At 42.0% G+C, this 115,343-nt stretch carries 98 protein-coding genes, 1 tRNA gene, 2 pseudogenes, 1 riboswitch and 3 other annotated features (2 of these 105 only partly in view); of the genes and pseudogenes, 11 read left to right on the top strand and 90 right to left on the bottom strand.

Annotated features, from left to right (window positions below; genetic code table 11):
- Positions 1 to 1,389, bottom strand: the 5' portion of a protein-coding gene (locus BM126_RS11405) for a valine--tRNA ligase (RefSeq protein ID WP_090989628.1). The gene continues 1,260 nt to the left of window position 1, outside the view; the window shows 1,389 of its 2,649 coding nt (coding positions 1-1,389); it begins with the start codon at positions 1,387 to 1,389; its stop codon lies off the left edge, out of view.
- A 248-nt stretch (positions 1,390 to 1,637) separates the two neighbouring features.
- Positions 1,638 to 1,884: a binding site (T-box leader), on the bottom strand.
- A 179-nt stretch (positions 1,885 to 2,063) separates the two neighbouring features.
- Between BM126_RS11405 and BM126_RS11410 the strand changes: the two genes are divergently transcribed.
- Entirely contained in the window at positions 2,064 to 2,255 is a 192-nt protein-coding gene (locus BM126_RS11410) for a hypothetical protein (protein ID WP_083392030.1), read from the top strand.
- A gap of 573 nt (positions 2,256 to 2,828) precedes the next feature.
- Here the strand turns inward: BM126_RS11410 and ysxE are convergent.
- Positions 2,829 to 3,875 (bottom strand): spore coat protein YsxE, encoded by a 1,047-nt coding sequence (ysxE, locus tag BM126_RS11415; protein ID WP_256213068.1) that lies wholly within the window; start codon positions 3,873 to 3,875, stop codon positions 2,829 to 2,831.
- Positions 3,876 to 4,028: 153 nt separating this feature from the next.
- A complete protein-coding gene (gene spoVID, locus BM126_RS11420) occupies positions 4,029 to 5,915 on the bottom strand; it encodes a stage VI sporulation protein D (protein ID WP_177201407.1) in 1,887 nt (628 codons plus the stop codon).
- A 42-nt stretch (positions 5,916 to 5,957) separates the two neighbouring features.
- Here spoVID and BM126_RS22850 point away from each other — a divergent pair, with 42 nt between their 5' ends.
- Positions 5,958 to 6,092: a hypothetical protein gene (locus BM126_RS22850; protein ID WP_256213069.1), complete on the top strand. Its 135-nt coding sequence runs from the start codon at positions 5,958 to 5,960 to the stop codon at positions 6,090 to 6,092.
- 193 nt (positions 6,093 to 6,285) lie between these two features.
- Here the strand turns inward: BM126_RS22850 and hemL are convergent, their stop codons facing one another.
- The 6 genes from hemL to hemA are packed head-to-tail and all read right to left on the bottom strand — an operon-like array spanning position 6,286 to position 12,533.
- Entirely contained in the window at positions 6,286 to 7,575 is a 1,290-nt protein-coding gene (gene hemL / locus BM126_RS11425) for a glutamate-1-semialdehyde 2,1-aminomutase (protein ID WP_090989631.1), read from the bottom strand.
- A gap of 42 nt (positions 7,576 to 7,617) precedes the next feature.
- Positions 7,618 to 8,607, bottom strand: a complete 990-nt coding sequence (gene hemB / locus BM126_RS11430) for a porphobilinogen synthase (RefSeq protein WP_090989632.1) — start codon at positions 8,605 to 8,607, stop codon at positions 7,618 to 7,620.
- 12 nt (positions 8,608 to 8,619) lie between these two features.
- Positions 8,620 to 9,408 (bottom strand): uroporphyrinogen-III synthase, encoded by a 789-nt coding sequence (locus BM126_RS11435; RefSeq protein ID WP_090989633.1) that lies wholly within the window; start codon positions 9,406 to 9,408, stop codon positions 8,620 to 8,622.
- The gene (hemC, locus tag BM126_RS11440; RefSeq protein ID WP_090989634.1) at positions 9,408 to 10,340 is read right to left on the bottom strand and encodes a hydroxymethylbilane synthase; all 933 of its coding nucleotides are present in this window, start codon (positions 10,338 to 10,340) and stop codon (positions 9,408 to 9,410) included. The genes BM126_RS11435 and hemC overlap by 1 nt, the downstream gene beginning before the upstream one ends.
- 9 nt (positions 10,341 to 10,349) lie before the next feature.
- Positions 10,350 to 11,183, bottom strand: coding sequence for a cytochrome C assembly family protein (locus BM126_RS11445; protein ID WP_090989635.1), 834 nt, complete (start codon positions 11,181 to 11,183; stop codon positions 10,350 to 10,352).
- A 9-nt stretch (positions 11,184 to 11,192) separates the two neighbouring features.
- Entirely contained in the window at positions 11,193 to 12,533 is a 1,341-nt protein-coding gene (gene hemA, locus BM126_RS11450) for a glutamyl-tRNA reductase (protein ID WP_090989636.1), read from the bottom strand.
- Positions 12,534 to 12,861: 328 nt separating this feature from the next.
- On the opposite strand from hemA, the gene BM126_RS11455 reads away from it, so the two are divergent.
- Positions 12,862 to 13,344, top strand: coding sequence for a LiaI-LiaF-like domain-containing protein (locus tag BM126_RS11455; protein WP_090989637.1), 483 nt, complete (start codon positions 12,862 to 12,864; stop codon positions 13,342 to 13,344).
- 330 nt (positions 13,345 to 13,674) lie between these two features.
- Here BM126_RS11455 and yihA read toward each other — a convergent pair whose 3' ends face one another.
- The 14 genes from yihA to BM126_RS11535 all read right to left on the bottom strand — a co-directional run bounded on the left by yihA (position 13,675) and on the right by BM126_RS11535 (position 33,972).
- Positions 13,675 to 14,256 (bottom strand): ribosome biogenesis GTP-binding protein YihA/YsxC, encoded by a 582-nt coding sequence (yihA, locus tag BM126_RS11460; protein ID WP_071350099.1) that lies wholly within the window; start codon positions 14,254 to 14,256, stop codon positions 13,675 to 13,677.
- Positions 14,253 to 16,574 (bottom strand): endopeptidase La, encoded by a 2,322-nt coding sequence (gene lon / locus BM126_RS11465; RefSeq protein WP_090989638.1) that lies wholly within the window; start codon positions 16,572 to 16,574, stop codon positions 14,253 to 14,255. The genes yihA and lon overlap by 4 nt, the downstream gene beginning before the upstream one ends.
- A 461-nt stretch (positions 16,575 to 17,035) precedes the next feature.
- Positions 17,036 to 18,700, bottom strand: coding sequence for an ATP-dependent protease LonB (gene lonB / locus BM126_RS11470; protein ID WP_090989639.1), 1,665 nt, complete (start codon positions 18,698 to 18,700; stop codon positions 17,036 to 17,038).
- Positions 18,701 to 19,280: 580 nt separating this feature from the next.
- On the bottom strand, positions 19,281 to 20,549 hold the full coding sequence (clpX, locus tag BM126_RS11475) for an ATP-dependent protease ATP-binding subunit ClpX (RefSeq protein WP_071352107.1): 1,269 nt from the start codon (positions 20,547 to 20,549) through the stop codon (positions 19,281 to 19,283).
- A 591-nt stretch (positions 20,550 to 21,140) separates the two neighbouring features.
- Positions 21,141 to 22,433: a trigger factor gene (tig, locus tag BM126_RS11485; protein WP_090989641.1), complete on the bottom strand. Its 1,293-nt coding sequence runs from the start codon at positions 22,431 to 22,433 to the stop codon at positions 21,141 to 21,143.
- 179 nt (positions 22,434 to 22,612) lie between these two features.
- Complete coding sequence (locus BM126_RS11490) at positions 22,613 to 23,641, bottom strand: tetratricopeptide repeat protein (protein ID WP_090989642.1); 1,029 nt, start codon at positions 23,639 to 23,641, stop codon at positions 22,613 to 22,615.
- A 572-nt stretch (positions 23,642 to 24,213) separates the two neighbouring features.
- Entirely contained in the window at positions 24,214 to 24,813 is a 600-nt protein-coding gene (gene leuD / locus BM126_RS11495) for a 3-isopropylmalate dehydratase small subunit (RefSeq protein ID WP_071352111.1), read from the bottom strand.
- Positions 24,814 to 24,836: 23 nt separating this feature from the next.
- The gene (gene leuC, locus BM126_RS11500; RefSeq protein ID WP_090989643.1) at positions 24,837 to 26,258 is read right to left on the bottom strand and encodes a 3-isopropylmalate dehydratase large subunit; all 1,422 of its coding nucleotides are present in this window, start codon (positions 26,256 to 26,258) and stop codon (positions 24,837 to 24,839) included.
- Positions 26,259 to 26,381: 123 nt separating this feature from the next.
- The gene (gene leuB / locus BM126_RS11505; protein ID WP_090989644.1) at positions 26,382 to 27,494 is read right to left on the bottom strand and encodes a 3-isopropylmalate dehydrogenase; all 1,113 of its coding nucleotides are present in this window, start codon (positions 27,492 to 27,494) and stop codon (positions 26,382 to 26,384) included.
- Between the two features lie 25 nt (positions 27,495 to 27,519).
- The gene (locus BM126_RS11510) at positions 27,520 to 29,052 is read right to left on the bottom strand and encodes a 2-isopropylmalate synthase (protein WP_090989645.1); all 1,533 of its coding nucleotides are present in this window, start codon (positions 29,050 to 29,052) and stop codon (positions 27,520 to 27,522) included.
- Positions 29,039 to 30,064: a ketol-acid reductoisomerase gene (gene ilvC, locus BM126_RS11515; RefSeq protein WP_090989646.1), complete on the bottom strand. Its 1,026-nt coding sequence runs from the start codon at positions 30,062 to 30,064 to the stop codon at positions 29,039 to 29,041. The genes BM126_RS11510 and ilvC overlap by 14 nt, the downstream gene beginning before the upstream one ends.
- 110 nt (positions 30,065 to 30,174) lie before the next feature.
- Positions 30,175 to 30,690, bottom strand: coding sequence for an acetolactate synthase small subunit (ilvN, locus tag BM126_RS11520; protein ID WP_090989647.1), 516 nt, complete (start codon positions 30,688 to 30,690; stop codon positions 30,175 to 30,177).
- The gene (gene ilvB / locus BM126_RS11525) at positions 30,687 to 32,405 is read right to left on the bottom strand and encodes an acetolactate synthase large subunit (RefSeq protein ID WP_090989648.1); all 1,719 of its coding nucleotides are present in this window, start codon (positions 32,403 to 32,405) and stop codon (positions 30,687 to 30,689) included. Before ilvB ends, ilvN begins: the two co-directional genes overlap by 4 nt.
- A gap of 113 nt (positions 32,406 to 32,518) precedes the next feature.
- Positions 32,519 to 32,772 (bottom strand) — a binding site (T-box leader).
- 408 nt (positions 32,773 to 33,180) lie between these two features.
- The gene (locus BM126_RS11535) at positions 33,181 to 33,972 is read right to left on the bottom strand and encodes a hypothetical protein (RefSeq protein WP_141770068.1); all 792 of its coding nucleotides are present in this window, start codon (positions 33,970 to 33,972) and stop codon (positions 33,181 to 33,183) included.
- A 592-nt stretch (positions 33,973 to 34,564) separates the two neighbouring features.
- Between BM126_RS11535 and BM126_RS11540 the strand changes: the two genes are divergently transcribed.
- On the top strand, positions 34,565 to 35,104 hold the full coding sequence (locus tag BM126_RS11540; protein WP_090989651.1) for a P-loop NTPase family protein: 540 nt from the start codon (positions 34,565 to 34,567) through the stop codon (positions 35,102 to 35,104).
- Positions 35,105 to 35,188: 84 nt separating this feature from the next.
- Here the strand turns inward: BM126_RS11540 and BM126_RS11545 are convergent, their stop codons facing one another.
- The gene (locus tag BM126_RS11545; RefSeq protein ID WP_090989652.1) at positions 35,189 to 35,638 is read right to left on the bottom strand and encodes a GNAT family N-acetyltransferase; all 450 of its coding nucleotides are present in this window, start codon (positions 35,636 to 35,638) and stop codon (positions 35,189 to 35,191) included.
- A gap of 427 nt (positions 35,639 to 36,065) precedes the next feature.
- Here BM126_RS11545 and BM126_RS11550 point away from each other — a divergent pair, with 427 nt between their 5' ends.
- Positions 36,066 to 36,770, top strand: coding sequence for a class I SAM-dependent methyltransferase (locus tag BM126_RS11550; RefSeq protein WP_090989653.1), 705 nt, complete (start codon positions 36,066 to 36,068; stop codon positions 36,768 to 36,770).
- Between the two features lie 884 nt (positions 36,771 to 37,654).
- On the opposite strand, the gene BM126_RS11555 is transcribed toward BM126_RS11550, so the two are convergent.
- The 27 genes from BM126_RS11555 to BM126_RS22860 form a co-directional block, all read right to left on the bottom strand.
- Positions 37,655 to 38,308 carry a hypothetical protein gene (locus BM126_RS11555; protein WP_177201408.1) on the bottom strand — a complete coding sequence of 218 codons (654 nt, stop codon included), beginning with the start codon at positions 38,306 to 38,308 and terminating at the stop codon, positions 37,655 to 37,657.
- Between the two features lie 288 nt (positions 38,309 to 38,596).
- Positions 38,597 to 39,205, bottom strand: coding sequence for a hypothetical protein (locus BM126_RS11560; protein ID WP_090989655.1), 609 nt, complete (start codon positions 39,203 to 39,205; stop codon positions 38,597 to 38,599).
- Positions 39,206 to 39,665: 460 nt separating this feature from the next.
- On the bottom strand, positions 39,666 to 39,914 hold the full coding sequence (locus BM126_RS11565) for an Imm59 family immunity protein (protein WP_090989656.1): 249 nt from the start codon (positions 39,912 to 39,914) through the stop codon (positions 39,666 to 39,668).
- A gap of 14 nt (positions 39,915 to 39,928) precedes the next feature.
- Positions 39,929 to 40,051, bottom strand: coding sequence for a hypothetical protein (locus BM126_RS22855; protein ID WP_256213070.1), 123 nt, complete (start codon positions 40,049 to 40,051; stop codon positions 39,929 to 39,931).
- 22 nt (positions 40,052 to 40,073) lie between these two features.
- On the bottom strand, positions 40,074 to 40,355 hold the full coding sequence (locus tag BM126_RS11570; protein ID WP_090989657.1) for a hypothetical protein: 282 nt from the start codon (positions 40,353 to 40,355) through the stop codon (positions 40,074 to 40,076).
- A 475-nt stretch (positions 40,356 to 40,830) separates the two neighbouring features.
- The gene (locus BM126_RS11575; RefSeq protein ID WP_090989658.1) at positions 40,831 to 41,082 is read right to left on the bottom strand and encodes a hypothetical protein; all 252 of its coding nucleotides are present in this window, start codon (positions 41,080 to 41,082) and stop codon (positions 40,831 to 40,833) included.
- Between the two features lie 11 nt (positions 41,083 to 41,093).
- Positions 41,094 to 41,843 carry a hypothetical protein gene (locus BM126_RS11580; protein ID WP_090989659.1) on the bottom strand — a complete coding sequence of 250 codons (750 nt, stop codon included), beginning with the start codon at positions 41,841 to 41,843 and terminating at the stop codon, positions 41,094 to 41,096.
- Positions 41,840 to 42,190, bottom strand: coding sequence for a hypothetical protein (locus BM126_RS11585; RefSeq protein ID WP_090989660.1), 351 nt, complete (start codon positions 42,188 to 42,190; stop codon positions 41,840 to 41,842). The genes BM126_RS11580 and BM126_RS11585 overlap by 4 nt, the downstream gene beginning before the upstream one ends.
- A 229-nt stretch (positions 42,191 to 42,419) precedes the next feature.
- Positions 42,420 to 43,127 (bottom strand): endonuclease V, encoded by a 708-nt coding sequence (locus BM126_RS11590; RefSeq protein ID WP_090989847.1) that lies wholly within the window; start codon positions 43,125 to 43,127, stop codon positions 42,420 to 42,422.
- A 257-nt stretch (positions 43,128 to 43,384) separates the two neighbouring features.
- A complete protein-coding gene (locus BM126_RS11595) occupies positions 43,385 to 43,840 on the bottom strand; it encodes a toxin-antitoxin system YwqK family antitoxin (RefSeq protein WP_090989661.1) in 456 nt (151 codons plus the stop codon).
- Positions 43,830 to 45,830, bottom strand: coding sequence for a T7SS effector LXG polymorphic toxin (locus BM126_RS11600; protein WP_090989662.1), 2,001 nt, complete (start codon positions 45,828 to 45,830; stop codon positions 43,830 to 43,832). Before BM126_RS11600 ends, BM126_RS11595 begins: the two co-directional genes overlap by 11 nt.
- 707 nt (positions 45,831 to 46,537) lie before the next feature.
- Complete coding sequence (locus BM126_RS11605; RefSeq protein WP_090989663.1) at positions 46,538 to 47,230, bottom strand: 4'-phosphopantetheinyl transferase family protein; 693 nt, start codon at positions 47,228 to 47,230, stop codon at positions 46,538 to 46,540.
- A 20-nt stretch (positions 47,231 to 47,250) separates the two neighbouring features.
- Positions 47,251 to 47,922 (bottom strand): hypothetical protein, encoded by a 672-nt coding sequence (locus BM126_RS11610; protein WP_090989664.1) that lies wholly within the window; start codon positions 47,920 to 47,922, stop codon positions 47,251 to 47,253.
- Entirely contained in the window at positions 47,903 to 49,507 is a 1,605-nt protein-coding gene (locus BM126_RS11615; protein WP_177201409.1) for a non-ribosomal peptide synthetase, read from the bottom strand. Before BM126_RS11615 ends, BM126_RS11610 begins: the two co-directional genes overlap by 20 nt.
- Positions 49,508 to 49,523: 16 nt before the next feature.
- Positions 49,524 to 50,255 (bottom strand): thioesterase II family protein, encoded by a 732-nt coding sequence (locus tag BM126_RS11620; RefSeq protein ID WP_090989666.1) that lies wholly within the window; start codon positions 50,253 to 50,255, stop codon positions 49,524 to 49,526.
- The gene (locus tag BM126_RS11625) at positions 50,252 to 51,499 is read right to left on the bottom strand and encodes a beta-ketoacyl synthase N-terminal-like domain-containing protein (RefSeq protein WP_090989667.1); all 1,248 of its coding nucleotides are present in this window, start codon (positions 51,497 to 51,499) and stop codon (positions 50,252 to 50,254) included. Before BM126_RS11625 ends, BM126_RS11620 begins: the two co-directional genes overlap by 4 nt.
- Positions 51,492 to 56,003, bottom strand: coding sequence for an SDR family oxidoreductase (locus tag BM126_RS11630; protein WP_090989668.1), 4,512 nt, complete (start codon positions 56,001 to 56,003; stop codon positions 51,492 to 51,494). Before BM126_RS11630 ends, BM126_RS11625 begins: the two co-directional genes overlap by 8 nt.
- Positions 56,004 to 56,021: 18 nt before the next feature.
- Entirely contained in the window at positions 56,022 to 59,738 is a 3,717-nt protein-coding gene (locus BM126_RS11635) for an SDR family NAD(P)-dependent oxidoreductase (protein ID WP_090989669.1), read from the bottom strand.
- 33 nt (positions 59,739 to 59,771) lie between these two features.
- Positions 59,772 to 60,935, bottom strand: a complete 1,164-nt coding sequence (locus tag BM126_RS11640; RefSeq protein WP_090989670.1) for an ACP S-malonyltransferase — start codon at positions 60,933 to 60,935, stop codon at positions 59,772 to 59,774.
- Positions 60,932 to 62,443, bottom strand: a complete 1,512-nt coding sequence (locus tag BM126_RS11645) for a condensation domain-containing protein (protein ID WP_090989671.1) — start codon at positions 62,441 to 62,443, stop codon at positions 60,932 to 60,934. The genes BM126_RS11640 and BM126_RS11645 overlap by 4 nt, the downstream gene beginning before the upstream one ends.
- Positions 62,427 to 64,004, bottom strand: a complete 1,578-nt coding sequence (locus tag BM126_RS11650; protein ID WP_090989672.1) for a non-ribosomal peptide synthetase — start codon at positions 64,002 to 64,004, stop codon at positions 62,427 to 62,429. The genes BM126_RS11645 and BM126_RS11650 overlap by 17 nt, the downstream gene beginning before the upstream one ends.
- Positions 63,970 to 65,172: a condensation domain-containing protein gene (locus BM126_RS11655; RefSeq protein ID WP_090989673.1), complete on the bottom strand. Its 1,203-nt coding sequence runs from the start codon at positions 65,170 to 65,172 to the stop codon at positions 63,970 to 63,972. The genes BM126_RS11650 and BM126_RS11655 overlap by 35 nt, the downstream gene beginning before the upstream one ends.
- Positions 65,166 to 67,763: a condensation domain-containing protein gene (locus BM126_RS11660; RefSeq protein WP_177201410.1), complete on the bottom strand. Its 2,598-nt coding sequence runs from the start codon at positions 67,761 to 67,763 to the stop codon at positions 65,166 to 65,168. Before BM126_RS11660 ends, BM126_RS11655 begins: the two co-directional genes overlap by 7 nt.
- Positions 67,764 to 67,815: 52 nt before the next feature.
- A complete protein-coding gene (locus tag BM126_RS11665) occupies positions 67,816 to 68,916 on the bottom strand; it encodes an ABC transporter permease (protein WP_090989675.1) in 1,101 nt (366 codons plus the stop codon).
- Positions 68,903 to 70,063, bottom strand: a complete 1,161-nt coding sequence (locus BM126_RS11670) for an ABC transporter permease (RefSeq protein WP_090989676.1) — start codon at positions 70,061 to 70,063, stop codon at positions 68,903 to 68,905. The genes BM126_RS11665 and BM126_RS11670 overlap by 14 nt, the downstream gene beginning before the upstream one ends.
- 4 nt (positions 70,064 to 70,067) lie before the next feature.
- On the bottom strand, positions 70,068 to 70,985 hold the full coding sequence (locus BM126_RS11675; RefSeq protein WP_090989677.1) for an ABC transporter ATP-binding protein: 918 nt from the start codon (positions 70,983 to 70,985) through the stop codon (positions 70,068 to 70,070).
- 818 nt (positions 70,986 to 71,803) lie between these two features.
- Positions 71,804 to 71,932, bottom strand: coding sequence for a hypothetical protein (locus tag BM126_RS22860; protein WP_256213071.1), 129 nt, complete (start codon positions 71,930 to 71,932; stop codon positions 71,804 to 71,806).
- Between the two features lie 165 nt (positions 71,933 to 72,097).
- Between BM126_RS22860 and BM126_RS11680 the strand changes: the two genes are divergently transcribed.
- Positions 72,098 to 72,982, top strand: a complete 885-nt coding sequence (locus tag BM126_RS11680; protein ID WP_090989678.1) for a helix-turn-helix domain-containing protein — start codon at positions 72,098 to 72,100, stop codon at positions 72,980 to 72,982.
- A 178-nt stretch (positions 72,983 to 73,160) separates the two neighbouring features.
- Here BM126_RS11680 and BM126_RS11685 read toward each other — a convergent pair whose 3' ends face one another.
- The 16 genes from BM126_RS11685 to BM126_RS11755 all read right to left on the bottom strand — a co-directional run bounded on the left by BM126_RS11685 (position 73,161) and on the right by BM126_RS11755 (position 85,216).
- A complete protein-coding gene (locus BM126_RS11685) occupies positions 73,161 to 73,499 on the bottom strand; it encodes a hypothetical protein (RefSeq protein ID WP_090989679.1) in 339 nt (112 codons plus the stop codon).
- 132 nt (positions 73,500 to 73,631) lie between these two features.
- Positions 73,632 to 74,009, bottom strand: coding sequence for a hypothetical protein (locus BM126_RS11690; protein ID WP_371261437.1), 378 nt, complete (start codon positions 74,007 to 74,009; stop codon positions 73,632 to 73,634).
- An 89-nt stretch (positions 74,010 to 74,098) separates the two neighbouring features.
- Positions 74,099 to 74,560 carry a hypothetical protein gene (locus BM126_RS11695; RefSeq protein WP_090989681.1) on the bottom strand — a complete coding sequence of 154 codons (462 nt, stop codon included), beginning with the start codon at positions 74,558 to 74,560 and terminating at the stop codon, positions 74,099 to 74,101.
- Positions 74,561 to 74,763: 203 nt separating this feature from the next.
- Positions 74,764 to 75,660 carry an RCC1 domain-containing protein gene (locus BM126_RS11700; protein WP_090989682.1) on the bottom strand — a complete coding sequence of 299 codons (897 nt, stop codon included), beginning with the start codon at positions 75,658 to 75,660 and terminating at the stop codon, positions 74,764 to 74,766.
- A 175-nt stretch (positions 75,661 to 75,835) separates the two neighbouring features.
- The gene (locus tag BM126_RS22385) at positions 75,836 to 75,985 is read right to left on the bottom strand and encodes a hypothetical protein (protein WP_177201412.1); all 150 of its coding nucleotides are present in this window, start codon (positions 75,983 to 75,985) and stop codon (positions 75,836 to 75,838) included.
- 68 nt (positions 75,986 to 76,053) lie between these two features.
- Positions 76,054 to 76,127: transfer RNA gene (locus BM126_RS11705), tRNA-Arg, on the bottom strand.
- A gap of 139 nt (positions 76,128 to 76,266) precedes the next feature.
- Positions 76,267 to 76,779, bottom strand: a complete 513-nt coding sequence (locus BM126_RS11710; RefSeq protein WP_090989683.1) for a metallophosphoesterase — start codon at positions 76,777 to 76,779, stop codon at positions 76,267 to 76,269.
- Positions 76,776 to 77,390: an XTP/dITP diphosphatase gene (locus BM126_RS11715; protein ID WP_090989684.1), complete on the bottom strand. Its 615-nt coding sequence runs from the start codon at positions 77,388 to 77,390 to the stop codon at positions 76,776 to 76,778. The genes BM126_RS11710 and BM126_RS11715 overlap by 4 nt, the downstream gene beginning before the upstream one ends.
- A 165-nt stretch (positions 77,391 to 77,555) precedes the next feature.
- Positions 77,556 to 78,626, bottom strand: coding sequence for a GerMN domain-containing protein (locus tag BM126_RS11720; protein ID WP_177201413.1), 1,071 nt, complete (start codon positions 78,624 to 78,626; stop codon positions 77,556 to 77,558).
- Positions 78,627 to 79,121: 495 nt separating this feature from the next.
- The gene (gene racE, locus BM126_RS11725) at positions 79,122 to 79,919 is read right to left on the bottom strand and encodes a glutamate racemase (protein WP_090989686.1); all 798 of its coding nucleotides are present in this window, start codon (positions 79,917 to 79,919) and stop codon (positions 79,122 to 79,124) included.
- A 10-nt stretch (positions 79,920 to 79,929) separates the two neighbouring features.
- On the bottom strand, positions 79,930 to 80,373 hold the full coding sequence (locus BM126_RS11730; RefSeq protein ID WP_090989687.1) for a MarR family winged helix-turn-helix transcriptional regulator: 444 nt from the start codon (positions 80,371 to 80,373) through the stop codon (positions 79,930 to 79,932).
- Positions 80,374 to 80,697: 324 nt separating this feature from the next.
- Positions 80,698 to 80,922, bottom strand: a complete 225-nt coding sequence (locus tag BM126_RS11735) for a helix-turn-helix domain-containing protein (RefSeq protein WP_028392149.1) — start codon at positions 80,920 to 80,922, stop codon at positions 80,698 to 80,700.
- A gap of 123 nt (positions 80,923 to 81,045) precedes the next feature.
- The gene (locus tag BM126_RS11740; protein WP_090989688.1) at positions 81,046 to 81,516 is read right to left on the bottom strand and encodes an acyl-CoA thioesterase; all 471 of its coding nucleotides are present in this window, start codon (positions 81,514 to 81,516) and stop codon (positions 81,046 to 81,048) included.
- Between the two features lie 510 nt (positions 81,517 to 82,026).
- On the bottom strand, positions 82,027 to 82,788 hold the full coding sequence (sdhB, locus tag BM126_RS11745) for a succinate dehydrogenase iron-sulfur subunit (protein WP_090989689.1): 762 nt from the start codon (positions 82,786 to 82,788) through the stop codon (positions 82,027 to 82,029).
- Between the two features lie 15 nt (positions 82,789 to 82,803).
- Positions 82,804 to 84,555, bottom strand: coding sequence for a succinate dehydrogenase flavoprotein subunit (sdhA, locus tag BM126_RS11750; protein ID WP_090989690.1), 1,752 nt, complete (start codon positions 84,553 to 84,555; stop codon positions 82,804 to 82,806).
- 52 nt (positions 84,556 to 84,607) lie between these two features.
- Positions 84,608 to 85,216 (bottom strand): succinate dehydrogenase cytochrome b558 subunit, encoded by a 609-nt coding sequence (locus BM126_RS11755; RefSeq protein WP_090989691.1) that lies wholly within the window; start codon positions 85,214 to 85,216, stop codon positions 84,608 to 84,610.
- Between the two features lie 361 nt (positions 85,217 to 85,577).
- Here BM126_RS11755 and BM126_RS11760 point away from each other — a divergent pair, with 361 nt between their 5' ends.
- Positions 85,578 to 86,030, top strand: coding sequence for a YslB family protein (locus BM126_RS11760; protein WP_071350763.1), 453 nt, complete (start codon positions 85,578 to 85,580; stop codon positions 86,028 to 86,030).
- Positions 86,031 to 86,498: 468 nt separating this feature from the next.
- Here BM126_RS11760 and BM126_RS11765 read toward each other — a convergent pair whose 3' ends face one another.
- Positions 86,499 to 87,731 (bottom strand): aspartate kinase, encoded by a 1,233-nt coding sequence (locus tag BM126_RS11765; RefSeq protein ID WP_090989692.1) that lies wholly within the window; start codon positions 87,729 to 87,731, stop codon positions 86,499 to 86,501.
- A gap of 126 nt (positions 87,732 to 87,857) precedes the next feature.
- A riboswitch (Lysine riboswitch) is annotated at positions 87,858 to 88,034 on the bottom strand.
- A 70-nt stretch (positions 88,035 to 88,104) separates the two neighbouring features.
- Positions 88,105 to 89,877 (bottom strand): excinuclease ABC subunit UvrC, encoded by a 1,773-nt coding sequence (uvrC, locus tag BM126_RS11770; protein ID WP_090989693.1) that lies wholly within the window; start codon positions 89,875 to 89,877, stop codon positions 88,105 to 88,107.
- Between the two features lie 381 nt (positions 89,878 to 90,258).
- Between uvrC and BM126_RS11780 the strand changes: the two genes are divergently transcribed.
- Positions 90,259 to 90,897, top strand: a complete 639-nt coding sequence (locus BM126_RS11780; protein ID WP_090989695.1) for an esterase/lipase family protein — start codon at positions 90,259 to 90,261, stop codon at positions 90,895 to 90,897.
- A gap of 255 nt (positions 90,898 to 91,152) precedes the next feature.
- On the opposite strand, the gene trxA is transcribed toward BM126_RS11780, so the two are convergent.
- The 10 genes from trxA to zapA form a co-directional block, all read right to left on the bottom strand.
- Positions 91,153 to 91,467: a thioredoxin gene (gene trxA / locus BM126_RS11785; protein ID WP_071350768.1), complete on the bottom strand. Its 315-nt coding sequence runs from the start codon at positions 91,465 to 91,467 to the stop codon at positions 91,153 to 91,155.
- Positions 91,468 to 91,810: 343 nt separating this feature from the next.
- Positions 91,811 to 92,788, bottom strand: a complete 978-nt coding sequence (locus tag BM126_RS11790) for an electron transfer flavoprotein subunit alpha/FixB family protein (RefSeq protein WP_090989696.1) — start codon at positions 92,786 to 92,788, stop codon at positions 91,811 to 91,813.
- A gap of 63 nt (positions 92,789 to 92,851) precedes the next feature.
- The gene (locus BM126_RS11795; protein ID WP_071350770.1) at positions 92,852 to 93,625 is read right to left on the bottom strand and encodes an electron transfer flavoprotein subunit beta/FixA family protein; all 774 of its coding nucleotides are present in this window, start codon (positions 93,623 to 93,625) and stop codon (positions 92,852 to 92,854) included.
- A 120-nt stretch (positions 93,626 to 93,745) separates the two neighbouring features.
- On the bottom strand, positions 93,746 to 94,519 hold the full coding sequence (locus BM126_RS11800; protein WP_090989697.1) for an enoyl-CoA hydratase: 774 nt from the start codon (positions 94,517 to 94,519) through the stop codon (positions 93,746 to 93,748).
- A gap of 118 nt (positions 94,520 to 94,637) precedes the next feature.
- Positions 94,638 to 95,231 carry a TetR/AcrR family transcriptional regulator gene (locus BM126_RS11805; RefSeq protein ID WP_071350772.1) on the bottom strand — a complete coding sequence of 198 codons (594 nt, stop codon included), beginning with the start codon at positions 95,229 to 95,231 and terminating at the stop codon, positions 94,638 to 94,640.
- Between the two features lie 177 nt (positions 95,232 to 95,408).
- Complete coding sequence (locus tag BM126_RS11810) at positions 95,409 to 97,106, bottom strand: AMP-binding protein (RefSeq protein ID WP_090989698.1); 1,698 nt, start codon at positions 97,104 to 97,106, stop codon at positions 95,409 to 95,411.
- 1,013 nt (positions 97,107 to 98,119) lie between these two features.
- Positions 98,120 to 100,480 carry an endonuclease MutS2 gene (locus BM126_RS11820; RefSeq protein WP_090989700.1) on the bottom strand — a complete coding sequence of 787 codons (2,361 nt, stop codon included), beginning with the start codon at positions 100,478 to 100,480 and terminating at the stop codon, positions 98,120 to 98,122.
- Positions 100,481 to 100,525: 45 nt separating this feature from the next.
- Entirely contained in the window at positions 100,526 to 102,244 is a 1,719-nt protein-coding gene (gene polX, locus BM126_RS11825; RefSeq protein ID WP_090989701.1) for a DNA polymerase/3'-5' exonuclease PolX, read from the bottom strand.
- A 294-nt stretch (positions 102,245 to 102,538) separates the two neighbouring features.
- Positions 102,539 to 103,081 carry a CvpA family protein gene (locus BM126_RS11830; RefSeq protein WP_071350777.1) on the bottom strand — a complete coding sequence of 181 codons (543 nt, stop codon included), beginning with the start codon at positions 103,079 to 103,081 and terminating at the stop codon, positions 102,539 to 102,541.
- 4 nt (positions 103,082 to 103,085) lie between these two features.
- Complete coding sequence (zapA, locus tag BM126_RS11835) at positions 103,086 to 103,346, bottom strand: cell division protein ZapA (RefSeq protein ID WP_090989702.1); 261 nt, start codon at positions 103,344 to 103,346, stop codon at positions 103,086 to 103,088.
- Positions 103,347 to 103,492: 146 nt separating this feature from the next.
- Here zapA and rnhC point away from each other — a divergent pair, with 146 nt between their 5' ends.
- Positions 103,493 to 104,443, top strand: coding sequence for a ribonuclease HIII (rnhC, locus tag BM126_RS11840; protein ID WP_090989703.1), 951 nt, complete (start codon positions 103,493 to 103,495; stop codon positions 104,441 to 104,443).
- A gap of 448 nt (positions 104,444 to 104,891) precedes the next feature.
- Here rnhC and pheT read toward each other — a convergent pair whose 3' ends face one another.
- The 5 genes and pseudogenes from pheT to BM126_RS23320 all read right to left on the bottom strand — a co-directional run.
- On the bottom strand, positions 104,892 to 107,306 hold the full coding sequence (gene pheT / locus BM126_RS11845) for a phenylalanine--tRNA ligase subunit beta (protein WP_090989704.1): 2,415 nt from the start codon (positions 107,304 to 107,306) through the stop codon (positions 104,892 to 104,894).
- 53 nt (positions 107,307 to 107,359) lie between these two features.
- Positions 107,360 to 108,400: a phenylalanine--tRNA ligase subunit alpha gene (pheS, locus tag BM126_RS11850; RefSeq protein WP_090989705.1), complete on the bottom strand. Its 1,041-nt coding sequence runs from the start codon at positions 108,398 to 108,400 to the stop codon at positions 107,360 to 107,362.
- Between the two features lie 101 nt (positions 108,401 to 108,501).
- Positions 108,502 to 108,735 (bottom strand) — a binding site (T-box leader).
- A 58-nt stretch (positions 108,736 to 108,793) separates the two neighbouring features.
- Positions 108,794 to 109,243: a TrmH family RNA methyltransferase gene (locus tag BM126_RS23310; protein ID WP_371261441.1), complete on the bottom strand. Its 450-nt coding sequence runs from the start codon at positions 109,241 to 109,243 to the stop codon at positions 108,794 to 108,796.
- Positions 109,233 to 109,277 (bottom strand): annotated as a pseudogene (locus BM126_RS23315) (hypothetical protein); the annotation flags it as partial. The pseudogene BM126_RS23315 and the gene BM126_RS23310, both read right to left, overlap by 11 nt.
- A 44-nt stretch (positions 109,278 to 109,321) precedes the next feature.
- Positions 109,322 to 109,552, bottom strand: a pseudogene (locus BM126_RS23320) (RNA methyltransferase substrate-binding domain-containing protein); the annotation flags it as partial.
- A 120-nt stretch (positions 109,553 to 109,672) separates the two neighbouring features.
- Between BM126_RS23320 and sspI the strand changes: the two are divergent.
- The gene (gene sspI, locus BM126_RS11860; RefSeq protein WP_090989707.1) at positions 109,673 to 109,885 is read left to right on the top strand and encodes a small acid-soluble spore protein SspI; all 213 of its coding nucleotides are present in this window, start codon (positions 109,673 to 109,675) and stop codon (positions 109,883 to 109,885) included.
- 92 nt (positions 109,886 to 109,977) lie between these two features.
- On the opposite strand, the gene BM126_RS11865 is transcribed toward sspI, so the two are convergent.
- The 3 genes from BM126_RS11865 to BM126_RS11875 form a co-directional block, all read right to left on the bottom strand.
- Positions 109,978 to 110,796 carry a general stress protein gene (locus BM126_RS11865; RefSeq protein ID WP_090989708.1) on the bottom strand — a complete coding sequence of 273 codons (819 nt, stop codon included), beginning with the start codon at positions 110,794 to 110,796 and terminating at the stop codon, positions 109,978 to 109,980.
- A gap of 600 nt (positions 110,797 to 111,396) precedes the next feature.
- Positions 111,397 to 112,482: a M42 family metallopeptidase gene (locus BM126_RS11870; RefSeq protein ID WP_071350785.1), complete on the bottom strand. Its 1,086-nt coding sequence runs from the start codon at positions 112,480 to 112,482 to the stop codon at positions 111,397 to 111,399.
- 150 nt (positions 112,483 to 112,632) lie between these two features.
- A complete protein-coding gene (locus tag BM126_RS11875) occupies positions 112,633 to 113,124 on the bottom strand; it encodes a dUTP diphosphatase (protein ID WP_090989709.1) in 492 nt (163 codons plus the stop codon).
- A gap of 246 nt (positions 113,125 to 113,370) precedes the next feature.
- Between BM126_RS11875 and BM126_RS11880 the strand changes: the two genes are divergently transcribed.
- On the top strand, positions 113,371 to 113,751 hold the full coding sequence (locus BM126_RS11880; protein WP_090989710.1) for a hypothetical protein: 381 nt from the start codon (positions 113,371 to 113,373) through the stop codon (positions 113,749 to 113,751).
- A gap of 78 nt (positions 113,752 to 113,829) precedes the next feature.
- On the opposite strand, the gene BM126_RS11885 is transcribed toward BM126_RS11880, so the two are convergent.
- The 3 genes from BM126_RS11885 to BM126_RS11895 form a co-directional block, all read right to left on the bottom strand.
- The gene (locus BM126_RS11885) at positions 113,830 to 114,273 is read right to left on the bottom strand and encodes a GNAT family N-acetyltransferase (RefSeq protein WP_090989711.1); all 444 of its coding nucleotides are present in this window, start codon (positions 114,271 to 114,273) and stop codon (positions 113,830 to 113,832) included.
- A gap of 132 nt (positions 114,274 to 114,405) precedes the next feature.
- Entirely contained in the window at positions 114,406 to 115,134 is a 729-nt protein-coding gene (locus BM126_RS11890; protein ID WP_090989712.1) for a DsbA family oxidoreductase, read from the bottom strand.
- A gap of 135 nt (positions 115,135 to 115,269) precedes the next feature.
- On the bottom strand, positions 115,270 to 115,343 hold the 3' portion of the coding sequence (locus BM126_RS11895; RefSeq protein WP_090989713.1) for an SDR family oxidoreductase. It continues 748 nt past the right edge of the window; the window shows 74 of its 822 coding nt (coding positions 749-822); its start codon lies beyond the right edge, outside the window; its stop codon occupies positions 115,270 to 115,272.

Here is a 115,343-nt window from a genome sequence, read left to right on the forward strand (position 1 = left end):
TGTTGAAAAAGGCCAAAGCGCTGAACTGAACCATGTATCAAGCACATCGTTGTCCTGGTTCCAGTTTTCAATGTCAGCAGGCTCTTCCTGTCCAACATAGATTTCGCCTGTTTCCTTATGGTACCAGGCAGGAATGCGGTGTCCCCACCAAAGCTGGCGCGAGATGCACCAGTCGCGGATATTTTCCATCCAGCGCAGGTAGGTATTCTCAAAGCGTCCCGGAACGAAATTTACTTTATCATCTTCGGACTGCTGCAGGGCTATTGCTGCTTCCGCCAATGGCTGCATCTTAACGAACCATTGAGTGGACAAATAAGGCTCAACTACTGCACCGCTTCGTTCTGAATGTCCAACTGAGTGAGGATGGTCTTCAATTTTGAAAAGAACGCCCAGCTCCTGAAGGTCTTTTGTAATTTGCTTGCGGCATTCAAAACGGTCCATGCCTTGATATTTTCCTGCTTTGTCATTCATCGTTCCGTCTTCGTTCATAACAAGAATCCGCTGAAGGTTATGGCGGTTGCCGATTTCAAAGTCGTTCGGATCATGTGCAGGCGTAATCTTAACTGCCCCAGAGCCGAATTCCATATCAACATAATCATCTGCAACAATCGGAATTTCCCTTCCGGTTATCGGAAGCGTCACATTTTTGCCGATTAAATGCTTGTATCGGTCATCTTCAGGATGAACCGCAACTGCTGTATCACCAAGCATAGTTTCCGGACGGGTTGTTGCAATTTCAATAAATCCTGATCCATCTGACAATGGATATTTCATATGATAAAATGCACCCTGAATATCCTTGTAGATAACTTCAATATCAGAAAGAGCGGTCTTTGTTGAAGGATCCCAGTTAATGATATATTCCCCGCGGTAAATCAGCCCCTTATTATAAAGGGAAACAAATACCTCGCGTACGGCTTTAGAAAGACCTTCATCAAGCGTAAAGCGTTCACGGGAGTAATCGAGTCCAAGACCAAGCTTTGACCACTGCTCGCGGATATGGCCTGCATACTCATCTTTCCATTTCCATGTTTCTTCAACAAATTTTTCGCGTCCAAGATCATAGCGGCTTACACCGTCAGCGCGGAGCTTTTGTTCAACCTTTGCCTGTGTAGCAATTCCTGCATGGTCCATGCCAGGCAGCCATAATACATCATAGCCCTGCATTCTCTTCATGCGTGTAAGGATATCCTGAAGCGCTGTATCCCAGGCATGCCCTAAATGAAGCTTTCCTGTTACATTTGGCGGCGGAATAACGATGGTGTAAGGCTGTTTTTTTGATTCTTTTTCCGCTTCAAAAAACTTCCCCTTCAGCCACCATTCATAGCGGCCTTTTTCAATCGACTGCGGATCATATTTCGTTGGCATGGATATCTGATTTTCTTCCATTGTCCGTTTCCTCCTTGCGTGCTGATCATATTTTTAAACACAAGGCTCTGGTAACCTTGTTTATTGACTTCCGCTCCAGACGCTTGCTTTCCGGGGGGCGTTCGGCGAGCCTCCTCGTCGCTTGGCTCCTGCGGGGTCTCCCCTGTAACGCTAATCCCCCAGGAGTCAAGCGTCTTCCACTCCAGTCAAAAGTGCAGAAATCAATAGTGTACTTTAACAAAGCCAAACACAAAAAAACTTCCTCATCACAAAAGGACGAAGGAAGTTGTTCGCGGTGCCACCTTTTTTCCGAAAAATGATACAGCAAATATGTACCCATTCTACGGCTCTCAAATAAGATAACGGCTCTTGCCGGTTTCCGCTACTATCTTGGCTTACGTTCACGGAAACAGCTCCTGGGCGACTTCCGATGCTGCTGGCTTGGGACCTTTCACCAAGTGGTTCCCTCTCTTTAAAGCAGCCTGTCATCGTACTATTCCCGATCAAAGCTTTCAATGTATTTTTTTATCAAAAGTAATATACCTAATATACTACAAAAAAAATAGCTATTCAGTCAATCATTCTTTCCGATTTTTTATATTTTATACATTCACAAGGAAAGGCGTGATTGCTTATTCACCTTTTTGCGCAGATACCCATAATATAATATGACTCTATGAAGGAAGTGCTGAAGAATGAAGCGAAGATTTTCCCCTTACTCCATGCCGCCATGGCTGAGAACCTGCCGAAACGCCTGCCAGCAATGCATCATTCCCATTTGCATATTCCAGGGAATCCGGACCTTTTTCTTTCCAACCACATTCGACGTCCTGCTGCTGGCCCTGCTAATACTAATTGCCGTCGCATTCCAGCTTGAATGGTTTTAACCAAAAGCGGAAGCGCCTCATAAAAGGATCAAAGACTAAGAACGCCGCGTCCTGCGGCAACGTCTTTGTGACCCCCATCCTGGGGGCCTCCGACTTGCATAAGACGCGCTAGAATAGAAGTCGCTCTTTGACTTCAATTCTTTCGTGGCTTATGACCTCGAGGGGCTAGGCGCTGCAGCTCGACGAAATCAAAAGCGGAAGTGCCTCATTAAAAGGATCAAAGACTAAGAACGCCGCGTCCTGTGGCAACGTCTTTGTGACCCCCATCCTGGGGGCCTCCGACCAGCATAAGACGCGCTAGAAAAGAAGTCGCTCTTTGCCTTCAATTCTTGCGCGGCTTATGACCTCGAGAGGCTAGGCGCTGCAGTTCGACGAACTCAATTGCGGAAGCGCCTAATTATAGAATCAAAGACTAAGAACGCCGCGTCCTGCGGCAACGTCTTTGTGACCCCCATCCTGGGGGCAAATGCGAAAGCGCCTGCTAAGAGGCGCTTTCGCAGGTAAGTATGTTTTTAATCTAAAAAGACCGGTTAATTCCCTGCTGGCGGAATTTGCCATAAGAGACGGCCGGTCTCAGCTTTGTTCCTGGGCCTGCTGTGCGGCGGCGGCCTTTTTCTGAGCCTCGATTTCTTCCATTTTCATGACAACATATTCGGTATTTTTCAGCTGCCAGTATTGCCGCTGCAGCTGCTTCAGGTAATCCATTTCTTTAAGGCTGCCTTTTTTTTCAAAATAGTTTTTGACAATGTCCATGCAGGTGCCAGGATAGGCAAGATAACTTTGAAACAGAAGCAATTCATCTTCTTTTAGAGGAAAATATTTAAAGTAATTATATATCCAATCCACGCAGTCATCATTTTTAACAGGATATGTTTTGGACGATTTGACCACAAACGGAAGCAGATCAAAGTGGGCAGGCGCTTTCCTTGAGTTCTCGAGGTTGATAAAGTAGCCATATCCCCTGTCATCATAGATAAAATGCTTCAGTGACACCTTTCCGTGAGTCATCACAGTCCGCACCTTTTCCTTATCCTTTGTCTTTTCATACCATTCCTCAAACTTCTTTGTGCTATAGCTAAGGGCCTGGGATATATCAGCATATGCTGATGCAAAGATCATTTCAAACGGGGACATATACCATTTTCTTTCACAGCTACCCACATACTCCTCCAGGAATTCCGCCTGCTTTTTCCACTCCTCGAGTGTTGTCTGATAATGCTCATCCCTGTGTTCTCCATCCACTGCCATTTCCCTCGCGGATAGAGTATGCATCCTGGCCAGTTCCCTGAACATCTGCTTATGCCGCTCGTTTCTTTCCCCATTTTCATCATTTGAGAGCCACGGCATCAGATAATACAGGCTGCCATTATGGAGAACTGCATATCTTCCGTCATTAGTCGGATAAATAGGGACAATCCGGTTATATCCCCGCTGATACAGAAATTGGACATTCCGGATAAAATCAATGCCATGTTTGGGTGGAATGAGCTTCAGGGCGAAAACGCCTTTGTCGGTGTATACCTTTCTGATTTTTCCATGCTGCTCAACAAAAAGAACAGAAAGCGCATAATCCTGGACAATCCTTTCTGTATCCTGTTTCAGATTCTCGTTTTCATTCACGAGATTTCCCCGCTTTCTTCTGAACGACCATTTTAAAAAAAGCGCAGGTGCCTGTTCTGCCGTGACAAGCATTTGAAATTAAAAAGGCCCCGGGCGCTGTACTAAAAAAACAGAGCAGGGATTCCGCTCTGCTTTACCTATAATTTCTCATATTCACCTTTTAAAGCTTGGCGTTTTGGGGATATATAAAACCTGCCCCTCAAAAATATCCTGGTTAGGTTCGAGTTCATTGCTGTTTAAAAGGGACTGCACCGAGACATCATAGCGGTCTGCCAGTGTATCCAATGTTTCTCCATATTGAACAATGCAGACCTTAACCTTAGTCAGTTCCTCTTCCTGCTTCCTTCCGAGAAAATCTGTTAAAGAAACGCGCTTTTCCGTTTCCGCCTGTTCCTGCTTTTCCGCTTTGCCGGCATTTTTCTTAGGAGGTGCTTCTCTTCTTCTGGCCAATTCCAATAATGGTGTCGGCAGTTTTTCGGCTCGTGCCGGTTTTTCATCCTGCTTGTTTTCATTTATGCGCAGAATTTCTTCAGGAATGCTGTCAGGTGCATCACTTTCATATGGAAGAACAGGTATCTCAAAAACCGGTGCCTGCTGCTCTTCCTTTATAAAGATAGGCTGTGACTCTTCTTCAGCTTCAGCAGGCTTGGTAACCTCCACACTGAATGGCCTGTAAAGCTCTTCTTCTTCCTCGTATTCACTGTGAGAAAGGTTTTGCCTCGGTTCTTCCTCGTACTCACTGTAAGATAGATTTTGCACAGCTTCTTCCTCGTATTCACTGTGAGAAAGGTTTTGCCTCGGTTCTTCCTCGTGCTCACTGTGAGAAAGGTTTTGCCTCGGTTCTTCCTCGTACTCACTGTAAGAAAGGTTTTGCCTCGGTTCTTCCTCGTACTCACTGTAAGAAAGGTTTTGCCTCGGTTCTTCCTCGTACTCACTGTGAGAAAGGTTTTGCCTCGGTTCTTCCTCGTACTCACTGTAAGAAAGGTTTTGCCCCGGTTCTTCCTCGTACTCACTGTAAGAAAGGTTTTGCCCTAGTTCTTCATCCGCCCCGCTTTCAGGATTGTGCCCGGGTTCTTCATCTGCACGGTATAGCGAGTTTTGGAACACATCATTTCCATAGGTCTCATTCGGAGGCTGTTCATAATCCGCTACCGGGTCATTGATTTCAGGATCGCTTGATGGCTCTTCTTCATATTGAAAATAAATCTCTTTCTCTTCTTCCGCTTCGGTATAAGGATCATAAGCTGGATCATTTCTGTAACCGGCAAAAGCATCAGCTTCTTCTCCATCAACTGGTGCCGGCATAGTTTCTTCCTGAGTGTACCAGCTGTACTGTCCGCTTTCTTCCGTATCAACAGGGAGGGCAAAGTGTGGATCATCTTCTATTTCCTCATCGTTGCTATGATGTTCCGTTTCAGTATAGTACGGATAGTAATCGGTGTTTACATTATGTGCTGCATTTTCCTCCGGACGGGGAGCGTCACTGTACATTTCTGTTTCTTCCATTTCTTCTGTTTCCTCTGCTCCAGCGTAGCTGTAGTAGTCTTCATCCTCATCAGCTGTGCTGTCTTCCTCAAACCTGTCTGCGGTACTTACTTGTGCTTCATTATAAATGCCTGAAATCAGCAAATCCGCCTGAAGCTTAAGACAGTTTTTATCCGGCAGAGAATAGTCGAACGACAGGATGCTCACATCGATTTCAGAAAGCGATGCAATCCGGTTTGCCGGTATGGTGATATCCACCGGAAACCTGTGGGAAAATTCACTGTTCCCATTTTCTCTTTTCTCCACATTGTGGATGGTTTTGGGATAATTTTTTTGTGTATAATCCCTGATTTCTGATTCTCCGCTGCGAACTTCATTTCTATATTCACCACTTAAGTCAAGGGTTCCTTTGATGACCACATATTGATCGTTTTCCTGGATGGATACATTCGGGTCAAGGGAAATGGAATATAGCTCAGCTACTTCCTGTCCTTTCTGAAACCAAATGGATTCCTCTAATGAAAATCGTAAAGACGATTGATTTTCTCTGGTCAACACAACTCCTCCTTCCATATTTCAAAAAAAAAAACAATAACGATGCCATTAACAATCTATGAAGAAGGAAAATGGAATATTACTGGAGGAACAAAACAAAATGGCATGCGCGGCATCAGAGTGCGTGGGAGACATCTTCAGTTTGCCGATTGGAGAGTGTATTTAGATTTGAGGTGAGACCGCATGAGCCAAGCTGGTATGCCCGGCAAATGCCCCGGGAGTGTTGTACTGTTAACAGAGACACAAATAAAAAGCCAGATCCCATTAATGATAAGGGGTCTGGCTCCTGATGTTAGGTTTCCTATTATTTGCACTAAGCTGAATGAAGCATCCTGCAGCGGAAATCAGACTGCGGATTTAGCAGATGTCTTTATTTCTTCAACTTCGCAAATGCTTTTTCAGCAGCGGCAATGGTTTTCATGATATCTTCGTCCGTATGCGCAGTTGAAAGGAATAATCCTTCAAACTGGGACGGCGGCAGATAGATACCCTGCTCAGCCATTTCGCGGTAATAAGTACCGAAGAAGTTCAAATCAGAAGATCTTGCTGCTTCATAGTTGATGACATTTTCATTTGTGAAAAATAAGCCAATCATGGAGCCTGCACGATTAAAGGTATGCGGAACGCCATACTTTTCTGCAGCCTCACTTATGCCTTTTTCCAGCATATCACCTTTGCGTTTAAATTCCTCATAAACGTCAGGAGTCAGCTGGCTCAATGTTTCATAGCCTGCCGTCATCGCCAGCGGATTTCCTGAAAGTGTGCCGGCCTGATAAATCGTTCCGCTTGGAGCCACTTTTTCAATAATTTCTCTTTTTCCGCCAAAGGCGCCGACTGGCAGGCCGCCGCCAATTACCTTGCCAAGACAGGTAATGTCAGGCATCACATCGTAATAGCCCTGTGCACAGTTATAGCCCACACGGAATCCTGTCATAACTTCATCAAAAATCAGCAGGGCGCCATATTGGGAGGTTACATCTCTTAAGCCCTGCAAAAAGCCAGGCTGCGGCGGTACAAGGCCCATATTGCCGGCAACAGGCTCTACAATGATGCAGGCAATATCTTCGCCAAACTGTTCAAATGCATATGAAACAGCAGCTAAGTCGTTATAAGGGACCGTGATTGTATTTTTCGCTGTTCCCTCAGGCACACCCGGGCTGTCAGGAAGTCCCAGTGTGGCAACGCCTGAACCTGCTTTAATCAATAATGAATCTCCATGTCCATGGTAGCAGCCTTCAAATTTAAGGATTTTATTGCGGCCTGTATATCCTCTTGCCAGACGAAGGGCACTCATCGTCGCTTCTGTACCGGAAGATACCATACGGACCATCTCAATGGATGGGACCCTCTCGATTACTAGCTCAGCGAGTTTATTTTCAATTAATGTGGATGCCCCGAAGCTTGTTCCTGTTTCGGCAACCTTCTTGATTGCCTCGACCACCCGGTCATTCGAGTGCCCAAGAATCAGAGGGCCCCATGATAGCACATAATCAATGTACTCATTTCCATCAATATCATAAATCTTGGAGCCTTTTCCGCGTTCCATGAAAATCGGGTCCATATCGACCGATTTAAAGGCGCGGACCGGGCTGTTTACCCCGCCTGGCATAACATTTTTCGCTTTTTCAAATGCTAATTTTGACTTTTCATATGACCGCATTCCCATATCCCCTTTTCATATAAAGGTAACTTGCCCTTTTGCTTATTTTTCTTCATCCAGCCAGCGTGCAGCATCTTTTGAAAAATATGTGATGATTAAGTCTGCGCCTGCACGCTTCATGCCAGTCAGCATTTCCATGACAATGGCTTTTTCATCAATCCAGCCGTTCAATGCCGCTCCTTTGATCATGGAATACTCACCGCTGACATTATAAGCTACAATTGGAAGGGTAAAGCTGTTTTTCATGTCCCGGACCATATCCAAATAAGAAAGAGCAGGTTTTACGATCAGGAAGTCAGCTCCCTCTTCCACATCTGATTCTGCCTCGCGGAAGGCTTCCAGGCGGTTAGCCGGATCCATTTGATAGGTTTTGCGGTCGCCAAATTGTGGTGCACCATTTGCAGCATCACGGAAAGGACCGTAAAACGCGGATGAATATTTGACTGCATAAGACATGATTGGAATATCTTCGTATCCTGCTTCATCTAAACCTGCGCGAATTGCTGTTACAAATCCGTCCATCATGTTGGAAGGAGCAATAATATCGGCACCTGCCTCGGCTTGGGAAATGGCTGTTCTAGCAAGGAGATCGAGTGATTCATCGTTCAGGATCTTGCCGCCTTCCACTACGCCGCAATGGCCATGGCTTGTGTATTCGCATAAACAAGTATCGGCAATTACGATAATTTCAGGGAATTCCTTTTTAATAAGCCTTGTGGCCACCTGCACTAAACCATTATGAGAGTAGGCGCCTGTACCTGTTTCATCTTTATCATGCTCATGAGGAACACCGAACAAGATGACGGATTGAATGCCAAGTGCAGACACTTCCTCCATTTCAGCATGAAGGTTGTCCATTGACAGCTGATAAACGCCAGGCATGGACGAAATTTCATTTTTAATATTTTCTCCATCAATGATAAAGATCGGATAGATCAAATCTTCTTTCCTCAAAAACGTTTCACGCACCAATGCTCTCATGCCTGCACTTGAACGCAAGCGGCGGTGGCGGCTGAATTGTAGGTTTTTCATTTTGAGTTCCTCCTATGAGTTCCGTACTGATTGCAGATAGACTGATAATTGGTCAATCATTGCATCTGCTGTATATATATCCGGGCAGACATGGACGGTCAGTCCATACTGCTCGGCTGTATGTTTTGCTATCGGGCCTATACATACTATCATAATGTTTCTTACATCATTTTGCAGGGAATTCACCTTAACTATTTTCATAAAATGGTGGACGGTCGAAGAGCTTGTAAATGTAACCGCATCGATTTGATGCTGTTTCAAAAGAACAGCCAGCAATTCCCCGCTTTTGTCAGGCAGCTTCGTTTGGTACACCGTCAATTCCTCGCAAGCCGTTCCAGCAGTCCTGATTGCCTCTGCAATTACAGGGCGCGCCAAATTTCCTTTTGCAATCAAAACCTGATCGGAAACTTTAAGATGCGGGACAAATTGCCGGGCGAATTCTTCTGCAACGAATTTATCCGGCACAAAGTCAGGCTTAAGCCCCCGGCTAAGGAGAGCCTTTTTTGTCTGATTCCCGATCACGGCAATCTTCGGCAGTTTGCTCTCTCTGGCTCCTGCTTCATACTGGCTGAAGAAAAAATCGACTCCGTTTTGGCTCGTGAATATAAGCCAATTAAATTCATCAAGCCTCATAAGCGTTTCTTGGATGACCTCAAGGGAGTCAGGCAGAACAAATTCAAGAAGAGGGACCGCAAGCGGAACCCCTCCATTTGCTTCGATTTTCCGTACTAAACCAGAAGCTTGCTTTTTTTCCCGTGTAACCAGGATCCTGTATCCTTTTGGGAGCTTAATTTCGGGCATTATTGCTCGAGCTCCGCTTTGACGCGGTCAATCAGTTCCTTGGCACCCTTTTCACTCAAAATACGGGCGGCCTCTTCTCCAACCACAGCTGGATCGCGCCCTTCAACTACTTCTTTGTAAATCACTTTTCCGTCCGGAGAAGCGACAAGTGCTGTCAGTGAGATATTTCCATTTTCCTTGGCAACGGCATAGCCGGCAATCGGCACCTGGCAGCCGCCTTCCATTTTATCTAAGTACGCGCGCTCCGCTTCCACTGTAAGCTTTGTTTCTTCAGAAGTAAGCTTTTGCAGCTCTGCCAGCAGATCCTGGTCATCACTGCGGCATTCAATGGAAAGTGCCCCCTGGCCTACTGCAGGCAGGCAAAGTTCAGGCTCCAGATATTCTGTCACCGTTTCAGCCTTCCAGCCCATTCTGGCAAGTCCTGCGGCAGCGAGAATGATGGCATCATAGTCTTCGTTTTTCAGCTTTTCCAGACGCGTATCAATATTTCCGCGGATCCATTTGATTTCAAGATCCGGGCGGCTTGCAAGAAGCTGTGAGCTTCGACGGAGGCTGCTTGTTCCGATGATTGCCCCGCTCTTCAGTTCATCGAGCGGTATATTGCCTTTTGAAATCAAAGCATCCCTATGGTCTTCCCTTGGAGGTATACAGCCGATTGTCAGACCATTTGGAAGCACAGCCGGCATATCCTTCATGCTATGAACAGCCATATCAATTTCTTTGTTAAGCATAGCTTGTTCAATTTCTTTCACAAACAAACCCTTGCCGCCTACTTTGGATAATGTTACATCCTGAATCTGGTCACCTTTTGTCACAATTTCTTTAACTTCAAATTCGTAAGGTACACCAAGTTCTTTTAGCTGGCGAATCACCCAGTTTGTTTGTGTGATGGCCAGTTTGCTTCTTCTGGAACCGACAATAATTTTTCTCATGATATCCTCCTATGTAACCCAAAAGTGGAATGTAGAAAGGCTTCCGAAAAGAAAAAAGTTAATGAGCAGGATAATGAACGAAAAAATATTCAGTAACGCTAACTTCTTTCCATATAGCTGTTTCCGGACCTTCATATATAAATACACGCTGTAAACAGCAAGAACAATGAATGAGCCGACAATTTTCAAATCAAACCAATGGACACCCGGAACCTTAATATACGCCCATTGCAGACCCAGTATCAGAGAAAAGATCAGGACGGGCACCCCAATCCCATTAAGAATGAATGACATTCTTTCAAGCTGTGAAAGATCTCCAAGGCGCTGCAGGCGCTTTCCCCATTTTTTTCTTTTCAATAAGTCATATTGAATCATATATAGCAGGGAAAAGACAAATGACAGCGAAAAAGCTCCGTAGGATAAAATCGCCATCGTAATATGAATCAGCAGCAATTCAGACACAAGGCGCTGGGCAAGCACGTCCGATTCGACCTGAACTGGGGCAAAGGTGTGTATAGCCATCACCATGAAACCGAGCACATTTGTAAAGAAAACAATAAAGTCAGCCCTGAGAAAACGATTGATTACCAGAGAAAGGGTAATCAGCACCCACGCATAAAAATATAAACCTTCAAATATCGTTAAAACCGGGAACCTGCCTGTCTTTGCCATATAAAGAAATAAAAAAATTGTTTGCAGCAGCCAAACAATAGCAAGCAACCAGAAGGCCACTTTGTTTGCCTTCTGGTTATTATTAAGAAAATCCATAAAATATAAGAGCACGCTTAAGGCATACAGCAAAACAGTAGCTTCGTGCAATCTTGTCATCGTGAGCTCCAGCATAGATGCTTATTACGCTTGAGCAGGAATCATCTGAACTCCTGCACCCTTTATAACAGTTTCTTTGTCTGCTGGAGATGGGCTACTAGATGCTTCTAAATGAAAGATTTTCACAAAACGGTCCAATGCTTCCCTGGCATTAGGCTCATTTGCCATTTCCTTCGCATAAAGGATCGGATCTTTCAGCATCTGGTTAATGATGCTTTTAGTATGTTTGTTCAAAAGCTTGATATCCCGTTCGCTAAGATGAGGCAGCTTTCTCTCGATGCTTTCCATTGTTTCTGACTGAATGCCCAGGGCTTTTTCGCGCAGTGCAGAAATAACAGGCACGACACCCAGCATATTAATCCACTGATTAAATTCGACAATTTCCTGTTCAATCATCAAGCGGATATTTTCTGCAGCTTTCTTCCGTTCAGCAAGATTGGACTGCACAATTCCTTCAAGATCATCAATGTCATAAAGAAAGACATTTTCAGATTCCGAAATCGCTGGATCCAAATCACGCGGAACAGCAATGTCGACCATGAAAATCGGGCGGCCCTTTCTCACTTTGTCCACATTATCCATCATGTCCTTTGTGATGACAAAATCTTTTGCACCTGTTGAACTGATCAGGATATCCGCTTCTGCCAAGGCAGACTGCAATTGGGAAAGTTCTTTTGCCTGTCCTGAAAAACGCTGGGCAAGAGCAGCGGCTTTTTCATGTGTACGGTTGATGACGGTCAAATTGCCGGCACCGTTTCCGTGCAGGTTCTGTACCGCAAGCTCGCCCATTTTGCCGGCGCCAAGAATCAATACATTCTTGCCGTCCAAGCTTCCGAAAATTTTCTTGGCCAGTTCAACAGCTGCATAGCTGACTGACACGGCATTGGTATTAATCTCTGTTTCAGAGTGAGCTTTTTTGGCTAATGTCAGCGCCTCTTTGAATAGATGATTGAACACAGAGCCAATCGTCTTTTCCTGCTGCGCCAGCATGTAGCTTTGGCGGACCTGTCCGAGTATCTGTGTTTCGCCAAGAACCATAGAATTCAACCCGCAGGCAACCTGAAACAGGTGCTCTGCAGCTCCGTCTCCTTCGTACACAAATATATAAGGAGAAAACTCTTCCTGCTCAATCCCGAACCATTCTGAAAGAAATTCTTTTATATAATATCGGCTAGTATGGACCTGGTCGCCTACCACATAAATTTCTGTGCGGTTACAGGTAGATACTATGACGTTTTCTAATATGCTTTTTTTATTTTTAAGAGCTTTCATTGCCTCAGCCAGTTCAGCTTCATCAAATGACAGCTTTTCACGTATTTCGACAGGGGCAGTCTTATAATTTAGTCCAACCGCTAGTATATGCATCCCTTGTTTGCACCCCCAAGATTTAATCAATTAAGAACCTTAATTATTATACCATGTACAATTTCGTGAAACGAAAAAAATTATGAACAGTTTATGAAACATATGCTAACATGAAAATGGACTAAACAATTCCACCCCTGCAGGACGAAAGTTTTTTTCTTTGAATATGAAAGGAAAAAAGTTTAGACTGTCCTTTTTGAAGCGTTTATTATTAAAAGGAAACATCCTTATCCTTGTTTACATATTTGCCGCCTTTGGCATACATACAAAAGTACCATAACAAAAATGAATAAGTACTTCAAGTAATTGGCATATCCAGGAGGTAATCATGAAATCACAGCGTATTTTCCCCGGTTTGATCTTAATAGGATTCGGTCTATACTTTTTTCTGAAACAGGCAAACATTGAATTGTTTCAGGGCTTTTTCAATTGGCCTACGATTCTGTGCATTGTCGGTATCGCCTTTTTGATACAGGCATACAGCGGAAAGGATAACGAAGCCATATTGCCGGGTGTCATCCTTTTCGGATTCGGGATGCACTTCCATGTCGTCCACCGTCTTGAGATATGGCCTGATAATATTGGAGTGTTCATCTTAATCATAGCCCTGGGCTTCATCCTGCGGGCAAGGGCTTCCAGCTCTGGATTGTTTCATGGTGTTGTATTATTAGTCATTTCCCTTCTTTCCTTATTTTATGACAAAATTACAGGCATGATGGGATTAATTAAAATAGGCACAGCCGACCCTGCTAAATTTTGGCCATTCATCGTGATGCTGATTGGTATCATTCTGCTTGTGAAAAAGAAATAGGATATGGGCAGCAGGCCTTTTATCCCTTTGTCCGCATTAAAAAGAGCCTGGCCATCCTTTCGGAATGTGCCAGGCTCTTCTTTTGGGCAGGATTATTGTTATCTTATAATCCGGCGTTAATGCCAAGATTTAAAGCGCTTCGCTTTTTACATAATCCAGCTCCAGCGCCTAGCTCGCTGTGCAAAAGATGTTTTGGTCTCAGAAGGCAAAGAACGCCTTCCAAGGCCAAAACCCTATTTGCTTAGGCCCCCAGGATGGGGGTCACAAAGACGTTGCCACAGGACGTGGCGTCCTTAGTCTTTGATCCTATGAACAAGGCGCTTTCGCTTTTTACATATACTTGCTTAGGATGCCCCATGCTTTTTCTTTTCCTTCTCCTGTTTCACCAGAAAACAGAATCAGTTCGTCTTCTTTATCAAGGCCCAATGTTTCACGGGTGATTTTTAAGTGCTTTTGCCATTTGCCTTTTGGAATTTTATCGGCCTTTGTAGCCACGACGATGCGCGGCAGGTCATAGTGCTTCAAAAATTCGTACATCGCGATGTCATCCTTTGTTGGAGGATGGCGAAGATCTACAATCAGCAGGGCTGCACGAAGCTGTTCACGGTTAGTGAAATACGTTTCAATCATTTTGCCCCAGGCTGCACGTTCGGACTTAGATACCTTAGCATATCCATATCCCGGTACATCCACAAAGTGAAGGCTGTCATTAATAATATAAAAATTCAGCGTTTGTGTTTTTCCTGGCTTAGACGAGGTTCTTGCAAGGTTTTTCCGGTTAATCATCTTGTTGATAAAGCTGGATTTGCCCACGTTCGATCTTCCTGCTAATGCAAATTCAGGAAGCTGCTCGCCGGGGTACTGTTCAGGCTTTACAGCACTTATCACAATATCAGCGCTTGTTACTTTCATTCAATTTCACCTGCCAATGCGTGTTCAAGTACTTCATCTACATGTGAAACGAGAACATATTCTAAATCTTTCCGGACGCTTTCAGGGATATCATCAATGTCCTTTTCGTTATCCTTTGGAACAATGAGCTTCGTTAATCCTGCACGATGGGCCCCAAGGGATTTCTCCTTCAAGCCGCCAATCGGCAGTACGCGCCCTCTAAGCGTAATTTCGCCAGTCATTCCGACTTCCTTACGGACAGGCACCCCCGTTAATGCTGAAATCAATGCGGTTGCCATCGTAATTCCAGCTGACGGGCCATCCTTTGGAACTGCTCCTTCAGGCACATGGATATGAATATCATACTTTTCATAAAAGTCCGGATCAATATGAAGCTTTTCAGCTTTGGAGCGGACGAAGCTGAATGCAGCCTGTGCCGATTCCTTCATTACATCACCAAGCTTACCGGTCAGAACCAGTTTTCCTTTGCCAGGAGAAAGGGACACTTCGATCTGAAGGGTATCTCCGCCAACTGAAGTATAAGCAAGCCCAGTAGCAACGCCTACCTGGTCTTCGGCTTCGGCCTGGCCGTAATGGAACATCGTTTTCCCCAGGAAATCAGCCACATTGGCCTCACTCACCACCACACGCTTTTTCTCGCCAGACACGATGATTTTCGCTGTTTTGCGGCAGATGCTAGAAAGCTGGCGCTCAAGACCCCGTACTCCAGCTTCGCGTGTATAATAGCGGATAATTTGAAGCAGCCCATCATCGCGGATTTGCAGCTGGGACTTTTGCAGCCCGTGACTTTTCAGCTGTCTTACCAAAAGATGCTCTTTCGCAATATGAAGCTTTTCAATTTCCGTATATCCGGCAATATTAATGATTTCCATTCTGTCGCGAAGCGGTCCCGGTATCGTTGACAGATCATTGGCTGTCGCGATGAACATGACCTGTGAAAGATCATAGGTTTCTTCTATATAATGGTCGCTAAAGTTATGATTTTGCTCCGGATCCAATACTTCAAGCATGGCTGAAGATGGGTCACCGCGGAAGTCGCTGGACATCTTATCGATTTCATCGAGAAGGAAAACAGGATTGATGGTTTCAGCCTTTTTCATTCCCTGAATAATCCGGCCGGGCATAGCCCCTACATATGTGCGCCTGTGTCCGCGGATTTCAGATTCATCTCTTACCCCGCCTAGAGAAACACGCACAAAGTTCCGGTTCATGCTTGCAGCAATTGATTTGGCAAGACTTGTTTTACCGACCCCAGGAGGTCCAGCAAGACAAAGAATCGGCCCTTTCAGGGAGTTTGTCAGCTGCTGTACAGCCAAAAATTCGAGCACACGTTCTTTGACTTTTTCAAGGCCATGATGATCGCGGTTCAATATTTTTTCTGCCTTGATGATATTCAAGTCATCCTTTGTGGTTTTCGACCAGGGAAGAGCAACGAGCCAGTCAATGTAGTTGCGGATTACCGCACTTTCAGCAGAACTGGATGGAACCTTTTCATAGCGGTCCAGTTCTTTGTAGGCTGTTTTCTCAACATGTTCAGGCATGCCGGCAGCTTGTATTTTCCCGGTAAGATCGGCAATTTCGCCGGTCTTTCCTTCTTTGTCTCCAAGCTCCTTCTGGATAGCCTTCATCTGTTCGCGAAGATAGTACTCTTTTTGTGTGCGTTCCATTGAGCGTTTGACGCGCTGCCCGATTTTTTTCTCGAGATTCAGCACTTCTTTTTCATTGTTGATGATCTCAATTACACGCACGAGCCGCTGCCTGACATCTAAGGTTTCCAGGATCTCCTGCTTTTCCTTTGGCTTCAGCGGCAGATGGGAAGAAACAATATCTGCAAGCCTCCCTGGTTCTTCGATATCAGCCGTTGATGAAAATGTCTCTGCGGTAATTTTCTTTGACATTTTTATGTATTGCTCGAAGTATTCAAGGAGAGTCCTCATTAATGCCTGATGTTCGGTTTCTTTGTCTTCACTGTCTTCGAATACTTCAAGCTTGGCGGAATAATGCGTCTCATTATCGTAAAAAGAAACGATTTCTGCCCGGTTTAAACCTTCTACTAAAACACGGATTGTCCCATTGGGAAGCTTTAGCATTTGTTTAACTTTTGTAAGTGTCCCCATGGTATATATATCTTCTTCTCCGGGATCATCCAGAGATACATCTTTTTGTGTGGTTAAAAAGATGAGATGGTCTTCTACCATTGCTTTTTCAAGGGCTTGTACAGACTTATCTCGTCCTACATCCAAATGCAGAACCATTGTAGGATACACAAGCAGTCCTCGTAGCGGCAGGAGGGGGACGATGATTTCTTTATCAGCCATAGCCTGACACCTCCATAAATGATCTATCTATTTGCAACATGTGCGTTCACTTATAAATTACCCTGTTTGACAACCTTTTAACAATTCTATCTTATTTGTATGAAAGTGTCTATTTGTTTGGCCAGCCAACGCGCTGTGGTGAAGTTGATGCGGCTAAACCTGTTTTAATAAAATACTGTTTCCGAAAACTTTGCTGCTTTGAAACAAGATGGCTGATTTCCGCTCCAGGATGCTCGCTTTCCGCGGGGCGGGCGGTGAGCATCCTCGGCTGCGCCTGCGGGGTCTCACCTTCCCGCTAATCTAAGCAGGAGTCTCGCACCTTACGCTCCAATCAACCCGATTTAACAACGAGATCTCCTTACAGAATTCATTAAAAACAACAGTCTTTATGAAAAGAGCCTAAAAAAAGAGCTTCAGCCAAATAGAGATGCCCCGGTAAGGGTAAACCGGGGCCGTTTTTGTTATACACTTTCTTTTTTCGAAATGCTGATGGACGGGATAATATTCTCCGGGATGACATCCTTTAATAATGCCTTGTCAAACACATCCTTCAGTTTCGATACTGGTATAATAGTTATTCCATCTATTTCCTGCAGGATGCTCTGCATATTTTCCTCTGGGATGATCACAGTATCAGCTCCTGCAAGCTTGGCTGCTTTGATTTTTGGTATGACTCCGCCAATCGGCTTCACCTGTCCATGGATGCTGATTTCACCTGTCATAGCCACCTTATGATTCACTGGAATTTTATAAATTGCCGAATATATCCCTGTCGCCATCGCGATACCAGCAGAGGGGCCATCAACAGGACTGCCGCCCGGGAAGTTAACATGAATGTCAAACTGATCAGCCGGCACACCCATGGAGCGGAGTACGGTGATGACATTTTCAATCGATCCTTTTGCCATACTTTTTCTGCGGATCGACTTCCCGTTTCCGCCTATGCTTTCTTCTTCAACGATTCCGGTAATATTAATGCTTCCTTTATCAATTGCAGGAATGACCGTTACTTCTATCTCAAGAAGGGCTCCTGAATTCGGCCCGTAAACAGCAAGTCCGTTCACAAGGCCAACTTTTGGCTTTTCCTTGATTTTCTGGTCCATCCGGGGAGTAAGCTGGCTGCTATGGGCAATCCATTCGATATCTTCGTCTTTAATAAAATTTCGGTCCTCAGTAATAGAAATCCCCGCTAGCGTCTGAACCATATTTACAGCTTCCCTGCCATTCCTGGCATACCCTGAGATGGTTTCGAGCCCTTTCTCGCTGATGGCAATCCTCACCTTTTCAGCTGCACGTTTGCTGACCTTTATAACCTCACCGCGTTCAAGATCTCTAAAAAACACCTCTAGGCACCGGGAACGGATAGCCGGCGGAATTTCACTCGGGGTCCTTGTTGTTGCTCCAATCAACCTGAAATCAGCCGGAAGGCCATTTTTGAAAATATCGTGGATATGTGTAGGAATATTCACGTTTTCTTCCTGATAATAAGCACTTTCCAGGAACACTTTCCGGTCTTCCAGTACCTTCAATAGCTTATTCATCTGAATCGGATGCAGCTCCCCTATCTCATCTATGAATAGGACGCCTCCATGTGCATTTGTTACAGCACCTTGCTTCGGCTGCGGAATGCCAGCCTGACCCATCGCTCCTGCACCCTGGTATATCGGGTCATGGACAGAACCAATTAATGGATCGGCAATTCCCCTTTCGTCAAAGCGGGCTGTGGTTGCATCAAGCTCTACAAATACGGCTCCCTGCCTGAATGGGGACTTGTTATTTTTTTTGGCTTCTTCAAGAACCAGCCTGGCTGCCGCCGTTTTCCCTACTCCGGGAGGCCCGTATATGATGACATGCTGAGGGTTGGGGCCGCATAACGCTGCCTTCAGAGACTTAATTCCATCTTCCTGTCCCACAATATCTTCAAATGACGTTGGCCTTACTTTCTCGGATAACGGTTCTGTCAGCGAAATGGAACGCATCTTTCTCAGCTGATCCATTTCCTTTTTCGAATCACGGTCTATGGAAACTTTTTGCGTTCTTTGCCCTTTCAGCAAATTCAAAAAATAAACGCCAATGATAATCCCAAAAAACAATTGGATAAACAAAGCAATACCTGTCCAGCTCATCGCATTCCCTCCTGCAACACCTTTAATCTTATTGATAGTATCTCCTTTGTTGAACTGAAATAATCCAAGTTTTTGAGAAGGTATATGCTGAAAGGGCAAGGGATTTCATATCGCTCGAATGAAGCTCGATTTCGCTCGATTAGTTGAAGAATTGGCTCTAATCATCACTGATTTGACTCGAATCCTTTCTAATGTGAAACGACTTGCTGTATTTAACAAGTGGTTGATTTCCGCTTCAGGATGCTCGCTTTCCGCGGGGCGGGCGGTGAGCATCCTCAGTTGCGCTTGCTGGGTCTCACCTTCCCGCTAATCCCGCAGGAGTCTCGCACCTTACGCTCCAATCAACCTGATTTACCAATATAATTGACTCGCAGAACTCATAAAAAAAAACAATCTTTAAGAGAAAACTCTTCATTAAAAGGTTGTCTTTTAGTTTTTTTTGAATTTTCAGTTAAATGGATAGTTTAGAAAACAGCTTTAATGAAAGAAACAGCCACTATATCTTCCTCACATGTTTGCAATGATAAAAAAAAGTCAAAAAAGAGCTGCCGGCATGCCGGCAGCTCTTTCGTACGATTTATTAAGCAGAAGTTTTCTTTTCTTGGCCTTTAATTGTGGTGCCATCTTTGAGAACAAGCTTCGGTGGCTCATTATCTGTGATGGTATCAGCCGTGATGATGCACTTATCGATATCATCTCTTGAAGGGAGGTCAAACATCATATCTAGCATGATTCCTTCAATGATTGAACGAAGTCCGCGCGCGCCGGTTTTCCGCTCAATGGCTTTTTTGGAGATTTCAACAAGAGCTTCCCTTTCGAACTCAAGCTCGACATTATCAAGCTCCAGCATTTTTTGATATTGCTTAACAAGCGCATTTTTAGGCTTAGTAAGGATTTCAATTAATGCTGATTCATCCAATTGCTCAAGTGTAGCGATGACTGGCAGACGGCCGATGAACTCAGGAATCAGTCCAAAGCGTAGCAAGTCTTCAGGAAGAACTTTTGACAGCAATTCCTTTTCAAGTACATCGTCTTTCTTGACATCAGAGCCGAAGCCGATAACCTTTTGGCCTAAACGGCGTTTAATGATTGGTTCGATACCATCGAATGCGCCGCCGCAGATGAACAGGATATTCGTTGTATCAATCTGGATGAATTCCTGATGAGGATGCTTGCGCCCGCCTTGTGGCGGTACACTTGCAACCGTGCCTTCAAGAATTTTCAGCAATGCCTGCTGTACACCTTCACCTGATACGTCACGTGTAATGGAAGGGTTCTCAGACTTACGGGCCACTTTATCGATTTCATCGATATAAATGATTCCCTTTTCTGCTTTTTCCACATCATAATCAGCAGCCTGGATCAGCTTAAGCAGGATGTTTTCTACATCTTCGCCCACATATCCGGCTTCAGTCAATGAAGTAGCATCTGCAATTGCAAAAGGAACGTTAAGAAGACGTGCCAATGTTTGCGCAAGCAATGTTTTACCGCTACCTGTCGGCCCAATAAGAGCAATGTTACTCTTCGCAAGCTCAACATCATCTACCTTGCTGTTGGAATTGATGCGCTTATAATGATTATAAACGGCAACAGCAAGTGACTTTTTCGCCTGCTCCTGTCCGATGACATACTCGTCCAGAATTTCGCGGATTTCCTGCGGTTTAGGAACATCCTTAAATTCCACTTCTTCTTCTGTGCCAAGCTCTTCTTCCACGATCTCCGTGCAAAGCTCGATGCACTCGTCACAAATATATACACCTGGACCTGCTACCAGTTTACGGACCTGTTCTTGGGTTTTACCGCAAAAAGAACACTTAAGCTGTCCTTTTTCATCATTAAATTTGAACATGAACTCTCACCCCTTTATATACTCTTCCAATCTATACTCAGTGAAGAATCCGATATTGAACCATTCTCCATCAGCAAAAAGCATTTCGATCTGGCATACAAGAAATAATAAAAAAAGCATATGTACTTCCTGCGGCTTCAGAAACTTCAAAAAAACTATGCGCACGCCTCGGGACTTTGCGGCTTGCCTGCAGAATGCTTTCCATTTCTTATATGAATTGCATTTTACCATGTTCCGTGAAGTTTTGTAATTAAAATGCTTAGCCATGCAAGTTGTCCAATAAACAACAATTAAAACTCATAATATGTATTTTGCCCGATACCAGCATTCCCAAACCTTTTGAATGTAAAAAGTCAGGGTCTGTATATATATGTATATGCGGTATTAGAATTAATCTACACTGAAATCCAAAAAAAATCAATCAGTTACAGCAGATATCACCCTAATTATTATTCCCCATTATTCGCGTTTAACAAGGGAAAATGTCCAATATGTATAAAACAAGGCACGATTGCTCGCGCCCTGTCGAATCATCAGCACTCAAAAAAGCAAAAATTGCTTCCGGAATGCCTCTGAAATTATGTTATTGAATTAAGCTTCAACTGTTTTGCTGTTTTCAACAAGGAAGTCGACAGCTTTTTTGATTTTTAGATCAGACTTAACACCGTCTAAGCTGCCAAGAGCTTTTTTGATGTCTTCAGCGTTCATGTTATACATTTCAGCCATTTTGCTGATTTCTGCATCCACATCTTCGTCTGTAGCTTCAAGGTTTTCAGCTTCAGCAATCGCTTCAAGAGTAAGGCTTACACGGACTTGATTTGATGCTTCGTCTTTCATTTGAGCTTTAAGAGCTTCTTCGTCCTGTCCAGAGAACTGGAAGTAAAGCTCCATGTTCATTCCTTGAGACTGAAGGCGCTGTTCGAAGTCTCCAAGCATACGCTGAACTTCGTTTTCTACCATTACTTCAGGAATGTCGATTTCTGCAGCAGCTGCAGCTTTTTCGACAACTGTGTCACGGACAAAGTTTTCTTTTTCATGCATTTTGTCATGCTCAAGGTTTTTCTTTGTTTTTTCTTGAAGTTCAGCTAAAGTTTCAACTTCTTCGTCAACATCTTTAGCAAACTCGTCATCTAATTCAGGAAGCTGTTTTGTTTTGATTTCGTGAATTTTCACTTTGAATACTGCAGGCTTTCCAGCAAGCTCAGCTGCATGGTATTCTTCAGGGAAAGAAACTTCGATATCTTTTTCAGCGCCTGTTTCAAGTCCGACAATCTGTTCTTCGAAGCCAGGGATGAAAGAGTTAGACCCAAGCTCTAGTGAATGGTTATCAGATGCTCCGCCTTCGAATGCTTCTCCATCAACGAAACCTTCGAAATCAAGAACGACAGTATCGCCGTTTTCAGCAGGCTGTCCTGCTTCTTTAACAACAAGCTCAGCTTGGCGCTCTTGAAGTGATTTGATTGCTTCCTCTACGTCAGCGTCTGTTACTTCAGAATTGAATGCATCTACTTCGATGCCTTTGTATTCTCCAAGCTTCACTTCTGGTCTAACAGTAACTGTAGCTTTGAAGATAAGGTCTTGTCCTTTTGCCATTTGTTCAACGTCAATTTGAGGACGGTCTACAGGGTAGATTCCAGCTTCTTCAACTGCACTTGCATATGCATCAGGAAGAATGAAATCAAGTGCATCATCAAATAATGATTCCACACCGAATCTTCTTTCGAACATCTGGCGAGGCATTTTACCTTTACGGAAACCAGGAACGTTAATTTGCTTTACAACTTTTTTGAAAGCAGCGTCCAAACCTTCAGTAACTTTTGCTGCTTCTACTTCAACCGTTAAAACTCCTTGGTTGCCTTCTTGCTTTTCCCATTTTACAGACATGTGTTTCCCTCCAAAAAATCTATATAATTCATGAATAAGCAATGGATGATTCTGCTTTGTATTCCCACAAGTCATCCTGCGGCCATTCCCCAAGATATCGGGAATTTGCCGTGTTTGGTGAATGCATATTACAACCACTACATTATAACACAGGTTCCTTTTGTTTCAACAGCAATAGCTTAAATAATAGGATAAGAAATTTCTTCATACTCCTTCAATTCCTGAACTGTTTTCATGACCGATTCAGCGTCTGCTCCGTATTTCCCGGCCGCTTCTTCTGCCGTACACTCACCGCTTTGGTATTCATCCCCGAGCACATGATAGGCCGCTGCCCATGCCGGATAGTCTTGTTTTTCAGGCTCAAAAGGGTAAATCAGGAAATGATGCCTTTCAAAAAGGCTCAGAATCATTTCAGCCTGTGTCGGATTTTCCTGCCCCAGCACATCTTCAATCATGCCGGACACCGCTGTGAAAAATTCTCCTGTTTTCAATGGTGGCAGCTCTGAAGGTACAAGTTTTGTTTTTTTGGAAAACTTCACAATCTCAATTTCCCTGTCGTACTCCTGGTCCTGAAGAATGTTTAGCAGCAGTGTTTTCAAAAAAGGGTGGCCTTCATCCGAGGCCAGGTAATCCTTGATTTGCATGATAAATGGCCTTGCATTTATATCAGCAAGCTTTGAGATGCCAAGTAGGATTTCGCTTTCCGTTTTATCCTTGAATAGCTCTGTCTCCTTCATTTCCTCTTCAAAACGCTCCTGCTTTAAATCAGCCTGTTCCTGCTTTTCTTCAAGCACTCTTTTTGAAAATCCAAGCATTTTCTCGAAATGATCGATTTTATCAAACGGCACCTGATCGTCATCGAGCAAGGCTTCAATGGTTGTGATCATTTCACGATGTTCGTTCAGCTGCAGCAGAACCATTAGATAAATGTTAACCACTTGAAAATAATCCCCGATGCCTTTGTGAAGCAATTCATTGCACAGGTCCCTTGCTTCACTGTAATATCCAAGCTCTACAAATGATACAACAAGACCTACTGCTGATTCAGGGTTTTCGGCGTTCATTTCCCTCGCCTGACTAAATAGATTTGCCGCTTCCTTAAAATCCCTGGATGAAAGCAAATCAAGCCCCTTTTGGACAAGACGTTCCTCCAGATTAGGAAATGGGATGACTTTTTTTTCTGATGCTGTTTTTTTATCTCCGCTCATTTGTAACTCCGCCCTGTCATTTAGCTTAATGAAAATCAGTGTAGCATGAAATGTCTGGAAATACAAAAACGGACGCAAAACAAAAGCACTTGCCCCAATAGCAGGCCACTGGAAAGTCTGTGTATTGCCTTTGTTAAAAAGGACGTTACATTTCCTCTACAGGATGCTCGCTCCAAATAGCCGTGTGCCAGCTGTTTTCGCAAACATTGTTGCTATGGTGGTTGATTTCCGCTCCAGGATGCTCGCTTTCCGCGGGGCAGCCGGTGAGCCTCCTCGGCTGCGCCTGCTTAGGTCTCACCTGTTCTGCTCATCCCGCAGGAGTCTCGCACCTTACGCTCCAATCAACTTGACTTGTCAATGAGAACTTCTCACATAACAAATTGAAAAAACAACAATCTTTAAGAAAAGAGTAAATGAAAAAGAATGTGAACACGAAAAAAGCCATGCTTATTCCAAAAACACGGAATATTCACGGCTTTTTTTAGTTGAGTGTACTAGAGTTTTAAAATGTCGATTGACAGCAGCCTCACTGAAACAGGGAGGATTTTGGTTCTGTATGTGCAGACACTATATTATATAGAAGAAACCGCACTTTTTTTGTTTTCAAAATCACTGATTTTACCTTCATATTGAAGAGTGATGGATATTTCGTCCCAGCCGTTTACCAGCATTTCCTTCCAGTATGGATGAATATCAAATGAAGCATGAAATCCCGAGCCGTCACTTACCTCTTGCTTAGGAAGATCGACAGTAATTTCAAACTCTCCCTGATTTCCTTTCCTCATTAATTCCTCCACATCCTGTTTATCGAGCTGAATGGGGAGCAAGCCATTTTTCAGGCAGTTTCCGTAAAAGATGTCAGCAAAGGACGGGGCAATTACAATATCAAATCCATAATCCTTAAGAGACCACGGAGCATGTTCCCTTGAGGAGCCGCAGCCAAAATTATCCCCTGCAAGCAGGATGCTGGCTCCTTTGAAGGCAGGATGATTTAACTCAAAGTCATCCTTCACTCTGCCTTTTTCATCAAAGCGCCAATTGTAAAAAAGGAACTCCCCGAAGCCTGTACGTTCAATTCTTTTTAAAAATTGCTTTGGAATGATTTGATCTGTATCCACGTTTTCCCTGTCCAGCACGGCAGCTTTTCCTTTATAAGTTGTAATCGGGTTCATCTTCTGCACCTCCAGCCTTGTTTTTAAAAAGTATTTTCACTTTCCGCTAACGAACGGTCCTGATTCCGTATATCCACAAACCTTCCATGAAGAGCAGCATTGGCCGCCATTACTGGGCTTACTAGATGGGTTCTTGCTCCTGCTCCCTGCCTGCCTTCAAAGTTCCGGTTGGAGGTTGAAGCACAATGCTCCCCAGGAGGGACCACATCAGGATTCATGCTCAAGCACATGCTGCACCCGGATTCTCTCCATTCAAAGCCCGCCTCCTTAAAGATGATATCCAGGCCCTCTTCTTCCGCCTGTTTTTTTACAGCTTGAGACCCTGGAACCACCATTGCCCGCACTCCTTCATGCACCTTTTTACCGGCTGCTGCTTCAGCTGCGCTTCTCAGGTCCTCGATCCTCGAGTTTGTGCATGATCCGATAAAAACATGCTGCACAGGAATGTCGGTGATTTTCATCCCTTCTTTAAGATCCATATATGCCAAGGCGCCCTGAAGAGCTTTGGCACTGATGCCCCGGGTTTCACCTGCAGGGATTCTTCCATCCACAGGGCTCGCCATTCCCGGGTTCGTTCCCCAGCTCACCATCGGCGCAATCTGAGAGCCATCAATGATCAGCTCGCTGTCATACTTTGCATCTCCATCACTGCCAAGCTTTCTCCATTCTTCTTCACATTTTTGAAATTCAGCGCCAGAAGGCACATATTTCCTTCCCCGCAAATAGGAAAAGGTGGTCTCATCCGGACTGACAAGCCCTGCCCTCGCTCCTCCTTCAATGGTCATATTGCATACCGTCATTCTTTCTTCCATAGACATACTCCGTATTACTTCTCCGCAATATTCGATAATATAGCCTGTTCCAAAATGGACTCCATTTGATGAGATAATATGCAAAATAACATCCTTTGCCGTTACACCTTTTCCTAATTTTCCGTTTATCTCGATTTTCATTGTTTTAGGCTTTGTCTGCCAAAGGGTCTGCGTGGCAAGGACATGCTCTACCTCACTTGTACCGATTCCAAAGGCAATGGCACCAAATGCTCCATGTGTAGAGGTGTGGCTGTCGCCGCAAACGATGGTCATTCCTGGCTGTGTCAAGCCAAGCTCAGGCCCAATGACATGGACAATGCCCTGATCGGGAGAATCCAAATCCTCAAGCCTAATGGAAAACTCCCTGCAATTGCTGTCGAGCGCTGCCAGCTGCTTTCCGGCTATCTCATCTGTTATGGAGTGCCTGGAAACTGTCGGCACATTATGGTCCATCGTCGCAAAGGTTTTATCCGGCCTCCTCACGCTCCTGCCCTTCATTCTTAACCCCTCAAAAGCCTGGGGAGAGGTAACTTCATGTATATAATGCAAATCTATATACAATAAATCCGGTTTGCCCTCTTCTTCATGAACCACATGGCGCTCCCAGACTTTTTCAATGACCGACTTTCCCATCTCTATTCCTCCATTCTTTTTAGCAGCCTGTAACATGCGGCTATATAGAAAAACACGGCCTGCACATATTTGGCCGTGTTCCGTTTTTGGTGCTTCCAGAAACTTGCAATTGCTTACCTGCAGTTAGGCGTACGCGCCCATAATATTTGCAATGGCCTCCTGGTCAAGCAGGGATGTTTTAATTTCAGCAATCATTTCCCGTGTTCCAAGAGTTTCCTTTCCCCGATGCGCGAGATCCGCTGTCCTGCTGCCATTTTCGAGCACATCGCTGACGGCCTTTTCAATCGCCAGTGCTTCTTCCTCAAGCCCAAATGACAAGCGGAGCATGGAGGCTGCAGACAGGATCATTCCAAGCGGATTTGCTGTGTTTTTCCCTGCTATGTCGGGTGCAGATCCATGGATAGGTTCATATAGATGCGGACCCGAGACTGAAATGGATGCCGATGGAAGCATGCCGAGCGAACCAGTCAGAACAGAGGCTTCATCACTTAAAATATCCCCAAACATATTTTCCGTGACCACCACATCGAATTGCCTCGGATTCTTGATGAGCTGCATGGCCGCATTATCGACAAGCATATGTGTAAGTTCAATATCAGGATATCTCTTTGCAACCTCCTCTGCCGTTTCCCTCCAGACTCTGCTCGACTCAAGCACATTGGCTTTATCTACGGAGGTGACCTTTTTATTTCTTTTTCCGGCAATCTTGAAGGAAAGCTCAATGATTCTCTCAATCTCTTCTTTTTGGTAAAATAATGTATCTACAACTGCTTCTTTACCTTCATATGTCGTCCGCTCACTCGGTTTGCCAAAATAAAGCCCGCCGGTTAGCTCCCTTACTATCAATAAATCTGTTCCTTCTATAACCTCTTTTTTTAATGGTGAAGATTCCGATAAACTGGAATGGAGACTGACAGGCCTTAAGTTTGCATAAAGCTGCAAATCATTGCGGATTTTCAAAAGGCCCCGTTCCGGGCGGAGATGGGGAGGCTGCTCATCCCACTTTGGCCCACCGACCGCTCCTAATAGAACAGCATCACAGTTTTTGCAAAGTTCCACTGTTTCCTCAGGGAGAGGATTTCCGGTATTGTCGATGGCAGCTCCGCCAATCTCGCCGTATTGAAACTGAAAATGATGTCCAAACCTTTGTGCTGCGGCCTGCAGAATTTCCACTGCACCTTGTGCTACTTCCGCTCCAATTCCATCTCCAGGCAAAACTGCAATCTTCCTTATCATCGAAATCTCCCCTTTCAGTCCTGCATCATTGTGCGATTTTTTCTTTCTCGCCGAGGTAAATCACCCGATTGACGGCATTCAGATATGCTTTTGCCGATGCTTCCAGAACATCCTGATGCAGGCCGCGCCCGCTCGTTTCATGGTCTTGATAGCGGATTTTCACATACACCTGTGCAAGGGCATCCCTTCCTGCGCCAACCGATTGAATCCGGTAGTCCAGTAAATTGATTTCAGTATCCATGCATCTTTCCAGCGTGTTGTATAGCGCCTCAACACTTCCTGCACCTGTAGCGGCTTCCTGGACCACTTCATGATTCCCATTTTTCAAAGCTACAGTGGCTGTCGGAACCTGATTGGTACCATACGTGATTTGAAGGGAATTCAGCTGATAAAATGAATTCTCCTTTGATAGTTTTTCATCAAGCACAAGAGCTGCCAAATCTTCATCTGCAATCTCTTTTTTCTTATCAGCCAGCTCTTTAAATTGGACGAATAAACGATTCAGCTCTTCACCTTCTACGGACAGTCCCAGCTCATCCAGTCTGCTTTTGAAGGCATGCCTTCCTGAGTGTTTTCCGAGAACGAGAGAATTGTCTGAAATGCCGACAAGCTCCGGAGATATAATTTCATAGGTTGTTTTTTCTTTTAGTACGCCGTCCTGATGGATGCCAGATTCATGGGCAAACGCATTGCGGCCAACCACTGCTTTATTGGGTGGTATTGGCATACCGGTTAATTTGCTTACCAAATCACTTGTTCTCTTAATCTCTCCGAGTGCAAGGCCTGTATATGCCTGATAATGATCAGCCCTTGTATGAAGCGCAACGCTAAGCTCTTCAAGCGCCGCATTTCCGGCTCTTTCCCCGATTCCATTAATCGTTCCCTCAATCTGCGATGCTCCTGCTTCAATAGCCGCAAGCGAATTGGCAATGGCCATCCCGAGATCATCATGGCAATGAGCTGACAAATGGACTTTATCAATAGAAGGAACATGCTCTTTCAGATAGCGGAAAATTTCAGCATATTCTAATGGGGTGGTGTAGCCCACCGTGTCTGGAATATTAATTACCTTCGCCCCTGCCCGGATCACCTTTTCAACAATCTCAGCCAGATAATCAAGCTCGGTCCGGCTCGCATCCTCTGCAGACCACTGTACAACAGGGAACCGTTCTGCCCCGTACTTCACTGTTTGTACGGCATTTTCAATAATTTCTTCTTTTGTCATTTTTAACTTATACTGCCTGTGGATTGGTGATGTGGCGATAAAGACATGCAGCCTCGGCTCAGCTCCAGCTTTCAGCGCCTCCCATGCCGCATCGATGTCCCCCTGGACTGAGCGCGCAAGTCCTGTCACAGAGCTGTCTCTAATGAGAGAGGCAATTTCTTTTACAGACCGGAAATCTCCTTGTGAGGCCGCCGGGAATCCTGCTTCGATAATATCTGCACCAAGCTTTTCAAGCTGGCGCGCTATTTCAATCTTCTCGGAAAAATTCAAGTTTACGCCTGCCGATTGCTCACCGTCTCTAAGGGTCGTGTCGAAAATATTAATTTTTCGCAAAGGCAGCCACTTCTTTCTTTTGTTGCTGTTTGACAAAAGGCATCATTTTTCTTAATTCCCGCCCTACTGTTTCAATTTGATGCTCATTTTCCCTTCTGTTAATGGCATTGAAGACCGGCCTGTTTGCCTGGTTCTCAAGAATCCAGCCTTTGGCAAATTCCCCTTCCTGAATATCCTTTAGAACCTTTTTCATTTCCCCTTTGACCCTTTCATCCACAATTCTCGGACCGGAAACAAAATCCCCCCACTGTGCAGTATCGGAAATGGAATAGCGCATGTTTTCAAGGCCGCCTTCATACATCAAATCCACAATTAATTTCAGCTCATGCAAACATTCGAAATAGGCGACTTCCGGCTGATATCCAGCTTCTGTCAGGGTTTCGAATCCTGCTTTTACAAGAGACGTCAATCCTCCACACAATACTGCCTGCTCACCGAATAAATCTGTTTCTGTTTCCTCTTGAAAGGTCGTTTCAAGCACTCCTGCCCTTAAAGCACCGATTCCTTTAGCGTACGCAAGAGCCAGCTCCCTCGCTTCGCCGCTCACATCCTGATGGATGGCAAATAGTGCAGGTACGCCTGCTTCTTGTTCAAATGTGCGGCGGACCAGATGCCCCGGTCCCTTCGGCGCAACCAATAAAACATCCGTATCTGCAGGAGGCACGATTTGATTAAAATGAATATTAAAGCCATGTGCGAACATTAGCGCCTGGCCCGCTCTCAATACAGGCTGGATTTCTTCACTGTACACTTTCGGCTGCTGCTCATCAGGCAGCAAAATCATGATTACATCTGCCCTGCTGCTGGCTTCACCAACTGAGTAAACCGAAAAACCGTCATTTTCTGCCTTATCCCAGGACTTCCCTCTTCTTAGGCCGATTACAACCTCTGCACCGCTGTCTCTGAGGTTCTGTGCATGTGCATGCCCTTGAGATCCATATCCGATTACTGCAACCCTTTTATTTGCTAAATATGACTCATTTCCATCTCCATTGTAATAAACCTTTGCCATTTCTAAGCATCTCCCTTTTTATATAATTATTTGCCCTGTTAATTTTGCACGATGTTTTTTTTCAAAAATTAACAATGAGCATTGTTAAGACCATTTTTTAAAACAGCATGTTAAACAATATTCAGGCTCTTGCTTTCACTGCTTTTTTGCATGCCCCTTGGAAAGGCAGTGGTGCCTGTTCGGGCTAGCTCTTTTATTCCAAAAGGCTTGAGCAGCTCGATAAATGCCTCAACTTTGGATGATTCACCCGTAATCTGGATCGTGAGGCTGTCCCTGCCCACATCAATCACTGAACCTCTGAAAGGATCAATGACTGAAAAAATTTCTGAACGCGTTGCAGGATTTACGCCTACTTTAATCAATGCCAGCTCCCTTGCGACAATGGCCTGTGAGCTGATGTCTATCACTTTCAAGATATCGATTTGCTTATTCAGCTGTTTGGTCATTTGTTCAATCACCGTTTCATCCTCTACATGCACGACAACGGTAATCCTTGAAACTCCTTCCTGCTCGGATGCGCCGACTGTAATGCTTTCGATGTTATAATTTCGTTTGGAAAATAAATTCGTAATCCTATTCAGTACTCCAGGCCTATTATTGACAGTCAGTATTAAAATTCCCTTCATCCTTCTACACCCTCCATTTGATCAAGCCCTTTGCCTGGCGCAACCATTGGATATACATTTTCATCCTGCTCCACCTGCATGTCGATCAGCACCGGTCCATTTGCAGCAAGCGCCTTGCTGAGGCAATCGGCTGCTTCTTCCTCCGTACATGCTCTATATCCCTGAATGCCGTATGCATCTGCCAGCTTCACGAAATCGGGCTGTGTCGGAAATTTGCTGTGCGAATATCTTCCTTCATAAAAGATTTCCTGCCATTGGCGCACCATGCCTAGGGAACGGTTATTCAGCACAATGATTTTGACGGGCAAATTCATCTCAGCAATAAGTGATAGTTCTTGGGATGTCATTTGAAAACCGCCATCACCTGAAATGGAAACGACAATGCTTTCCGGTTCAGCAATTTGGGCTCCAATCGCTGCCGGGAGTCCAAATCCCATCGTCCCGAGCCCTCCGGAAGTGACCCAGGCATGAGGCTTGTTGAAAGGATAATACTGTGCAGCCCACATCTGATGCTGACCTACATCTGTCACTACAATGGCTTCGCCTTCTGTTTTTTCATGTATGAGCTGGATTACTTTTTGAGGCTTTAAATTGCCCGTATCATTTTTATACGTGAATGGAAATTCCTTTTTCCAGCTATGCAGCTGCCGCAGCCATTCTGAGGTATCCGGTTTCCTGCCATTTTGCTGAATCAGCTCTGTAAGAGCGTTTTTTGCATCTGCCACTACAGGTATCTTAGTAGGGACATTTTTTCCGATTTCCGCTGGATCGATATCAATATGGGCCACCTCGGCATGCGGAGCAAAAGCTGCCAGGTTCCCGGTCAGGCGGTCATCGAATCTTGCCCCGATATTAATGAGCAGATCACACGTGGATAATGCCATATTTGCGGCATATATCCCGTGCATGCCGCCCATCCCGATAAAGAGCTCATGATTGGCTGGAAAACCTCCGAGGCCAAGCAGTGTGTGAACCACCGGAATTCCCTGCTGCTCGGCATACTCCTTCAGCTCGCATGTTGCCTTACTGTGAAGAATGCCCGCTCCCGCCAGGATCAATGGCTTCTTCGCACCGCTTACTGCTTCAACAAGCTTTCTGATTTGAAGGAAATTCGGTTTCACTGAAGGCTGATAGCCGGGTAAATCCATTTCCTGATTTTCAGGTGCTTCAGCGGCAAATGCTGCGACATCCTTCGGGATATCAATCAGCACCGGTCCAGGCCGGCCTGTTTGAGCAATGTGAAAAGCCTCTTTGATGATTCTTGGAAGGTCAGCAGGATTCCGCACCTGGTAGTTATGCTTGGTGATCGGTGTAGTAATGCCAAGCACATCCGCCTCCTGAAAAGCATCAGAACCAATAACCGTCGTTGCAACCTGTCCTGTAAATGCAACAATCGGCAGCGAGTCAATCATGGCATCAGCAAGCCCTGTAACAATATTAGTAGCCCCAGGCCCGGAGGTTGCAATGACCACCCCGGGTTTCCCTGTAATCCGTGCGTAACCCTCAGCTGCATGAATGGACCCCTGCTCATGGCGGGTTAAAATGTGGAAAAGCCCTGAATCATAGAGTTTGTCATAGATCGGCAGAACAGCTCCGCCCGGATAGCCGAAAATAACTTCTACATTCTCCTTTTTCAATGCGTCAATCATTAATTCGGCCCCGCTTTTTTTCACCGGTACATCTTTCTTTTCAGCCACTACTGCTTTTTCCATCATTTTCTATGATTCCCTCCACTTCTTTAATCTCTGAAATTACATTACAGAAAATTCAGTAAATATTTCCGCGCACAGAAAAGCCTCTTCACCACAATAGACTTGCTCTGCAAGAATAAAGGGGTGAAAAGGCTATATGTCCATTCCACGGTACCACCCTTTTTCGCACTACAATCATGCGCACTTTGAGCAGGTTTCACTGCTCTGTTTTGGTAACGGGTACTGGTATGCACCCGTCCAGCTCTACTGGTCGCCGTTCAAGCTGAAGCTCAAAGGTGAGTTCATGCATTGGAGCATTGCCGGCTTCCAGCTACCCGGCTCTCTGTAAAATGCTTTGCCAATGACTACTTTTCCTTTTCATCGCTATAGGTTATGAAATTTGTAGACAAAAACTTTAAAAACAGATTTTGCTTAACGGCAAAAAGCTTTAAACCATTAAAGCAATTAAAAAATACCATGCCGCCAAATGCCAGGCATTTGCATCTTTTTGCTTTTATCTGCTGTGTTTTTGTCCTTGTTATTTGTGGATTATAATACGCCCATTTTTTTCGCCAGTCAATACATTTTCAAGAATTTTTTGACTATTCGAATTCATTAGATAATTTGTATCCGCTTTCAATGGCAGTCCATTAAGATTTTCTGCCCTTTAAATTTTTTTATAAATTTTTCATGGAAAAGTGGCTGCAAACTCCCGCTGATCAGGAAGACATATTCTGCAAACAAGCTGACATAATGTGCATGGAGAGCGGAAACTTCCCGATTTATGGCTCTTCCGCTCTTAACCAGTTTTAACTTTATATATGGCATAGCTGATTAACACTGTAAGGATAGAAAAGAGAATAGCGGCACTTGAGAAGGAAAGCAGATAGGCATTATATTTTGCAATACGCATCACAGCCGGGAGTGTATTATAGTTAAAAATGGCGCTTGCAGCATTAAACAAAACAAGCAGACCAAACAAAACCACAAGCCCCCTCCATGCACCCTTCATATCTTCCGTGCTCAATGCAATATGTGAGGATATGCACATCGATATATACAAAAACAGCCAGAATGACGGCCTAAGCAAATTGCCCCCGGTAAATATTTGCTTCAGCAGTACCATCATTGATTCAAAGGTATTTTCAACCATGTCTTCAGCACTAGAATAGCCCCGCATCCCGGTCTCGGCACCTGATATAAACGCATGATATGAATGCGGCAGCAGCACATGCATGCCGAGGATCAGGGATGCAATCCCCATAAGTACTGGAGCTATCCCAATAAAAAAGTTGCCCGCACTTTGATACACGCTTCCCCGATTGTATTCATGGCTCACATATCCCAAAACACCATCAGGACTGTTCCATTGAAAAAACTTAATCTCTCTGATTCTGTGCAAAAAAAGAACACACATCAAAGCATGGCCAAGCTCGTGAATTGGTGTTCCAAGCCATGCTGTAAAAAGAATGCCCTTGGTGCCGAACGCCCGATATAAAAACGTATTGGACAGTCTCTCGAGGAAAGCAAGCAAAAATCCGACAGCCAATAACCCCCCTAACAAATACAGCATTTCCCGCACACTAATCATCAAGAGTTCCCATAAAAAATGAATGGCCGCCCTCCTCCTTTCCACCTTGGTTTTCGAAGCTGCTTCCTTAGTCCTAATATAGACAAATACATTTATTTTAAAAATGTTATTGAAAACACCTATTGCTGAATAAAGGACTCTTTTCATCTTTTATGCTAATTTCTCCACTCACATTCAGTATATACCTTCTACATCTTTGCCTGCAGAGCCTCACCTTTACTCATCTAATTGAAGAATGCCAACGAGGAATCGTGCGACTTTTATGAAGAATCATGCGACTTTCGAGAAAAATCATACGACTTTCCCGAAAAATCATGCAACTTTCTCTAAAAATCATGCGACTTCTCACAGAACACCTACATGTATAATGGATTCCAACATCATTGGAAGATAGTCGTATCGGGAGCAGCACTACTCTTGAAAATAGGAAAAAGAGGGATACAAACAAAACTGTACCCCTCTCCTTTATAGGATTATATCTGTGATTTTCATTTTCCAATTTTCTGTGCAAATGAGATCTCTTCTATGATAAAATAGTAAAAATCAGGAAATGAAATGAGTCTTCGATTAGCTGACAGATGCAATAGAGTCTATGAGAGGCAGTGAACTGACGTTGAGTACTCCCCAAAAAATACATATAATCGGCTCTGTCGGCAGCGGCAAAACAACTTTGGCAAGAGAGCTGTCTTTATTGCTGAATATTCCATATTATGAGCTGGATAACGTTGTCTGGAAAAGATATAAAACAGGCGATATTAGGAGGACTGAAAAAGAAAGAGATACATATTTGACTTCTATTGTTCATACTGAATCATGGATCATTGAAGGTGTGCATAATGAAGATTGGGTATCTCCCAGTTTTCAACATGCCCAATTAATTATTTTCCTGGATACGAAGAATTCAGCCAGAATCTATAGGATTATCAAAAGATTTGTGTTTCAAAAGTTAGGAATTGAGAAGTCAAATTATACTCCCACATTTAAAATATTCCTTAAAATGTTTAAATGGAATCACTATTTTGAACAAGTGGGCAAACCTGATTTTTTCAATAAATATGGTAAGTACAGTGATAAGTTTGCAGTCATTCATCATAAAAAATCTTTAAAAAGCCACTTTACCATAGAGTCTTAAAGTCTCTCTGCCTTCTCCCCCAGATAATATATGACTGCTTTCTTGGTGGCTAATGGTCTTCATTCCTATTTTGTTGAAATCATTTCAAATGATAGTTGACGTAGATACTTCATATATTAACCTCTTTGATAGGTAATACTGCTGATTTTCTTTATCAGGAAATTCATCAATTATACCAACAACATCATAACCATTTTTTTGATAGAATTTTGGTGCTTGGAAGCTAAATGTATCCAGCTGTATTAGTTTGCAATTATTATCTCTAGCGATTTTTTCTATACGAGTTAATAATTCTTTCCCATATCCTTTCCCCCTAAGTGATTCATCAACCCATAAAGACTGAATGTGTAAGTTATACCAAAAAATTGTCCCTGTAATCCCCCCTAAAATTTCCTCTTCTCCTCCCCTGAGAATAAAGCTAATAATCTTGACTGGGTGTTTTATATCATCTGGAAGTTTAGATAGATTATGTTCTATTACTTTTTTACGAATATAGTCACTATCTTCTTGAATCCATCGCTGAGTAATGTTCATGTTTTCCCCATTAAAAAACCTTAATTTCACTTTCATATTTTACCATATTGTTTCCCATAAGATTAGTAAAGCAGCTGAAAGAAGATTCACATGTATATGCACAAGGGTTGTACTTTACACGCACTTTTTTTGTAACACTTCCGTAATATTTGTAATATCACATAGAGCACACGATTTTCACATACCTTTTTAAATACATCTAAAGCACGTTATTTTTGACTTTATATAACGAATGAAGGTTACCCTTAAACCATATAAAGGAAGGCATTTTGACAGCATTTTGCTCTCTTAGGTGTCATCTAATGACAGACTTTAAGAACTGATAAAGGAGTTAAATAATCGTATTTTAATCTTCCTTTAACATTAAAATTCACAAAATTCGATATAGTTAGGTGACGAACCAATATAAGGAAAGAGGCGATAGTTTTTGAAGGAAGCAATTAGTACATACGATGATATATTAGTCATGTTAGATCATTTGCTAAAAGAGCAGTCAAAGTTCAACTGGGATCACTTTTATTCTGAACGAGACAGAGGGGTCCCTTTTTTTGTTAATAGCCCTGACGAAAATTTAGTCAGCTATTTTGAAAATAAGATTTTAAGGCGGGGAAAAGTACTTGAATTAGGCTGCGGGCCTGGCAGAAATGCCATTTATTTTGCTGAAATGGGCTGCAGTGTTGATGCAGTTGATCTTTCTCAAGAGTCACTTCAATGGGCCAGAGTAAGAGCAATCGAAAAAAACGCAAGTGTCAATTTTATCAATGAAAACATATTTGAATTGAAGATAGCAGAAGGCGAATACGATATTATATATGATTCAGGGTGCTTTCATCATATTGCTCCACATAGAAGAATGAGTTACATTAACCTGGTACGCAAAGCATTAAGACCAGATGGCTTCTTTGCACTGACATGCTTTATTACAGGCGGGGAACATGGAGGAGCAGAAATTTCAGATTGGGATGTGTATAGAACGATGAGTTTAAAAGGCGGTCTGGGATATACGGAAGAAAAGTTAAGGGGAATCTTTAATGAATTTAAAGAAATTGAAATAAGAGACATGCTTGAGTTAGATCCTGCCAATCATTTATTTGGTGTTAAAGGGTTATTAACAGCTCTATTTCAAAAATGATAACTCCAATATCGCAAAACCTTATCTTTAATCATGCCTATTCTAAACTTCTGCTTCCTTCAATCTATATCGTGCATCCTTTTGCTTCTGTATGATTAGTTGCCGCTAGGCAAAGGAGGAGTTCTTATATCAAAATATTATACCTACAGCGAAAACATAGAAATACTACTATTTTGGTATGTAGGTTTAATAACCTGGCTGCTATTAATAGGTTCGATTATATTTTTCTTTATTGCGATAAAGAAAAAATCCTGGAGAACTATGATTATAAGTGGGATATTTACAGTGCCGAACCTATTATGGGTAATTTCTGGTGAAGTCGAGAAAGTGATGTATTTATATTATCTGTGGTTTGGATTACAACTTTTCTTTTTATTTAAATTTAAAAGGGCTGCACATTAATAGCATCCCAACTATCACTTTATCCGCTGAGATTATAACCCATATTAAATCGGGTCTAAAGGGTTAGGCTTAGGACAAAAAAAAACACCAGATTGCTCCTAAAAGACAATCTGGTGTATCCTTACTCGGACATAAATTCCATTTTATTTCGCATATCGTTCTTTAATTACTCTACCTGGCTTAAGTTCGAAAAAAGAATTAAATACGGACTGATCTTATAAAAGAAAAAAACTAGAAAGGCACATAGCCAATCAAGTTTACGAAAACTAGAAGAATCACTTAGTTAATATAAATATTTGTATAATACTGACTTACACTATATTCTTTAAAATCAGCTAACATTTGCAATGCATTAATTAAATAAGTTTTATTGTATCATTTATATATAAATCTACGAACAATAAAATATTACGCAACTTCTTCCTAATGCTGAGAATGAGAAAATCCTGTTTAATAGGATTTTATATGTTACTTTTATAAAATTAGTAACCCAAAAACAAACTAACTTCTTCATCAGAAAAAGGCGATTTTATTTCACCATTTTTTAACAAATCTACCTCAATCACTCTAAGTCTATGTAAAAGAAAAACCTTTTGTATTCCTGCTGAATAAGCCATCTCTCCATAAATAGGAATACCCTCTTGTTTATAGCCAAAATTACGTCCAAAATAAGTAATGGAATACTCGTTCTTACCCGCTTCTTCAATTAAAAGACAGTCCCTTTTTACATCTTCTTTACTAAAGAAAACAATATCTTCCTCAAACGTAATGTTCATTACCTTCATTGCTTTTAAAAATAGCTGTTCAGTAAACGTTAGATCATCAATTCCTAATTCTTTATGTGCTTTAATAATACGAAAAAATTTGTTCATTAAGTAATAATCAGATAGCTCTTTCAGAAAAACGTACTTTGCAGCTTCTTCTTCTGATATAAAACACTTGTTTTCTTTAAAATAAGGACTATTCTGACGCTCTACTCTAAAAATTCCATATTTCCATTCTCCATATTTCCATTCTCCATTGTCGTAGATCATTTGATTATAATTTTCATATGGTCCGTTGACAAATCTAATACGTGAAGGCTCATAGATAAGATTTACTCCTTCTTGCGTTAACAACTTAGCGATTTGTTGCATGTTCATGTTTTATGTCACATCCAGCCTTATTATATCAAATTAGATTATTATATTTTGGTTTGTCGGATAGCCTGCTTCTGTACCTTCCTCTCCGCAAGCTTCTCCCCAAGACCCTGTTTTACTTCACTGATATCAATAACAAATATATTAAGGCTAAACTAAAAGGCACGAGCCCGTTACAATACCGGGTTCATGCCTTTAAGCTTTGCCTAATAAAATAACCGTTGTCTTACTTTGTGAAGTCACTTCATTTGTTTTTATAGTTTTAAAGATATACTTTTTCCTCCATCAGCCAAAAAGATATAATTCTTTTAAAGTTTCTATAAATTCAGATTCTGGTTTTCCCTCAAGCGTATTAATAAGATCATAAAATTGGCTTAGCTTAATAGTAAAATTGTATAGAACAACCGCAGCACTATTCAATTTTCTGGATTTATCTATATAAAACCTAGAATCACTTTTTCCTAAAAATAAAATATTATACCTATCATTTTGGCTTTTTTCTAAAATTACTCTACCTGGCTTAAGTTCGAAAAAAGAATAATACAGTTCATCTGAAGAAGTTTTGAATATCTTTTGAATGTTACTTAATGACGGTGCATCGTCAATTTCATTTTGAATATTTGTATCATATTTTCTTACTTCTAACTTACTTTTCGAAAAAATATATAATGCCAACACTGATTTATATTTATCTGAATATGTATCTACTTTGTATTCTTTTCCTCTAACAACTTCAAAAAGCTCATAACGATTATTTGCATCATTTAAAGTTAACTTAACAGTAATTTCAGGATAATCTTCTCCGCTTACCGGTGCAATACAAATCATATCTTTTTCTTTTTTAATCATTTTAAATTCAGTTTCAATTAGATGATATATACCACTTATGTCCATATTCCACACTCCTCTATGGGGTTATTTGTTTAATAACTCTAAGCACTGACCCTAAAGATTTTACTTGTATATTTTGCAAAAGTCCCTTTTTCCATACATTTCCCTCCTTTATTGTTTAACTGGCTTCGCTGTGTCCCATGCTTTTTTATATAGAAATAATTTTAAATTACACATTATTTTCAGTTTCTTCCTGGAACATCGCGGGAAATAATATCTTCTTGAAAGTTCCTGGAACATTTGACCAATCTTGTTGCATTTCTGAGATATAAATAGAATTAATCGGTATACCACCTTCGTAATAAAGTATTTCATCATTTTCAATCTTTACACTGTGCTAGCCTTAAAATTCTTCACAAAAAAGCACATGTTGCCTAATGACATTCAAGTGCTTTAAGTTCAAGTATTTTCTATGCTTTCATGTTTGAGTTTAGTTTGTAAGTTTCATTGAATCGTAAAAACTTTAAAGCTCGCTCAATATTTTATCAGCTCTTAATCTATCAATAAAATCATCTAATGCTTCTTCCTCATCCGCATAGGTATCTTGTGAATTTGTAATTTTGCTGGCCCTTTCATCTGTTACATAAACAATCCATTCATTATTCTCATGCCTTAACACAACTTCATTTTCTCTATTATCCCTTACTTCATTCATATTATAATCTTGTAAATTCTCCTCATGTATAATTCTTATTGCCTCTTTTATATACATGGCTTATCCTCCTATTAAATTTCCTTAAGCAAACCTAATCCTTCTAATTGTTTAACCGTAAGACTAAATTCATATTGAATATTTTCTTTTTGGACATGTAACGTAACGGGGACGATGGTAAGTTTTTGCGACTCCATGATACGAGCTTTGTTATTCTCTTTATACAAAGCTCTGACATAATTCTTTAATCAGCTTTTCAGCCTTATGCATTTCCCCTAATAATGTATCTTGATAGTCATTGTAACTATCCATGTATGCACGCACACCACCTAAAATATTTATACCCTTAACATCCTCATTATTTTCTAATATTTCTAATGCCTTCTTATATCTTTTATATATAAGCTGCAAAAAACCACTATTTATATCTTTAGCATACTCTTCCTCTAATTTATTTATCACAACTTTTATTTGGTCAATAAACTGCTTTTTCTTATCCATTAAATTCCCCTATCTACTCGGAACCTCTCGTGTCTCTTTTATCCATTCAGAGGGCCATCCTTATGGTAGTAATATTTGGTCTCCATCGCCTTTTAGTAAGGCTTCAGTTTTTGTATACTGTTTCTCCACTCTACCTATATAAAAAATTGTCCTTTCGGTACTTCTATAAACGCTTCATATTGCCTGGAATTTTTCCAATCAGGCACTAATGCTGTACTTATTTTTGCTTTATTCTATTTCCAGCTAAACTAGTAGTGACAAATGCTCCACCTGCTTTTGCACTGCCACCATAAGTCCTATAATTAAAATCAGCTTCTTATTGACTACATAACAGAGGTTTATTCAAATAAAATAAAAACCTTGAAAGGCAGTCTTAAAGCCAGTCAAGGTCTATTAATTTACCAAATTAATTAATTCTAATTATAAAAAATTCTCTAATCATTCAGCTATTCAATTATCAAATTCTTAAAGTATTTTAATTGTTAAGTCTGTTATGTTGACTTAACACTATTTTATAAAAATAATCAAACGCCTCATCTTCATTATCTATTTTTTTAATTATGAAATGACCACCACGTTCTCTAGTTTCATAAACATTCCATACCCCTTGATCATATACACAACCTAAAACTAATGGAGCATCAGATAGCTTGTCGAGTATTATAATATATTCACCGATATTTAATTTATCAGTATCTATTTTTTTTAAGAACTCTTGTTTTGTCATTTTTACTCCCCCTAATATTTCGGTATAACTCCAATCATTTCCAACGTTTGCGCATTTAAAGGAGTTACGATTTGCTCAGCTCCACCATTCATTAATTTCTTACCGGTAGAACTATTAAACCAAGGAGCAGCCGTACCTTTTAATCCATAAGTGGAATCTATATTTCCAAAGATCTTTTTTATTCTATCTTGATAATCGTTATAACTTGCCTTAAACCTATCAAAATCAATTTCTGAGATGGCATTTTTTCCATTAGCTACTACAACCCGATTCAGCTCTTCCAAGTTTTCACTTTTAATTGCATCAATAGCTCTAAAATAAGATTCATTTTTAAAAACTCCTACATGTCTAGCCGAAGGGTTTTCTAAATATGGTATTGCACGCTGATCATAGGTGTAAGGAATGCCCTCATTCGGTAGGGTGGTGAAATTTTCTCCACCCTTTCCACCGACTCTATCCCATTTTTCAGGTAATGGGTTATTTCTATTAATCATTTGAATATAACCTTCTTCAAATCCCATCTTATCTGGCCAATCTATATTCATTCTGCCATCAACAAACCCATCCTGCTTTAAGAACTGCATGTCAGAGACAATAGTAACATCACCTTTTACTTCTAATTCATCATATGCTTGATGAATCTTTTCAAATTTTTTTTCATTCGTTAAATCATCTCGTTTTGCAATGTCATTAATATGATTAAAATATTCTCCTATATTCTTAAATTTAATTTTATCCGTACCCTCACTACCACCACTCAACTCATTATTAACCTGTTTCTGCTCCTTCTTCTTCGCAAGCTTCTCCCAAGACCCTGCTTTACCTCACTGATGGTTTTGGTTTCGACCGCTAAGACTTTAGGCTGAATAGGACCGTTTCCTTCCATTTTCAGGAATTTCACACCCACTGGAACGTCGGCTTTTCCGATTTGTTTGCCGATTTCCCGAAGTGTGTTTTGGGCCTTTTTTGCTGTGGCTTGGGCGTATTGTTTGCTGTAGGTGTTGAACGGGATGTGTACAGGCTTTCCGCCGATGAATTTGCCTGCTGCTCCAAGTCCGAGTATGCTGAATGCCTGAATCAGGCTTTGCTGCTTTTGTTCTTCTGTCATCTTGTTTCCCAGGAAGTCTCTCCTGTGATACCCTCTCCCATGCCTTTGGCGGCGGCAAGCGCATAGATGCCTTTTTCAGTTTTCTGAAGAGCTGAGAAGCCTTTGGAGGTTTTATAGGCATCAAGGGCATGATCGGCGGCATTCAGGGCTATGGCTTTTTTGTAGATGACCCTGAAACAGTTACATAATAAAAACCTTGATAATAATTCAACTTATCAAGGTTTAAGCTCTATAACTTATATTTTTCCCATAGATTTTTTCTCATGATATGTGTCTCTAGATCTGCTAACCTAACAGGTATGGGTAACCGACTTTCTTTATTAATAAGTCTCATAACTATTTCAGTACTTGTCTCTAAATCAATACAGTTACCACAGGAGATAAAAATGGGTTTTACACTTTTGGTTGTTCTTAAAGCTCGACCATATATTTCATTATTAATGATAATATCCGTATACGATCCCTCTTGATTCTTAGGCATAGTAAAATCTACATCATTAATCTTTAAATAACTTTTCGCAACACCAATTGTTGGTTTATTTAAATAGAAAGAAGCATGTGTTGCAATACCCATGTGGCGATAATGCAAATAACCATTCCCATCAAACATATAAATATCTGGTGGCTTAGTTAGTTTTTTTGCGGCAGCTTTAATTAAAGGCAACTCACGAAAAGCAAGAAAACCTGAAATATATGGGATTGTTATTTCTCCATAACTGGACACTTGCTCAACAACTTCATGTGAGCTAAAATCAATGACTACAATACAGCATGTACCAAATGTTTTACCATTTGCTTCCCAATACGCTAAATCTACTCCTGCAACAAACTGTATTTCTTCTAATTGAAAGGTATTTCTAAGTTGTACTTTTGGTAAGAGTGCAAGCTGCTCATTTTTAAAATCCTCTATTAAAGGCTTTAATTTAGAATTATCCATCGCATTCACAGGATAAAAAATTCCCAATAAATAGTACATTCTCTTTGGTTGATTCAAGCTTTTGTTTATTTATATTTTCTTGTTGATCCCGCTCAACATAACATAAACATATTGCCGTATTTAAACTCCTAATCATATTTTCCTCTCCACTTTCAAACCCAATTTAGTGCATACCTTCTGTATGTCTTCGCACCAAAAAACTTCATTTGATGAATTATAATCAACATTTCAACTGATTTTGTAAAGTATTTACTTTATTATGCTCTTGGTTCCCTACTGAATTTTTTAGCATATAATAAATCTGATTCACTTGGTTTTGTTTTTTGATCTATAATATTCCCTTGTTTATCATACTTTTTAAAAGTCATCTCACGTCCGGCAATACATTCAGATTCGTATTTTTTCGCTCTGTTTTCATAGAATTCAACCTGGTAGCCTTCTGCCGAGTTTTTATTCATATTTCCTATCCTTTTTATATTACCATTCGGAAAAAATTCCACATATGTTCCTTGTCTAGCACCATTTTCCACGTAGAAATAACTTTCTATATTTCCATTTTCATAAATATCGTAAGCTAATCCAGTAAACAGTTTTTCTTTTCCATCAGTATACTCTACTATCCCTAAATCATAGGGGCCCCCGTATTCTAAGTACTCCTCAAACTCCAAGCCGTTCTGTATTACATACTCCTTTGTTAAAATATCATTTAACATTTTTTGAAACCTCCGTTATTATTTCAAATTCATCAGTTAGATAAGCACAATGAGGACACCGTAGAAACATCATTCCAGCTGATTTTGTTCTATTTTGACCCGTACGAATTACGTTGATAACAAAATTATCCAATCCAGCACTAGGATTAGCCTGTAATGCTTTATTCAATGCAATAACCTCAGCGTGTGAACCCGCTCCTTTTGTAAACGCATATGAATCAATAACTTCTTGTGGCATAGAATCATATCTTGACTTTATGAAAGGATGGAAATCCGGCAATATTCCATCATAGTCATTTATTGCATAATGAATTTTACCAGTTGTTTTATCATACACTCCAGCAAAAGCTGGGCCAATTTTTTTCTTACTTATCCCTGTATCCTTTAACTTTTGCAATTCCTTAAGTGTTTCACCGCGTAAGTTAATTCTATAATTTAATTCTTTCGAAGTAAATTTCCCATATTTATTACGTAAATAATCTATTCGACTATCACCCGCACCCCCACTACCCAACTCCTTATTAACCTGCTTCTGTTCCTTCTTCTTCGCCAGACCCTGCTTCACTTCACTGAGGGTTTTGGTTTCGACGGCAAGGATTTTCGGCTGTATCGGGCCGTTTGTAGCCATTTTCAGTACTTTTGCCCCCACAGGGACGTCGACTTTTCCAATTTGTTTGCCGATTTCCCGGAGTGTGTTTTGAACATTTTTTGCTGTGGCTTGGGCGTATTGTTTGCTGTAGGTGTTAAATGGGATGTTTGCGGGCTTTCCGCCGATGAATTTGCCTGCTGCCCCAAGTCCGAGTATGCTGAATGCCTGAATCAGGCTTTGCTGCTTTTGTTCTTCTGTCAGCTTGTTTCCTAAGAAATCTCTTCCTGTGATGCCCTCTCCCATGCCATTGGCTGCGGCAAGTGCATAAAGGCCTTTTTCAGTTTTCTGGAGAGCGGCGAAGCCTTTAGTGGTTTTATAGGCATCCAGGGCATGATCTGCGGCATTAAGGACTTTGGCCGTTCTGTAGATGGCCACTCCGCCTTTTGCTGCCCGTCCGGCCCAGCCTACTACTGGGATGAATCCGGCTGCTGCCATGGCTGCTGCGGCGGCACGCTGGGCTGTGGTCAGTTTTTCATGTGTAACAGGATCGACGCCTTCTGTCGCCCTGATATAGTCGTAGTATCCGGTTATTTCACCGGTAAAGGTCTTCGTTGTATCCCAGGCTTTTTCATACCATGGGCGATTCTCCTGTTCCTCGAGCTCTTTCGCCTGTTTCCTGGCCTTAGCCTGGTCCTTTTTAAATGTCAGATAATCGCTGTTCGCTTTTTTCACATCATCCATCAGCTTGTACACGTCACTGTTTTTATAGGCTTGGCTGTCAAAGGACATAGGCGAGATCTTGCCGCCTTGACTGCTTGAATTCATGATGGTGCCCAGAAGTCTAATCAAGTAGTTTTCCTGCTGCTCGGAAACCGCATATTCAGTCAGCAGATTGGCATCAAACTTATTAACCGCTTTAATGGTGTTTTCTCTTTTTTTATCTGCTTTATCAATTTCATCTTCAAAGGTTTCTTTTGAAAATACCTGTAAAGATAGAATATCATCTATTGTATGAAAAATCTTCTTCAAATCGTCCTGCTGGGCCGTTACGATTTCCTTTGACTTTTTCAGTCCGTTTGAAACTTCGTCCTCGAGAAAAGGTTCAACAACGATGGTGTCTCCTGAGAGCTTGGATTCCTCTGCAGAGCCGCTGACTCCATTGAAAAAGGCAATGTTTGCCCCAATCAGCCGGAGCCAGGCATCCGCAAGCTCTCCTTGCGCCCCATAAAATCCCTTAATTGATTTTGCGCCATTTCCCTGAAGCTCATCGTCCATTTTCACAATAGTGTCGAATTCTTTTTTGAGCGCGGTGATTTGCTTTTCAAGTTCTTCATATTGCTTGGCGCGCTCCTTCATTGCTGCTACCAGTGTATTGTGTTCGTAGACTTTGACATCCGCCATTCTATCAGGCCCTTCCCTGTTTTTTTCTAATCTTAGCCAGTTTAATGTTTCATTAGATCGCCGCCTGATTTTTGGTCTGTGAATAATTGAACATATCTAAACGGTTATCTTATATTAATAGAATAAAACACATTCAATCTTTTCCATATTTTACATTATAGGGTACATAGTTGTTTATATTAATAGGAAATTCTACTTCTTTTCAAGGGTTTGATTTAGGTAAATAGTCTCACAAAAAAAACACCTCTCCTCAAAAGGGAAAAGTGTTCATCGATATCCTATCATCTCTTTTTCTTTTTCTATCAGCTTTTCTGATATTTTCCTTTGGATTATTAAGTACCAATTGAACTATTTTGAGACATCAGCCAAGCTAGCCTAGAGAAGTCCCTTCTAACCTTTCATGTGGTGACCAAAACGATTGAGGCCAGATAAACCTATATTTTGCCATACTTTCTTGCACTGCACTATTCAATCTCCCTTTGATATAGGCAAATTATCCAGGCAATTTCAACTGATTTTTATGCTCTCATTGGTTCCTTATTTTTTTCTCTGATTCCTATTTAGATACAAGATATGGATAACAAGGAAAATAGAAAGTATTGCTATTCCAGCTTTGAATGTCACCATTTTTAAATCTCCTTGTCATGTCTATCAAGTAAAGACCTGTATAACCCCAGCGGAAAAGGAAAGCTTCCTTTGCCCCTCCATTACCGCTCTGCATATCTCGCAGAATCCATTAAATTCCCCAATAATGCTTCCGTATCCGCTGTTTGCGATACGACGATCGTGCAGACCTCCATTTCATTCTTTATAAATGAAAAAGCTTTCAGGAAAGGGAAATTCTTAAAGTGAACCTGATAGATTTCCTGAGAGGCAGAAGCCATTAAAGAAACATCCTTTATTTCGTAGATAGAGTAATCTGCCAGTAAGCCTATTTTCAATGCCTTTCCAAGTGCTTCCTTGCAGCTGAAAAAAATATAAGCAAATTTAGAAAGGGGGGTGTGTTCACTGATGAGGCCCCTTTCCTGGACTGTAAGCAGCTTTTCAATAACCTTGCTGGTACCGATTGTCTCTATATCCACCCCTACCACTTCATCTTTTGAGTAGATAATGGAAAACGCGTAGTTTTTTGAATGGCTCAGACCCACTTCTATGCATTTATCCTTAATTATCGGATAGCGGAACGTCCCGTATTCTACTGTTACCTGGTTAAACTCAAGACCCAAAGACGGAAAATTCTCTTTCAGATTCTTTTTGATGGCATAACGCCCAACCAGAAACTCTCTTTTCCTGTTTTCATTCATCATTTTTCCATAGAGTTCAAGTTCCAGGGGACTCAGAACTTCAGCGGCCTCCATGTTCTCTTGTATATTTAGTTCTATTAATTTTGAGCATATCATAAAGTTTCCACGCCTTTTCTTTAAACTTGGATTGATTTATTGGAGGATAAGCCTTTATTCACTCTTTGATGAAGATAGTAATAAACAACCATGTCAGCCAGAAATCCCATATTCACAAGTGTGAGGAACCCTAAATAGATACTGTCCTTAATTTCGGATACATTAAAAACCGTAAATATACATATGAAAATCAGTAAACTGGCAGCGGCACTGAAAGGAACGACTTTTCTCTTCAGATAATGGATTTTCCTGTATAGTCCAATTACTCCCATGAAAATTCCGGCTATCATGAGGACCTGCCGAAGAGAAGTTAAATCAAACCCGCTTTCATGATAGGAGTAAACCGGAAGGGGCAGGCAGAGCAACAGCCCTGAAATGATCAGCAGCGAATCAATCCATTTCCGGTGCTGCCCCAGGGATATTGCGAACCACGCTAACGCTACATTTAAGTATGAAAGGCTGATTAATAATAACCCCGCAGCCATACTGCCCACAAACCAGTAAGTTTCAGCAGGAAAGGTACTATCCTTTCCTACAAACTTCAAAAATAAAATGAAATAAATTAAAACCGCAGTTAGTTTTAAACTCCAATATAGTTTCATTCTTTTGGTGAATGTATCCCTGAAAAACAGTCCGCTTTTAGAATCAAAGTCGTATTTCTTATACAAAAAGTCAAAGATGGTTCGCTGCATATTTTTTCTCTCCTAATACATTCAAAATTTCATGGACTGAAGGGTTTTGAATAATATCGAAAAAGCTTAGATCTGCATTGAATGTTTCATTGATATCCCTGGAAATTTCCCACACCGTCACGGAATCAAGCCCGAATTCAAATAAATTCGAATGAACCTCAAGCTGGCTGGAGTCCAGATATTTACTGATGACGTTTGTGAGCTTTACACTCTTTGGTACAAAGTGTTCCTCATACAATGCCCTGGTGTCCATCTTGCCGTTAGCCGTCAGTGCCAAGGTTTCCACCTCGACAATTTTCGAAGGAATCATATACATAGGGAGATGTTTTTTAAGGTCATCCGCTAATTTTTCATAGCTCGATGTAATGGCAAGATACACCTTTTTATCTTTAACAAAAGCATGGCAATTTTCAACGCCCAGGAATTTCACGGTATACTCAAGCTCCTGCAGATCAATCCGATATCCATTAATTTTTACTTGAGTATCCCTTCTTCCTATATATTCAAGTTTTCCAGTGCGGTCTAATCGAACCAGGTCACCTGTCCTGTAGACATCCATGCCATTCCATTTCACAAAGCTTTCTTCCGTTTTTTCAGGATTGTTGATATACCCAAGTGCCAGCCCCAAACCGCTGACATACAATTCACCTTCATTACTGCACTCTCCCTGCTCGTTGACAACATACGTGCATGTCCCATGGATAGGGGTGCCGATCCTGATTTCATCAGCGTCACCCTCCATGACATCAAGGGTGGTGAATACCGTATTTTCTGTTGGTCCATACCCATTGATTACTTTCGTATACTGCAATGCCTTTTTCACATGAGAAAGACTGAGCTGCTCACCGCCCACGATTACGTGACTTAGTTTTTTAAACATCCCCGGCTTTTTATCCACCCAGAAATTGAACAGCGAACAAGTAATCCACATCATATCAATACCTTGATTGATCCTATGCTCAACTGTATAGACATTTAATACTTCCGTTTTCGTCAGTAGAGCAAGTGTCATCCCGCTGAGCAGGCCTCCCCAGATTTCAATGATGGAGGCATCAAACTCCAGCTGGCTGATATGTGATATCGTCTTTCCGGGGCTCAGTCCCAATCTCTTTTCCCCAAGCAGCCTGATGACGGCACGGTCAGGGATTCCTACCGCTTTAGGAAGTGAGGTTGTACCCGAGGTAAAAATTACATAGCTCAGGTGTTCAGATGAACGGTGGACGGGTTTTTCAGGCTGTTCACCGGAAGCAGGCAATACATATAGTGACTCATCTATTGTAAAATCCACCGACAGGATTTCCCTCATCAGCTGTTTCCTTGTATCTGGATAGTCTTTATTAATGACCGTGTAAGCTCCTCCGGCTCTCCATATCGCAATCATGGCTGCAATCGCTTCGATGCTGCGATCCATTTCAATGGCAACTATATCGTGTTCTTGCACGCCCCATTCCTTCAATACCCGCAAATATCCATTGGATAGTTTGTTCAATTGCCCATAGGTTATGGTTCGATGGCTCTCCGCTATCGCCACAGAGTCCTGGTATTCTGATATATTCCAATCCAATATTTCCAGTAAATTTCCCACCAATTACAGCCCCCTGTTATTGTGATAACTTTTCTGGCTTAACAGCCGTTATGACGTCTATAACATCCTGCATTACTTCTTCCTCGTGGTCATAAAGAAAAAAGTGACCGGAAGGATAAAAATATTTTTTCACAATCCCTCTTGTTAAATCTGCCCAATGGTCCAATGAGGAAACAGACAAGTCTGCCTCTCCCTGGAATATCGAAATCTCAATAGATTCATCAAACACATGATAATGAAAACAATTGTTCAGATTGTATCTGTTTACTGACAAAATATCATTGCGCAGAGCAGGAAGGAACAGGTCCCTCATTTCCTTGGACGAAAACTGATCCTTCTTTATCAGGCCATATAATTCACATCTTTTAAGCAATGAATCATCATCTGTATACTCTTCATCCTGTATCTTGATTTTATGAGGAGGGGTCGCTGCCATAAATAGCAGCTTCCTCACGGTATAGCCAGCGGTTATCAGCATTTGGGCCACCTCATATACGAGTAAGCTCCCCATGCTGTAGCCGAGTAACATAATCGTTTCATCCTTATCCAGGACCTTGACAAGGCCCTGAAATAAATCCTTGGCGTTCTCTTGAATAGAATCATAGGCATCTTCAGAAAATCTCTTGCCATGACCTGCATAAATCAGTGAAATGACGTCCATATCTTTCTGTTTCTTGCGGACAGCCTGTTTTAAATGGGTAAAGACATTCACATGGGCGCCTGCATATGGGAAGCAAAGAAGCTTCATATCTCTTCTCTCCTATCTGTTACTGCTGAATGATCTTTAAATTTCATTAAAAGATTATAGCTATTTCCATGCATGGAATAAAACAGGGACGATATAGCATCATACTTTCCCGCATCCCTTGTCCAGATTTCTTCATCCGCTGCGGTGATTAACTTGTTAGGTTCATGGATTTGACTGCCTTGCAGGGAAATTCCCCGCTTCTTAGAATCCAGCAATCTGCACAAGCCCATAAAGCCGTAATAGCCGATAACATAGCCTATCTTTTCCTTCAAGTATCCCCCTTTAACATGAGGAAATTTTTTCTTGATGTTCCTCAGGCATGAAAACTCTGCAGAATCATCTATTTCATTTCCCCTGCCGTATAACTCAAGAAAAACCTCCGATTGCTCATTCAGTCCTGCACGTTCAAACGACCTCAATACGATGTTCTTTACTGCCTGGCGATTCATGATGGCATTGCCCATAGGCCCGAATGAAATATCAGTGATTTCCCCTAATATCCGGTCCCCATCTTGAAGGGCTTGCTGCCTTTCCTTAATGAGAAAGGCAGCCCCCCCTTCTGAAAAGAAATGGCCGGATGCATCTTGTTCGAAAGGCCCTATGAAGCGTTCCTTCCCCCTTCCGAAATGAGAGAGCTCATAAGGAACGGGAAAGGTAATGGCGCTTGACCCGCCAGTAATGGCACAGTCTATATCTCCGCTTTTTATCTTCAAATAAGCATGATGCATGGCTCCGATTCCAGATGTGGATGCTTCACTGACAGATTGAAGCGCATAGGAATGATTCACTTTGAGCAGCTTGAGATATCCCAGCGGATCTGCCAAATCAAAAGAGTCCTGGAGCTCCGCTGCGTGAATATTCATCAAGGTACTCTTGGCATGAGAGTCTGTGTTTGCCGTACCGACAGTCAATAGCAGCTGGCTCTTCGGATGAAACTCATTCCGGTCCAGCAGCCTCTGAAAAAGGGAAAGTGTAATTTTTTCACTGGAAAGCAGCAGTTGCTTTTTACCATCCGGAATATGATCAAGCATGAACACTTCATCAATGGATGGATAAAATACACCATCAAATGAATGACCATACTCTTCAAATTTTTGATGATGAATTCTCTCCATTTCATCCATGCGTTTTTTCAGTATCTTATCTTTATCCTCTATCCATTGTTCAATATCGTGATTTGAGGATTCCCCCTTATTAGGGAAATCGTACACATAATCTACAATGACGACCCTCCTATTATCCATTGCTCTCCTCCTGGAGCTCGGAGATATAATCGCTCAATTGAGTAATGGTTGAATAAACGAAGATATCTGCGACTTCAATATCCACGTCAAAATGGTCAGCAATCGGACTGTAAATAGCAAAAGCCTTGAGTGAATCTCCGCCTAATTCCGTGAAACTTTTGTTCACATCAATCACATCACAGCCGAGGATGGTAGCAAACGTAACGGTCACGAATTTCTCAATTTCATTCTGCTCACCCGCTCCGATAATTTCCAATTCCTCGTAGTTTTTAACCTGTACATTCTGCATTCCTTCAGAATGGCTACCTTCTCCACCGGAACTATCTCCCAGATATTCCTGAGGCAAATTTATATAAGCCCCGAGGTATTCCTCGGCTTTTCCGGCATTAAACTCCCCGACAATCATTTTCGGCTTGGCTTTTTCAAGAGAGAGTCTGATATATTCACGGCCCACAGCAGAGGAAATCGGCTTCATCAATAAATGTTCACTGGCAGCCGACAAATCACCAAAGTTCAAAGCCATTCCGGTTTCATTCCACCCAGGCCACTGCACCGCCGTACTCACAGCATCATTAAAGGCACTACCTTCCAGGAATGCATTCGCAAATGTGTAGGAAAACTGTCCGGCCGATCCAGCTATTGTCGTCATGGTAGAACTGGATACGAAGAAAGATAAGTTCTGATCAGCCAAATGCTTCTTCAGAAGTGTCATGCCTGTTATTTTTGGCGATAACACTTTCAAGAAGTCTTCCCTCGATTTTTGGAATAACATGCCATCTTCCGGAACACCAGCCAAGTGGACGACTCCTTTGATTGCTGCGGCTTCTGCAATTTCAGCTATCGCCCGCTTTACATCTTCTTCACATGTAATGTCACACTTATAAAAATGAAGGTTCGTTCCCTTCCTGTATATTTCCTGAATTTTTTTAAGCTTTTTCTCTTCTAATTCCGTCAAAAACTCTTTATCTGTCAGTGCGGCAAGCATGTCTGTACGTCCAAGGATGGCGATATGAACATCACGGCTGATGTTTAAGATTTCATCAATATATTCAAGTCCGATTCCCCCAAAGCCGCCTGTCACGATAACACCGTCGCCCTCATTCAGACGAATGCTCCTGTCTTCTAATTCCTTCAATTCAAGAAGGGATTCTTCATATATGACTGAGCCATCCACATAGATTTTTTTGCCATCGAATTCATCTGAAGATCCAAGGGAGAGCACATCTTTAAGCTTCATGTTTTTCATATGGATCATTTGAGTTGAAAATCCGGTGTTCTCCATTTCCAGGATTCTTCCTGAACTTAATAGAGAATAGCTTAGCGGGCTGATGGAACCTTTTCCCGGCGATAACGTAAAGGCATTATCCGCAGCCAATAGTACCTTCCCGTTTTTCTTCACCCACTTATTCACATTTTTAGAAAACTCAAAGTATCGGATCATTTCTTCCTCGATATCATCAAATTCAGAACTTGCTGTTGAAATCCACGGGGCATAGATGACATAGTTATATTTTTCCTTAATTTCTTGATCCTTCAGCTGTTTATAATCCATAAAATCCGCCTGGATTTCTTCATGTACCGGTATATCCTGATTTGATATCAGCAATATCCTTTGGTCTTTCCAATTTTCCGGTTTGAATTCCGGAAGGACAGCTGCTGATTTTTCCCACTCGACCGTATGCAGGGAAGGCTTGAAGTAAGCATTCGCGAATGATTTCATATTGTATTTTTCGACATAAGCGACTAGCTCGCCTCGGCCGTTAAAGATGGAGACGTTTGCTGAAATCACATCGTGGTCTTCGCTCGTCTCATATAAAAACTCGGTTTTTGAATACATCGTCTGTGTAAATTTATTACCGGTAAAAGTAAAAGCGCCATATGAAAGCGGAAGATAGTTTTTATCAAAAGACCGGACACGTTCAGATCCTTCTATTGCCAATATGCCTGCCCTTTCATAAACCATTGCGCCTAATATGCCATCAAGGATTGATGGATGAAGATAAAACTCATTCAAATCATTAAGGTAGTCTTCTTTTAATGTGAGAGCCATATGAAGTTCATTTTTTGACTTGATCGCGAGACGGAATTCCTGATCTCTGAAATCCCATCGGCCTTTAAAGAAGAGATTTTCTTCTGACTGCAGCTGAGCCGGTTCCAGATATTGTTCAAAATGAGTGCTTACGTCAATTGAATTATTCAGCATGTTTTCCGCCGTCTTCAGGCTAAACGAAGCATGTGTGACATAGCGGTCCATTTGATCGTTTTCATAAGAAAATACTTCAACATTAACGGCTTTCTGAGATACCTTGTTTACATGTATGAAAAATGTCCTGTTGCTCTCTTCCAGCTGAATCAGGTTTTTAAATAATAATTTTTCAATGGTGAAGGAGGAATTATCCAAGTAAAGTGTAGCAAGTTCAGCCGCAAGCTCTGTATAGGTAGTTCCCGAAAAGGTCCGTTTTCCTCCAATGCGGTGATCATCCACAAACCAGTCTTTTGGTGATAAGCTTACCGCGTACACATCGGATTTGTTTGTTTTTAGCGTCTGCCGCTTAATCAGCCTGAGATTGACAGGCAAACTTGCACCCTCATTTTGATAAATATTGTGCTTTCTGACATTTGCCCAAAACACTTCTTTTTTGAACTCATAAGTCGGCAGAGTGACCGTTGAAGCATGACTGTATGGTGTGGATTCAAGGGCTGAATCGTATCCATCGATATATAATTTAATCAGTTCAGGCAGTGTGAATTTCTCGCTTTCCATTTTCAGGCGCTGTTCCATGATATTCTTCAAGTCCGCTGTTAAAATGGATGGTTTTGAAAGGAAGATATCAAAGTGAACCGTGTCATTTTCAATCACATCAATGGACTGGCTCACTTTATCCAGGAATTCTTCCATCGTATCCGCATAAAAACCGATGCGTTCTTTAAAGTGGTTCCGCTTATGAATAAGGGTATAGGAAATATCCCTTAACCGGTTCTTCTGGATATACTTAGCATTCTTCACGTATTTTTTTAAGATTTCGGCAAGCTGTTCAGCAGATTGAGCAGAAAATACAAATGGATAAGATACATGATCTGAGTCCTCGGTATATTCTTTTTCGTATTCCTCCAGAATCATATGCGCGTTTGTTCCGCTGAATCCAAATGAACTGATTCCTCCGCGGCGCGGATACTTTCCTCTTTCCCATTTTTGCAGCTTTGTAGGGACATAAAATGGGCTATCCACGAACCTGATATATTCATTCGGAGATTCAAAAGATTCTATCGGGAAAATCTCCTTGTTCTGCAGGGCAAGGGACATTTTAATCAGTCCGCCTACCCCAGAAGCACCCACTGTATGCCCGATGTTTTCCTTAAGGCTTGTTATAGCGCAAAATCCCTTTTTATCGACATATTTCCTATAAGCGTCCGTAAGTCCCCTGAATTCAATGGGATCTCCTAATTTCGTTCCCGTTCCGTGCGCCTCGATATATTCAACTGTTTCTGGAGAGATTTGGCTTCTTTCATATACATCCAGAATCAGGTCTTTTTGGGCATGGGGATTGGGCGCTGTTAAACCATTCGATTTCCCATCGCTGTTGATCATGCTGCCGCGAATGACCGAGTAAATATTGTCATTGTCTGCAATGGCATCTTTCAGGCGCTTAAGGATGACAATCCCGACACCCTCGCCGAAAATCGTCCCTTGGGATTGGGCATCAAAAACTTTCAAAAGAGAACGCGGCGTTTCTACATCGCCATACTGATCGATGACGCCTCCCTGTCTTGGAAACAGTCCTAAGGCAATGCCCCCTACGATGGCTGTATCAATTTCCTTATCACGCAGTGTCTTCACAGCCAGATGCGCTGAAACCAGAGAAGAGGAGCAGGCCGTGTCAATGACAAAAGAGCCTCCGGATAGGTTAAAGATGTAGTTTAAACGGCTGGCAAGGATCCCTTCCCAGGTGCCTGAGTTCACATAGTTTGAATCTTCTTCGATTTCTGTGCGGTAATTTGCCGTAATCGATTTATCTTTCCCAATATAGACAGCCGTCCTGCTGTCCTTAATGTGATCTAATTTTATTCCAGCGTCTTCGAGAGCCAAATAAGAATGCTTCATGACCAGTCGGTGCGTGGGATCAATATATTTAGCTTCTTCACTTGAAATGCCGAAAAACTCTGGATCAAATGTATCTATATCATCAAGGTAGGCACCTTTTTCATTACAAAGGCGATCTAAAAATTCCTTGGGTGTGACATTCAAATGGCTGGCACCTTTATAGAGATAATCATGGTCTTTCGGAATATACTGGATACGGCTTTTTGGAAACTCCTTAAATCCCCGTTTTCCATATTTGTTCATGTTGTAAAAATCAAGCGTATCTTTTACATCCGAGTATTCACAGGAGATGCCTACAATTGCAATGTCATCCGGGATAACCTCTTTTAATAGTTCTTTACCTGCAGCAGAATCCAAATTTCCTTTTTGAATCTGTTCGAATAGATATTCACTCACTTTCATCGAATCGCCTCTTCCTTTTTATTTGTATAAGAAATCGTATATATCCTTTGCGTCAATGCTGATGGCCTTTTCCACTACATTTCTCTGACTCTTGGAATCTTCCACATAATCAATCTGTTCCTGAATGGTAGGAGTTGAAAAAAGTGTAGATACATCAAAGGTTTCCGGGAAGACCTTATTTAACTCATCGCACAGCTGGACAATCGTGATGGAATCTCCACCCTGTTCAAAAAAGCTGATAGAAGGATCGTACTCATCATCACCAAGCACACGCTTCCAGACATTGAGCACCATTTGCCCGGGTGACCCCTTTTCCCCTGCAGAAGCATGCCTGGATAGATGAGGTTTACTATTTTCTGCTTTCACTATTTTGCTGAGAATGGAAGAATAATTCTCTGCTTCCTGTTTAGTTTTGAACATGGAAGCATGCGGGATATCAGACTGAACGAACACATCAAGCAGCTTGACCCCTTCATCACTATTCAGCTTCTCGAAGTAAGGGTCGTGCTGATTTGCCGACATCCCCACGTCCATCCACCCAGTCAGATTCAAGGTTCTTACCTGGTTCTCTGAGTGTGCAAGACCGGATTGACAGGCATTTCCTGCACAATACTCAGCTTGGCCCAAGGCTCCGATAACTCCTGCCAGGGAAGAGAAATGGATGATTTCCTCTGTAAAGGAAAAATATTTCTGAAGAAGATAAGAACCGGTAATCTTACTTTTCGTTTTTTCACAGAATTCGCTGATTGCTTTATTTACAAACAGACCTTTTGCAGGTTCACCGGCAAAATTCAAAATGTAATCCACATTTTTACCTGATCCTTGCGCAAATGTCCTGACACTTTCTTCATCACCGATATCCAAAGTGATATACTCAACTTTGCTTGGCAATTTAGCAGGTGTGACTGTTCGTCTCCCAGCTGCCATAACAATGCTGTCAGGAAACTTTTCCGTCAGATATTTTGTATATTCCAGCCCAATCCCGGACCCTCCGCCTATCACAAGTACGGTGCGGCCGTCCAATTTCGCTGCAGTGTCAGCAGGGATTTTCAAACTCTTGAAACGGATAATATAGTAAGAAGGATTCCTGGATACAATAAAATCTTCATTCCCAAAATCAGTGTGAATAATATTTTCTGCATCTGATTGAACCGCTGTGTCTATTACCGTGACAGGAAAGTTCATCTCTAACCGTAAAGAATATAGACCCATTGCCGCACTCCGGTTTAATGGGTTCATGCTGTCATAACCGAAGATTCCTGTATTGATGTAATGAAATTTCTTGATATTCATTTTGTTCATATGTAATAGGAGTTTTCCTAACTCATATGTCTCACTTGCGATAGTCTCGAAATCCGTATAGTTCTTATCCCAAAAATACACATGTTCCCATAAATTGCTTCCTGAATCCAAATCCAGAATCTCCGAAATATTTTTAAAATAACGGACATTCCCTTCCACTCTCACATCCCCGCGCAATGATTCATGGATGATTACCAGGTTCCGATGACTTTTTTTCTCTTTAAACTGAGAAGCATGAAATTTTTCCTGATGGAAGATGGTTTGTTCCTCTCTTTGTGACAAGGAATTTTTCACTTTATAATCTTTAACAGATAGAATCAAATTGTCGTAGAGATCATATAGCCTTATATCATAAGAAAGAATGATATTTCCGGTATCGTCTCCAATCCGTTCCTTTAGTTCAATCTCGGAGAAGAATTCATCGCCTTTTAGGCTGCCTTCCGCAAATTGAATTTCCTTCCAAAGCCAGGGAAACAGGATACTATCTGGTTCCGCAAGCCGATTCCATGCATTAAAAGCTGGATCTAAAATAGATGGGTAGTAGTCGTAGAGTTCAAATTCCTTTTCAAATGATTCCGGCACCTTCAGCTTTACCAGGGCTTTCGTTTGTTCCTGGTTCACCCAAAGACTATCTATTACATCCCACCGCTTGGATACTTCGATTTCTTCATCCGATTCGCCAACCTGATTGGTCACCTCTATTTCTTCAAAGCTGTTGGCATGATGGCCAAAAGATTCACCAGCGTTAGAACGTGATGCAGGGACAAGATCGAATTGCAGCCAATTTTTTATTACTTCTCCCGCCGTAAAGCTGATTTTTCCGCTTAGTGAATGTTTATCCAGGGACAGCACAACTGTAAAGGCGCCTTGTTCTATCGTAAGCTGGTTCAGTATCTGCAGGTTTTTTACATCATAGGTTACAAGATTATAAGACGTCCGTGATAATCCCTGTGAGAGGATTTCAAAAAATCCCGTACCGACCATGAGATGCTTTTTATTGAACTTGTGCTCCCTTATTTCCCAGTTTTTCTGTATATGAAGGGGATACTGAATAATCAGGGTTCTGTCATCCTCTATTTTTTGCAGTGAATTTTTCAAAGCAAATGAATTAGACAGCTGCGGAAACCAGTACGAGCGTAAATCTAAATTCAACGGGAGATCAGGAGACGGCCTTTCCATCGAGATTCCCTCCAGCACAACGTGTGCATTGGTTCCTGTCATACCAAAGGAACTGATTCCTGCATAAGAATGAGGTTCTATGTCATGAGCTTTATCCGGGATAAAAAATACCGACTCCTCAAAATCTATTTCTTCATTTGGTATCTTGAAATCTGGATGAGGAAGAATGGTCTGGTACTTTAAACTCAAGACTGACTTAATCAGGGAAAATAAACCCGACGCTACATCCAAATGTCCAAAATTAGACTTGCAGGAGTTCAGTGCAACAGATTGCCTGAACATATCATGAGATAAAAAGTAATTATTCAGACTTTCAAATTCAATCGTATCTCCAATGGCGGTCCCTGTTCCGTGAGCTTCTATAAAGGCTAAATTCCCTAATTGGCTGCACAATGGCGCCCATGCCTCTTCAAGTAAATTTTCCTGAGCCATCGGATTTGGGGAAGACATATTCATTGTCTGCCCGTCATTATTCATCGCATAATTTTTTATAATGCCATAAATATGATCTCCATCCCGTTCGGCGTCACTTCTTCTTTTTAAGATGACCGAACAGACACCCTCGCCCATAGAGGCTCCTGTACTTCTTTCATCAAAGGCGCGAGTCCTTGAATCACCAGACAGGATATCAACCAGTTTTTCTTCCTTGAATCCAGGCTTCACATATAGGTTTGAACTTACTGCGATTGCACTGTTGACTGTTCCGTTTCGCAGGTCGTTACATGCCTGGATTACGGAAACCAAAGAGGAAGAACAAGCTGTATCCGTCATAAGAGAAGGACCGTTTAAATTAAACACATAGTTGATCCTGCTGGAAATCGTGGAATTGAGGATGCCCAGCAAATCCGGTGTCAATTCATGCTTTTGCAGCAATAATTGGTACTGATATTGCTGTGTCGTATTCACACTTCCGTATACACCCGTTTTTGTACCGCGTATTTTCTTCAGATATCCGCTATCATTCAATGCCCTTGTTGCAGATAAAAGGCTCATCCGCTGATTGGGATCCATATATTCTGCGCTTTTTTGGGAAATGTTAAAAAATTTATGGTCAAACGTATCTATGGAGTCAAAATATGAACCTTCAAAAAACTGTTCTTCATTGGCCAGTAAACCCGTCTGGCGGATCCTCTTTTCTGGAAATCTCCCTACGGATACACGTTTATTTTTTAAAAATCCCCATGTATCCTGATGGCCTGGGCAATGAGGCAGAGAAATATCCAAACCAATGATTGCTATATCTTCCGTTATCAAATTTACTCATCCCCTTTTTTCTTCTTTCGAAGATCAGCCAATAGCTTCCCATGCCAGTTTATTCTTATATTCTTCGATATCATTCTCTTGTACTTTTTTTGTACGCAAGATTAAATCCAGCAGATTTAAGGTCATATCTATTTCTCTGTCAGTGCTTTCCTTCCCAATTTGCGACTTAATCTGGTTATATCCGCTGACAACGATATTGTTGTAGGCAGCTGTGTCATCACAATTATTTTTTGTCGATACAATAATCCCCAGCGCTCTTGAAAACAGATCATACTTTTTGTTGACCTCAATATCATCTTTCAATTCTGCAGTCAGCTTTTTCATATTCTCTTCATCGTGAAAGCTGAAAATATTAAATGAATCCTTAAACATGGACATGAACATGCCAGTTGGAGATAAGTCTACAAATAGCTGTATTCCATGTTCATCAGCGAATTCTGCGGATTGTTTCCATCTCACGGGATTGACAATTTGACTGGCTATCTCTTCTTCGATAGAGTCCGCGGCATATTCATCGGCAAGCCTATTGCTGATGACTTTTGTTTGCCAGACTTTATTGAAGGAAAGCTCTTTAATCTGCTGGGTTACACTCTCAAGTGCACCCTCCATTAAAGGGGTATGGAACGCGCCGCTGACTCCTAACCGGACACCCTCTAGGCTGTTTTTCTCTACAAAGTCTTCCAATGCTGTTTTTGTTCCGGAGATGATCGTTTGTTTCTTGGAGTTATAATTGGCTATATATACGTCCTCCACCCCTTCTATCAATTCCTGGATGGTTTCCTGTGAATTGAATATTGCCATCATTGCCATGCTATCCGTTTTATCTATTACCTGTTGCATGGCCTTTCCGCGGATGTCTACTAATTTCAATCCTGTTTCGAAATCCATGGCTCCCGCAATCGTTAAAGCCGTAAGTTCTCCTAAACTATGCCCTAAAACATATTTGGGATATAAGCCGATTTTTTGTTTATAAAGCTGATACATGCACATGCCGCCAACATATGAAACCAATTGTGCCTTCCATGTATCACCGGTTAAGTCCTCCGTAATCCATTCACTGATTGGCAGCTGTAATTGGTCCTCCGCTCTTTGAATGAGTGCCAGAGTACTATCATTTTGCAGCCACATGTTTTTTTGCTGTTCCTTAATTCGTGTCCCCTGTCCTGGCAAAAGCAATGCTATATTCATATATTTTTAGCCTCCTCTAGATTATCCATGATTTTTTTTGTCAGCATTTCTGCTGTATAGTTTGTGAAAAAGTCTGAAATTTTTAAGTTAATATTAAATGCCTGTTTTATGTTTTTCTTGAACTTGACAAGCAGCAAGGAATCCATCCCGAGATCAAAGAAGCTTTCATCTTTTCCGATGGTTTGGCCTTCATTCAGCAATGAGCTGACCATTCCCGTCACTTGCCGGTAGATTCTTTCCTGGTCCAAAGCATTTTGCTCATCAATGGCACCAGCCTGTTCTTCTTTTTGTTTTTCTTCTGGAATTGTAAAATCAAACAGTTCGCTTACAGGAGCTTTTTCATTGTCATATAAGATCCCTGCCATTCGTTTGAAAAGAACTAATAGTTCCTCCAGTTCGTTCCGCTGATACTTGCCCGATATGATATTGATCGTTAGTTCCTTTCCTTCTTGATAGACCACGAAATGCAGGCCATATTTGTCATCCAGATATAAACTGGATTCTTCCAGGATGATGGGAGGATTTTCACTCAGCCTCTTTTCAATCAAGCTTCCGGATTTATAATCAAATACAATGTCAGTGAAAATATTCAGACGGTCCATCCGCGATGTATTCTTGATTTCCTGGTAGTAATTCCGTTTAGAAAAACTTGAAAATATCTTACGCTGATTGGATAAAATCATTTCTTCCGCATTGATATCCTGCAAAGGCATCTCCTGATGAAATGGAATGAGCTGAACGAAATTACCCAGCATTCTAAAGTTGGATTGATCCCGGCCTAAAAAAGGATAGGAAAGGTACACAGAAGGTGTTTTAAGCCACTGTGCCAAACTGCATGTCAGCGCGGTTAATAATACGGAAAAATCAGAAAATTTTTTCTCTGTTCGTTCAGATAACACATACTTTTCTTGGAGGCTGTTCGTTTGGATTTCCTGTTTGGCTGCTAAGCTTTTCCTGAATGATTCATACCCTGTAAAAACGATCTCTTCATGATTTGTTTTTACTTTTGAGTATCCAGGCGTCTCTTCTACTTCTGACTCGCGGGCATCATACAAATTTGAACCATTTCTTTCATCACCGAGGTATTCAGTTATTACCTCCCTTAAAAACTGATTGACACTGAATCCATCCAATAACACGTGGTGGATGTTGAAAAATAAGTAGTCATAAGGTTCATTCAAAACCTTGCATAATACCACTCGCACCAGCACGCTGTCTTCAATGGTTACCAGGTTTTCCTTACATACCTCATCCTTATCAAATTTGGCATATTTCCTTATCTCAATCATTGGAGCTTCCATATGGATGCATCTTTTAATTTCTGAATCAATTTGAAAATACGTACTAAAGATCCTGAATTTTTCAAAATACCTGTTTATGACTCCATACATTCTCACAATATCCATGCCTGTTTCAAATTTCACAAAGAGAGGGATATTGTAGGAATACTTGCTTTCAAGACTGCTATGAATGATCTTTTTTTCGGTCTCACTAACTATTCCTGACATTTTCCATAATCTCTCCCATTGTCTGGCTAAAGAGCATATTCAAATCCAGGTTATATCCTTTCTCACCCATTATCCAAATAATTTCCATAGCTTTTATCGAATCGCCGCCTAATTCCAGGAAGGTTTGATCCTTTGAAATCCCTTTATCCAGAATCTCTTCGAATGCTTCCTGAAATTCATCAGCTAACTTGTCTTTAAGCGGGGTCTCCTTGATTGCACCGATATCTGTTTTACCATTAGCCTTCATGGGGATGCTGTTCACAAGCTTCACCGTCGGAATCATATATTCAGGTAATCTTTGCTTCAGAAATTGACGGAAGTCATTCAGTTCTACCTGATCCTGAATATAGAGATAAAGCCGTGTTCCATCATAATGTGCCAAACAATCCTTCTGTAAGCCATATTCGGAAGCGCATTTCTCAATTTCACTTAATTCAATCCGATAGCCTGATACTTTGACTTGCCGGTCCTTTCTTTCGACATACATAATCTGGCCGCCTGAGTTCACATATACAATGTCCCCGGTTCTGTAATAGCGGTTACCTTGCCAAGTAAAAAAAACGTTTTGGCTCGCTTGATCATCTCCTACATACCCACGCATTAATCCTGAATCAGAGATGCATAACTCCCCCTGCTCCCCTTCGGCTGCCTGATCGCCTTCATTTAAGATTAAATAAGTACCCTGATCAAATATTTGTCCAATCGGTATCTCTGTTTCATCTCCTTCCACTTCATACTTTGTAGCAAAAACAGTTGTCTCGGAAGGACCATATACATGCAAGACGGTACAGTACTTTGCAGCAGCTGTCAGATGGCGTACAGAACAGCGTTCCCCGCCTGTCAAAATTAACGATACTTTTTGGAGTTCTTCCCCGATTTCATCTACATATAAATTAAATAGACGCGTTGTCAGGAACATCATATCAATCTCATTGAATATGTCTGACATGATCTGCGGATCCAGGCTGTCATCCTTACTGATCAAACGGAGGGTCAATCCATTCAATAAACCCCCAAATATTTCATATATAGAAGCATCAAATTCAATTGGAGCCAACTGGGCGATAACTTCACCCTCGTAAAAATCATTCGTATTCACGATCTTTTGTATCGACCTATCTTCGATTGCCACAGCTTTCGGCTCTCCAGTTGAACCGGAGGTGAATATGATATACAGTAAGCTTTCATTGTCCCTTTCAGTGATTACAGGGCTGAAATACGTATTCTCCTCTTGAATGCTTTCTAAATTCCGCAGGGTCCATTTTACATTTACCTTTTTTCTCATTTGTTCTTTTCTGTGCTCTGGGTATGTATTGGGGATCACACAAAATGCTGCTCCGCTGCGGACAACCCCAATCAAGAGACAAATAGTTTCAAATCTGTCATCGCATTCAATGGCTATGACATCTTCTTTCATGGCGCCAAGGCTTAGCAAGTAACCCGATACCTTCTGTGTAAGATTGTCCAGCTGCTTATAAGTAAGAGTTTCTGTCGGCCCGATTATCGCTTTTTTATCTGGTGTATTATTAAATGCTTTCGTAAGGCTGGCTATCAAATCCAACTATATTCCCTCCCATACTGTCAAGAAGCCTAAAAAATTCCTCGCATATCTCCCTGATATCCTGTTCTCTATACTTACTGCTGTTATACTCTGCCTCCAGGCTCGTCTGCAGTTTACTGATGTTGATTCTAAAATATACATCAAACTTACAAAGCTGATCGACAGGAATAAACCTGAAATGACTAAACATGTTTTCTTCATAAGAATAAACAATCGGAAATTCAATTGAATGGAATGATTCCATTTCTTTTTTATGAAAAATGGCTAGCTGATCAATAAATCCTTGTGTTATTTTTTCAAGAAGACTCAATTTTGAACTGATTTTTTTCGGATGCAGAGATACCAGGCATCCTATTTCCGAAAAATTCCTCGAATGCATTCTCCAGTTCCCAACCGTGCCATATACGCTTCCAGGACAATGTTTAACTAAAGCCTCTTCCAATATCCCCTGATAACAGGCATTTTTGGTCACATGAAGACTTCTTGAGAGATGGTCAATTATTTGAAGCCTTCTCATATCGACAATCACTTCCACTCGTTCCATGGTATGGTGTTTTCCTGCTTTTGCAGCCGGAATCCGGAGCATATCCAGTGAATCAAGCGCACCCCCATTTTTATCCTCAGCACTCCTGATCAGCTGATAGGCGGAACCGTCGAATTCCCCCGGCACATCCGGTTCGTCCCCTGATAAAAATTGAAGAAATGACTTTTCAAAATTTCTGATGCCAAGACCATCAATACAGATATGATGAAATTCAATATACAAATATCTCTTATTCTCACTTTTTACTAATTGAAGGCGCCAAGGGTATTGTTCCGTTAAATCAATGAACAGCTTACTGTTTTTCACATACCTTTCTATTGGGGTTTCCGTTTCAATGGATTCAACCGAAAAATGGTCCGGTGTAAGCGGTACGAATTTCTGGTAGAACTTTCTGCCCGCTGGATCATAATGATAGTTCATTTGTAACGCAGTATATTTTTTCATCGTCCGGTAAGCCGCCCCGGAAATCTCATCATCCGTCACGGCACCTTCAATATCATAGATAACCGGGAGGCGATACAGCGGCAGCTTATTGCAAATGAACATCTTTCTTTGCATCGCGGTTAATTCAATCATTTCATCACAGCTTTGGGTATCTCGATGGAGACGTTCCTGGGTTAGCATTTGGAAGCCTCCATTTCAAAGCTATCTGTGGCATCAAGACGCTTTTGCAGCCTAGATAGCAATGCATGCACTTCGTTTGCACTATATATCTGGGTGTCCATATAGATATGAAGCTTGCCGTATTTTTCATTCAATTCCAAGTTGAAAAATATCTGAAACTTCGATTTCCCTTTAAACTCCATTGTTTCCGTAAACACTTTAGAATCGCGGTCATTCGGCACCAGTGTCTGAAAAACAATTTTAGGAAACTCCAGGGAAAAACCTGCTTCGTTCAAGTCATATATACTCACAGCTTGATTTTGACGTGCAAGCAATAGGTTTTTCCTGATTACACTTTCATCATTTCTATCGAAAAACACTGGAAGCACCCTTGCAAATGAACAAATCACTTGGTCTGCATATGGAAACACCCTTCCATGATAGACAGCACCGATATAGCCTTTTGGACAATTGAATACATCGGCTAAAGCGGCGGTTATATGATGCAAAGTGTCAGCTTCAATAACCTCATGGCTCTGTTCCTTTAAAGGAAATGTCACTTGAAAATGACTGAATGACCCTTTGGTTAATTCCGGTTTTCCAATATTGGCGAATTCATTATTTTTCTTGATCGTTTCCCATTCTTTTAATGCTTTTCTTCTGGCTGCTTCATAAGGTCCGGCCAGGTGCCGGAGTTGGACGAATTCAGGCAAGCTGTTTTGGAGAAACACTTGTTCTATTTGAGATAAAAAGATTCCTGCAGATAAATCATCCACAATAAGATGATGCATATTTATATATAGATAGATATCTTCTGCATCTTTCACCTTGAGGACCCGGATATCCCAAAGTTTTTGGTCACCCTTTATCCGAAGTGTGCTTTTCAATTTTTTTAGACTTTTTAGGTCTTCCACTTCTTCCAGCTCTATTTTCCTCTGTTCCGCCTGTGATACCTTGCCTATTACGTTTCCACTTGAAAAGCGGAATTCCGTGTAAAACATTTCATTTTGTTTCACTATTAATTCAACAGCCGAGATGAAATGATCCAGATTGTCCTGCACATTTTCTGCTAATCTGAAAGCGTATTTTACGTTATACATATCTGAATGGAGGAATCTGAAGCTATCTATGAAAATCGGTTTTAAAAAGTTCGGCAATATATACTCGCCGCTTTCTCCCACTTCATTTCTGGGGAGTTCCGAAACGCCGCTTCCCATGGAAATGATTTTCCTCTTGATTTCCCCGATCGTCTTAGATTGATAAATATCCTGATAAAATAATTGGATGCCATACTTTTCATGCACAAGTGATATTAATTTGGCAATTTCAAGCGATGAAATTCCTGAATCAAAAATATTTTCTTCCTCATCAAATCCGGTAAGCAGATTTGCCAGTGAATCGAGTTCTGCCTTCACCCCGTGTTGCAGAGCAGGTTCCTTACTCACTTCACCCTGACCGCCATTCACAGATTGAGACAAATCTATTCTGTCTATCTCCTGCAGTTTCGTATCTAAATGTATGCAGATGTTTTGAAAGTCTTCATTGTCACACCTATACTCCAGGATGAGCTCATTATTGAATTCCTGAAATTGAAGATGATTGTCATATTTATACAAATACTCCCCGAGTTCCAAATTAAAAAACACGTTCAGGTTTTTGGAGGAATCCAGCATACGGGTATAAGAAATAATGCCATCAAACCCCCTCATCCCTACTATCTTCATATATTCTTCATATGAAAAAGAAGCAGATCGCTCAATAGCAGCGAACAAATTTCTAAAGATCCGGCTTCCATTGGCGGAATAACTCTTTAAAGAATCTACAGATACCGGATACGGGACAATGTCTGTAAAATTACCGATTACTTCAGAATGTACACGTTTATCCTTCCTGGAAGTGACAACTCCAAATAGGTTTCGGTCATACTTGCTTAATAATCCGATAGTGAATAAAAGGACACCGAATTTCGTCATCCTCAACTTCCGGCCAAGGGACGACAGCGCTTCATTTGCAGCATCTGACAATCGCTGCATGCAAGTGACGGGATGCTGCAATTTTACCGGGATGTTTTTTCCTTCTGATACAGCTGTTAATTCTTTCATATAGGCATCATGCGCCGCACTTGGGGATAAGGGTTTGCTGGCAGTCATTGAGCCGAAGTAGCTTTCCCCCCCGGCAGCAACCGATTTCCCGGACAGTTTTTTCTCAAGTGTCTCTAAAAACAGAGGAAGAGAATCGCCGTCGAATACTAAATGGTGAAAAAGGAACTCGACAGCTTGTTCATCCTCTTTGATAAAATATCTGGCCAGCCGTTCATTTTTAAAAATATCTATCTTGATACCTTTTAATGGGACGTCACTCCTGAAATCCATTGCAGTGTATTCATCCAATGTGAAATGATATAGCAGATCTTTTTCAGTGATTCTGCATTTGAATGAATCAATGGAATTCATTACTTCCCCAATGGCTGCTTCCAGAACATCCTTCGGCAGATTTTCATAGCTTACTGAAAAATAAATGTCATAATTTTTCTTATGCATTTCGGCATATAAAATCTTTTCATTAAAAGGGGCTAATTCATAATACTTCAAATCATTTAGCGAACTATTCATCCACATCTCTCCCCTTATATCTTTTAAATCCCCATGGCTTGGCACAGATTGGTTAGATTTCCCCGCTTTTCACCCGGGTAAGCAAGAAGAAAATGATACATGCCCCTGCCAGTAAACAGCTCAGGTCAATCCACTGTGTATTTTCCGAAAAACCGCTGAACATTTGTGTGTTAATTTCGGTGACCCAATAGGTTGGTATCACTTTTGCGATTTTTTGCATGGCATCCGGCATGATCGATGCTGGCCATAACGTTCCGCCTAACATGGCAAGCGGCAAAGATACTACTGTTACAAGAAGGCGTCCAGTGGATTGTTTGGTGGTCCTGCTCACAAGCAATAATCCAAGTCCAGCTGAAATGACATTCAGCAGTCCATATGCGAGCAATAATGTAAGTATTTTAACTGACGTTAATTCAAGATCGATTTTGAAAACAGCATTCATTAACAGCAGCATTAACGCAAATTGGGCGATACCGATAAAAGCAAACACGCCTACCGTCTGGATATAATAATTTAATTTGCTTTTCGTTGATATCAGGATACGCTGGGTAGTTGTGTGGACCTTATCCCGCAAAAACAGCAAGGTATTTGTCATTGTCAAAAAGACCATGATGAACACGATCATATTGAAAGTACTTGTTAAAACGGTTGCATTGGGGTTGCCTAGTATCTGCTGTTTAATCCCCAATGACGCTTGCGAATCCTTCATGTCCTTCATGTTGTCACTGAATGCATTCACATCACCCGAATTTTTGGCAAGAGTCTGAATGGTGGAAAATATGCTATTCAGCTTAACTTCCAGTGATTTTGAATTGAAGTTTGTTTCCCTTGCATATTGAGTGATTTGGATATCATCCGGTTTCTGATATACATCATTTAAACCTTGGGCCATTACAATTCCCAGATTGTCACTCGATTCCATAGCTTCTTTTCGTGTTTTTGCTTCTGTAACCGTCACTTTTTGTTTCTTTAAGAATTCAGATACATAATCTTTAACGACTGGATCCTTTATATACATGGTCAGCGTCACTTTCGTCGCTTCCTTATATTGCTGAACAACCATGCCGGTAAACATGACTGGCAGCAAGATAAGAAGCAAAAACGTCAATTTCCTTTTAAAAATACGCTTTAAATAAAAGTTAAAGATTCGCACTTTTTTTGCCCCCTTGCTGTGTTAATAACATGACAGACACCCCAACCATACAGACTGCCAGCAACAAAGCGATGTAAACAGGAGTAAGAGTGATGACACCTTGCTGGATATAGTCAAATAAAGGCCCCTGAAAGACTTCATTGATGCTTAAATGTTTAAGCGGACCAAAGTCCAATTTGATAAATCCGCCCCCGATAAATGTCATGACAGGAATCAGGATGGAAACAATAGAATCCAGCTGCTTGAAACTGCGGCTAAATACACCCAAAATCAAACCAAGTGAGTTGAAGAATATAGAGCCTATGACGATGATAAGGAAAACAACTGCAAGATTATCGCCATAGCTTACCTTGAAGAACAATTTCGCGCATAATACGAGCATGATCCCCTGTACGATGGAAATCGCAACGCCAGTAAGCAGCTGTCCTAAAATGAGATGCAATTTTGATACGGGAGAAACCATATGTCTGTCACCAAGTGCTTCATCATATTCTTCTTGGATAAAGTTCATGGTATTTGAAATCCCATACACAAGAATCAAGACCAGCATCGTGACGCCATAATAGCTTAAGGCGGAAATACTATCCGATTTCTTTCCGCTGTGCACTTTTTCTCCATTTTTTAAGAGGTCACTATAAACATGGCCGGCTTTAGGAGGATTTTTCCCTTTGCTTAATTTGTCCATGACAAGGTACCCATCACCATATGCCGAGAGAGTCAGCCCGGTCACATTGATTTTATCGATGTTATTGTCCTTGCCGTAAACGGTGATTTTACTTTCTTTATTTTCCGAGTAAACATTGCTCAAATTTTTCGGCATATAAATAATCTGCTCATAATGATTATTCTTGAGGAGATTTTTTGCTGTACGTAAATCATTCTCAATCTTGATATCCAGCATTTTTTTATTGTCATCAGATGTTAAAAATGCGAGGATATTCTTCCCGATCTTGCCGCTGTCTTCATTCACAACGACCGTCTTCACTTTCGTGATATTTTCCTGTTTGGACGTATCGCTGTCTTCAAAGACAAGTGAAAGGGCATTGCCTAAAATGACAATCAGCAATAAAGGCAAAAGCAGATAGTTAACGAACACCAGTGGACTTTTCAGTTTCCGCTTCATATTTGAGAGAAAAATCGTCATCATAGCTCTAATTCCTCAAATTCTTTTTAGTTAGATTGAAAAACACTTGTTCCAGGTTTGGCGAAATGTAACGGAAGCTTTTGATCTCCGGCCCAAAGTCTTCCTGGATGGACTTAATGATTCCCATATCGTTTTTAGGGACACCAAGCCCTATCGTATGGCCTTCCGTAGAAAGCACTTCATAATTCACCAGCTTTTCCTTGTAATCCTCACTCTTTCCCTGCAGCTCGAGTTCTATCAAAGCCTGATCTGTGTATTGCAAAATGATATCGTTCAGTGTTCCTTCACATAGCAGCTGTCCATTATCCATGATTCCAACATGTGAACAGATTTTTTCGACTTCCTCCATATAATGCGAAATGTAGACGATGGTCGTTCCCGTCCTGTTCAATTCTAAAATGGCATCCAGGATGTGGTTCCGCGATTGCGGGTCAACCCCCACTGTCGGTTCATCAAAGATAATGACTTCCGGTTTATGTACGATTCCGCAAGCAATATTCAGCCTTCTTTTCATTCCCCCGGAGAACTTCTTTGGCTTCTGTTTTCTCTCATCCCAAAGTCCGACAAATTGAAGGGAATGCTCCACTTGCTTCTTCAGCTCTTCTCCTTTTAGACCATAAAGCTTCCCGAAATATTGGACATTTTCATAGGCGGATAAATCATATATCAAAGCAAGATCCTGCGGGATATAGCCAATGCGTTTCTTGGTTTCCAGGCTCAAATTCTCATTGAACCATTTCAGCTTGCCGCTCTGCATGTTATCCAGGCCGAGCATCACTCTTGTCAATGTAGATTTGCCCGCTCCATTGGGGCCTAGCAACCCATAAATTTGCTGTTTCTTGATGGAAAGTGATAAGTTTTTTAAAACCTGTTTCTTTTTGCTGTAACTAAAATTGATTGTATCCCCTGTAAATACCGTCTGCATCGAATTCCCTCCAACTAGTTTTTTCAACCTTATTTCTTGCTGCATTTCTAAAAATCAATCTGCCATGGCAGATTCCTTCTTCATTAAGTCCTTAACCTGTGTTCCGGGAAGGTGGAAGAATTTAAAGTTCAAACATCTTTGCTCCCCCCTACTTATGAACTATAGCACAGTTAAATTTCCTGGGTTTTCCAGCATTCAACCTGTATTTCTCAGTAATTCATGCATTGTTTTTACAACCTGTGTATATCTCTTTTGCATATTCATATGAGAATATTTTGAGGAAAAATAAAAAAATAACTGAATAGTGAAATAACACTGATTGAACTTTTATTGTGGAATTCTGGCATTCTGCACAAAAGTAAGCTGTCCAGCTTATGCTTCACATCTTAGTCATACCATCCCGTATTTTTCATCCTGATTCTTTGCAGCATAAACCCATGCCGGAGTAACTGATTTATATCCATAAACACTATGAGATTTTTCTGCCCGGAGAAAGGATGTCCGGAAATTCAGGTTCCACCCTTCCTCCCGATCCCTCAGGCCCACCCTATTTTGTTTTCTCACTCCGCTTACTCTATTAATCTGCTAATCTGCAGCCATACACTTTTTCCGCGACAATAAAAATCCCCTTCAGGCAGCAGGGTCCGCAATTTCTAGCGGGCCCACTGCCTGAAGGGGATAAGAGAGCTATACTACCTCTGTATTCTCTTTTAACAGCCTTTGGATACTATAAATAAAATAAAAGATTGCGGAGGCTTTCAGTCTGAAGACCCATTCATTACTCTTTTACTATGTAAAAGATATCCAATCATGTCCTATTAATGTTCGTAAGGCAATTCATAAAGCGGTCCTGGCGGCTGGTTCACTGTAACATTTGAGTTCAAACCTACCACAGCAAAAGCATTGAGCATTAGTGCAACTAACATAAGATTTTTTAGTTTTTTCATTATTATCACTCCCTTGAGGAAAAATATAACATATATACCAGACTAACGTTCTGGTCATTTTGACCCAATACCAAAAAAACCAATACTCACCTTTATAAAGTCTTGAATTTTCAAACTCTTTCGAATAATAATATTCACATAGGAATATTAGAGAGGGGCATTTACATGATTGAAGATAACCTGAGTAATCTAGGAGAATCGATATACAATATACGATTGAAATTAAACATCAGCCAGAAGGAACTTGCAGATGGAATATGCAGCCAGTCCCAAATCAGTAAGATTGAAAGCGGCATTATCAGCCCATATGTACATACTCTGGTCAAAATTTCAAAAAAACTCGGAATCAACCCAACCTTTTTCCTTAATCAAATCTATAAAGACCAATTTGAATTCATCGACCATTCAAAAAAAACGGTAAGAGAAGCTATACATCAGAAAGATTATAAAGAAGTAAAAAGATTGCTTAAATCACTGGAAAGGCACCCTAGTTTTAGGGATATAGAGGAAAAACAATTCATCATGTGGCACCAGGGAATCATAACCTACTATCTGAATAAGGACTTCGGCAAGTCTATTGAGATTTTAACTGAGGCCTTTAACATGAAAGAATCTATTCGCCATTCAGAGCAAGACATACAAGTCTTAAACAGTCTGGCCATTATATATTCTGAGGAAAAACAATCGGATAAGGCTAAGGAAAATTTTGATTTGTCCCTAAAAGTATATAAAAATTCTCTGCTTGTAACGGACACATCCATATATGTGAGGATTTGCTATAATTCAAGCAAATTTCTCTTTAGTTTAAACGAATACTCTGAGGCATTAAGCTACTGCAATAAAGGCATTGAACACTGCAAACAACATCATTCCACATTTTTATTTGGAGAACTTCTGTACCAAAAGGGCAGCATACTTATCAAATTAAACGATAAAGAAAACGGTATTAACTTTCTTGAATATGCTTGTGTGCTCTTTCAAGTACTGAATAGAACCGATTATCTGAAAATAGTTCAAGAGGAATTAGATAAAATAAAATTTATGAAGTAAGCATTTAATGCTGACATTTGGATTTCACGATGAGAAATCAGATGAAAAAGAATGGAGTGTTACTTGAAGGAAGGAAATTCTAGATGAAGGGGTGGCACCGTCACCCCCTACTTATTCCATAGTCTCAATGCTTCAAGCTAACTGCCCGTCACTTGAAGAAGAATGAACAGTCAAATAGCTAATCTCCAATAGCGTAAATATGTTTCTTCTGATTTATTGCTGCCTCACAAAGTTCTATCAATTCTTTCGCAAAATATCCTATTTCCTGTTCTTTTTCACTATTCTTGTATTTTCTTAACAATTCTTCACAGATGGCTTTTAACTCTGGGACATCTTTAGTATATATGATTGTTTGACTAAAACGGTCTAGATTCAAGAGTAGCTTACATTCCTTGCCAGCACTTTTTTCCATTGTTAATAAGTAATCGTGGATTCTTTCATCATTAAAATGTACATGTTTTTCTGCTTTTGATGCTTCTTTATCAGTTACTCCAATTACAAAGTCAATCCCACACATCGTTAAACTCCTTCCAAAATACAAACAACCCTTTGTAGATAAATTTATCATATCCTTTTCAAGTAACCTACACAGTGAACAAACAAAAAAGCGTTCCTGCCTTGTTACGGAAACGCATGTAATAGATGGTAGTCAAAACTCTAAACCAGCATACAACCTTGCTGAAGTAGAAGGAGAAAATTTGACTTTATATTTAGTACCAAGTTCCTTCTTGACCTTCTCAGTAAGTGGTTGACCTAGCAAATTGAACTTATTTTCCATTTCAATTCCGTTTGGGCGTAATGTATCTTTACTCCAATCAATCCACCTACCGTACATCATTCCCCAGCTCATAAGTTCTTCTTTTAAATCATCTGAAATGGGAACTTCTTCAATATCAAAGTTACAACCACATTGATTGCACCAAATTGGGTCAGTATCAACATCACCTTCAACTTTTAAATCAAAAGTTTCTTTATTCTCACAAAAACAACGCAAAAGGACACACTCCTTTATTGAAACTGATTGCACACTTTTATTTTAACTAACCAATAAGCACAACACAAAAAAACGTTCCTGCTTATACAGAAACGCAGCTGATTGTTGTAAGTTATGAATCTTTATACTCCACAGTGAAACAAATAAGAATTACCCTCAGACAAACGATCCGCGATTGAAATCATCTTTTCAAGTAGCTTAATTACTTCATTTCGTTTAATGAATATCTTTTCATAATCTCTATCCTGTGCTTTATCTCCATGAACATAATCACTTGTTATTTCAAAGGTATCAGGTGCATTCGTGAATAAGTGTCTCCATGAAGTAAAAATGCCCTTTATCAACATAGAGGCTTCAATATCAAATAAGGTAATACCATAATAGTTAATTCCATGACCCTTTGGATTTCCTGGTTTAGATGGATTTTTACTCGGTATCCATTGTAGCGAATCAGAAAAGTAATGAATCAAATCATCTTGTATTACAACCCTGTCAATAACATCGTTGCTGTTTCCCCTATGCACCCAAAAGTCTTTTACATCGACGGTTTTCGGTATAAGGTAAAACTCATGCTCCAAACCCATGTTTTCCTCCTCAAAATTTGACTAAATTTAGTTCTTATATTAGCATTTCATCCTCAACTGACATGCACCAAGCACAAAACAATAAAAGCGCTCCTGCTAGATACAGAAACCTACCCTTTTGCTGAAGAAGAAATTTTTATTTTTTATATTTAATCCTTTTTTTGATTTATTGGTGCAGGAACTGTATCCTTTTTACCTGAAAACTAATTGCCGAGCAGTAAGATATCGCGCCAGCCGCTAACATCGCATTGGCCATATTCATTATCACCCACAGCAACCACCGTTCCGTCCGATTTAAGGCCGATGGTATGAGCGCAACCCGCCGCAACAGCTACAATATCGCACCAGTCACTTACATTGCATTGACTATACTCATTCCAGCCCACAGCCGCCACAGTACCGTCAGATTTAAGGCCGATGGTATGACTACTCCCCACCGCTATCTCCACAATACCGTGCCAGCCGCTTACATTGCATTGACCCACCTTATTTTGACCCACAGCCACCGCCGTGCCATCCGATTTAAGCCCAACAGTATGAAGATAACCCGCCGCAATTGCCACTGTGCCATGCCAGTGGCTTACATTGCATTGGCGATACCTATTATTACCCACAGACGTCACCGTTCCATCCGATTTAAGCCCTACGGTATGCCAGTCACCCGCCGCTATCTCCACCATATCACGCCAGCCGCTTACATTGCATTGGCCTTCATTATTTCGACCCACAGCCACCGCCGTGCCATCCGATTTAAGCCCTACGGTACGACGCCACCCCGCCGCCACCGTCACAATATCGCGCCAGCCGCTTATATCGCATTGGTCATGCTTATTCCAACCCACAGCCGCCACCGTTCCGTCAGATTTAAGACCGATTGTATGAGCATTACCCGTGTTCGTCGCCATATGAACATTACCAGCGGTGACCCCCACAATATCGAGCCAACCGCTTACATTACATTGGCCATATTTATTATCACCCACAGCCGCCACCGTTCCGTCAGATTTAAGACCAACGGTATGACGACGACCCGCCGCTATAATATTTTTAGGCCACCGTTTCACCTTCAACGCCGCTTCTTTCGGTGAAATGTAATCCATGTTTTACCTCCTTGAATACAAGACCTATTTATTATAGTAACACTTTTGCTTGTTATACTAACCTGCCAGTTAGTTTGAGTACATTGTTTCACAAATATATAGCTTATTCTTTGAAACAATAAAAGGCAGGTTATATTACCCTTGAGTTGATATGTACTTGCTCTACTGATAAACCTCAGATAAAAACAGGAAGATGAAGCCACGATCTGGAATCGTGGCTTATCTTCTTGCTAGAACTAATAACCTTTTTCAATGGCTTAGCATTAAATAGCAGGGAAGTGAGAGGGTCCACCTTAGCATCTAACAGTCCCTTGCTTTTGGTCATACAAAAAACCTCCTATATCAAAAAGATACAAGAGGTTTATCTGACGGGCTTTCTTACCCGATTTCTAGCGTCCCAGGAGAGATTCGAACTCCCGACCGACGCCTTAGAAGGGCGTTGCTCTATCCAGCTGAGCTACTGGGACATTATGATATAGTTACCGAAACACTTATGTAGTATTTCCTTAACGACACTTCTAATTATAGTATGATAATGATTTAAAGTCAACAGCTTTTTTTAAAAAAGACAGGAGAAATATTTCCTCCTGTTTATTATACATGATTTCAGCTTAAATGATAAGTTTTAGATAAATCTTTTATGATGCTTCCTTTTGAGTTAAAGAACGTTACTTTTACTTCTTGTTCTTCGGTTTCAAGGATAGCGTATGTTTTTTCTAATCTGGCTTTTGGAAGGGTAATGCTTCCGGGATTGATGAATAGTGTTTTGCCGATCATTTCGGATCCTGCGATATGGGAGTGCCCGAAGCAGACGATATCTGCTTCTTCTTCAGAGCTTTTATAGGAAAGGCTGAGCAGTGTCATTTTGACATTGTAATGATGGCCATGTGTGATGAGGAACCGGAATTTCCCTATCTCTTCAACCAGAATATCAGGATAGTTAGCATCACTGTCGCAGTTTCCCCTGACAGCAAGGAATCCCTGCATTAAGGGATCACTCTTTTGAAGCTCTGAATCACCGCAGTGAATCATTGCATCACATTCCTTCTGATGCCGCTCCTTAATCGCTTTTAGGCCCTCCATTGAACCATGGCTATCGCTTAGAACCAGGATTTTCATGCCTTGCCTTCTTCCCTCTGAAGAAATTGGTCCAGTTGCCCCTCCAGAGCCTGTAATGCCTTTGCACGGTGTGAGATGCTGTTTTTCTCATGCTGCTGAAGCTCAGCCATTGTTTTTCCTTTTTCTTTTACAAAAAAGACAGGATCGTATCCAAATCCATTTTCACCTTTTGGCTCTTTCGCAATCATTCCTTCTGCAGTCCCGGAAACCGTGATCGTTTTCTGATTAGGTGAAGAAAGTGCAAGAGCACAGTAAAATCGTGCTGTTCTTTCTTCTTCTGGTATATCCTTAAGCTCAAACAGGAGTTTTTCTGTATTCGCTGCATCATTTTTGTCTTCACCGGCATAACGGGCAGAATACACACCAGGCCTGCCGTCTAATGCATCTACAATCAATCCGGAGTCATCCGCAATTACAAACTGGCCGAACTCCCTGGCAATTGCTTCCGATTTCAAAATGGCATTTTCTTCAAAGGTTGTCCCTGTTTCCTCCACATCGGGAGATCCCTCAAAATCAAGCAGGGTTTTGACAATATAGCCCTTTGAATGGAATAAACTTTCAAATTCCTTCGCTTTGCCTTTATTTTTCGTGGCAATTATTACTGTTTTCATGGTCCTTCACTCCTTTATGTAACTGCTGAAGTGCTCAGTGCGTAACTTTCCTTCTCAGAGAATCCTACAGCTTAAGCGTCCGTCTCTATTCAGCCAATAAGAATAAGGAGCAGCTGAAAGCATGCCCCGGATTTAGCTCATATATAGTATATCAAAAAACCTTGATTAATAACTGCCCGTGTTCACTTTTTCAGGCCTTGTAACGGGTTCTGAAAGTTTTTTGCCGTCTTCATTAAGAAGCTTGGCACTTCCATTGACTTTCACTTCTACGCTATTAATCCCCTGCTGCTCAGTAAGCGATAATACTAGAGCATCCAGCATATCCTTGGAGACTTTATTTTCCTTAAAGCTGCCAAGGATGTTTTTATTGAAATTCAGCGTCACCTTTCCGTCATTCATTTCAGGTGTTTCTGTTAATTTTACATCAGGCGCGAAAACAGTAAGCAAGGACGAGCTTGATGGCCCTTTGACCAATTCATCCACAACCGCCGCTACATCATCTTTTTTCGTTTCGCTGACCCGTTTTGTAACCGGCACATAATAATTATTTCCAGTTTCTCCGCCTATATAATAGACTGTGAGCGCTTTTGTGTTGGAAATATCCGTCACATTATTCGTATCCAGATTAATCCCTGACATTCTTGAAACACCGTCTCCAATAGGCGTACCGTTTACAGGCATTGTTTTCAGTTCTTGTCCATTCATCGATATTTTGACCTTTTTGACTGTATCAAACTGTGTTAGCGTCCAGGTAATCGACTGCAGGATTTTCAATTCATCTTCTTTTTTATAATTCTTAAATTCCTTTGAAAAATCTGCTGTTGCCACCCCGTCCTTGATATCCACGCTTACTTCCGTATCAGCCGGAAGCACAGGACGGAAGCCATTCGGAATGATATTGGAAACAGGTCCATTATCCACTAAATACTCCAGCGCCTGTTTGGCAAATCCTTCTGACTTTTTCGGCAATGTCAGGGTCTGAGGGACTACATATCCACTTTTATCTATTAAGTAAAGCTCTGTCTGTACAGAGTTTTTCCCTGCTGTTTCTTTTGCGATTTCTTTCTTTTTATTGTTTTCCTTTTCAATCTTGGATGCGTCATCCACCAATGAAACATTCTTCTGCGGATCAATGTCAATTTTTTCATCTGCGCCAAATAATCCGCACCCGGACAGCAGCACAGAAGAAGCCAATATGGCGGAAGCCGCCACCGTAATTTTTGTTGCTTTAGACATCCTCATCCCTCCCAGGACTGTTTGTACTACTATTTATACGAGCCCTCGGGAGATATAGAACAAAATTTTTAAAAAGCGGTTTGGTATAGATCATTGCTTTCTTGAACCTGTTGCATCGAGGCTTGCAAACCAGCTCATGATCCCCTTTATAGCGATAAAATGGAATGATATGTCTTAAAATCTTATTTACAGCGTTGAGAATGGTCCTTTGCTGGATTGAAGGCTATTTAGACTTGTCTTTTTTATTTTTTTTAATAGCTACTGTTATACAAACAAAAGCACCAATAAAACTTGTAAAAATTGCAACAAAGACATTACTCACTTAGCCATACACCTCCATTTTGTTGACATGGGATTAATTTTAACTATTAATTATGTAAAAAAAAACAAAGTTTATGAAAAGATCCTTATATAAAACTCTGGTCAGTTTGATGGCCTTATAGCAGCTAAATTCAAAAAAACTGGCGCATGAAATATGCGCCAGCAAGAAATGGATCAATCAATCTTTATCGTTTTAACATTTTGGATCGGCTTCTCCAGCCATGATGAAGCAATGGCCTGAAATATATCCTTCGATCCGGTTGTGAAAAATTGATGCATAGGAGGCGTTTTAGCCGTATTCATCCTATTATCATGATGAAGGATGACGCTTGCTTCACGGGCTGTTTCCTCACCGGAAGAAATGACTTTTACACCGCTTCCCATGTACCTGCTGATGGCAGGCCCAAGCAATGGGTAATGGGTGCAGCCGAGAATCAGTGTATCAATAGAGGTGTTTTTTAAAGGCTTAAGCGTTTCTTCTATTACCTTTTCAACGAGAGCACCCCAAAATTCGCCGCTTTCAACAATCGGCACGAATTTCGGGCAGGCCAGGCTATCTACCTTTACCTCCTGATTGATGGAGTGGAGCGCCTGGTCATATGCATGGCTTTCAACCGTGCCAATGGTTCCGATCACACCGATATTAAGGTTTTCAGAAACCTTTAAAGCCGCCCGTGAACCAGGGTGGATAACCCCGATTACAGGGATTGGCAATTCTGCCCTGATGTCCTCCAGCACAGCCGCTGTGGCTGTATTGCAGGCAATTATAAGCATTTTAATATGATGCTGCATTAGATAATTGGTCATCTGCCAGGTGAACTTCTTCACATCTTCCATAGACCTTGGTCCATATGGACACCTGGCAGTATCACCAACATATAAAATGTTTTCATTTGGCAGCTGGCGGATGACCTCTTTTGCAACCGTCAAACCGCCAACTCCTGAATCAATGATTCCAATTGGTTCCTTCAACAATCTCGCCTCATTCTTGTTTCATCTTAATATGTAACTTAGTTAAGTTCTGCTTTAGGGAGGCCACTTCCGAGTCAGAAAAATCGATAAGAAGGTCTCTTAAATAATCCTGGCGTTTTTCAATAACTTCATCAATGATTCTCTTGCCTTCATTTAAAAGGTGGATCCTTACGACGCGTCGGTCTTTTTCATCCTTCAGCCTTTGGACAAGCTCATTCTTCTCCATACGGTCGACAAGATCCGTTGTCGTGCTGAACGCAAGGAACATTTTATTCGACAGCTCGCCGATTGTCATATCGCCGTCCTCGGAAAGCCATTGAAGCGCCACAAATTGCGGCGGAGTGATTTTATAATTATTTAAAATTTCTCTTCCCTTTTGCTTGATGAGGGATGAAACATATCGCAATTCCTTCTCTATTTTAGCAACATGCACGTTTTGCCTTGCATCGCCCATAAAAACAGCTCCCTATACTTTCATAAAAACTTATAATACTCTCATTGTGCTTGAAAGTGAAGGAAATTTCAAGATACATTCATTATTAAGCTGAATGTATCAGGATCATAAGGCCTAAGTTTCTTCCATAATAAAAGCAGCAATCAGGAGCTAATAACCATGATACATTCAATCATCGTTACTCGTTTCCTGAATTGCTGCTAGAAGATTAAGCACTTTTGCATGAGGGTTCCTGGTCTTCTAGGTAATAGAAAAACAAGCGTTCCGCGTTTCCGCATTGCCTGCACCGGGCGCCAAAGCAAGATTCTGATTCTGTAAAAAACCTTAAAGCTTCAATTCTCCCATGCGAAGGAGTTCTATTACAGCTTGTGATCGTCCTTTGACTCCAAGCTTCTGCATGGCATTCGATATATGGTTTCGAACTGTTTTTTCGCTGATAAATAATTCACCTGCGATTTCTTTCGTTGTTTTGTCTTGAACTAATAGCTCAAATACTTCTTTTTCTCTCTTGGTGAGTAGTGGCTTATGAGTGAATTCGTTCTCCTTCAAATATTGTAACCCTCCTTGCCTTCACCAGCATAAAACCCGGAGCGGGTAACTTTTTAGTCTCGATATAGTATGTAGCTGAAGGAAGGTGAGTGACTGCAAACGCAAAGGAACCAAATTTTTATTTTAACCCTGCTGAATTTTGAGTTCTTCTCTATTCATAAGATCAATGCTCTCCTGCGGCCAAGGGATGGCTTTTCCTGTCGCTTTTGATATTTGGACAATCATTCCTCTTCCCGTTAAACAAATGGTACCGTCCGCTTTCTTGCCCATATAGTGGATATCCGCAGAGGAGTTTCCGATTCTTTCAGCTTTCACATGCACAGTCAGCTCATCATTGAAAAAGATTTGAGCCAAAAAGTCACACTGCAGATCTGCTACAACCGGAATGGCCTCACTTCCATCCTTCACCCACTCCTGCATAAAGCCTAAGCTTTTAAAGTACTCAATCCTCGCTTCTTCAAAATAAGTAAAAGGCACCGTGTTATTTAAATGGCCGAACATGTCTGTCTCCGAAAAACGTACCTTGATGCTATGTTTAAAATGAAAAGATGCTGCCCACTCTTTCAAATCATTGATATATCCTATTCTGCCCATTATGACGCTCCTCTTTTTAAAAAAATGAATGGTTATTCATTCATTTTATATAATTTATCTTGAAATGGAAAGTGATTTCCCCTATATTCCTTCTTTTTTATTGGCTTTTTCTTAAGGTTGTTTTCGTAAACTTAATTACTACCTGAACTAGTGGTTGATTTCCGTTCCAGGATGCTGCGCTTTCCGCGGGGCTTGCGCCAGGCCTCCTCGCCTTGCGTCTGCGGGGTCTCAACTGTCACGCTGATCCCGCAGGAGTCTCTGCACCTTTCACTCCAATCAACCTGCATGAACAATGAGTTTTGTGAGGCAATTTCATTGTTTAATCAGCTACATTATTGTTCCAGCAAAGGTTACGAAAACAGCCTTTTTTGACTCTGTCTGCTGATTTCCGCTTTGTTCCTGATAGCCTCCAAAACGTCCACTCATTCTGCAGCAAAATAAAATCCCTGTTTATAAGCAGCCAAACGCAAAAAAGAATCCGTATCGCAAAGGATACAGATTCTTTGAGTGTTATACCTGATCGCTTCCGAAGAAATTACGGAACGATTGAAGGGTTGTGTCGCGGTTAAGCGCTGCGATCGATGTGGTCAATGGAATGCCTTTAGGGCATGATTGAACACAGTTTTGAGAGTTTCCGCAGTTGGCAAGGCCTCCATCTCCCATGATGGTATTCAGGCGTTCGGCTTTATTCATAGCGCCAGTCGGATGGGCATTGAACAGGCGTACCTGTGAAAGCGGCTGCGGTCCAATGAAGCTTGAATTGCTGTTCACATTCGGACAGGCTTCAAGGCATACCCCGCATGTCATGCATTTTGATAATTCATATGCCCATTGGCGCTTTTTCTCCGGCATACGCGGGCCAGGTCCTAAATTGTACGTTCCGTCAATTGGAATCCATGCTTTTACTTTCTTTAATGAATCGAACATGCGGCTGCGGTCCACCTGCAAATCCCGGACAACAGGGAATGTGCGCATTGGCTCAAGCCTGATCGGCTGCTCCAATTGATCAACCAAAGCTGTGCATGATTGGCGCGGTTTGCCATTGATCACCATCGAACAAGCTCCGCATACCTCTTCAAGGCAATTCATGTCCCAGGCGATTGGCGTTGTTTTTTCGCCTTTCACAGTGACAGGATTACGCCGGATTTCCATTAATGCAGAAATAACGTTCATGTTCGGGCGGTAATCCAGATCAAATTCCTCTGTATAAGGGGCTGTGTCAGGTCTATCTTGTCGAGTGATTACAAAACGTACTGTTTTTGTCTCAGCCATCTTTTCTTCCCCCTGTTAATGTTTTGTAGAATAATCGCGTTTACGCGGTTTGATAAGTGAAATATCCACTTCTTCGTAATGGAAAGCCGGCGCTGATTTAGGACCCGTGAAGTTAGCCATAGTGGTCTTAAGGAATTCCTCATCATTACGCTCAGGGAAATCAGGCTTATAGTGGGCGCCGCGGCTTTCATTCCGGTTCAATGCACCGATCGTGATAACACGGGCCAATTGCATCATATTCTGAAGCTGTCTTGTGAATGATGCACCCTGATTGCTCCATTTGGCTGTATCGTTAATGTTGATATTTTCAAAGCGTTCCATAAGCTCAAGGATCTTGTCATCTGTAGCCTGCAATTTATCATTGTAGCGCACAACCGTAACATTATTAGTCATCCATTCTCCCAATTCCTTATGAAGAATGTACGCATTTTCTGTACCGTTAAGCGACATGATGCCGTTCCATTTTTCTTCCTGTTCCTTAACAGCCCTGTCAAAAACAGAAGATGGAATGGAATCTGCGCCTTTTTCAAGGCCTTCGATATATTTAATCGCATTAGGGCCGGCAACGCTTCCGCCGTAAATGGCTGAAAGAAGGGAGTTGGCTCCTAAACGGTTTCCTCCGTGCTGTGAGTAATCGCACTCGCCTGCAGCGAAAAGACCCTGGATGTTTGTCATTTGATCATAATCTACCCAAAGCCCGCCCATTGAATAGTGAACGGCAGGGAATATTTTCATAGGCACTTTACGAGGATCCTCGCCCATGAATTTTTCATAGATTTCAATGATTCCGCCAAGTTTAATATCTAATTCCTTAGGGTCTTTATGGGAAAGATCAAGATACACCATGTTTTCTCCATTGATGCCGAGCTTCATGTTTACACACACATCAAAGATTTCACGTGTGGCAATATCACGCGGCACAAGGTTGCCGTATGCAGGATATTTCTCTTCAAGGAAATACCATGGTTTGCCGTCTTTATATGTCCAGACACGTCCGCCTTCTCCGCGCGCTGATTCACTCATCAGGCGAAGCTTATCATCGCCAGGAAGTGCTGTCGGGTGAATCTGGATGAATTCTCCGTTAGAGTAAGTGGCACCCTGCTGATACACGATGGATGCTGCTGATCCTGTATTGATCATCGAGTTCGTCGATTTACCAAAAATGATTCCAGGGCCGCCGCTAGCCATGATGACTGCGTCGCCAGGGAAAGATTTAATTTCCATGCTTGTTAAGTTTTGAGCAACTATGCCCCGGGCGATTCTTTCGTCATCGATTACCGCTCCAAGGAATTCCCAGCCTTCGTACTTGGTAACAAGGCCTTCCACTTCATATCGGCGCACCTGTTCATCAAGCGCATACAAAAGCTGCTGTCCTGTTGTGGCACCTGCAAAAGCTGTACGGTGATGCTGGGTTCCTCCGAATCTTCTGAAATCCAGCAAGCCTTCAGGAGTACGGTTAAACATAACACCCATACGGTCAAACATATGGATGATGGAAGGCGCCGCTTCACACATTGCCTTTACCGGCGGCTGGTTCGCAAGGAAGTCCCCGCCGTATATTGTATCGTCAAAATGGACTAAAGGAGAATCTCCTTCACCCTTTGTATTTACTGCACCATTGATTCCGCCCTGGGCACATACAGAGTGGGAGCGCTTAACAGGAACTAATGAAAATAAGTCAACCTGCTGTCCGTGCTCTGCCGCTTTAATTGTTGCCATTAAGCCGGCCAATCCGCCGCCAACGACTATGATTTTACCTTTACCCAAACTTGCTCACTCCTTCATTTCGAACTGTCAAGCTATATATCTGTCATTTTCTTTATACGAATGCTAGAATGGCTCTTACACCAATATATGAAATTAAAACGAAGATTACTAAAGTAACATAAGTAGAGATTCTCTGCGATTTCGGAGACACCGTGATACCCCAGCTGACTGCGAAAGACCATAATCCATTAGAGAAATGAAAAGTAGTAGAAATGATGCCGACAATATAGAAAACTACCATAAATGGATTCGATAAAATATCACTCATCATGTTGAAATCTACTTCTGCACCCATTGCTGCCTGAATTCTGGTGGACCAGATATGCCAAACAATGAAAATCAGAGTGATGATTCCTGTTAAACGCTGCAGCATATACATCCAGTTGCGGAAAAAGCTGAATCTGCCAAGGTTGTTTTTAGCTGTAAAGGCAATATAAATTCCGTACACTGCGTGATAAATCAGCGGCAGGAAGATCAATACTGTTTCAAGAACCACCCTGAACGGCAGGTTTTCCAAAAAAGCCGCTGCTGAATTGAATGAATCCGGCCCCTTTGTTGCCATGTAATTCGTTATCAAGTGCTCCAATAAAAACAAACCAATTGGGATAACTCCAAGCAGTGAATGCAGCCTGCGATTCCCAAATTCCCGATTTTGTGCCACTAAGTGCCCCCCCCTTAATAATAAAGATCATGCAGATATTTTCTTCTACTTTTATCCAACAATATAGTGAACAAAATTCTACACTATCCACAATGTTCTGACATGTACATTTTACTCCTACGATTTGGAAGCGTCAAGAAAACGGATACAATATTTCTTTTGTGAAATAGAGTTTTTTTTTTGAATATTCACCCGAGAAACTTATTATATAACAACTGCCCACTCTTGCTTTCTCACTATATAACAATATTTCAAAATAATATAATTTATTTTTTCCATGTATCTATCTTTTTGATAAAATATACTGAATCATAACTAAAATTGTTTATAATGGAGATAGAGAAAAGAGGGGATATATACCATGAAAAAGAATAGTCCTGCTTTATTGGAAACCCTGCAAAACGATGAATTCCAAATCCCCGCATTTGGCTATGAGCTTATCAGGGAAATTTTGCTGCCTGATATACTCGGCAAAGATTCCAAACAAATCATGTACTGGGCCGGCAAGCAATTAGCCAGAAAATTCCCGCTTAACGGAGTGGACGAAGTTATTGAATTCTTCGTTAGCGCAGGATGGGGCCAGCTTGAAATAGTGAAACAATCAAAAGATGAATTAGAAATGTCTCTCAGCGGCGAGATTATCGACAGGCGCCTTGATATCAGTCATGAATGTCATTTTGGACTTGAAACCGGATTTCTTGCAGAACAAATCAGCATGATCAAGAAATTCCATTCAGAAGCGTACGAAGAAACAAAACGGAGAAATAAAAAAGTGGCCTTTCTCGTTAAATGGGATATCAAGGATCCCATTTAACGGGAAAGCCATTCATGAAAAGAGGTTCACTCATCTAAGCGATGCCTGCCGGGCATGGCCGGAAATTATTCCAGATGGGCGATCCTCTTATTTTTTTAGGCTGTTTCCATAAAACTTTGCTGCTGCACAGCAGACCGGTTTCCGCTCCAGGCGATGTAACAACAGGCTCGCCTCTTTAAGAAAGGCTCTTTTTTTAAAGATTGTTGTTACTTAAATAGTTTTCGAGGCAATTCCATTGTTATAGCAGGTTGATTGGAGCGGAAGGTACGGAGACTCCTGCGGGATCAGCGTGACAGGTGAGACCCCGCAGACGCAAGTCGAGGAGGCTCAGCGCACGCCTCGCGGAAAGCGAAGCACCCTGGAGCGGAAATCAACCCCTTGTTCCATAGCAACAAAGTTTACGAAAACAGCCTTAAGAAAACAGCCTTTTTTATGATTTGCGGGCAAATCCTCCATTAATAAAAAGGTTTATGCTTTTACACGTGCAGGCTCATCAAGACGGAATGCTTCATGAAGCGCCTCGACCGCTTTCACCATATCCTTTTGGTCCACAACCGTGGAAACCTTGATTTCCGATGTACTCACCATTTTTATCACAATGCCATTCTGGGCCATGCACTCAAACATTTCTGCGGCAACGCCCGGGTTGGATACCATGCCAGAGCCCACAATAGACACCTTTGAAAGGCCGCTTTCCGTTTCGACCCTGTCAAATGGCAGATTGCTTTTGTTTTTCTCCAGTACATTAAGCGCGTCTTCCACATCGTTGCTTTTAATGGAGAAGGAAAGATTAATAGAATCTGTATCTGTCATGCTTTGAATAATAATGTCCACATTAATGCGGTTTTCGGCCAGTGTTGTGAAAATGGTGGATAGTGTTCCGATATTGCCTGACAAACCAAAAATGGTTACGCGTGTAATACGATCTTCAAAAGCAATTCCTCTTACAATCAGATTTTGTTCCATCGATGCTTCCTCCTCTATGATCGTTCCTTTTTCCTTTTCCATGCTTGAACGCACTTCAAGCTGAATTTGATAATTTTTTGCAAACTCCACTGCTCTCGGATGCAGCACTCCTGCACCAAGATTGGCTAACTCGAGCATTTCATCATATGAAACGGACAGCAGCTTTCTCGCTCCTTTTATGTAGCGGGGATCTGTTGTATACACGCCGGTTACGTCTGTATAAATATCACAGCGGTCAGCATGAAGGGCGGAAGCAAGGGCAACAGCCGTTGTATCAGATCCGCCTCTGCCAAGCGTCGTAATTTCCCCGTCGGCATCCACACCCTGAAAGCCTGCAACAACAACGATTTTTCCTGCTTCAAGAGCTGCCTTCACCCTCGCTGTTGCTATATCCGAAATCCTTGCATTCGAATGGACGGCTTCTGTATTGATTCCCGCCTGCCATCCTGTATATGAAACAGCATCATAGCCTCTAGCCAATAATGCCATTGTTAAGTAGGAGATGGTAACCTGCTCTCCTGTGGATAAAAGCATATCCATTTCCCGTTTGGATGGAGCAGCTGATATTTCTTTTGCCATTGAAACCAATTCATCCGTGGTTTTCCCCATAGCAGACACAACCACCACTACCTGGTTTCCTCTTTCTGCTTCTTCAATGACCCTATTTGCAGCATTTTGTATTCTCTCAATGCTTCCTACTGATGTTCCGCCAAATTTCTGGACAATTAATGCCATTATGCTGCACCCTCTCCGAATTTGTTTATCATCTTTAAATACATGTATGCTTCCTTTTTCCGACGCAAAAAAAGCAATGAGAAATATCTCATTGCTGTGGAAAACGTAGAAACAATACGCCTAGCACAGTGAGATAGCTCTCCAGAATTTTCATCCTGACAATCTGCCATTTATTCAATGTCAGACCAGCAAAACAAGTATTGAGCCTTGTTTTGCTTCGGCGATTTCCCCTTTCGCAGCCTTTCGCAGAAGCTCATCCTTCTCCCGGCTGTTACTCTTGAAACCCGCACCTCTATCAACACTTTAAAACAGTAACGTTTTAATCATGTAAAATTCACTATGATTATAGCACAGGAAATTCCCTGCATCAACTTTATTCTTGCAATTTTCTAACGATTTCCTGAGCGATTGCAGCCGGAATCCCCGCTTCCCGGATTTCCTCTGCCGTAGCTTCCCTCATTTTCTTAACAGATCCGAAATGCTTCAGGAGCTGTTTCTTTCTCTTCTCCCCAATCCCCTCAATCTCATCGAGCAAGGACTGAAAGGCATTTTTTCCGCGTATCTGGCGGTGAAAGGTGATGGCAAAACGGTGGACCTCATCCTGTATCCGCTGAAGAAGATAAAATTCCTGGCTTCTTCTGTCCAATGGAACAAGCTCCAGAGGATTTCCAATCATCAGCTGTGAGGTTTTGTGCTTATCATCTTTAACAAGCCCGGCTAGAGGAACATCCAAGCCCAGTTCGTTTTCTAATATATCCCGCACACCGTCAACATGGCCTTTTCCTCCATCAATGATAATCAAATCAGGCAGGGGAAGCCCTTCCTTCAGTACCCGGGTATATCTCCGCCGGACAACCTCCCTCATGGATTCGTAATCATCCGGTCCCTGGACGGTTTTAATTTTATATTTCCGGTATTCCCGTTTTTCCGGTTTTCCGTCAATAAAGACAACAAGAGCTGAAACAGGATTGGTTCCCTGGATATTCGAATTATCAAATGCCTCGATCCTGTGCGGCGTATAAATGCCAAGATGCGACCCGAGGTTCTCAACAGCCTTGATGGTCCTGTCTTCATCCCGTTCAATCAAAGAAAATTTCTCCTGGAGGGCAATGCTCGCATTTTTACTGGCAAGCTTTAAGAGATCCTTCTTTTGACCCCTTTTCGGATGAAGAATCCTCACATCCAGCAAGCGGCCGGCAAGCTCAGCATCGACAGATTCCGGCAGCAGAATTTCCTTCGGCTTAAAATGGCTTGGCATTGCGTAGAATTGCCCAAGGTATGTCAGCAGCTCCTGTTCCGGTTCATCATAAATCGGAAACAGGGAAACATCACGCTCAATCAGCTTGCCCTGCCTGACAAAGAACACCTGTACACACATCCATCCTTTATCATAGGAGTAGCCAAAAACATCACGGTCCGTGAAATCATGAGTCATCATTTTCTGTTTTTCCATCGTTACTTCAATATGGGCAATTTTATCACGGTATTCCTTTGCTCTTTCAAAGTCGAGATTTTCAGCAGCAGCATGCATTTTCTCTGAAAGCTCTTTTTTGATTTCCTGATAGCCCCCATTTAAAAAACGGGCAATATCGTCGGTCATTTTTTTATATTCTGTTTCTTCCACATCATACACACATGGTGCCAGGCACTGGCCCAGATGATAATATAAACAGACCCTGTCCGGGAGGGTATTGCATTTCCGGAGCGGATATATCCGGTCCAGCAGTTTTTTTGTCTCATTTGCTGCAATTACATTGGGGTATGGCCCAAAATACTTTCCCTTGTCCTTCTTGACCTTCCTTGTAATAATCAGCCGGGGATGCTTTTCTGCCGTCAGCTTGATGAAAGGATAGGTTTTATCATCCTTCAGCATGACATTATACTTCGGATCATGCTTTTTGATTAAATTCAGCTCAAGGATCAGCGCTTCAATATCTGAAGAGGTTAAAATGTATTCAAAATCCTCTATTTCATTAACAAGCCTAAGGGTTTTACCGTCATGGGAGCCTGTAAAATAAGACCTGACCCTGTTTTTTAGAACCTTTGCCTTGCCCACATAGATGATGGTCCCTTGCCGGTCTTTCATCAGATAGCAGCCAGGCTGGTCAGGAAGCAGTGCAAGCTTGTCTTTGATCCTCTGATTCACTTCTTCACCTTCTCTTCTGTCTCAAACTTTGATCTATATAGTGAAATACACATCAGCGGATCTTATCTATCCATGCTGATGATTGGTTATAATCGGGACTTATCCTGGCAGCAGCTCCTGCTAAAAAAGGGAATTGCTGCTCAGGGAACATTTATTCTATTTTTTCATACTTACTTTCTTAAATATACTACAAATCAGCAAAAAAGGCAGGCTGTGATGCTTTCCATTTCCGCCAGCCAAACATCACTCCAGAAACACTCTCTGATATGGACTGTACAGTATCCGGCGGAAGGATTAGAAAATGTTGCCGGTTGTTTCTCGCTCTAAAATGTATAACAATTGAAACAGCAAGACAGCATCCGGCATACACAGGAGGGAATTATGAAAAACAATAGATTGTTACTTTCATTAACAGCATGCTTGGCCATTATTTTTTCTGCAGCGACTATTCATCCTTCTGGTTCAAGGGCAAGTGCAAGCACCCATGATCCAGTTATCTTCATTCACGGAGCAGGCGGCAATAGTTCAAACTTTAACAGCATTAAAAATTACCTGAAGACTCAAGGCTGGTCTGATGATGAACTATATTCCATTGAAATGGCTGATAAAACTGGGAACAGCTTAAATAATGCAAGACAGCTGGCGCCATTTGTAGATGAAGTGTTAAAGAAGACAGGAAAGAGCAAGGTCGATATTATCGGCCATAGCGCGGGAGGCATCAATACCCTTACCTATATCCTTAATGGAGGAGGAAGCAAGGTAAACGATGTGGTAACGCTTGGTTCGCCAAACAAGTTTATAACTTCGAAAGCCCCGGCAAGTACAGATCCTAAACATAAAATCCGCTATACTTCAATTTACAGTACCAGCGATATTGTTGTGCCTGCATGGCTTTCAACACTTCAAGGAGCAAAAAACGTTCAGATCAGCGGTGTAGATCACGTGGGATTGATTGTTAACAGTAAAGTCAATGCACTGATAAAAGAAGGACTGAATGGCGGAGGAACAAATTCAAATTAACAAAAGTATTTTCTAATGCCTAAACTGGGGCAGGATTATATAAAAAAAGATGGCTTCTGTTTTCAGGAGCCATCTTTTTAAAGGCTGTTTTGAACAAGGTGGCTGATTTCCGCTCCAGAATGCTCGTTTCCTCTGTGCGGGCGGCGAGCCTTACAGAACAAACTATAAAATTTCACTTTCCCCCATACAAAAAGCACCCTATAAAGCAGTCTTTTATCAAAGGGTCTGCTCTATAGGGTACTTAGTATTTATATCTTAAGCATGCTTGGAGATTAATTCAGATAAAGCTTCTTTTGGCTGGAAGCCGACAACTTTATCTACAACTTCTCCGTCTTTAAGCAAAATTAAAGTCGGGATGCTCATAACGCCGAACTTGCCAGCTGTTTCCTGGTTTTCATCAACATCAAGCTTAACGATTTTAACTTTTTCTCCCATTTCTGAATCAAGTTCTTCTAGAACTGGAGCGATCATTTTACAAGGTCCGCACCATGGTGCCCAAAAATCAGCAAGAACTAGACCTTCGTTTGTTTCTGTAGAGAATGATTGATCTGTAACATGTGAAATAGCCATATTATTTAGCCTCCTAATTTTTACGTTGATTACGCCCGCTCCATAAGGATTACATAAAAAAATACATCAAAGAGCATGCTGGAAGCGTATGTTTCCCAAGTCTTCGGGTACGCATTTATCCATTAACCAGCTTAATCGCCTGAATGCATCTTGTTCAGCTTTATGGAAGCGGCTCGGTTAAAACTTACAAACAGTATAACACCATAAATATATGAGATGCTATTAATTTGCTTCACTGCTCATTTTACCAAAATCAGCTGAAAATTATACGGAACCCCGCCCTAAAAAAACTGCAGGCATTTGCTTTTTGCAAATGCCTTAAAACAGTCTGTTTATCTATATATTATGCATTCACTTTAAGCTTCTTGAATTCTTCAGTCAGCAATGGAACCACTTCGAAAAGATCGCCCACTATTCCATAATCTGCTACTTTAAAGATGTTTGCTTCAGGATCCTTATTGATTGCCACGATTACTTTAGAGTTGGACATACCAGCTAAATGCTGGATGGCGCCGGATATTCCGCATGCGATATAAAGATCTGGAGTAACAACCTTTCCAGTCTGGCCGATTTGAAGAGAGTAATCGCAATAATCTGCATCACATGCACCACGGGATGCTCCAACAGCACCGCCAAGCACATCTGCAAGCTCTTTAAGCGGCTCGAATCCGTCTTCGCTTTTTACACCGCGGCCTCCTGCAATAATTACTTTCGCTTCAGAAAGATCTACACCTTCACTGGCCTTTCTGACAACATCTTTAATGATGGTGCGCAGATCCTTGATCTCTGCCTGAAGGGCTGTAACCTCTCCTGAACGGGACTCATCTTTTTCTAGAGGGCTGATATTGTTCGGACGGATTGTTGCGAAAACAAGACCATCTGTAACGATTTTCTTTTCAAATGCTTTGCCTGAATAAATCGGGCGTGTGAATACCAGGTTTCCTCCTGTTTCTTCCATTGATGTAACATCAGAAATCAGGCCGGAGCTAAGCTTTGAAGCAATCCTTGGGGCCAGGTCTTTTCCCAGTGCCGTGTGCCCGAAGAAAATACCTTCCGGGTTTTCAGCATCTATGACTGCAAGCAGTGCCTGAGAGTAGCCGTCAGATGTATATTGCGCAAGCTTTGCATCTTCTACTGTGACAACACGGTCAGCTCCATATTGAACCAATTCAGTTCCAAATGACTGTATTCCTTCTCCAATCAACACTCCTACCACTTCACCGCCGCCAGCAGCAAGCTTTGCTGCACCGATTGCTTCAAATGATACATTTCTTAAAGAACCATCACGTACTTCTCCCAACACGAGAACCTTTCTAGCCATTAATAAAACCTCCTGTGCATGATTATCGTTTTTTTATAGGGTAGCGCCATTAATCTATTTAGGTCAGATAACTTTAGCTTCACTGCGGAGAAGCTTTACAAGCTCGGCAGCCTGTTCAGCTATTTCTCCTTCAAGGACTCTGCCGGCTTCTTTTTTAGGAGGAAGGAAGATTTCAATTGTTTTCGTTTTTGCTTCCACATCGTCCTCTTCAAGATCCAGATCATCCAGTTCCAATTCATCCAATGGCTTTTTCTTGGCTTTCATGATGCCCGGAAGAGAAGGATAGCGGGGCTCATTTAATCCCTGCTGTGCCGTAACCAAAAGAGGAAGCTTTGTTTCAATCACTTCGGAATCGCCTTCCACGTCTCTTGTTACAGTGACTGTTTCTCCGCTGATTTCAAGCTTAGTGATCGTTGTGATATAAGGAATATCCAGAATCTCAGCCACACGCGGACCTACCTGGCCTGTTGCCCCATCGATTGCAACATTTCCTGCAAGAATCAAGTCTGCATCTTTGTCTTTCAGGAATTCAGCAAGAATTTTAGATGTTGTAAATTGATCGCCATTTTCTACGTCATCTTCTATGTTAATCAGTACAGCTTTATCGGCACCCATTGCCAAAGCTGTGCGAAGCTGCTTTTCTGCCTCTTCTCCGCCCACTGTTACAACAGTCACTTCGCCGCCCTGTGCGTCACGGACCTGAATCGCTTCTTCTACCGCATACTCATCATAAGGATTGATAATGAATTCTGCTCCATCTTCATTGATTTTGCCGCCTGAAAGAGTAATTTTTTCTTCTGTATCAAAGGTTCTTTTTAATAATACATAAATATTCACGTTGGTCCCTCCTAAATTTTTCTGTCAGTTTGGAAAATTGGGATATTTTTTATAAGAATGGCTCCGCTTCCTTGCTTGTTCTCACAAGCTTAGTTCTGCAGCTGGCCATAATTCCAATGTTTATCTGCCTTTAAAAACGGCTTCTCTTTTTTCAATAAATGCGCTGATTCCTTCTTTGGCATCCTCTGAAACGAAAACCTCTCCGAATGCTGCCGCTTCCTTTTCAACTCCCTTATGGAAGCTTTCAGGCTTTGAATAGTTCAGAAGCTCAATTGTTTTCTTAAGTGCAAGCGGGCTTTTCTTCGCAATTTTTTGAGCAAGCTCTTTTGCCTTCGGAAGCAGTTCCTCATCCTGGAACGCATGGTTAGCCAGGCCTAGCTGCACAGCTTCGCTGCCCGTAATCGGTTCACTTGTAAATAGCATCTCTGCCGCCCTTGCAGTCCCTACATATCGCGGAAGCCTTTGCGTTCCGGCAAATCCCGGAATGAGTCCAAGCTGCAGCTCAGGAAGTCCAAGCTTCGCATTTTCCGTCACCAGCCGGATATGGCAGGACATCGCCAGTTCAAGCCCGCCTCCCAAAGCCGCGCCGTGAATGGCTGCAATGACAGGCTTTGAAAACTGCTCAATTCTTTCAAAAAACTCTTGGCCTTTTGAGGATAGCGCGGAAAATTCCTCACCGCTAGGAATGGAAGTGAATTCTTTGATATCTGCACCTGCAGAAAAGAATTTCCCTTCTCCGTGAATCAAAATGGCCCTGACTTCACTATTTTGTTCCAATTCATCGAATAATTCGGACATCTCAGTCAATACAGAAGAAGAAAGGGCATTGGCCGGCGGCTTCTGTATGGTGATATATGCAACAAAATTTTCAATCTGGTGTTTGATAAATTCCATTTTCTATTCCTCCCTAAAAGAACTAGTAAGCGCTTTCTGAAACTTTCCTTATATGCAGACAGCGTACACTGTCTGCATATAAGGTTCAAACAATTGCTATGTAATGACAACTTTGAGGCTATGACTGCACTTTGCAGCCGCAGCCCCCGATCAATAGGGAGTGCACAGAATCGGCAAGCTCAGTCAGGGAATAATGCTGCTCATTCATGACCCAGGTTGTCGCTGTTTCATCAATCGTGCCGAAAATCATCTGCCTGGCAAGCTTCACACTCAGATCCGGAAGGAACTCTCCATTTTCTTTTCCCTCCCGGATAATCCTATCAATCACTGTCAAATATCCTCTTAAAACATCATTGATCCGCAAACGCAATTCTTTATTGGACTGTCTAAGCTCCAGCTGGGTTACAGTTGCTAAATGAACATCATCTGAAAGGATTTGAAAGTGTTTTTTTATTAAGACAAGCAGCTTTTCGGCAGAGCTTTTCTTACCTCTTATCTCTTCTTCTATCTGTTCAACAAAGTATCCCATTTTTTCCTGAAATAAAGAAACGAGAATATCTTCCTTGTTCTTAAAATAAAGATAAATGGTGCCATCCGCCACACCTGCCTGCTTGGCAATTTTTGAAACCTGTGCCTGATGATAGCCGTTTTCTGCAATGATTACTACGGCAGCATCAATAATTTGTTTGTATTTTGGTTTGTTGCGTTTCACTTGGCGTCCCCTTTCAGAGAGAAAATGAATGAATCATCATTCATATTTCCATCATAGAATGATGCTTCCAAACTGTCAAGAAAAAACATCTTAATAGTTTCATTTTATGGCCGGCATGGGGGTTTGTCCAGTTTTAATGCAAGAAAACGGGAAACTCCCGCATCACGGCTAGCATACTCAGGCATCTTTTTTTTCTTGAGCGATTTTTCTATTTTCTTCGTCTACAAGCTCCCTGCGAAGTATCTTCCCTACAGCTGTTTTTGGCAGTTCTTTCCGGAATTCATAAATTCTCGGAATCTTGTAAGCCGCCAGATGCTTCCTTGTGAAGGCATTCAGTTCTTCCTCCGTTACCGATGCCCCTTCTTTTAAAACAATGTATGCTTTCACTGTTTCTCCTCTATAGGGATGAGGGACTCCTGCCACTACAGCTTCCTGTATGCTTTCATGCTCATACAGCACCTCTTCAACTTCCCGCGGATAAATATTAAATCCTCCAGCAATAATCATGTCCTTTTTACGGTCTGCCACATAAAAGAATCCCTGGTCGTCCATATAACCGAGATCTCCAGTCAAAAGCCAGCCATTCTTAAAAACTGCTTCTGTATCTTCCGGACGGTTCCAATACCCTTTCATTACCTGCGGCCCTTTTACGGCTATTTCCCCTATTTCCATGTTTTCAGCAGGCTCGCCTGTTTCAAGGGATAAAATCACGGCTTCAGTATCAGGCCATGGAACTCCTATGCTGCCTTTGACTCTTGGCTGATCCCACAAAAAGTTAGCATGTGTAACAGGAGATGTTTCGGACAATCCGTAGCCTTCCACCAATTTCCCCCCGGTTACCTTCTCGAATTTCTCCTGGACTTCAACTGGCAGCGGAGCAGATCCGCTAATGCAGGAATCTATGGATGAAAGATCATACTTTTGAATGGATGGATGATTCAGAAGGCCGATGTAAATGGTCGGTGCTCCGGGAAACATTGTCGGGCGTTCCTTTTGAATCGTTTTCAGCGCCATTTCTGTATTGAATTTCGGGAGGAGGATCATTCTATATCCTTCCATTATGGATAAAATCATCACAGTCGTCATTCCATACACATGGAAAAACGGCAGTATTCCAAGAACACTTTCTTCTCCGCGCCGGCATTTATACAGCCACGCTGAACACATTTTAGCATTGGCCAGCAGATTCCGGTGGGTCAGCATAACACCCTTTGGAAAACCGGTCGTCCCGCCTGTATACTGGATAAGCGCAAGATCTTCATCAATATCAATCGCAGCAGGCCTTTCACTTGGCACTTCCATCTTCATGATTTCTTTAAACAGATGGTGGCTTCCGGCATGTTCAACCTTAACTACAATTCCATGCTCTTTTTTCTGGATAAAAGGATACGCGATATTTTTCGGGAAAGGCAAATAGTCCTTGATAGCGGTTACAATAATATGTTTCAAATCTGTCCTGCCTGCTATGGATGCGGCCCGGGGAAATAAAAGATCCAGTGTAACGATGATTGTTGCTCCAGAATCCTTCATCTGATATTCCAGTTCTCTCTCCATATACTGAGGATTCGTCTGGACAACCGTGCCTCCCGCGAGCAGGATGCCAAAATAGCTGATGACAGCCTGCGGGGTATTTGGCAGCATGATCGCTACTCTATCCCCTTTTTGAAGTCCAATCTTCTTCAAATAAGATGCAAATTTCTGCGCTGACTGATGCACTTCTTTAAACGTCAGTTTTTTTCCCATAAATGAAATGGAGATCTTATCAGGAAATTCTTCCGCAGATTCATTTAATAAAGAATACAGCGGTTTTTCTTCGTACTCCAAAGTTTCAGGTATATGTTTCGGGTAGACCTTTGTCCATGGCTTATTGCTCATTTAAACCCTCCCCTTAATGACTGGGCTTATTTTCTAATGGCTAGCTAGGCGGCAACCTCTTTCTATACGTGTTCCTGAATCATGCTAGCTATCTGCCATTCCCCTTGCCGCATTATAAAACAGCCGGCAAACTAGATTAAAAATTCTAACTTTTCCATTATATTATAATATACTCCGCAAAGAGTGACAATGAAATAAAAAGCGGAAGCACTTGTTGAAAGTATAGAGGGCGGGAACGCTTTACCCTTGTCATAAAAATTGATTTTGCTCGAATCCCTGCCGATTTGGCTCTAATGAACACTGATTTCACTCGAATCAGGGACTATTTCGCTCGAATGGAGCTCGATTCGGTACTATTATCCATTTAACTGGAAATTAGACAGCTGATTTTGAGGTCCATTATGAAAAAGGCATCTCTCTAATTATGTGTTTTACCAAAAGAGCGTATCAAATGGTTAAAATGGACCTGTTTTTCTTACACTTTTAAGTTCTAGGATAGTCCTTTCCGGAAAAAACCAGTGTATTAGGATGCTTGCTTGCCCGAGGTATTGTGAAGAAATCATTTCGCTTGAATCAAAGCCGATTTGGCTCTAATTAATGCTTAATCAGAATTATTATCCATTTAACTGGAAATCAAAAACCTGACACATTCTGAAAAAGTAGAATATGGAGCTTGATTGAGATCCCAACACCACCTCAAAAGAGTCTCTATTGTTTCTCTTTAAAGTTGGATTTCGCACTACATAGTAAAAACGACGCCAGAAAACAGGAAAAAAAGCCGTCTCAATTCCAGTAATAAGGAATAAGTCCGGCTTTTTCTTCTTTTTCAGTATGCAGTTTCGAGAATCTATTTAGCAAAGTAAACCATATAAATGATACCGAGTGCCAGGAACACTGCACAGCATCCGATCAGCACCTTTGCGAGTTTTTCCACCCGGCTTCTCCCCTTTATCCATCTCTGCTTTTTTTTACCGTATTTTGCTTCAGGCAGATCCGCACAGCTTTTTGCAGAACTATTTAAATTCTACGACCGTGACGCCTGTTCCGCCCTCGCCTGCTTCTCCAAACCTTGCTCTTTTGACAGATCGATGATTTTTCAAGTATTCCTGAACTCCCTGCCTTAAAGCGCCCGTTCCTTTCCCATGAATAATGGAAACGCGCGGATAGCCTGCAAGCAGTGCATCATCAATATATTTTTCAACCCTTGAAAGGGCGCTCTCATATCTTTCGCCGCGCAAATCAAGTTCAAGGCTGACATGATAATCTTTTCCCCTGACTGTTGCCAGCGGTTTTTTCTCTTTTTCTTTTGTGGCCTTAATGAATTGAAGATCAGATTCTTTTACCTTCATTTTCATGATACCGATCTGGACCTGCCATTCATCGCCTGATGTTTTATCGATAAGATGGCCTTTTTGGTTAAAGCTGATTACTTTTACTTCATCACCTGGATGAAGCTCCCTCTTATCGCTTGCGGCGGCTGTTTTTGCTTTTGCTGTTTTCTTCACGGCAGGTGCCGCTTCATCCAGACGCTTTCTGGCTTCAATCAATTCATGTTCTTTAACATCCGCCTGTTTTTCAAGACGCATTTTTCTCAAATCGGAAATGATCGCTTCTGAATCTCTTTTTGCTTTTTCCACAAGCTCAGCTGCTTCGGCTGCAGCCTTTTGCATCATCTCATCTTTTTGTTCATAGTATTCCATGATTTCTTTTTGAAGATCTTTATGCAATTTTTCAGCCTGCTTTAAATAATCCGCTGCTTCAGCTTCTTCAGTCTCGGCCTGCCTTCTGCTGTCCTCGAGGGAAGCAATCATATTTTCCACCTGATTAGTGTCTTCCCCGACATGGCTTCTGGCATGGCTGATAATGGATTCTTCAAGACCGAGGCGCTTAGAAATTTCAAAGGCATTGCTTCGTCCAGGTACGCCTATCAGCAATTTATATGTCGGACGAAGTGATTCCACATCGAATTCGACGCTTGCATTAATAACACCGTCACGGTCAAATCCATAAGCTTTCAGTTCCGGATAATGCGTAGTTGCAATCACTCTTGCGCCACGCTTGTACACTTCATCCAGAATGGAAATTGCAAGTGCTGCGCCCTCCTGGGGATCTGTACCAGCTCCAAGTTCATCGAATAGCACCAGGCTTTCGTGATCAACGTGCTTCAGTATTTCCACGATATTGACCATATGGGATGAAAATGTGCTCAAGCTCTGTTCAATCGATTGCTCATCCCCGATGTCTGCATAAACTGAACGGAAAACAGCCGTTTCAGAGCCGTCAGCAGCCGGAATATGAAGGCCGGATTGTGCCATAAGCGTACAAAGCCCCAAAGTTTTCAGTGTGACTGTTTTACCTCCTGTATTGGGTCCGGTGATAACAATGGTGGTAAAATCCTCGCCCAGATAAATATCATTGGCCACTACAACGTCTTCATCAATCAGGGGATGCTTGGCTCTGATCAGCTTAACACGTCCTTCATCATTCAGCTTCGGCTTTGAACCCTTTATAGCCTTGCCGAACCTTGCTTTTGCAATAATGAAATCAAGCTCAGCAAGTATCCTCACATTCACAAGCAAGTCATGTGTATGTTCACCGACGGCAAGAGATAATTCAACAAGAATCCGCTCAATTTCCTGCTGCTCCTTGACCCTGGTTTCCTGGATCACATTGTTTAACTGAACAATAACTTGCGGTTCAATGAAAAGTGTCTGTCCTGATGAAGACTGGTCATGGATGATCCCTCCATATACGCTTCGGTACTCTTGCTTGACAGGAATAACAAACCGGTCGTTTCTGATTGTGACGATGGCGTCTGAAAGCATTTTTGAAGCATTAGATGACCGGATCATGCTTTCTAGTTTATCGCGTACCCTGCTTTCGTTTGTGCGCAGCTGATTGCGGAGGGTGCGAAGCTTGTCGCTTGCCGAGTCGATGACTTCTCCGTGCTCTCCTATGGCAAAATTGATTTCCTGCTGCAGATTGCCTAGCGGCATTATATTTTTTATATATTCTCCCAGATGGGGAAGTTCGTGTTCATCTTCCTCCAGCTCCTCGAAAAAGCGTGTCAGAATGCGGCCGGCACGAATCGTTGATGATATTTCCATCAGTTCCATCGGACTCAGCATGCCTCCAATTTGTGCGCGCTTTGCGTGTGGCCGGATATCAAAGATTCCGCCGAGGGGCACATTTCCTTTCAGACGGATTACATTGGCCGCTTCATCCGTTTCCTCCTGCCACTTCAATACCTCTGTAAAATCAGCAGAAGGCGTGAGCTGTTCAGCCTTTTCCTTGCCGATTGAGGATGAAGCAAAAGTCAGGAGTTGGCCTTTTATTTTATCAAATTCCAGCGTTTTTAAAGCTTTAGCATGCATGAAGCAAGTATCCTCCTCTTGGGAATCGGTTAGTAGATCTCCGCTTTAATCGTTCCTTTTTAAAAATGACAGCAAGCCGTCTGTATCCATTGCATTCAAGACGGTTGTCTTTTTAATCCAGCCTTTTATTGCAGAAGAAACGCCAATCGGCATATCCTCCAGCATATCAATGCTGTGGGCATCCGTATTGATGACAATCGTTACCCCCGCTTCCTGCGCTTTTCTTACGTTAGGTGCAGCAAGGTCAAGACGATTTGGGTTGGCATTAAGCTCGAGTGCCGTATTTGTTTTAGCTGCAAGCTCAATCAGCATGTCCATATCTACGTCATAGCCATCGCGTTTCCCTATCAGTCTGCCCGTAGGATGTGCAATAATATCGACATGCGGATTTTCAAGCGCATTTTTCAGGCGATCCATAATTTTATCCTGGCTCTGTGAAAAGCTTGAGTGTATGGACGCGATCACCAGGTCCATCTCAGCAAGCAGTTCATCATCATAATCCAGTGAACCGTCTGGAAGGATATCCATTTCAATTCCAGACAATATTGTTATGTCATCATATTTTTCATTCAACTCATGAATGATTTTCTTTTGTTCTCTGAGACGCTCTGCAGTAAGCCCGTTTGCTACCTTCAGATATTGAGAATGATCCGTGATTGCCATATATTTATAGCCTTTGGCCCTGCACGCCTCAATCATTTCCTCGATTGTATAGGCTCCATCGCTCCATGTTGTGTGCATATGAAGATCCCCGGAGATGTCTGAGGAGCTAATTAATGGCTCATCCGCATTATAGTGTTCCACTTCTGTTCCGTCTTCACGAAGTTCAGGAGGAATGAACGGCAGGCCGAAATGCTGATAGAATTCTTCTTCAGATTGAAAAGACAGCACTTCCCCTGTCTCATCGATTTCCACGCCATACTCGCTTATCTTTTCGCCGCGTTCCTTTGCCAGCTGCCTCATTCGTACATTATGGTCCTTTGAACCTGTAAAATGGTGCAGAGTAGTAATGAATTCATTGTCTTTTACGATTCTGAAATCCACCGATACATCATATTCATAATCCAATACAACAGAAACCTTGGTTTCCCCCGCTGCAATTACCTGCTTAATCCCAGAAAGGGCGAGCAGCTGCTCTTTTATTTCATCAGGTTTATCCGAGCTGATGATAAAATCAAGATCCTTAATGGTTTCCCTCATTCTCCTCAAGCTCCCCGCTCTCGAAAAACGGATGATATGATCCATATTTTCTAGAGCAGCTTCAATATCCCCTGCAATTGGCATCATAAATGCCAGCGGAAGCCTGTCTGGCCTTTTTCCGGCATCTTCAATCGCGGCAAGGATCTTCTCCTCGGTCTTTTTTCCAAAGCCGGCCAGATCACGCACTCTTCCTTCTTCACAGACCCGCTTCAGATCATGTACATCATTAACCTGAAGTTCTTTATGAAGCTTAGCGATTTTCTTTCCTCCGAGTCCCTGCAGCTGCAGAAGCGGAATTAATCCTTTTGGCACTTCCTCCTGAAGCTCTATCAGCACTGAGGATTTTCCTTCTTTAATAAACTCTTCGATAACAGCTGCCGTGCCTTTTCCAATTCCGTTCAGCTTAGTGAAGTCTTCTATATCTGACAAGCTTCTGTCATCCGTCTCGAGGGCTCCGGCCGCTTTTCTGAAGGCAGAAACCTTGAATGGATTTTCTCCTTTTAGCTCCATATATGTTGCAATTCGTTCGAGTAATTTTATGCAGTCTTTTTTATTGATTGTCATCTGAATTCACCTGCCAGATTTAGTATTAATATATATATTGATATCCTAAGCCGCACGTAATAATCTCCGTTCAGCCTAAGGCTCTTTTTGCCTTTATAGTTATGATGGTTCCCATTCTTAAAGATACATGGCTTCACACTAAAGTACAACTATTCTGAAATGGCCAGACAGCAAAACTGCAGCGAAGGATTAGCCTATAGGGGATTTACAGACAGAAAAGGCCTGTTGTCCCGGGCTTCCAGCTCGCCTTATAAAGGATTGCTTAGGAGGCTGCGGGGCCACAGGACCTTACGCTTATACTTTTACATATTGAAACCACAAATCCTTCACTGTCTTTGAGAGGATTGGTGTGTCTTTTACTATAGCCTTTGCCATAAAGGAGTCATTCAGCGGTCCCTGAATGGTATCCACTGGCAGAAGCGCGGCTATGTATAATAGGATAAACATGATAAAATATACTTCAGCTAAACCAAAGATTCCCCCGCCCCAGCTATTCAGCTGCCTTAAGATCGGCAAATGGGAAATGAAGTCGAGCATCGACCCCAAAAGCTGCCATAAAATCTTGACAGCGAAGAAGATGATTGCAAAAGCGATGGCATTATAATAGGCTCCATCAAGTCCGGCGCCATCAAAAAACATTTTCAGACTAGATGTATTTCCTAGAGACGGATAAGGAATCCATAGCTTCAGCTTCGGTGCCAGCTCGTCATAATATGCATATGCAGCGATGAAGGCAACAATAAACCCTGTAAGATGGATCAGCTGTAAAATCAGGCCTCTCCTTAATCCGATAAAAAATCCGATTACAAGAATGGCTATAATGGCCAAGTCTACCATGCACTCAGTCCTTTTCTTTCTGTAATTCCAGTTTAAGCTGGTCTATTTGATCTTTCAATTTCAGATAATCATGTATCGCATTCACCGCTGTAAGCACGGCAAGCTTGCTTGTATCCAGTGATGGATTCTTCATGCTTATTTCTCTCATGCTATCGTCAACCATGGATGCGACCAGGCGGATATGACCAGTGCTCTCCGCACCCATGATGGTATATTGCTGTCCGTATATATCAACCGTTGTTCTGTTTTTTCTATCGTCCGGCACAATAATGCCCCCATTCTAAAGAATCCTACCTCATACTATAACATGAAGTTTTTCGTCGTGAAAGAGAGAGGACAGCCAATTCAGCTGTTATAACGATTTTTTTGTAAATTTACGGAAAAGAATTTAAAAAAAGGAGTCAATTTAACATGGCAAATGTCGTTTTATTAGTAAATCCTTCTGTGATGAACGAAATGGAAAAACACTATTCCGCATCAATCATTGAAAAGAAACCCCCAGGCAGCATCTTTTCTGCCAAGCCTGCGCAGTGCACCATTACAGCCTACAAGTCTGGAAAAGTATTATTCCAGGGTTCAAATGCCGAGTTTGAATCAGGAAAATGGAGTGCTGACACCCCATCACCTGCAGGCAAGCAAGCTACGTCCACTTCCAATCCTGCCAAGCACAAGTATTCCCCGCCGCCTGGCATTGGGCAAATGTCGATAGTCGGATCTGATGAAGTCGGGACTGGCGATTATTTTGGCCCCATTACTGTTGTAGCTGTTTATGCAAAAAAAGAGCAGCTTGGGCTTTTGAAAGAAATGGGTGTACAGGACTCTAAAAACCTGAAAGATAAGCAGATCATGGAAATTGCATCACAAATCAGGCACGTTGTTCCATTTTCGCTTGTCACATGCGAGAATCCCAAATACAATGCCATGCAGGCACAAGGCATGTCGCAGGGTAAAATAAAAGCCCTTTTGCATAACGCAGCCATCAAGCATGTGTTACATAAAATTCCGGAAAAGCCCGAAGGAATTCTAATCGACCAGTTTGCCCAGCCTGGTGTATTTTTCAATTACTTAAAAGGACAGCAGCTTTTTGAATCGGATTCCATCTATTTAAGTACAAAAGCAGAAGGCATCCATCTCAGTGTGGCTGCTGCCTCTATCCTGGCGCGCTTTGCCTTTATCAGGCATATTGAAAAGCTCAGCGAAAAAGCAGGCTTCACAATCCCAAAAGGTGCAGGCCCGGCAGTTGATGAAGCTGGAGCAAGGCTAATCCGCGAAAAAGGCATAAATGCACTCAATGAATTCACCAAAACCCACTTCGCCAACACAGAAAAAGCCAAACGCCTATATCAGAAAAAATATAAATAAAAAATGCGTAAAGTGGAACAAAGACTAATAACGCCGCGTCCTGCGGCAACGTCTTTGTGACCCCCATCCTGGGGGCCCTCGACTTGCATAAGACGCTCAAGAATAGAAGGCGCTCTTTGCCTTCAATTCTTGAGTGGCTTATGACTCGAGAGGCTAGGCGCTGAAGCTGGATTAAATGAAAAAGCGAAAGCGCCTTGGTCACCCCCCGAAGCAAATAGGGTTTTGGACATGGAAGGCGCTCTTTGCCTTCAATTCTGATGTGACTTATGACCTCGAGAGGCTAGGCGCTGAAGCTGGATTAAATAAAAAAAGCGCAAACGCCTTGTGAGCGGATCAAAGACTAAGAACGCCGCGTCCTGCGGCAGCATATTACTAATCCTATCCTTGGGCCTAAGCAGAAGAAAGCAGTCTGGCATTTAGCCAGACTGCTTTTTCATTGAAGTTTTTGTTATCCTCTTAATTCTGCTCCGAATTGCTCTTTAACTGCTGAAAGCACTTTTTCATGCGCTTTTGTTACATCTTCGTCAGTCAGTGTGCGTTCAGGATCAAAATATTTCAGAGAATATGCAAGCGATTTTTTCCCTGGCTCCATACGCTCTCCTTCATATAAGTCAAACACATTTACTTCTTTCAGCAATTTTCCGCCTGCCTTGGCAATGGCTTGCTGAATATCCCCTGCTGCTGTTTCGCTGTCACAAACAAGAGCGATGTCGCGTGTAATGGAAGGGAAACGCGGAATCATGCTGTATGAAACAGGAGTTCCTGAAGCTTCTGCCAGAGCTTTGAAGGAAAGTTCAAATACATAGGTTTCTTTCAAATCCAGCTCTTTTTGAAGTGTCGGATGGACCTGGCCCACAAAGCCGATGACTTCTTCATTTAACAGCACTTGAGCAGTCCTGCCCGGATGCATGTCGGCAATTTCAGCTTGCTTGAAGGAAATTTGCCCTTCTAATCCAAGTGCAGCAAACGCTGTTTCCAGAATTCCTTTTGCAACGTAGAAATCAGCTGGCTTCTTTTCGCCCTGCCATGGATTTGATTCCCAAAGCCCTGTAATAGCACCGGCTAAATGTTCTCTTTCCTCTGGAAGGTCTTCCCCCTCTTTCTTCAGGAAGACAGAGCCAATTTCATATAAAGCCAATGAGTCGTTTTGTCTGGCACTATTATATTTTAATACTTCAAGAAGCTGCGGAACGATGCTTAAGCGAAGCTGGCTGCGCTCCTCGCTCATCGGCATGGCGAGCCTGATGGACTCTCTTTTAGAAAGGGCAAACTGTGCTGATTTTTCTTCACTGGTCAAGGAATACGTTACAGCCTGGTATAGGCCTGCACCTTCAAGGACACGTCGCATCATGCGGCGTTTAAGCTGATAATCTGTCAAACCCCCAGGAGCAGAAGCTGAAACCGGCAAGGTAGTCGGAAGATAATCATAGCCATAAAGACGGGCAACTTCCTCTATTAAATCTGCTTCAATTGTGATATCACCGCGCCGGGTCGGGACAGTCACGGTAAAGGTGCCATTGTCTTCAGACACTTCGAATTGAAGTCTTTCAAAAATGGATACTACCTCTGACACCTGAAGCTCAGTTCCAAGCAAGCTGTTGATTTTTTGCAGGGTAATGCTCACAACAGCCGGTTCAGCTGTTAATGTATCATGCTCTACTGAGCCTGCAAGAACTGTTCCGTTAGCATATTGGGCCATTAATCCGGCCGCTCTTTCAGCAGCCTGGCGCACTCTTTCAGGATCGACCCCTTTTTCAAAACGTGCACTAGCTTCACTGCGCAATGAATGGTCCTTGGACGTTTTCCTTACAACTGCACCTGAAAAATAAGCAGATTCAAGAATAACAGTAACCGTATCATTTTTAACCTCTGAATTAGCTCCGCCCATCACACCTGCAATGGCAACCGGTTCTTTTCCGTTGGTAATAACAAGGTGATCAGGTGTCAGCGTTCTTTCAGCATCATCCAATGTCACGATTTTTTCTCCATCATGTGCGCGCCTTACGACAATTTCCTTTGATCCAAGACGGTCATAATCAAATGCGTGCAAAGGCTGGCCGTATTCAAGCAAAATGTAATTCGTGATATCTACCACATTGTTGTGGGGACGGATTCCGCTGGCCATCAAACGGCCTTGAAGCCATAAAGGCGACGGCCCTACTTTTACATTTTTAATGATTTTTGCCACATATAAAGGGTTATCTTCAGGTGCTTCTACTTGAACAGTAAGCAAGCCGTCTGCTTTTTCATCGGTTTCTTCAGCAGAAACTTCCGGCCATTTTACTTCACGGCCAAGAATGGCAGCCACTTCATAGGCGACTCCAATCATACTTAAGCAATCAGACCTGTTCGGTGTAAGTCCAAGTTCTAGTACCGCATCATCCAGTCCAAGGTATTCCAAAGCATTTTCGCCGACCTTTACATCATTCGGGAATACATAGATGCCTGTAGCATAATCCTTGCTGATTAACTTGGATTCAATGCCCAGCTCCTGAAGCGAGCAAATCATGCCATTTGATTCTTCTCCGCGAAGCTTGGCCTTTTTTATTTTGAAATTCCCAGGCAAAACCGCTCCGACAGTAGCAACTGCCACCTTTTGCCCTTTATCCACATTCGGGGCGCCGCAGATAATCTGAATCGGATTTTCTCCGCCAACATCCACCTGGCATTTATTTAATTTATCTGCATTGGGATGCTGTTCTTTTTCAAGGACATGGCCAATGACAACACCTGAAATGCCTTCACTCTTCTTCTCTACACCTTCAACTTCAATGCCGCTTTTTGTGATTTTTTCAGCAAGCTCATCAGGAGTGATTCCGGATAAATCCACATAATCCTGCAGCCATTTATATGATACAAACATGATTTTCCTCCTCAGAAATGTTTTAGCTCAAATATTGGTATCCATAGCAGCGCTTAGGATTCGAATTGTTCAAATTGCTTTAGGAAACGGATATCATTTGTATAGAAGTGGCGGATATCATCAATACCATATTTCAGCATGGCGATTCGCTCTGGTCCCATACCGAATGCAAAACCAGAGTATTTTTCAGGATCGAAGCCGGCCATCTCCAGCACATTCGGATGCACGATACCTGCTCCAAGGATTTCAATCCAGCCTGTTCCCTTGCAGACACTGCAGCCTTTTCCGCCGCAGATTTTGCAGGAAATGTCCATTTCCACTGATGGCTCAGTGAACGGGAAGAAGCTAGGGCGCAGACGGATTTCCCGGTCCTGGCCAAACATTTTCTTGGCAAAAACCTCAAGTGTTCCCTTAAGGTCGCTCATGCGGATATTTTCATCAATCACAAGGCCTTCAATCTGCATGAACTGGTGAGAGTGTGTGGCATCGTCATTATCCCTGCGGTATACCTTTCCTGGACAGATGATTTTAACCGGGCCTTTTCCTTTGTGCTTCTCCATCGTTCTTGCCTGTACAGGAGAGGTATGGGTACGCATTAAAATTTCTTCTGTAATATAGAAGGAATCCTGCATATCGCGGGCCGGATGGCCTTTAGGCAAATTAAGCGCCTCGAAGTTGTAATAATCTGTTTCTACTTCAGGTCCTTCCGCAACGGTATAGCCCATTCCGATGAAAAGATCTTCTATTTCTTCAATGACTTTTGTAAGCGGGTGATGGCTTCCTTTTTTGACAGGGCGTCCTGGCAATGTGACATCAATTTTTTCAGCTGCCAGCTTTTCGTTCACAGCAGCCGTTTCAAGTGCCTGCTGCTTTTCCTCGATCTTCTGTGCAATGGCTTCACGCACTACATTGGCAAGTGCGCCAACTTTCGGCCGTTCTTCCGCCGAAAGCTTGCCCATTCCGCGCAATACCTCTGTAATAGGGCCTTTTTTACCTAAATAAGCCACTCGGATATCATTCAATTCCTTTAATTCAGAAGCATTCAAAACCTTTTGAAGTGCTTCCTCCTGAAGTTCCTGGAGACGTTCTTGCATGGTTTTTCCTCCTTTTATTTCTTTAATATGGGTATGTAGCACTTGCTTGCAATTTTTATGAAGGATGACAAACTTTTGGAATGCAAAAAAACCCCATCCCTGAAAGGGACGAGGTTTATGTATTCGCGGTACCACCCTTATTAGCGCCAATGCTAACGGCGCTCACTTGACAAAGATAACGGCTTTTCACCGATGCATCATTCAACCCCTGGATTATCCCGATGCCGACTCGAGAGCTGAAATTTCACACTGGCAGTCCCATAAAATGCTTTCAGTCAAGGCATTTATCCCTAAAATGGCTTTCCGGTGCTACTTGTCTCCGTCATAGTCTTTCATTTTTCAATTTGTTATATATTATATTATAATTCCGCTTTGTATTCAAATCGAATTATATTATTGCTTTCGGAGGGCATACATTAAAATCGCTGATGCTACGCCAACATTCAGGGATTCGCTTTTTCCGTAAATAGGAATATATAAATTTTGCGTGGTTTTTTTCAGCAGATCCTTATTTACACCCTGCCCTTCGTTGCCGACCAGAATGGCAAAAGAATCCGATTTATCTGCCGTTTCATATGAAACAGCCCCTTCTAATGCGGTGCCGTAAACCGGGATGCCGCGCTCCTGAAGCCCGGCTATCGCTTCAGAAAGGTCTCCCTTCATGATTGGCATATGAAATAAACTCCCCTGTGTCGACCGAATCACTTTAGGATGATAAAGATCTGCGCAGCCTTCGCCCAGTATGACCATATCCATTCCCGCAGCATCTGCTGTCCGGATCATTGTTCCAATGTTGCCCGGATCCTGCACGGCATCAATCAGGAGGATTTTTTCAGGATTTATTTCCTCGAGATTCCATGGTTTCTGCTCGCAAACGGCAATGATTCCCTGCGGAGTTTCCATATCAGAAATGGCCTTCATTACGTCTTCGCTTACATATGTAACCTCAGTGCCTTCCAATTTAAAGGAAACAGGAAGCTCTTTTTCCTTCGAAAGAATGACTTCCGTTACAACGTCAGTTTCTTTTAATGCCTCTTCCACTAAGTGAAAACCTTCAATTATATATTTTCCCGTCTTATCCCGCTCTTTTTTGCCTAAAAGCTTTTTCCATTGCTTTACCTTCGGATTTTTTGCTGATTCTATAAAATTCAAGGCAAATTGCCTCCTTTATTTCAATGATTGTCCTATTATAACGCAATTAGTATACATAATGCATGCACCATTGTGAAAAACTAAGTCTGTGAGTAACCATGATTTAAGGGAGGATTGACAATGAATTTAAACCTTCGAAATGCGATTATCCACAACGTAAGCGGCAACTCGCAGGATCAGCTGCAGGATACAATCGTCGATGCCATCCAAAATGGTGAAGAAAAGATGCTTCCTGGTCTTGGCGTACTCTTCGAAGTCATTTGGCAAAATGCCTCGAATGAGGAAAAAAGCGAAATGCTTCAAACGCTGGAAAGCGGATTAAAAAAGCAATAGCCGGACAACCCGGCTATTGCTTTTTTATTTTTTCCTGCAATGGCAGCAGATTCAGTTCGCCTTCTTAATGCCTCCTGCCGTTATTTTAAACCTCATAAGTGATCGGTATTAATCCTATTTTTAAAAAGGTCATCATGAACAATTGGATTATCATCAGAATCCAGCTGGACATCTTCTTCTGGATCCAGGTTCTCCTTATAATGAGCTTCCTCTGACTTTTTCTTTTCAATTTCCAATTCTTTATCACGTATACTTTTTGTTTTTGAACGGCTGCCGCTGTCATCATCGCCATCCTTGCCAATCGCAGTGAAAGCATTTGTATTGAGGCGGCCGCTTCCTTCCACAAGATTCTGCTCTGTTCCGGTTGTGCTATGCATTTCAGGGGAACCCGGCTCTTTGCGGGAACCAGAATGTGCATTGTCCAGTTCTGCCGTAGCTGCAGGGTTCGGGAAAATATTTGGATCAGGATTTTCGGTAACTCCTGTTTCAATAGAACCTTCTGGACTCACTCCATCTTCTCTTGAAGCATGGACCGAGTTTACAAGAAGGTCATCTTGATTCTCCTCCTTATCCACCAGCACGAGCAGTTTGCCTTCATCAACATCACTCACATACGCTGAAATTTCACGGTCAGACAAATCCGTGTTTTCCAATTGGTCTTTGAGGTCAAATGTGCCTTCGTTTGTAAGGAATCTCATGACTTTATCCACAAATGTATCATCATAGGCATCTTCATCTGTTGTAATGGTTTTTACATCCGTTTTTTCGGTTGAGCCGAAAAAATCCAGCCTTTCTTCCTTATCCGCTACAATTGTAATATCCCCGCTGTCATAGCCCTTTGCCTTTAAAATATTAATTGCTCCCTGCACCTCAGAACTGCTGTCAAAAATCCCGAAAACACTCTTAACCATAATAACTCCTCCTCTGCATCCATTTTTCCGTATAGTATTAACTATCTATACCCGCACTATAAACCTGTAAACAAAAAAAAGCGCAAGCGGCTTGGTCATAGGATCAAAGACTAAAAACGCCGCGTCCTGCGGCAACGTCTTTGTGACCCCCATCCTGGGGGCCTTCGACCAGCATAAGACGCATCCGAATAGAAGGCGCTCTTTGCCTTCAATTCGGATGTGGCTTATGACCTCGAGAGGCTAGGCGCTGGAGCTGGATTACAAAAAAAGCGCAAGCGCCTTGGTCATAGGATCAAAAACTAAGAACGCCGCGTCCTGCGGCAACGTCTTTGTGACCCCCATCCTGGGGGCCTTCGACCAGCATAAGACGCATCCGAATAGAAGGCGCTCTTTGCCTTCAATTCGGTTGTGGCTTATGACCTCGAGAGGCTAGGCGCTGGAGCTGGATTCAAAAAAAAGCGCAAGCGCCTTGTCATAGGATCAAAAACTAAGAACGCCGCGTCCTGCGGCAACGTCTTTGTGACCCAGTCCTGCAAGGCAGCGCAGCCATAAAAAAACAGGCCCCATTTAGGGTGCCTGCCATAGTAATCATGTTTCGCTTCATTCGTAAATGATTTTGTCTACTGTTTCACGGTCAAGACGCTTGATGACTTCAACAATCAGCTTGACGGCATTTTCATAATCATCGCGGTGAAGCATCGCTGCATGAGAATGGATGTAGCGTGTTGCGATAGTAATAGCCAGCGCCGGCACACCGTTGGCTGTCAAGTGAATGGATCCGGCATCTGTGCCTCCGCCTGGAATCGACTCATACTGATATGGAATGTTCAACTCATCCGCTGTATCTGTCACAAGCTCGCGCAAGCCTTTATGGGACACCATGGATGCATCGTAAATTACAATTTGCGGGCCTTTTCCCATTTTGCTTAAAGCTTCGCGCTCAGAAATTCCTGGTGTATCCCCCGCAATGCCTACATCAACGGCAAAACCGATATCAGGCTGAATTTTAAATGTGGAGGTTTTCGCGCCTCGAAGGCCTACTTCCTCCTGAACGGCACCCACGCCGTAAACCACGTTAGGATGATCGCTTCCGTCCAGCTGCTTAAGCACATCAATGGCAATCGCACAGCCAATGCGGTTATCCCAAGCTTTAGCAAGCAGCAGCTTTTCATTATTCATTACTGTGAACTCGAAGTATGGAACAACCATATCTCCAGGCCTTACTCCCCATGACTGTGCTTCTTCTTTGCTGGCTGCGCCAATATCAATGAACATATCTTTAATTTCAACCGGCTTTTTCCTTGCTTCTGCACTTAAAATGTGAGGAGGCTTAGAACCGATAATTCCTGTCACATCTCCATTGCGGGTAACGATTGTGACCCGCTGTGCAAGCATAACCTGTGACCACCAGCCGCCGACAGGCTGAAAGCGAAGAAAGCCTTTATCATCAATTTGGGTAATCATAAAGCCTACTTCATCTAGATGGCCAGTCACCGCGATTTTCGGTCCATCTTCTTTTCCTGTTTTTCTGGCAATTAAGCTGCCTAATCCGTCAGAGGTAACTTCATCTGCAAACGGTGCTATGTATTCTTTCATGACTTTCCTTACTTCGCTTTCATTGCCTGGAATGCCTTTAGCGTCAGTAAGATCTTTCAGCATGGTTAGAGTTTCATCTAATTTCACCATCAAAAAACCCCCTTTTTTCTTATGTTCCAGCTATATTATACAAAACTAAACCTAAATTCACAAAATTTTTTCATAATTGACGCCAATTCGTCAACTCTTGTAATTCGTCGGGCATATTCCCCGGCTGGAGCTTTACTTTAATAGAAGTTTTTAGTATCCCTGTTTTTGCCGGTCGTAATTGACTTCATTTTTACTTACATATGCTTCTTCAATATCTTGCCCGGAAAAACCAAGCATATCACCTAAAGAAATGAATGCCTGAAACATCTCCCGATACGCTACTTTCGAAAGCTGCTTCCTGAACTCGTGAATTTTTGCATATACCTCCAAAAACTGTGATGTCAGGCTACTCTCACTCTGTTTTGATTCAAACTCGATTTTAACATCCTCCAGATTCAGAGATATCCCAAGCGACAGCAGAAAATGGATGCCGTCTACATATTCCTCAAGGATTTTCTTGCGTTCTGAGGGCCCTTTTACACTCCAAAATTTAAAGGTTCTTGTTTCATTAGCAAGCTCACCTGTTTCTACCAGCAGTGCCAGCACTTTTTTCTCCAGCACATCTTCTTTTTTGATTCCATGCTGCTCTTCTATATGAGAATCCAGTGCAGCCTGCATGCTAAACAGCTTATGTAAGTTCATCGTTCTGATCCCTGCCTTTTTATTATTGGCTCTTTACATAAAAATTGTTGTTTTTTTGTGTTCTGTGAGGCAATCCCGTTAAGTCACCCGTAGAGGAAATCAGCCGCCTTTTTCCATAGAGCACAGTTTGTGAAAACTATTTCATTGCATTCCGGTTAGCGAAATTAAAGCAAAATTTGAAACTTATTAAAAACACCATCGTACATATATTACATGCATTGAATTCTTTAATAACAGGAGGCAACTATGATTTTGGCCATTCGGATAGTGCTGCTTGCATTCATCTTATTTATCATTTACTCTTTCTTTCATTATATAGCTAGTCCGCGCCGTAAATTGCATCACGCCCATAAACAGAAAAAGTTCTATTTCCTTGATGACCGGTGTGATATCAGGAAGAATTTTTTCGTAACCTTTAACGGCTTCCTTTATGAAGGAGAAAAATATCTGCATGATGATAGGAAATCCCCGCAGGTGCATTCCATCTCTATCTGGGACATAAACAAAGAATCGCTCACAGAACCTTCAGAGGAGGACATTTTAAAAATTGAAGGAATCATTAATGCACGTTACCCTGATGCCATTATTGATTGGAAAAGTTCCATTTATCATCATAAGAATACTTGAAGTGAGGGGCAGATCAGCCATGATGATGTCATTCTCCATGGCCGATCTTCCTGCAGGTTAATTCATGCTTTCAGCTTGTTATTCAGATAGAAGCATGTCGATATGAGGTATGTAATCATCGATGTAAGGTTCAGAAATCGTCTTAAAACCAAAGGAGCCATAAAAATCTTCCAGATGAGCCTGAGCTTGGATTTTTATCACCGTTTCCCCGAGCTCCTGCTGAACAAATTCTATGCCTCTCCTGATTAAATCATGGGCAAGACCCTTTCCCCTACATTCCTTTTTCACCAAAACCCTTCCTAAGGATGCTTGTTTATAGGAAACTCCTGGAGGCACAATTCTTAAATAAGCCTGCATGACTCCTTCTTTTTCCAGAAAAAGATGATAGCAGGCTGTATCCTTTCCGTCAGCCTCAAGATAAGGGCAATTTTGCTCCACAACAAATACCCGTGTTCTTTCTTCTAAAATCCTGTACAATTCATGATTCGTCAACTCATTAAATTTCTTCAGCACCCAGCCCATATACATCCTCCGCTTCACATTTTTGTACGATTATCAAATGACCGATGCTTAGTATGTATGTAATCCCTCAAAAGAAATCATTCAAACAGAAAAGGGAGAATAGCTTCCTATTCCCCTCTTTTACAAAGCCAGTTATTTTTCATCAGGAACTGCACAGCTGCCATCTGCGCAAAAAGCATCTGCTGGTGTATCTCCTGAAAGATCCTTAAGCTTCTGTACAGGATTTTCCTCCTGCCATACCTGCTGTAGTGCTCCAGTAAAGGTTTCGGCTGGCTGTGCTCCTGAAATGGCATACTTTTGATTGATGACAAAATAAGGAACTCCGGTAATCCCGTATTGCTGTGCCATACTTTCATCCTGGCGAACATCAGCGGCATACGCATTTTTGTCGCTTAATACCTCTTTTGCTTCCTCCCTGTCCAAGCCGGAAGCTTCAGCTATATCAGCCAGAACCTCTGGATCACTGACAATCTTGGACTCTGTAAAATACGCGTAAAGAAGCTTTTCAGTCATCACTGCTTCTTTTCCATGAAGCTTGGCAAACTTAGCCAGGCGATGGGCATCAAATGTATTCGTAGGCTTCATGTTTTCAAAATTAAACTCCAAACCTTCACTTTGTGCCTGCTGGCCGATTCCCGCGTTAGCCTGCTTAGCTTGTTCAATGCTCATGCCATACTTCTTAGCCAGCATTTCATGAATATTTTCTCCAGCATTCAGTGCTGAGTTTGGATCCAGCTCGAAGCTTTTAAACTCCACTTCCACTTGATCTTTATGGGGAAATTGAGAAAGCGCTGCTTCTAGGCGGCGTTTTCCAATATAACAAAACGGACAAACAAAATCAGACCATACTTCAATTTTCATATTGGCACCTCTTTTATACAAGATAGTTTCTATAGTAGCATATCACTCAGAAAAGCGTACACAAAATGCATACCTCTTGTCATGGGCATGCAAAAACCCCGATCATTCATGACCCGGGGCTTTTGCATGTGTATGTTATTCTGTTGTTTTTTTCCATTTATCTTCCATCAGCATTTTACCTGGCCAAGTATAGGCCATGATGCCTCCAT

It is taken from the genome of Bacillus sp. OV322 (genome assembly GCF_900112495.1).
Classification (GTDB): domain Bacteria; phylum Bacillota; class Bacilli; order Bacillales; family DSM-1321; genus Peribacillus.

Coding starts and splice junctions, on each gene's coding strand:
- BM126_RS11620 (WP_090989666.1), bottom strand. CDS start 50,255: ATGAAGCTTCTTTGCTTCCCATATGCAGGCGCCCATGTGAATGTCTTT.
- polX (WP_090989701.1), bottom strand. CDS start 102,244: ATGACAATCAATAAAAAAGACTGCATAAAATTACTCGAACGAATTGCA.
- BM126_RS11780 (WP_090989695.1), top strand. CDS start 90,259: ATGAAAAACAATAGATTGTTACTTTCATTAACAGCATGCTTGGCCATT.
- BM126_RS11540 (WP_090989651.1), top strand. CDS start 34,565: ATGAGAGGCAGTGAACTGACGTTGAGTACTCCCCAAAAAATACATATA.
- BM126_RS22860 (WP_256213071.1), bottom strand. CDS start 71,932: ATGAAAAAACTAAAAAATCTTATGTTAGTTGCACTAATGCTCAATGCT.
- BM126_RS11645 (WP_090989671.1), bottom strand. CDS start 62,443: ATGTCAGGAATAGTTAGTGAGACCGAAAAAAAGATCATTCATAGCAGT.
- pheS (WP_090989705.1), bottom strand. CDS start 108,400: ATGCAAGAACGTCTCCAGGAACTTCAGGAGGAAGCACTTCAAAAGGTT.
- BM126_RS11490 (WP_090989642.1), bottom strand. CDS start 23,641: ATGAGCGGAGATAAAAAAACAGCATCAGAAAAAAAAGTCATCCCATTT.
- BM126_RS11410 (WP_083392030.1), top strand. CDS start 2,064: ATGAAGCGAAGATTTTCCCCTTACTCCATGCCGCCATGGCTGAGAACC.
- BM126_RS11445 (WP_090989635.1), bottom strand. CDS start 11,183: ATGCTGGAGCTCACGATGACAAGATTGCACGAAGCTACTGTTTTGCTG.
- BM126_RS11640 (WP_090989670.1), bottom strand. CDS start 60,935: ATGAATATAGCATTGCTTTTGCCAGGACAGGGGACACGAATTAAGGAA.
- ilvN (WP_090989647.1), bottom strand. CDS start 30,690: ATGAAGGGAATTTTAATACTGACTGTCAATAATAGGCCTGGAGTACTG.
- lonB (WP_090989639.1), bottom strand. CDS start 18,700: ATGAGCTGGACAGGTATTGCTTTGTTTATCCAATTGTTTTTTGGGATT.
- BM126_RS11585 (WP_090989660.1), bottom strand. CDS start 42,190: ATGACAGAAGAACAAAAGCAGCAAAGCCTGATTCAGGCATTCAGCATA.
- ilvB (WP_090989648.1), bottom strand. CDS start 32,405: ATGATGGAAAAAGCAGTAGTGGCTGAAAAGAAAGATGTACCGGTGAAA.
- hemL (WP_090989631.1), bottom strand. CDS start 7,575: ATGCGGTCATATGAAAAGTCAAAATTAGCATTTGAAAAAGCGAAAAAT.
- BM126_RS11570 (WP_090989657.1), bottom strand. CDS start 40,355: ATGGATAAGAAAAAGCAGTTTATTGACCAAATAAAAGTTGTGATAAAT.
- rnhC (WP_090989703.1), top strand. CDS start 103,493: ATGGCAAATGTCGTTTTATTAGTAAATCCTTCTGTGATGAACGAAATG.
- clpX (WP_071352107.1), bottom strand. CDS start 20,549: ATGTTCAAATTTAATGATGAAAAAGGACAGCTTAAGTGTTCTTTTTGC.
- BM126_RS11660 (WP_177201410.1), bottom strand. CDS start 67,763: ATGAATAGTTCGCTAAATGATTTGAAGTATTATGAATTAGCCCCTTTT.
- BM126_RS11625 (WP_090989667.1), bottom strand. CDS start 51,499: ATGGATAATAGGAGGGTCGTCATTGTAGATTATGTGTACGATTTCCCT.
- yihA (WP_071350099.1), bottom strand. CDS start 14,256: ATGAAAGTAACAAGCGCTGATATTGTGATAAGTGCTGTAAAGCCTGAA.
- BM126_RS11555 (WP_177201408.1), bottom strand. CDS start 38,308: ATGCAACAAATCGCTAAGTTGTTAACGCAAGAAGGAGTAAATCTTATC.
- ilvC (WP_090989646.1), bottom strand. CDS start 30,064: ATGGCAAAGGTTTATTACAATGGAGATGGAAATGAGTCATATTTAGCA.
- leuC (WP_090989643.1), bottom strand. CDS start 26,258: ATGGGAAAGTCGGTCATTGAAAAAGTCTGGGAGCGCCATGTGGTTCAT.
- BM126_RS11575 (WP_090989658.1), bottom strand. CDS start 41,082: ATGACAAAACAAGAGTTCTTAAAAAAAATAGATACTGATAAATTAAAT.
- BM126_RS11760 (WP_071350763.1), top strand. CDS start 85,578: ATGAAAAAGAATAGTCCTGCTTTATTGGAAACCCTGCAAAACGATGAA.
- BM126_RS11535 (WP_141770068.1), bottom strand. CDS start 33,972: ATGATTAGTGTGCGGGAAATGCTGTATTTGTTAGGGGGGTTATTGGCT.
- BM126_RS11800 (WP_090989697.1), bottom strand. CDS start 94,519: ATGGAATTTATCAAACACCAGATTGAAAATTTTGTTGCATATATCACC.
- BM126_RS11685 (WP_090989679.1), bottom strand. CDS start 73,499: ATGTGTGGGATTGACTTTGTAATTGGAGTAACTGATAAAGAAGCATCA.
- BM126_RS11700 (WP_090989682.1), bottom strand. CDS start 75,660: ATGGATTACATTTCACCGAAAGAAGCGGCGTTGAAGGTGAAACGGTGG.
- BM126_RS11720 (WP_177201413.1), bottom strand. CDS start 78,626: ATGTCTAAAGCAACAAAAATTACGGTGGCGGCTTCCGCCATATTGGCT.
- leuD (WP_071352111.1), bottom strand. CDS start 24,813: ATGAACCCGATTACAACTTATAAAGGAAAAGCTGCCGTGCTGGACAGG.
- BM126_RS11865 (WP_090989708.1), bottom strand. CDS start 110,796: ATGGTTAAGAGTGTTTTCGGGATTTTTGACAGCAGTTCTGAGGTGCAG.
- hemB (WP_090989632.1), bottom strand. CDS start 8,607: ATGAAAAACCTACAATTCAGCCGCCACCGCCGCTTGCGTTCAAGTGCA.
- BM126_RS11600 (WP_090989662.1), bottom strand. CDS start 45,830: ATGGCGGATGTCAAAGTCTACGAACACAATACACTGGTAGCAGCAATG.
- hemC (WP_090989634.1), bottom strand. CDS start 10,340: ATGAGAAAAATTATTGTCGGTTCCAGAAGAAGCAAACTGGCCATCACA.
- BM126_RS11655 (WP_090989673.1), bottom strand. CDS start 65,172: ATGCTAACCCAGGAACGTCTCCATCGAGATACCCAAAGCTGTGATGAA.
- BM126_RS11730 (WP_090989687.1), bottom strand. CDS start 80,373: ATGGGCGATGCAAGGCAAAACGTGCATGTTGCTAAAATAGAGAAGGAA.
- BM126_RS11560 (WP_090989655.1), bottom strand. CDS start 39,205: ATGGACATAAGTGGTATATATCATCTAATTGAAACTGAATTTAAAATG.
- sspI (WP_090989707.1), top strand. CDS start 109,673: ATGAATTTAAACCTTCGAAATGCGATTATCCACAACGTAAGCGGCAAC.
- BM126_RS22855 (WP_256213070.1), bottom strand. CDS start 40,051: ATGGAGTCGCAAAAACTTACCATCGTCCCCGTTACGTTACATGTCCAA.
- BM126_RS11765 (WP_090989692.1), bottom strand. CDS start 87,731: ATGGCATTAATTGTCCAGAAATTTGGCGGAACATCAGTAGGAAGCATT.
- tig (WP_090989641.1), bottom strand. CDS start 22,433: ATGTCTGTAAAATGGGAAAAGCAAGAAGGCAACCAAGGAGTTTTAACG.
- BM126_RS11595 (WP_090989661.1), bottom strand. CDS start 43,840: ATGTTAAATGATATTTTAACAAAGGAGTATGTAATACAGAACGGCTTG.
- BM126_RS11740 (WP_090989688.1), bottom strand. CDS start 81,516: ATGGGCAGAATAGGATATATCAATGATTTGAAAGAGTGGGCAGCATCT.
- BM126_RS11820 (WP_090989700.1), bottom strand. CDS start 100,480: ATGCATGCTAAAGCTTTAAAAACGCTGGAATTTGATAAAATAAAAGGC.
- BM126_RS11880 (WP_090989710.1), top strand. CDS start 113,371: ATGATTTTGGCCATTCGGATAGTGCTGCTTGCATTCATCTTATTTATC.
- BM126_RS11610 (WP_090989664.1), bottom strand. CDS start 47,922: ATGCAGCGAACCATCTTTGACTTTTTGTATAAGAAATACGACTTTGAT.
- BM126_RS11670 (WP_090989676.1), bottom strand. CDS start 70,063: ATGATGACGATTTTTCTCTCAAATATGAAGCGGAAACTGAAAAGTCCA.
- trxA (WP_071350768.1), bottom strand. CDS start 91,467: ATGGCTATTTCACATGTTACAGATCAATCATTCTCTACAGAAACAAAC.
- BM126_RS11790 (WP_090989696.1), bottom strand. CDS start 92,788: ATGGCTAGAAAGGTTCTCGTGTTGGGAGAAGTACGTGATGGTTCTTTA.
- pheT (WP_090989704.1), bottom strand. CDS start 107,306: ATGTTTGTATCATATAAATGGCTGCAGGATTATGTGGATTTATCCGGA.
- BM126_RS22385 (WP_177201412.1), bottom strand. CDS start 75,985: ATGACCAAAAGCAAGGGACTGTTAGATGCTAAGGTGGACCCTCTCACT.
- BM126_RS11885 (WP_090989711.1), bottom strand. CDS start 114,273: ATGGGCTGGGTGCTGAAGAAATTTAATGAGTTGACGAATCATGAATTG.
- BM126_RS11830 (WP_071350777.1), bottom strand. CDS start 103,081: ATGGTAGACTTGGCCATTATAGCCATTCTTGTAATCGGATTTTTTATC.
- BM126_RS11710 (WP_090989683.1), bottom strand. CDS start 76,779: ATGAAAATCCTGGTTCTAAGCGATAGCCATGGTTCAATGGAGGGCCTA.
- BM126_RS11875 (WP_090989709.1), bottom strand. CDS start 113,124: ATGAACTTACATAAGCTGTTTAGCATGCAGGCTGCACTGGATTCTCAT.
- BM126_RS11890 (WP_090989712.1), bottom strand. CDS start 115,134: ATGAAAATTGAAGTATGGTCTGATTTTGTTTGTCCGTTTTGTTATATT.
- BM126_RS11545 (WP_090989652.1), bottom strand. CDS start 35,638: ATGAACATTACTCAGCGATGGATTCAAGAAGATAGTGACTATATTCGT.
- BM126_RS11565 (WP_090989656.1), bottom strand. CDS start 39,914: ATGTATATAAAAGAGGCAATAAGAATTATACATGAGGAGAATTTACAA.
- leuB (WP_090989644.1), bottom strand. CDS start 27,494: ATGATAAGGAAGATTGCAGTTTTGCCTGGAGATGGAATTGGAGCGGAA.
- BM126_RS11435 (WP_090989633.1), bottom strand. CDS start 9,408: ATGCCCGAAATTAAGCTCCCAAAAGGATACAGGATCCTGGTTACACGG.
- sdhB (WP_090989689.1), bottom strand. CDS start 82,788: ATGGCTGAGACAAAAACAGTACGTTTTGTAATCACTCGACAAGATAGA.
- hemA (WP_090989636.1), bottom strand. CDS start 12,533: ATGCATATACTAGCGGTTGGACTAAATTATAAGACTGCCCCTGTCGAA.
- BM126_RS11680 (WP_090989678.1), top strand. CDS start 72,098: ATGATTGAAGATAACCTGAGTAATCTAGGAGAATCGATATACAATATA.
- BM126_RS22850 (WP_256213069.1), top strand. CDS start 5,958: ATGCCATTAACAATCTATGAAGAAGGAAAATGGAATATTACTGGAGGA.
- lon (WP_090989638.1), bottom strand. CDS start 16,574: ATGGCTGATAAAGAAATCATCGTCCCCCTCCTGCCGCTACGAGGACTG.
- BM126_RS11810 (WP_090989698.1), bottom strand. CDS start 97,106: ATGAGCAATAAGCCATGGACAAAGGTCTACCCGAAACATATACCTGAA.
- BM126_RS11455 (WP_090989637.1), top strand. CDS start 12,862: ATGAAATCACAGCGTATTTTCCCCGGTTTGATCTTAATAGGATTCGGT.
- BM126_RS11695 (WP_090989681.1), bottom strand. CDS start 74,560: ATGGGTTTGGAGCATGAGTTTTACCTTATACCGAAAACCGTCGATGTA.
- BM126_RS11605 (WP_090989663.1), bottom strand. CDS start 47,230: ATGATATGCTCAAAATTAATAGAACTAAATATACAAGAGAACATGGAG.
- BM126_RS11675 (WP_090989677.1), bottom strand. CDS start 70,985: ATGCAGACGGTATTTACAGGGGATACAATCAATTTTAGTTACAGCAAA.
- BM126_RS11590 (WP_090989847.1), bottom strand. CDS start 43,127: ATGGATAATTCTAAATTAAAGCCTTTAATAGAGGATTTTAAAAATGAG.
- BM126_RS11630 (WP_090989668.1), bottom strand. CDS start 56,003: ATGAAAGTGAGTGAATATCTATTCGAACAGATTCAAAAAGGAAATTTG.
- BM126_RS11715 (WP_090989684.1), bottom strand. CDS start 77,390: ATGAAAACAGTAATAATTGCCACGAAAAATAAAGGCAAAGCGAAGGAA.
- BM126_RS11870 (WP_071350785.1), bottom strand. CDS start 112,482: ATGGTGAAATTAGATGAAACTCTAACCATGCTGAAAGATCTTACTGAC.